This is a genomic window from Flavobacterium glaciei, assembly GCF_003350545.1.
GTDB classification, from domain to species: domain Bacteria; phylum Bacteroidota; class Bacteroidia; order Flavobacteriales; family Flavobacteriaceae; genus Flavobacterium; species Flavobacterium glaciei.
The window spans coordinates 57672-173014 of record NZ_QQBA01000006.1 but is presented as its reverse complement, the minus strand read 5'-3'; the positions used below and the strand labels follow the sequence as shown (position 1 = coordinate 173014).

At 32.0% G+C, this 115343-nt stretch carries 102 protein-coding genes, 1 tRNA gene and 2 pseudogenes (2 of these 105 cut by a window edge); 75 read left to right on the top strand and 30 right to left on the bottom strand.

Translation table 11 applies throughout. The features are described from left to right. Positions 1-262 carry the 3' portion of a DUF1801 domain-containing protein gene (locus DFR66_RS07520; protein WP_114754222.1) on the top strand. The gene continues 194 nt to the left of window position 1, outside the view, so the window shows 262 of its 456 coding nt (coding positions 195-456); the start codon falls outside the window, past its left edge; the stop codon is at positions 260-262. Positions 263-319: 57 nt separating this feature from the next. Here the strand turns inward: DFR66_RS07520 and DFR66_RS07515 are convergent, their stop codons facing one another. From DFR66_RS07515 to DFR66_RS07495, 5 genes are all read right to left on the bottom strand, one after another. Next, entirely contained in the window at positions 320-1273 is a 954-nt protein-coding gene (locus DFR66_RS07515) for a phosphoribosylaminoimidazolesuccinocarboxamide synthase (protein ID WP_114754221.1), read from the bottom strand. A 116-nt stretch (positions 1274-1389) separates the two neighbouring features. Continuing rightward, positions 1390-3738 carry a S9 family peptidase gene (locus tag DFR66_RS07510; RefSeq protein WP_114754220.1) on the bottom strand — a complete coding sequence of 783 codons (2349 nt, stop codon included), beginning with the start codon at positions 3736-3738 and terminating at the stop codon, positions 1390-1392. A 49-nt stretch (positions 3739-3787) separates the two neighbouring features. After that, on the bottom strand, positions 3788-4603 hold the full coding sequence (locus DFR66_RS07505) for a Cof-type HAD-IIB family hydrolase (RefSeq protein WP_114754219.1): 816 nt from the start codon (positions 4601-4603) through the stop codon (positions 3788-3790). Between the two features lie 410 nt (positions 4604-5013). Continuing rightward, positions 5014-5964 (bottom strand): PhoH family protein, encoded by a 951-nt coding sequence (locus tag DFR66_RS07500; protein WP_114754218.1) that lies wholly within the window; start codon positions 5962-5964, stop codon positions 5014-5016. 20 nt (positions 5965-5984) lie between these two features. Further along, a complete protein-coding gene (locus DFR66_RS07495; RefSeq protein ID WP_114754217.1) occupies positions 5985-6512 on the bottom strand; it encodes a hypothetical protein in 528 nt (175 codons plus the stop codon). A gap of 123 nt (positions 6513-6635) precedes the next feature. Between DFR66_RS07495 and DFR66_RS07490 the strand changes: the two genes are divergently transcribed. From DFR66_RS07490 to dnaN, 5 genes are all read left to right on the top strand, one after another. Next, positions 6636-7463 (top strand): SAM hydrolase/SAM-dependent halogenase family protein, encoded by an 828-nt coding sequence (locus tag DFR66_RS07490; RefSeq protein ID WP_114754216.1) that lies wholly within the window; start codon positions 6636-6638, stop codon positions 7461-7463. Positions 7464-7527: 64 nt separating this feature from the next. Beyond that, the gene (locus tag DFR66_RS07485; RefSeq protein ID WP_114754215.1) at positions 7528-7824 is read left to right on the top strand and encodes a putative quinol monooxygenase; all 297 of its coding nucleotides are present in this window, start codon (positions 7528-7530) and stop codon (positions 7822-7824) included. Between the two features lie 31 nt (positions 7825-7855). Further along, positions 7856-8581, top strand: a complete 726-nt coding sequence (gene gldF, locus DFR66_RS07480) for a gliding motility-associated ABC transporter permease subunit GldF (RefSeq protein WP_114754214.1) — start codon at positions 7856-7858, stop codon at positions 8579-8581. Then, positions 8581-10266, top strand: coding sequence for a gliding motility-associated ABC transporter substrate-binding protein GldG (gldG, locus tag DFR66_RS07475; RefSeq protein ID WP_114754213.1), 1686 nt, complete (start codon positions 8581-8583; stop codon positions 10264-10266). The genes gldF and gldG overlap by 1 nt, the downstream gene beginning before the upstream one ends. 290 nt (positions 10267-10556) lie before the next feature. Further along, a complete protein-coding gene (gene dnaN, locus DFR66_RS07470) occupies positions 10557-11675 on the top strand; it encodes a DNA polymerase III subunit beta (protein ID WP_114754212.1) in 1119 nt (372 codons plus the stop codon). Positions 11676-11912: 237 nt separating this feature from the next. On the opposite strand, the gene DFR66_RS07465 is transcribed toward dnaN, so the two are convergent. The 3 genes from DFR66_RS07465 to DFR66_RS07455 all read right to left on the bottom strand — a co-directional run bounded on the left by DFR66_RS07465 (position 11913) and on the right by DFR66_RS07455 (position 15543). Next, positions 11913-13685, bottom strand: coding sequence for a MutS-related protein (locus DFR66_RS07465; RefSeq protein WP_114754211.1), 1773 nt, complete (start codon positions 13683-13685; stop codon positions 11913-11915). 115 nt (positions 13686-13800) lie between these two features. Further along, positions 13801-14634 (bottom strand): universal stress protein, encoded by an 834-nt coding sequence (locus tag DFR66_RS07460; protein ID WP_114754210.1) that lies wholly within the window; start codon positions 14632-14634, stop codon positions 13801-13803. A 78-nt stretch (positions 14635-14712) separates the two neighbouring features. Then, a complete protein-coding gene (locus DFR66_RS07455) occupies positions 14713-15543 on the bottom strand; it encodes a universal stress protein (RefSeq protein WP_114754209.1) in 831 nt (276 codons plus the stop codon). A 174-nt stretch (positions 15544-15717) separates the two neighbouring features. Between DFR66_RS07455 and mnmE the strand changes: the two genes are divergently transcribed. The 3 genes and pseudogenes from mnmE (at position 15718) to DFR66_RS07435 (ending at position 18575) form a co-directional block, all read left to right on the top strand. Continuing rightward, positions 15718-17106, top strand: coding sequence for a tRNA uridine-5-carboxymethylaminomethyl(34) synthesis GTPase MnmE (gene mnmE, locus DFR66_RS07450; protein ID WP_114754208.1), 1389 nt, complete (start codon positions 15718-15720; stop codon positions 17104-17106). 427 nt (positions 17107-17533) lie between these two features. Further along, positions 17534-17748 (top strand): annotated as a pseudogene (gene nadA, locus DFR66_RS14175) (quinolinate synthase NadA); the annotation flags it as partial. A gap of 344 nt (positions 17749-18092) precedes the next feature. Further along, positions 18093-18575: a hypothetical protein gene (locus DFR66_RS07435; protein ID WP_114754206.1), complete on the top strand. Its 483-nt coding sequence runs from the start codon at positions 18093-18095 to the stop codon at positions 18573-18575. 345 nt (positions 18576-18920) lie between these two features. Here DFR66_RS07435 and DFR66_RS07430 read toward each other — a convergent pair whose 3' ends face one another. The 6 genes from DFR66_RS07430 to DFR66_RS13885 form a co-directional block, all read right to left on the bottom strand. Next, positions 18921-19514 carry a 2OG-Fe(II) oxygenase gene (locus DFR66_RS07430; protein WP_114754205.1) on the bottom strand — a complete coding sequence of 198 codons (594 nt, stop codon included), beginning with the start codon at positions 19512-19514 and terminating at the stop codon, positions 18921-18923. A 219-nt stretch (positions 19515-19733) separates the two neighbouring features. Then, the gene (locus DFR66_RS07425; RefSeq protein WP_114754204.1) at positions 19734-21191 is read right to left on the bottom strand and encodes an AAA family ATPase; all 1458 of its coding nucleotides are present in this window, start codon (positions 21189-21191) and stop codon (positions 19734-19736) included. Positions 21192-21434: 243 nt separating this feature from the next. Continuing rightward, positions 21435-22553: a vWA domain-containing protein gene (locus DFR66_RS07420; RefSeq protein WP_114754203.1), complete on the bottom strand. Its 1119-nt coding sequence runs from the start codon at positions 22551-22553 to the stop codon at positions 21435-21437. A gap of 107 nt (positions 22554-22660) precedes the next feature. After that, a complete protein-coding gene (locus DFR66_RS07415) occupies positions 22661-23044 on the bottom strand; it encodes a YchJ family protein (RefSeq protein ID WP_114754202.1) in 384 nt (127 codons plus the stop codon). Between the two features lie 18 nt (positions 23045-23062). Then, complete coding sequence (locus DFR66_RS07410; protein ID WP_114754201.1) at positions 23063-23305, bottom strand: hypothetical protein; 243 nt, start codon at positions 23303-23305, stop codon at positions 23063-23065. A gap of 15 nt (positions 23306-23320) precedes the next feature. Then, complete coding sequence (locus DFR66_RS13885) at positions 23321-23470, bottom strand: hypothetical protein (protein WP_167400496.1); 150 nt, start codon at positions 23468-23470, stop codon at positions 23321-23323. 419 nt (positions 23471-23889) lie between these two features. Here DFR66_RS13885 and DFR66_RS07405 point away from each other — a divergent pair, with 419 nt between their 5' ends. Together DFR66_RS07405 and DFR66_RS07400 are read left to right on the top strand one after the other, a co-directional pair. Beyond that, the gene (locus DFR66_RS07405; RefSeq protein ID WP_158634641.1) at positions 23890-26664 is read left to right on the top strand and encodes a PAS domain S-box protein; all 2775 of its coding nucleotides are present in this window, start codon (positions 23890-23892) and stop codon (positions 26662-26664) included. Then, on the top strand, positions 26661-27068 hold the full coding sequence (locus tag DFR66_RS07400; protein WP_114754199.1) for a response regulator: 408 nt from the start codon (positions 26661-26663) through the stop codon (positions 27066-27068). The genes DFR66_RS07405 and DFR66_RS07400 overlap by 4 nt, the downstream gene beginning before the upstream one ends. A 39-nt stretch (positions 27069-27107) precedes the next feature. On the opposite strand, the gene DFR66_RS07395 is transcribed toward DFR66_RS07400, so the two are convergent. Continuing rightward, positions 27108-27662 carry a hypothetical protein gene (locus tag DFR66_RS07395; protein WP_114754198.1) on the bottom strand — a complete coding sequence of 185 codons (555 nt, stop codon included), beginning with the start codon at positions 27660-27662 and terminating at the stop codon, positions 27108-27110. A gap of 93 nt (positions 27663-27755) precedes the next feature. Here DFR66_RS07395 and DFR66_RS07390 point away from each other — a divergent pair, with 93 nt between their 5' ends. From DFR66_RS07390 to DFR66_RS07370, 5 genes and pseudogenes are all read left to right on the top strand, one after another. Further along, positions 27756-28001, top strand: a complete 246-nt coding sequence (locus tag DFR66_RS07390; protein ID WP_035672083.1) for a hypothetical protein — start codon at positions 27756-27758, stop codon at positions 27999-28001. A gap of 167 nt (positions 28002-28168) precedes the next feature. Beyond that, positions 28169-28609 (top strand): KTSC domain-containing protein, encoded by a 441-nt coding sequence (locus tag DFR66_RS07385; protein ID WP_114754197.1) that lies wholly within the window; start codon positions 28169-28171, stop codon positions 28607-28609. Between the two features lie 301 nt (positions 28610-28910). Continuing rightward, a complete protein-coding gene (locus DFR66_RS07380) occupies positions 28911-29672 on the top strand; it encodes a DUF4369 domain-containing protein (RefSeq protein ID WP_114754196.1) in 762 nt (253 codons plus the stop codon). Between the two features lie 18 nt (positions 29673-29690). Then, positions 29691-30077: pseudogene (locus DFR66_RS14170) on the top strand (TlpA family protein disulfide reductase); the annotation flags it as partial. Positions 30078-30251: 174 nt separating this feature from the next. Next, a tRNA-Tyr gene (locus tag DFR66_RS07370) sits at positions 30252-30332 on the top strand. Positions 30333-30571: 239 nt separating this feature from the next. Here DFR66_RS07370 and DFR66_RS07365 read toward each other — a convergent pair. Beyond that, complete coding sequence (locus DFR66_RS07365) at positions 30572-31261, bottom strand: SIMPL domain-containing protein (RefSeq protein WP_114754195.1); 690 nt, start codon at positions 31259-31261, stop codon at positions 30572-30574. A gap of 50 nt (positions 31262-31311) precedes the next feature. Beyond that, positions 31312-31959, bottom strand: coding sequence for a rhomboid family intramembrane serine protease (locus DFR66_RS07360; RefSeq protein WP_114754194.1), 648 nt, complete (start codon positions 31957-31959; stop codon positions 31312-31314). A 115-nt stretch (positions 31960-32074) separates the two neighbouring features. Between DFR66_RS07360 and DFR66_RS07355 the strand changes: the two genes are divergently transcribed. Continuing rightward, a complete protein-coding gene (locus tag DFR66_RS07355) occupies positions 32075-32944 on the top strand; it encodes a lysophospholipid acyltransferase family protein (protein ID WP_114754193.1) in 870 nt (289 codons plus the stop codon). Between the two features lie 94 nt (positions 32945-33038). On the opposite strand, the gene DFR66_RS07350 is transcribed toward DFR66_RS07355, so the two are convergent. Further along, positions 33039-34526 carry an aminotransferase class V-fold PLP-dependent enzyme gene (locus tag DFR66_RS07350; RefSeq protein WP_114754192.1) on the bottom strand — a complete coding sequence of 496 codons (1488 nt, stop codon included), beginning with the start codon at positions 34524-34526 and terminating at the stop codon, positions 33039-33041. 172 nt (positions 34527-34698) lie between these two features. Here DFR66_RS07350 and DFR66_RS07345 point away from each other — a divergent pair, with 172 nt between their 5' ends. Both DFR66_RS07345 and DFR66_RS07340 read left to right on the top strand, forming a co-directional pair. Then, positions 34699-35118 carry a DM13 domain-containing protein gene (locus tag DFR66_RS07345; RefSeq protein WP_114754191.1) on the top strand — a complete coding sequence of 140 codons (420 nt, stop codon included), beginning with the start codon at positions 34699-34701 and terminating at the stop codon, positions 35116-35118. 10 nt (positions 35119-35128) lie between these two features. Further along, a complete protein-coding gene (locus tag DFR66_RS07340) occupies positions 35129-36025 on the top strand; it encodes a hypothetical protein (protein WP_167400495.1) in 897 nt (298 codons plus the stop codon). A 90-nt stretch (positions 36026-36115) separates the two neighbouring features. On the opposite strand, the gene DFR66_RS07335 is transcribed toward DFR66_RS07340, so the two are convergent. The 3 genes from DFR66_RS07335 to DFR66_RS07325 form a co-directional block, all read right to left on the bottom strand. Next, entirely contained in the window at positions 36116-36697 is a 582-nt protein-coding gene (locus tag DFR66_RS07335; RefSeq protein ID WP_114754190.1) for a porin family protein, read from the bottom strand. Between the two features lie 35 nt (positions 36698-36732). Beyond that, positions 36733-37509: a zinc metalloprotease gene (locus DFR66_RS07330; protein WP_114754189.1), complete on the bottom strand. Its 777-nt coding sequence runs from the start codon at positions 37507-37509 to the stop codon at positions 36733-36735. A gap of 88 nt (positions 37510-37597) precedes the next feature. Then, positions 37598-38641 carry a hypothetical protein gene (locus DFR66_RS07325; protein ID WP_114754188.1) on the bottom strand — a complete coding sequence of 348 codons (1044 nt, stop codon included), beginning with the start codon at positions 38639-38641 and terminating at the stop codon, positions 37598-37600. A 262-nt stretch (positions 38642-38903) separates the two neighbouring features. On the opposite strand from DFR66_RS07325, the gene DFR66_RS07320 reads away from it, so the two are divergent. The 4 genes from DFR66_RS07320 to DFR66_RS07305 all read left to right on the top strand — a co-directional run bounded on the left by DFR66_RS07320 (position 38904) and on the right by DFR66_RS07305 (position 43713). After that, positions 38904-39419 (top strand): RNA polymerase sigma factor, encoded by a 516-nt coding sequence (locus DFR66_RS07320; protein WP_114754187.1) that lies wholly within the window; start codon positions 38904-38906, stop codon positions 39417-39419. Positions 39420-39479: 60 nt separating this feature from the next. Next, complete coding sequence (locus tag DFR66_RS07315) at positions 39480-40394, top strand: FecR family protein (RefSeq protein WP_114754186.1); 915 nt, start codon at positions 39480-39482, stop codon at positions 40392-40394. Continuing rightward, positions 40381-42915, top strand: a complete 2535-nt coding sequence (locus DFR66_RS07310) for a TonB-dependent receptor (protein WP_114754185.1) — start codon at positions 40381-40383, stop codon at positions 42913-42915. Before DFR66_RS07315 ends, DFR66_RS07310 begins: the two co-directional genes overlap by 14 nt. A 231-nt stretch (positions 42916-43146) precedes the next feature. Continuing rightward, a complete protein-coding gene (locus tag DFR66_RS07305; protein WP_114754184.1) occupies positions 43147-43713 on the top strand; it encodes a PepSY domain-containing protein in 567 nt (188 codons plus the stop codon). A 98-nt stretch (positions 43714-43811) separates the two neighbouring features. Here DFR66_RS07305 and glmM read toward each other — a convergent pair whose 3' ends face one another. Continuing rightward, the gene (gene glmM, locus DFR66_RS07300; protein WP_114754183.1) at positions 43812-45200 is read right to left on the bottom strand and encodes a phosphoglucosamine mutase; all 1389 of its coding nucleotides are present in this window, start codon (positions 45198-45200) and stop codon (positions 43812-43814) included. A gap of 119 nt (positions 45201-45319) precedes the next feature. On the opposite strand from glmM, the gene DFR66_RS07295 reads away from it, so the two are divergent. From DFR66_RS07295 to DFR66_RS07045, 51 genes are all read left to right on the top strand, one after another. Beyond that, the gene (locus tag DFR66_RS07295) at positions 45320-45901 is read left to right on the top strand and encodes an acyl carrier protein phosphodiesterase (RefSeq protein ID WP_114754182.1); all 582 of its coding nucleotides are present in this window, start codon (positions 45320-45322) and stop codon (positions 45899-45901) included. Between the two features lie 145 nt (positions 45902-46046). Then, positions 46047-46460 carry a GxxExxY protein gene (locus DFR66_RS07290; protein WP_114754181.1) on the top strand — a complete coding sequence of 138 codons (414 nt, stop codon included), beginning with the start codon at positions 46047-46049 and terminating at the stop codon, positions 46458-46460. A 140-nt stretch (positions 46461-46600) separates the two neighbouring features. Continuing rightward, positions 46601-48286 (top strand): gamma-glutamyltransferase, encoded by a 1686-nt coding sequence (gene ggt, locus DFR66_RS07285; protein WP_114754180.1) that lies wholly within the window; start codon positions 46601-46603, stop codon positions 48284-48286. Between the two features lie 17 nt (positions 48287-48303). Continuing rightward, a complete protein-coding gene (gene ggt, locus DFR66_RS07280; RefSeq protein ID WP_114754179.1) occupies positions 48304-49989 on the top strand; it encodes a gamma-glutamyltransferase in 1686 nt (561 codons plus the stop codon). 41 nt (positions 49990-50030) lie between these two features. After that, positions 50031-50699: a DNA alkylation repair protein gene (locus DFR66_RS07275; protein WP_114754178.1), complete on the top strand. Its 669-nt coding sequence runs from the start codon at positions 50031-50033 to the stop codon at positions 50697-50699. 42 nt (positions 50700-50741) lie between these two features. Then, positions 50742-52526 (top strand): chloride channel protein, encoded by a 1785-nt coding sequence (locus DFR66_RS07270; RefSeq protein ID WP_114754177.1) that lies wholly within the window; start codon positions 50742-50744, stop codon positions 52524-52526. An 87-nt stretch (positions 52527-52613) separates the two neighbouring features. Further along, positions 52614-55445 carry an excinuclease ABC subunit UvrA gene (gene uvrA, locus DFR66_RS07265; RefSeq protein WP_114754176.1) on the top strand — a complete coding sequence of 944 codons (2832 nt, stop codon included), beginning with the start codon at positions 52614-52616 and terminating at the stop codon, positions 55443-55445. Between the two features lie 160 nt (positions 55446-55605). After that, positions 55606-56031, top strand: coding sequence for an endonuclease domain-containing protein (locus tag DFR66_RS07260; protein WP_114754175.1), 426 nt, complete (start codon positions 55606-55608; stop codon positions 56029-56031). Between the two features lie 251 nt (positions 56032-56282). After that, positions 56283-57011, top strand: coding sequence for an LOG family protein (locus tag DFR66_RS07255; protein ID WP_114754174.1), 729 nt, complete (start codon positions 56283-56285; stop codon positions 57009-57011). Positions 57012-57202: 191 nt separating this feature from the next. After that, positions 57203-59950, top strand: a complete 2748-nt coding sequence (locus DFR66_RS07250) for a gluzincin family metallopeptidase (protein WP_114754231.1) — start codon at positions 57203-57205, stop codon at positions 59948-59950. A 186-nt stretch (positions 59951-60136) separates the two neighbouring features. Beyond that, positions 60137-62545, top strand: coding sequence for an alpha-ketoacid dehydrogenase subunit alpha/beta (locus tag DFR66_RS07245; RefSeq protein WP_114754173.1), 2409 nt, complete (start codon positions 60137-60139; stop codon positions 62543-62545). Positions 62546-62668: 123 nt separating this feature from the next. Beyond that, a complete protein-coding gene (locus tag DFR66_RS07240; protein ID WP_114754172.1) occupies positions 62669-62926 on the top strand; it encodes a hypothetical protein in 258 nt (85 codons plus the stop codon). Between the two features lie 175 nt (positions 62927-63101). Beyond that, positions 63102-63779 (top strand): peptidoglycan DD-metalloendopeptidase family protein, encoded by a 678-nt coding sequence (locus DFR66_RS07235; protein ID WP_114754171.1) that lies wholly within the window; start codon positions 63102-63104, stop codon positions 63777-63779. Positions 63780-63781: 2 nt separating this feature from the next. After that, on the top strand, positions 63782-64258 hold the full coding sequence (locus DFR66_RS07230; protein WP_114754170.1) for a hypothetical protein: 477 nt from the start codon (positions 63782-63784) through the stop codon (positions 64256-64258). A 260-nt stretch (positions 64259-64518) separates the two neighbouring features. Beyond that, positions 64519-64893: a cupin domain-containing protein gene (locus DFR66_RS07225; protein WP_114754169.1), complete on the top strand. Its 375-nt coding sequence runs from the start codon at positions 64519-64521 to the stop codon at positions 64891-64893. A 196-nt stretch (positions 64894-65089) separates the two neighbouring features. Further along, on the top strand, positions 65090-65641 hold the full coding sequence (locus DFR66_RS07220; RefSeq protein WP_114754168.1) for a helix-turn-helix domain-containing protein: 552 nt from the start codon (positions 65090-65092) through the stop codon (positions 65639-65641). A 24-nt stretch (positions 65642-65665) separates the two neighbouring features. Continuing rightward, a complete protein-coding gene (locus tag DFR66_RS07215) occupies positions 65666-68515 on the top strand; it encodes a PAS domain S-box protein (protein WP_114754167.1) in 2850 nt (949 codons plus the stop codon). Continuing rightward, on the top strand, positions 68515-68949 hold the full coding sequence (locus DFR66_RS07210) for a response regulator (protein ID WP_114754166.1): 435 nt from the start codon (positions 68515-68517) through the stop codon (positions 68947-68949). Before DFR66_RS07215 ends, DFR66_RS07210 begins: the two co-directional genes overlap by 1 nt. 99 nt (positions 68950-69048) lie before the next feature. Next, complete coding sequence (locus DFR66_RS07205) at positions 69049-69873, top strand: CheR family methyltransferase (protein ID WP_114754165.1); 825 nt, start codon at positions 69049-69051, stop codon at positions 69871-69873. 2 nt (positions 69874-69875) lie between these two features. After that, on the top strand, positions 69876-70448 hold the full coding sequence (locus DFR66_RS07200) for a chemotaxis protein CheB (RefSeq protein WP_114754164.1): 573 nt from the start codon (positions 69876-69878) through the stop codon (positions 70446-70448). Positions 70449-70480: 32 nt separating this feature from the next. After that, on the top strand, positions 70481-73993 hold the full coding sequence (locus DFR66_RS07195; protein ID WP_199755496.1) for a response regulator: 3513 nt from the start codon (positions 70481-70483) through the stop codon (positions 73991-73993). A gap of 110 nt (positions 73994-74103) precedes the next feature. Further along, on the top strand, positions 74104-76500 hold the full coding sequence (locus DFR66_RS07190) for a response regulator (protein ID WP_242008645.1): 2397 nt from the start codon (positions 74104-74106) through the stop codon (positions 76498-76500). Between the two features lie 242 nt (positions 76501-76742). Next, positions 76743-80930: a chemotaxis protein CheB gene (locus tag DFR66_RS07185; protein ID WP_114754163.1), complete on the top strand. Its 4188-nt coding sequence runs from the start codon at positions 76743-76745 to the stop codon at positions 80928-80930. Between the two features lie 283 nt (positions 80931-81213). After that, the gene (locus DFR66_RS07180) at positions 81214-81408 is read left to right on the top strand and encodes a hypothetical protein (protein ID WP_114754162.1); all 195 of its coding nucleotides are present in this window, start codon (positions 81214-81216) and stop codon (positions 81406-81408) included. A gap of 339 nt (positions 81409-81747) precedes the next feature. Beyond that, positions 81748-82089: a DUF892 family protein gene (locus DFR66_RS07175; protein ID WP_114754161.1), complete on the top strand. Its 342-nt coding sequence runs from the start codon at positions 81748-81750 to the stop codon at positions 82087-82089. A gap of 534 nt (positions 82090-82623) precedes the next feature. Next, on the top strand, positions 82624-83097 hold the full coding sequence (locus DFR66_RS07170) for a Dps family protein (RefSeq protein ID WP_114754160.1): 474 nt from the start codon (positions 82624-82626) through the stop codon (positions 83095-83097). A gap of 401 nt (positions 83098-83498) precedes the next feature. Further along, complete coding sequence (locus DFR66_RS07165; protein WP_114754159.1) at positions 83499-84542, top strand: glycoside hydrolase family 130 protein; 1044 nt, start codon at positions 83499-83501, stop codon at positions 84540-84542. After that, complete coding sequence (locus tag DFR66_RS07160) at positions 84535-86937, top strand: glycosyltransferase (RefSeq protein ID WP_114754158.1); 2403 nt, start codon at positions 84535-84537, stop codon at positions 86935-86937. Before DFR66_RS07165 ends, DFR66_RS07160 begins: the two co-directional genes overlap by 8 nt. A gap of 262 nt (positions 86938-87199) precedes the next feature. Beyond that, positions 87200-87421 (top strand): hypothetical protein, encoded by a 222-nt coding sequence (locus DFR66_RS07155; protein WP_114754157.1) that lies wholly within the window; start codon positions 87200-87202, stop codon positions 87419-87421. A gap of 164 nt (positions 87422-87585) precedes the next feature. Further along, positions 87586-87831, top strand: coding sequence for a hypothetical protein (locus DFR66_RS07150; protein WP_114754156.1), 246 nt, complete (start codon positions 87586-87588; stop codon positions 87829-87831). A gap of 34 nt (positions 87832-87865) precedes the next feature. Beyond that, positions 87866-88039, top strand: a complete 174-nt coding sequence (locus DFR66_RS13880) for a hypothetical protein (protein WP_158634640.1) — start codon at positions 87866-87868, stop codon at positions 88037-88039. Positions 88040-88142: 103 nt separating this feature from the next. Further along, complete coding sequence (locus DFR66_RS07140) at positions 88143-88901, top strand: MlaE family ABC transporter permease (protein ID WP_114754228.1); 759 nt, start codon at positions 88143-88145, stop codon at positions 88899-88901. A 1-nt stretch (position 88902) separates the two neighbouring features. Beyond that, positions 88903-89679: an ABC transporter ATP-binding protein gene (locus DFR66_RS07135; RefSeq protein WP_114754154.1), complete on the top strand. Its 777-nt coding sequence runs from the start codon at positions 88903-88905 to the stop codon at positions 89677-89679. A gap of 18 nt (positions 89680-89697) precedes the next feature. Beyond that, entirely contained in the window at positions 89698-90582 is an 885-nt protein-coding gene (locus DFR66_RS07130; protein ID WP_114754153.1) for an MlaD family protein, read from the top strand. Positions 90583-90766: 184 nt separating this feature from the next. After that, a complete protein-coding gene (locus DFR66_RS07125; RefSeq protein ID WP_114754152.1) occupies positions 90767-91531 on the top strand; it encodes a DUF4382 domain-containing protein in 765 nt (254 codons plus the stop codon). 144 nt (positions 91532-91675) lie between these two features. Beyond that, positions 91676-91897, top strand: coding sequence for a hypothetical protein (locus DFR66_RS07120; RefSeq protein ID WP_114754151.1), 222 nt, complete (start codon positions 91676-91678; stop codon positions 91895-91897). A gap of 191 nt (positions 91898-92088) precedes the next feature. Next, a complete protein-coding gene (locus DFR66_RS07115) occupies positions 92089-92274 on the top strand; it encodes a CsbD family protein (protein WP_114754150.1) in 186 nt (61 codons plus the stop codon). 169 nt (positions 92275-92443) lie between these two features. Then, positions 92444-92905, top strand: a complete 462-nt coding sequence (locus DFR66_RS07110) for a sll1863 family stress response protein (protein ID WP_146841131.1) — start codon at positions 92444-92446, stop codon at positions 92903-92905. Between the two features lie 180 nt (positions 92906-93085). Next, the gene (locus tag DFR66_RS07105) at positions 93086-93709 is read left to right on the top strand and encodes a porin family protein (protein WP_114754148.1); all 624 of its coding nucleotides are present in this window, start codon (positions 93086-93088) and stop codon (positions 93707-93709) included. Between the two features lie 38 nt (positions 93710-93747). Then, entirely contained in the window at positions 93748-93900 is a 153-nt protein-coding gene (locus DFR66_RS07100) for a lmo0937 family membrane protein (protein WP_113633710.1), read from the top strand. A 50-nt stretch (positions 93901-93950) separates the two neighbouring features. Beyond that, entirely contained in the window at positions 93951-94103 is a 153-nt protein-coding gene (locus DFR66_RS07095; protein ID WP_113633709.1) for a lmo0937 family membrane protein, read from the top strand. Positions 94104-94139: 36 nt separating this feature from the next. Next, on the top strand, positions 94140-94472 hold the full coding sequence (locus tag DFR66_RS07090) for a YtxH domain-containing protein (RefSeq protein WP_114754147.1): 333 nt from the start codon (positions 94140-94142) through the stop codon (positions 94470-94472). 53 nt (positions 94473-94525) lie between these two features. Next, positions 94526-94873, top strand: a complete 348-nt coding sequence (locus DFR66_RS07085; RefSeq protein ID WP_114754146.1) for a hypothetical protein — start codon at positions 94526-94528, stop codon at positions 94871-94873. Position 94874: 1 nt separating this feature from the next. Beyond that, a complete protein-coding gene (locus tag DFR66_RS07080; RefSeq protein WP_114754145.1) occupies positions 94875-95213 on the top strand; it encodes a hypothetical protein in 339 nt (112 codons plus the stop codon). Positions 95214-95384: 171 nt separating this feature from the next. Beyond that, complete coding sequence (locus tag DFR66_RS07075) at positions 95385-96170, top strand: histidine kinase (RefSeq protein ID WP_114754144.1); 786 nt, start codon at positions 95385-95387, stop codon at positions 96168-96170. 370 nt (positions 96171-96540) lie between these two features. Beyond that, a complete protein-coding gene (locus tag DFR66_RS07070; RefSeq protein ID WP_114754143.1) occupies positions 96541-98625 on the top strand; it encodes an Ig-like domain-containing protein in 2085 nt (694 codons plus the stop codon). Positions 98626-98713: 88 nt separating this feature from the next. Beyond that, a complete protein-coding gene (locus DFR66_RS07065; RefSeq protein WP_114754142.1) occupies positions 98714-100744 on the top strand; it encodes an OmpA family protein in 2031 nt (676 codons plus the stop codon). A 243-nt stretch (positions 100745-100987) separates the two neighbouring features. Further along, entirely contained in the window at positions 100988-101467 is a 480-nt protein-coding gene (locus DFR66_RS07060) for a nuclear transport factor 2 family protein (protein WP_114754141.1), read from the top strand. Next, positions 101457-101903 carry a DUF1572 family protein gene (locus DFR66_RS07055; protein WP_114754140.1) on the top strand — a complete coding sequence of 149 codons (447 nt, stop codon included), beginning with the start codon at positions 101457-101459 and terminating at the stop codon, positions 101901-101903. The genes DFR66_RS07060 and DFR66_RS07055 overlap by 11 nt, the downstream gene beginning before the upstream one ends. A gap of 147 nt (positions 101904-102050) precedes the next feature. Then, the gene (locus DFR66_RS07050; RefSeq protein WP_114754139.1) at positions 102051-103793 is read left to right on the top strand and encodes an APC family permease; all 1743 of its coding nucleotides are present in this window, start codon (positions 102051-102053) and stop codon (positions 103791-103793) included. A 189-nt stretch (positions 103794-103982) separates the two neighbouring features. Continuing rightward, positions 103983-105050 carry an AI-2E family transporter gene (locus DFR66_RS07045; protein WP_242008644.1) on the top strand — a complete coding sequence of 356 codons (1068 nt, stop codon included), beginning with the start codon at positions 103983-103985 and terminating at the stop codon, positions 105048-105050. Positions 105051-105073: 23 nt separating this feature from the next. Here DFR66_RS07045 and DFR66_RS07040 read toward each other — a convergent pair whose 3' ends face one another. The 8 genes from DFR66_RS07040 to DFR66_RS07005 all read right to left on the bottom strand — a co-directional run bounded on the left by DFR66_RS07040 (position 105074) and on the right by DFR66_RS07005 (position 114119). Then, positions 105074-106120, bottom strand: a complete 1047-nt coding sequence (locus tag DFR66_RS07040) for an o-succinylbenzoate synthase (RefSeq protein ID WP_114754138.1) — start codon at positions 106118-106120, stop codon at positions 105074-105076. Positions 106121-106270: 150 nt separating this feature from the next. After that, positions 106271-107479, bottom strand: coding sequence for a tetratricopeptide repeat protein (locus DFR66_RS07035; RefSeq protein WP_114754137.1), 1209 nt, complete (start codon positions 107477-107479; stop codon positions 106271-106273). A gap of 183 nt (positions 107480-107662) precedes the next feature. Further along, positions 107663-108340: a metal-dependent hydrolase gene (locus DFR66_RS07030; RefSeq protein ID WP_114754136.1), complete on the bottom strand. Its 678-nt coding sequence runs from the start codon at positions 108338-108340 to the stop codon at positions 107663-107665. Positions 108341-108402: 62 nt separating this feature from the next. Then, positions 108403-109353 carry a 1,4-dihydroxy-2-naphthoate octaprenyltransferase gene (gene menA / locus DFR66_RS07025; protein ID WP_114754135.1) on the bottom strand — a complete coding sequence of 317 codons (951 nt, stop codon included), beginning with the start codon at positions 109351-109353 and terminating at the stop codon, positions 108403-108405. A gap of 81 nt (positions 109354-109434) precedes the next feature. Further along, positions 109435-110949, bottom strand: coding sequence for a PH domain-containing protein (locus DFR66_RS07020; RefSeq protein WP_114754134.1), 1515 nt, complete (start codon positions 110947-110949; stop codon positions 109435-109437). Continuing rightward, positions 110949-111470, bottom strand: coding sequence for a PH domain-containing protein (locus DFR66_RS07015; protein ID WP_114754133.1), 522 nt, complete (start codon positions 111468-111470; stop codon positions 110949-110951). The genes DFR66_RS07020 and DFR66_RS07015 overlap by 1 nt, the downstream gene beginning before the upstream one ends. A 92-nt stretch (positions 111471-111562) precedes the next feature. Further along, positions 111563-112393 carry a 1,4-dihydroxy-2-naphthoyl-CoA synthase gene (locus DFR66_RS07010; protein WP_091170323.1) on the bottom strand — a complete coding sequence of 277 codons (831 nt, stop codon included), beginning with the start codon at positions 112391-112393 and terminating at the stop codon, positions 111563-111565. Positions 112394-113264: 871 nt separating this feature from the next. Then, positions 113265-114119 carry a CvfB family protein gene (locus DFR66_RS07005; RefSeq protein WP_114754132.1) on the bottom strand — a complete coding sequence of 285 codons (855 nt, stop codon included), beginning with the start codon at positions 114117-114119 and terminating at the stop codon, positions 113265-113267. 324 nt (positions 114120-114443) lie between these two features. Here DFR66_RS07005 and DFR66_RS06995 point away from each other — a divergent pair, with 324 nt between their 5' ends. Continuing rightward, positions 114444-115343 carry the 5' portion of a M28 family metallopeptidase gene (locus DFR66_RS06995; RefSeq protein ID WP_114754130.1) on the top strand. It continues 453 nt past the right edge of the window, so 900 of the gene's 1353 nt are visible here — the first part of the coding sequence; it begins with the start codon at positions 114444-114446; the stop codon falls past the right edge of the window.

Below are 115343 nucleotides of genomic sequence, written 5' to 3'. Positions count from 1 at the left end.
ACTTCCGTTGCCTTTTATAGCTATTTCTTCGCAAAAAAATTTCATTGCACTATACCATATGGGAATTTATGCCAAACCTGAATTACTGAATTGGCTTAACTCCGAATACCCAAAGCACAGTAAACAAAAATTAGACATGGGAAAAAGTTGCATCCGATTTAAGAAGATAGACCAAATTCCGTTTGACTTAATTGCTGAGCTCGTACAAAAAATATCCGTTAAAGAATGGATTAGTAGTTATGAATCATCATTAAATAAATAAAAAACCGCAATTCAAAATTATGAATTGCGGTTTATATTTTGGTTTATGGAAATGGTTCTATCTGTTCGCTAGATATTCCAAAACATTTTTCTCTATTCTTTCATCTATATTACTGATGTCTGCTTTTATAAATTTCTCTCCTAAGATATTTTCGTATAATTCAATATATCTTTCAGAAACTGTGTCAATATATTCGTCAGTCATATTGGGAATTTGTTGTCCTTCCAAACCTTGAAAACCATTTTCGATTAACCAACGACGAACAAACTCTTTCGATAATTGTTTTTGTTCTTCTCCACTGTTTTGTCTTTCTTGGTAACCTTCCGCGTAAAAATAACGAGAGGAATCCGGAGTGTGAATTTCGTCAATTAAGACAATTACACCTTCTTTTGTTTTACCAAATTCATATTTGGTGTCCACCAAAATCAAACCACGACTGGCAGCGATTTCAGTTCCTCTTTGATATAAATCTCTTGTAAATTTTTCTAAAACAATATAATCTTCTTCAGAAACAATTCCTTTCGATAAAATATCCTCACGAGAAATATCAGCATCGTGTTCTCCATTATCCGCTTTGGTTGTCGGAGTAATAATAGGTTCAGGGAATTTATCATTTTCTTTCAAGTAATCAGGCATTGTCACACCGCAAATTTCTCTTTTGCCAAGAGCGTATTCACGAGCAGCATGTCCTGAAAGATAGCCACGAATCACCATTTCTACTTTAAAAGGATCGCATAAATGACCAACTGCAACATTAGGATCAGGAGTTGCAATTAACCAGTTTGGAACAATATCCTCAGTCAATTCCATGAATTTAGTCGCAATCTGGTTTAAAATTTGACCTTTATATGGAATTCCTTTTGGCAAAACTACATCAAAAGCCGAAAGCCTGTCTGTAGCTACCATAACCAAAAGTTCATCATTGATATTATACACTTCTCTTACTTTACCGCGGTAAACAGATTTCTGGCTTGGAAAATTAAAATCAGTAGTTGTGATGGTGTTGCTCATTATTCTAGTTGTGTGTGTGTGTGTGTGTGTGTTTATTTTTGTTCCTGCAAATTTAAAACTATTTCATAGAGTTTCGCAAAGAACAGAACTCTTAAATTTCATTTTTATATTTAAAGTTATTTATTAAGCAACGTTTCATTGAATAAATTTAAGATTCGGCTGTATTCGTCTACCCAAGAGTACGTTTCTTTAAAACCATGAGCTTCCACGGGAAAACTTGCTAAACTCCATTTTTTCTTCCCTAATTCTATGAAACGCTGAGACAAACGAACAATATCTTTGTATTCTACATTGTCATCTACCATTCCATGAAGCATCAATAAATCGCCTTGCAAATTATCCGCAAAATAGATTGGAGAACTTTTTTTGTATGCATCCGGATCTGTTTCTGGGAAATTAAGAATGTTTCCGGTGTAGCCATGATTGTAATGTGCCCAATCCGTAACAGAACGTAAAGCAGCTCCAGAAGCAAACTCTTTTGGAGTTGTTAACATTCCCATCAACGTGATGAAACCTCCGTAAGAACCACCATAAATCCCAACTTTTGAAGCATCAATTCCGTAATTTTCGACAAGATAATTCTTGCCATCAATTTGATCTGTTAAATCTTTCCCACCCATAAAACGGTAAATTCCTGTTCTAAAATCTCGTCCATATCCATCGCTTCCTCTATAATCAATATCCAAAACGGTATAGCCTAAATCGACCAATAAATTATGAAACATGTACTCTCTGTGGTATGTACTCCAGTAGTTGTGTGCGTTTTGCAAATAACCGGCACCATGAACAAACAAAATTGCTGCTTTATTTGCATTTGCAGTTTGTGGCTTGTATAATCTAGCATTTACTGGAGTTCCATCCTGCGCTTTGAAAGTAATTACTTCCGGCTCACGCCAAGAATACCCATTGAAACTTTCAGATGTTGAAGAGGTTATCTGATTTAAGTTGGTATTCTGTTTATTAGGCGCTACATACAATTCCCACGGTTTATTTTTAAACGAATAACGAACCAATAAGGTGCTTTCGTCTGGAGACAAACTCACTTCATGCGCACCATCTTTAGTTAAAATTGGTTGCAAAACAGGATTTGAAACTTCCAATTTATAAAAGTTTCTGTTTCCTGGATGTGTTGTTGTTGTAGTCAAATAAAAAGCTTTTTTATCTTTTGTCAAAGTCACATTGCGAACTTCCCAATTCCCTTTAGTCAACTGGATTTTCTTTTTTGACTTTAAATTATAGGTATACAAATGAGAATAACCCGTTTCTTCGGACTGAAAATAAACAGTTTCATTGTCACCTAAAAACCCAAGTGTTCCTCTTCCATAAGAATTAGAAGGAATTCCAGGTCCGCCAATCCAAGCTTCATCATGTTGATGGTCTAATTCCTGAAAAGTTCCTTTCTCTAAATTTAAACTGACAATCCATCGGTCTTTATTGTCTTGGCTTCTAATTTCAGCAACTGCTAAAGAGCCGTTTTCATTGTAAACTGGTTCTTGAACCACAATTAATTTATTCTTTTTTTCTGCATTTTTTGACTTTTCGTATAATTCAAAATATTTAGGAACATCTTGAATGTGACTTAACGATGAGAAATTCATGAAATAAACAGAATCTTTAGCGATGTTATAAATCCCGAATTTGGTTGCCAATAAATTATCTACTGAAACTTTTTCCTTAGTATCTTCAATTTGGTTGTAACCATCGGCTGTAATGAAAAGCTCCATTTTTTCACTCTTGCGTTCTGAATCTTCTATTAATCTAAAGGTTGCAAAATTTCCTTTTGGATCCACTTTCAAGCTTCCAAAAGTGTTTTTTCCATAATAATAAGGCTTTGGAAAATCAGATTTTGTAGTTTTTGATTTTTCCAGATTCCATTTTTTTAGTGCTTCCTGATCTCTCACGAATTGAAATAATTCTTCCTGTTGGTTTTTCAAAAATGATTCTTTATCAGTGGCTTTCTCATCCAATTTCCCTTTACGAAAGTTCGTGATTTGAATAATAGAACCTTCATTAGTGTTAAACTGAAAAAGATTTTCATTTTGTCTGAAATAAAGTATTCCTGGAACAGCTCCTATTTGTAAATTAGCAATAGGACTGCTTTGTTGGAAAAGTTTCTTTGATGTTTTACTTTTCAAAGAATACGAAAATAGTCTTCCTTTATCAATGTAAAAATACAAATCAGGATTAGTTGTTTTTTTGAAATCAAATTTTGAAAAAGCGGCTTCATTTGGTGCTGCCAATTCCGGTTTTGATAATCCATTTTTCCAAAAATAAGTACTTGCCCCTAATTCATTATTTGGATTCCAATCAAAATAAACTTTCTGTCCATCTAAAGACCATCTTTCATTTTCTGGTTGAGCGCCAATGAAAGCGTTACCTTTCATGATTTCTTCCAGTTTTAGCGTTTGACTTTGCATTGTTGTGAAAAACAAAACAGAGATGACAAGGATTATTTTTTTGTTCATTTGGTTTTAATTTTATGTGTAAATTGGTAAGTGAGGTTTGTTAAAAAAATTAATTATTCAGTAATTCCTGTGCGATATATTTAGCAACTCCTTCATTATCATTAGTCATAATCACTTCTAAATGGGAAAGTTTATTTTTCAAACTTTCAGGTGCATTTCCCATTACTAAAGCTTTACCAGAGGACTTAAGCATATTTTCATCATTATATCCATCGCCAAAAGAAATAGTTTGTTCGAAAACAAAATTCTCTTTTTCCAGAATTTTGGCAATCGCAACACTTTTATCTACAGACTTGTCCATAAATTCTAAACAAAAAGGTAAACTAAACGCATGGCTAAAAATTCCAGTATGATTTTCTAAAATCTTATCGCGTAATTCAATTAATTTTGAATGCTTAGGATGAGTAAAAAATACTTTTATAGCACTCAAATCCTCCAAACTAGAAAAATCCACTAATTCTGGATGATAATTTACTTCGGGTTGAAATTCGTTTAGTTTTTCATTGTGCTTGTTGGTTAGCCAAACATTTTCTCTGAACAAAACAGTTGTTATTTCAGGATCAATATCTAAAGATAAAACGGATTTTATGGCGTTGCTTTCCATATCAAAGGAAAACAGAAGCTCTTTTTCTGGAGAATGTATGCGCGCTCCATTTGAAGTAACTAAATACAAAGGAATATCCAATCCTGCTACAATTGGCATGGCATCCAAGTGATGACGACCAGTTGCTACAATAATTAAATAATTTTGATTGTGAAGTTCTTGAAAAACAGTTTTGGTGTAATGGGAAATTTTGTGATCTGAATTGAGTAACGTTCCGTCTAGATCACTGATAACTACTTTAATTTTTTCTTTTAAAATCATTTCTTTTAACTGAAATTTATTGATTTCAAATTTATTGCATTTTTGAGAGAAACGAAAGGAATAATATGGATTTTATTGGCCACAGTTATAGTCAAGATTATGCACTTTAATGCATTCACCTATCAAGTTGTAAAAAATTTTGCCACAAATTTCACAAATTTTCACAAATTAATTCGTGATAATTTGTAAAATTTGTGGCAAAAAAAAAAGTGACACAACCGCGCAGACTTTAACTCTGCCAACTAAAATGAACTTTCAGTTTAAAATGATTATTTTAAACCTTTAGGGATAAACTATTAGTTTTTTAGAGTAACGAAATACAAATCAAGTTTATTTTCTTTCAAAAATAAACTCGATTTTCAATTCAACAAACTTACTTTCTTGTAATTTTTATAGTTTTTTTTCCTACTTTAATCATTATTCTCAATCATTTTATAAGCATCAATTACTTTTTTGACTAATCTGTGACGTACAATATCTTTGTCATCCAAATAAATAATTCCAATTCCATCAATATCTTTCAAAACCAACAAGGCTTCTTTTAGTCCTGAAATGGTTCTTCTTGGTAAATCGACTTGCCCTGGATCTCCAGTAATCATAAATTTAGCGCTTTTTCCCATACGGGTTAAGAACATTTTCATTTGGGAATGTGTAGTATTTTGGGCTTCATCTAATATTACAAAAGCATTATCTAGTGTTCTTCCGCGCATAAATGCCAAAGGAGCAATTTGGATAATTCCCTTTAAAATGTAATCTTCGAGTTTTTCATTCGGTAGCATGTCGCGTAAAGCATCGTATAAAGGTTGCATATACGGATCCAGTTTTTCTTTCATATCACCAGGCAAAAAACCGAGATTCTCCCCTGCTTCTACTGCTGGACGTGTCAGTATAATACGTTTGACTTGTTTTTCTTTAAGCGCTTTAACTGCCATGGCAACACCTGTGTAGGTTTTTCCAGTACCAGCTGGTCCAACAGCAAAAACCATGTCATTTTTTTCCATGGTATCTACCAGCAATTGCTGATTAGGTGTCATGGCTTTTATGATTTTTCCACCTACTCCATGTACTAAAATTTTATCGTGATCGCCCATTCTCTCAACCTGTTTGCCATCACTTAAAATTACACGTTCTATAACATTATTGTCTATAGTGTTATAACGAGTAAAATGAAGCATTAATCGTTGAAAACGTTTTTCGAACTCGTCTAAAACTTCTTTTTCTCCAAAAGCTTTTAAAGTTGTTCCCCGAGCGACAATTTTTAATTTTGGATAATACTTTTTAATTGTTTCAAGATGAGTGTCTTGAGCGCCCCAAAAGTCTTTTGGAGCGATGTCTATGAGCTCGATTATTCTTTCGTTCAAATGAGGTTGTTTTTATGTTATTAATTTAAGGTCATACGAAGTCCAATTCCATTTGAATTGGTAATTAAATCCAGACTTGGTTCATTAAATTGTGTGTATGCTGAAGCTTTTTGATTGTTGTAGTCAGTAACTACATTTTTAATTTTTTTTGAAAAACCAATCTTTACAGGAATGGCTATTATGATTGCTGCAATACCAATGTAAGTCATTAATGATGGATAATTGTTTTTTTCGTCTTGAAGTGCATACTGCCCACCTCCAATTGGTGTTGCTGATATTCCAGATGCAGTTACTCCCTGAACTAAATCAGCAGTCAAAAATCCAATACCGCTGTAAAGCAAAATATTTCCAAGTGTTTTTTTTGATCTACCATCATTGTATTCCGTAATTAATTGTTCATTATCTTTTAACAATTCCCTTACTTGATTGGGTGCAATTTTATTGTTTTCAATATCAGTAATAGTACCATTTGACTTGTAAACTAGTTTTTGAGAATAAGATTGAAAACTGTTAAAAAAAAGAAAAAGAAAAAAAAGGGGTTTAATCATAAGTTTTGTTTTAATTCAAATTGAAAATTCTATTTAAAATAAAGCTTAAAATACTTTAGCTTTGCGTTTCTCAAATTTAATGAAAATTAGGTTTACAAAACACCAATAGTTATAAACAAATTTATGTCAATAATTACCCTTACTTCCGATTATGGCTTGAAAGACCACTTTGTAGGTGCGCTGAAAGGGAAGATTTTATCTGAGTATTCCGAAGCTAAAATAATTGACATTTCACATGAAATTGACCCATTCAACACGGTAGAAGCAAGTTACATTATTAGCGCTTCTTATGCGAGCTTCCCAAAAGGTACGGTTCACCTGATTGGAGTAGATATGGAGCACAATAAAGAAAACCAACATATTGTGATGCAGTGGAACGATCATTACTTTATTGCTTCTGATAATGGTATTTTAAGCATGCTTTCGCAAAAAATTGTGCCACAAAAAATCGTGGCAATAAATATTCACGATCGTTTACCTAGTGACGCAGCAGATATGGATGTGTTTGTAACTGTGGCCTGTCATTTAGCCAAAGGTGGTTTAATGAACGTTATTGGGAAAGAAATTAACACTATTAAACAAGTAACCGACTTAAAAGCTGTTCTTTCCGCTGATGGAAATTCTATAAACGGACATGTAATCTATATTGACCATTTTGGGAATGTAGTAACCAATATTTCAAAAAAATATTTCATCGAAGTTGCTAAAGGAAGACCGTATGAAATTGTTATGAAAACCAAAAATATTAAAACCATTTTGCCCAATTATTCTGCAATTGCAAGTTCCGATAAATACCCTATAAAATCGTATGAAGGTGAAAAATTAGCTATTTTCAACGAAGCTGGATTTCTTGAAATTGCTATTTTCAGAAGCAATCCTTCTAAAGTGGGTTCTGCGAATAGCTTATTGGGATTGAATTATAGAGATGTAATAAATATAGTATTCAGTTAACAGTGTTCAGCAATCAGTTAATAATCTGAAATCATAAATCGTTAATCAATAATCATAAATCTAAATGTTTGTACGCATAGTAAAATTGAGTTTTCACGAGGAACATATTCCTGCATTTTTAGAAAACTTTGAGTTAATGAAAGAGAAGATACGAAATGCGCCCGGAAATCGTTTCTTAGAATTGTATCAGGATAAAAACAACAAAAGCATTTTCTTCACGTACAGCTATTGGGAAACTGAAGCTGATTTAGAAAATTATAGAAATTCCGAACTTTTTTATGATGTCTGGACATTCACCAAGAAATTATTCAACGATAAACCAGAAGCATGGAGCGTGGATAAATTAGTTACTTTAGAATAAAAAATAGTTTAAAGTTTAAACAAAAAAATAAATGAAATCAATAGTATTACGAGAAATAAAATCCTTTTTCGGTTCGCCCATAGGTTACTTAGTAATTGCCATTTTTCTAATTATCAACGGATTGTTTCTTTGGGTTTTCGAAGGAGATTATAACATACTGAATACTGGTTTTGCTGATTTGACTCCATTTTTCACCTTAGCACCTTGGATTTTGATATTCTTAATTCCTGCGGTAACAATGCGCAGTTTTTCGGATGAAAAAAAACAAGGAACATTAGAATTATTACTGACAAAACCATTGAGTATTTGGCAAATTGTAAACGGGAAATTTCTTGGTGCTTTGCTTTTGATTGTGATGGCAATTATCCCAACATTTATTTATGTAGCCGTAATTTCTAGTTTAGGAATGCCGGAAGGCAATCTCGATATGGGAAGCACGATTGGTTCTTATTTTGGATTATTATTCCTGATTGCAGCGTATTCAGCCATTGGAGTATTTACTTCAACTTTATCTGATAACCAAATTGTGGCTTTTATTGTTGCCGTATTTTTATGTTTTTTCTTCTATTTTGGTTTTGAAGGTTTAGCTTCTGTAATTCCAAATATATCTTCTGTAATCGCATCATTAGGAATGCAAGATCATTTCAAAAGCATGAGCCGTGGTGTATTAGACACAAGAGATATCCTTTATTTTACAAGCATTACCGTGGTCTTTCTATCCTTTACTGTTTATAATTTAAAATCTTTCAAATCGTAATGACTACTTCTAAGAAAAATAACCTAAAATCAGTATTGATTATCCTTGCTATTGTATTGGTTGCGAATATTGCAGGAAGTTCGTTTTTTCATCGTTTTGATTTAACAAAAGATAAAAGATACACGCTCTCCCCTACTTCTTTAAATATCATTAAGCAAGTTCAAAATCCGTTGTCTATAAAGGTATATATGCAAGGTGATTTACCTGCCGAATTCAAACGTTTACAACAAGAAACGAAACAATTACTGGAAGAATTTCAGGCGTATAACAAAAATATCGTTTTTGAATTCGTAGATCCTTTGGAAAATGAAGACGCAAGTATGGACAATATTAAAGACTTGTATCGAAAAGGACTTACACCAATAAATATAACCGTTGATGACAAAGGAAAGCAATCCCAAGCAATGGTTTTTCCATGGGCAATTGCCGTTTATGACAATAAGGAAGTAAATATTCCATTGTTGAAAAACATTATGGGTGCGTCAACTACCCAAAAAGTAATAGGATCTGTGCAGCATTTGGAATATTCTATTGCTGAAGCGTTAAACAAAATTACCAAAGACAAACAAAAGAAAATCGCTGTTATTAAAGGAAACGGTGAATTGCAAGATATTCTGATGGCCAAATTTCTTTTGCAAGTGCGCGAAAGTTATCATATAGGTCCTTTTACTTTAGATTCGGTTGCCAAAAATCCTATTGGAAGTATAGAAGCTTTACAAAAATATGACTTAGCTGTTATCGCTAAACCTACCGAAACGTTTACTGATGCTGAGAAACAAGTTTTGGATCAATTTATCATTAATGGTGGAAAAACATTGTGGCTAATTGACCAAGTGACGGCAGAAATGGATAGTTTATACGATTCATCTGGAGCTACTCTAGCCTATCCAAAAGATTTGAATTTGAATGATATGTTCTTTAAATACGGCATCCGAATTAATCCTGATTTGGTAAAAGATGAACAAGGAAGTCCCATAAAACTGGCCACAGGAGAACAAGGAAGTGCGACTCAATTTCAGGAATTCAACTGGAAGTTTGCTCCACAAGTGTATCCAAACAGTATGCATCCAATTGTAAAAAATTTAGGTGGAATCAAATTTGATTTTGCAAATCCTATTGATACTTTGAAAAACGGAATTAAGAAAACCATTCTTTTGGAATCGTCACAATATTCGAAAAAACTGGGAACACCAACAGAAATAAATCTTAACATCGTTGCCGAAGAAACTTCCCCAAATGATTACTTGAACAAAGGGAAAATTCCACTTTCGGTTTTACTGGAAGGCAAGTTTCAATCTATGTTTGAAAATAGAGTGTTACCATTTGAACAAAAAACATTTCAAGCGGCAGGAAAAGAAAATAAAATGATTGTAATTTCTGATGGGGATTTGATCAAAAACCAATTGGATAAAAACTTTCAACCAGTAGAATTAGGCTATGACCAAAGATCTGGAAATTTGTATGACAATAAAGATTTCCTGATAAATTGTGTCAATTATCTATTAGATGACACGGGACTTATTAACATTCGAAGCAAAGATCTTGATTTACCTTTATTGGATAAAGAAAAAGTTTATGAAAACTATACCCGAACACAAATCCTGACTATCGGACTTCCAATTCTTATTTTAATACTTTTTGGAGTCGTATTTACTTTCCTACGTAAAAGAAAATATAGTAAATAAGTAATAAAGCCTCAAGTCTTAAAGTCTAAAAACGAAACACATAGTGAGTAATGGAAACATTTTTTTATCAATATTAAGAGTGTAAAACTCTAACTTTCGAAACAGAATAAAGCAACCATTTTTTATAAAATAATAAATAGAATTTGCATTCAGACTTTCGACTTTTGACTTTCAGACTAAAGTAAAGATGTTAATAAAAAAGTTTCCAAACTAGAATAGTTTACGATATATTTGTAAAATGTATCGTATTTCTGATTTAAAGAAATACCTTAAAAAATAAAACAAAACAGATGAAATTTATAGTATCGAGTTCGTACTTATTGAAACAATTACAAGTTTTAGGTAACGTTATCAATAGCAGTAATACCTTGCCTATTTTAGATAACTTTTTATTTGATTTAGACCATAATGTACTTACGGTTTCCGCTTCAGATTTAGAGACTACTATGTCCGCTACATTAGGAATTGATTCAGAAAGTAAAGGAAGCGTTGCTGTCCCTGCAAAATTGCTTTTGGAAATCCTTAAAACATTCCCGGAACAACCCTTAACTTTTACCGTTGAAGAAAACAGTACGATAGAAATCAGTTCTAATTCTGGAAAATATGCTTTAGCTTATGCTCCTGGAGACGAATTCCCAAAATCGGTTAACTTAGACGATCCATCTGTAACTCTTGTTCCTGCTGATGTTTTAGCAACTGCTATAAGTAAAACAATATTTGCTGCTGGAAATGATGATTTGCGTCCTGTAATGTCAGGTGTATTTTTTCAGTTTTCACCACAAGGGCTTACGTTTGTAGCTACTGATGCGCATAAATTAGTAAAATATGCACGTACAGATGTGACGGCTTCTCAAGTAGCTGATTTTATTATGCCAAAGAAACCTTTGAACATCTTAAAAAATATTCTTGGTAGTTCAGATGCAGAAGTTAAAATTGAATACAACGATTCGAATGCTACTTTTTCTTTTGACAATTATGTTTTAATGTGTCGTTTGATTGATGGAAAATATCCAAATTATGAAGCGGTAATTCCTAAAGAAAATCCAAATAAATTAATGATTGACCGTTCTCAATTTTTGAGTTCTGTACGTCGTGTAGCCATCTTTTCGAACAAAACAACACACCAAATTCGTTTGAAAATCGCTGGTGCTGAATTGAATGTCTCAGCTGAAGACATTGACTACTCAAACAAAGCCGAAGAAAGATTGACCTGTGATTATCAAGGTGATGATATGCAAATAGGGTATAATTCTCGTTTCTTGACTGAAATGTTGACAAACCTACAATCCGATATGATTATGCTTGAAATGTCATTACCAAACAGAGCCGGAATCCTTACTCCTGTTGATGGATTAGAAGAAGGTGAAACTGTAACGATGCTTGTAATGCCTGTAATGCTGAACAGCTAGTTCGGTTTAAAATACGCTATTAACCAAACCAATTTATATATTTAAGAAACCATCTCGTTTAATTACTTGATGGTTTTTTTGCTTTTATGTGTTTCACTTTATGTTATTCTAAACAAGGCTAAATTTCATTGTGTTTTCCTTTTCGATGATTCATTTCGGCTGCTTGCTTTAGTGGGTTTGCTTCGTTCCTCACAGAGACAAACTGAACGCAAAATTTAAGAAGTCATAAAGACCTCACTAAATCACTCCCATTTTTTTCATCAAGAAAGTAGCGCTTCTATTTTTACAAATTCCGTCACGCAATTTGTAATCAAAATGAAGTTCATTATTTATAATTTCAACCTCAAAACATTTATTGGTTAATGTATTTGGATATTCATTGGTGGTCAAGCAAACTTCAATATCATGCGTAGCTATGGCTCCAATGGCTTTTTTGCCAATCACTTTTTTCACCACTTCAATTGTTCCATTGCGTTTATCATCTGAATTGGTTCCACGTAATATTTCGTCTAATAAAACAAATGCGGGTCTGTGTTCCAATTCGTCCATAATTTGCTTTAAGCGTTTGATTTCGGCAAAGAAATACGATTCACTATCGGACAACGAATCAGATAATCGCATGGAAACTAAAACTGGCAACGGATGCACATTAGCCTGACTGGCACAAACTGGCGAACCCATTCCTGATAAAACCATGTTAATTCCTAAACTTCTTAAAAAAGTACTTTTACCGGACATATTTGAACCCGTTAAAATCATAAAAGATTCAGGATGAAAACTTACATCATTTCCTATTCTGGTTTTTTCATTTAGTAAAGGATGACTTAAATCCGTAAAATCAATTTCAAAATTGGTGTTTAAAGTTGGATACACAAACTCTGGATTGTTATAAGCAAAATTAGCTAAACTATTTAGCATTTCGAATTCACCTATAACTTCTAACCAATTTTCTAAAGCTTCCGCATGGTCTTTTTTCCATTGAATTAATGATTTTAAAACGTGTAAATTAAACAGAAACGTGCCATTAAAAACTATAGCTGTTACAAAATTACTGATGCTGTCCATATTAGAAAACAAACCTGCTAATTGTTTCAAATGAACGCTGGCATTTTCTTTTTTGAACATTAGTTTTTGCTGCAAATCGATTAACTTTTGTGATTGAAAAGATTCGTTTTCAATTTTTTGCAACAGCAAACTATATTGATGAATAGTTTTATCAATGTTTGTAGAATTAGCTACTTCAGCTTGGATTCGCTTTATAAAACGTCCTAAAATCATTAGATTAATAACAAACAAATACGACAAAACTGAGGCAAAAAAGGTGTTAGAAGTCACTACATAAGCAATCAGAAATCCCAAAAAGAGAACTGGTGAAAAATAAGATATAAAAATACTAGTTTTAGATAATGGTGTACTATTGAATGTTCTCCACTTGAGTAGCGTTTCATAATTCGATTGATTGTCATTGCTTACTTTGGCGAAAGCCAAAAATTCATGTCGCCAATCTAACTTTTCAGATAATTCTTTGATTGCTTGGTGATTTCTGGTTATCTCATGATTAGGCAATATTGACAACAATTGGTTTGCAAATGTTTTTTTACCAATAAAAGTAGCGGTTCTATTCAAGTTTTGAAACAAAGAATGTTCACCAAAAATATCTAAATCATACGAAGACGGATGGTGAAAATCATTGAATTCCTGTCCGTTTTCGAAAGGAATTTTGCTTCTTTCTAAATAGGATATTTCGTTTTCATTTATATCAAATAAGGCTTGATTAACTTGTTTTTCAAAAACTAATTTGGAATGAATTCGCATCAATATTACAAATAATCCAAATAGAAAAACGGCAGCAATTATGAAAATAATTTCACTTTTTTTGATATAATAATAAATAGAAACAAAAAAAAGTACAATAGTTATAAGTCTTAAAATACTTATGCTATTGTACTTTTTATTAATTGCAGTCAATGCCGTTGAAAAGTGTATCTTTTTTGCTTTGTATATTTCCATAATTCAATTGATGAATTGCAAATATAACGAAATAGATTACGATGAAGTCTAAATTAAAAGGCAATGGCGATGCCGAACTACATAGAATTCAAGATTTCAATTTATTAGAACTGAATCAATCAATATGAATCGCTAAAATTGGAACTTCAATATTAGTGACAACTTTTTTAGTCAAACTAGGATTAAAAATACCTTCAAAAAAACCTCTTTTATAAGTTAGCATTGTCAAGACATCTACTTCCTTGTACATGATGAAATCCAAAATTGTTTCTTTTACGGCGTCGCTATTAATGACATAGAAATCTATGGGTTCATTGATAAATTCAGCTTCCCAATTAGCAACAGTATCTTTTGAAACATCAGAATCACTGGTTTTTACATACAAACATTTTACTTTGGCTTTAGTTTTTTTGGCAATATTCAAAACCATTTTCAATGCATTTTTGTCTTTATTTCTAAAACGAGTTGTAAATCCTATAATTTCAATTTTTTTAAATTTTGCTTCTGCAGGTACACACAACATTGGAACTTCTATTCCAGAAATTACTGATTCAGTATTGGTACCCACAAAAAAAGCTTCCCAACCTGTGGCGCCGGAAGTTCCCATGATTACAAAATCAATATTATCCTCTTTGATTGATTTTTTGATATTATGTAACAAATCGCCATCCATTAAACGGTGAGACATCTTAATTTTATCCAAATGTCGCTCTTCAGCTATGGCTCGTAATTTTGGGAGTTCCTCTTTAAACATATCAAATTGAGCTAACTCCAACGAATCATAAATAACAGCATAATTTTCTGGAAAAAACTGATTGTCATATATTGGCAATTGAAATGTATGCAACAAAACGAGTTCGCCTTGAACTATTTTGGCAAATTCTAAAGCATGAACAAAGGCATTTGTAGACACTTCAGAAAAATCGGTTGGAAATAAAATTTTTTTCATTTTACAAGTATTAAAATAGTTCGTGTACCAGATTTAATTATTAATCTTCATTTTGAGCATCATCTAATTAGACTATTTTTATTCATGAATTGCCAAAATCGGTATATTAATATGAAATGCCAATTTTTTTGAAAGACTGATTTCGAATAGTTTTTCATAGAAATTTTTGTGATGTACATGCATTGCAATCATATTGATTTTATGTGAATCGATAAAATTTAATATAATTCCTTCAACGTCATTCCCTGTTACAGAATGCATTTTAATACTACTATCATCCATTAATTCCTCTCTGTGATGCATATTTTTATCATTATCTTCATGATCTTGAGGAACTACTTGAAGGCAATCAATATGCGCCTGAAATATCTTGGCAAAAGCCTTAACTTTCATGAAAGATTGTACATCATCTGATTGATATTCAGTAATAAAAAGTAATTTTTTAAACGGTTCATATTTGCATCGTTCTGGAATAACTAAAACTACAGCTTTGACATCATTCATCACTTTTATAGCCATTGTACCAAAAATTGTTTCTTTTAGACCAGTGGCACCTTTAGTCCCCATTACTATAAAATCAATGTTCTCGTGCTTAGTGATTTTTTGAATTTCTTCAATTAAATTCCCTAAAATCAATGCATGACTAATTTTTATGTGATTCAAATTATTTTCTTCAGCAATACGTCTCAGAACGGGAATCTCGTCTTTATAATTTTCAAAATTACTCAACTCCGTAACATCATAAATTTCATGCAAATACTCTGCTACATTTATATAATTAGCCTGTGGCAATTGATACACATGCATTGTGATGATTTCTGCGTTGATAGAATCAGCTAATTTTAACGCATAAATAAATGCATTAATTGAAACATTTGAAAAATCGGTTGGAAATAATATTTTTTTCATAAAGACATAATTGACTTAAAATCAATGTTTTATAAATTTACAAAACATTCACGTGAAGAAATATGATAATTATCACTTTGGCAAATTTTTAACAAAAAATAAGACTAGCGGATTCTCCTTAGCTAATTGGTGCGTCCTTAATTTTCCTTACTTTTGCATAAAATTGTACATATTATGATACCTCAAGATTGCATAGTGGCATTGGCTACTCCTTCGGGAGCGGGAGCTATAGCCGTAATTCGGATTTCCGGCCACGAAGCCATTACTATTGGTAATACTGTTTTTAAATCTATAAAGAATAAAGAATTAACGACACAAAAAACGCACACATTGCATTTAGGACATATTATGGATGATTCCAAAACTTTAGATGAAGTTTTGGTGTCCATTTTCAAAGGGCCAAATTCTTATACCGGCGAAAATACGATTGAAATTTCCTGCCATGGTTCCACTTATATTCAACAGCAAATCATTCAGTTATTACTTCGAAAAGGTTGTCGAATGGCTGATCCTGGTGAATTTACATTAAGAGCTTTCTTAAATGGAAAAATAGATTTATCACAGGCCGAAGCAGTAGCCGATTTGATTTCGTCAGATAACGAAGCGTCACATCAAATTGCGATGCAGCAAATGCGCGGAGGTTTCTCTAATGAAATTGCCAAATTGAGAGAAGAATTATTAAACTTTGCCTCACTTATCGAACTCGAATTAGACTTTGCCGAAGAAGATGTTGAATTTGCCGATAGAACACAATTTCATGATTTATTGAACCGAATTGAGTTTGTACTGAAACGATTGATTGATTCTTTTGCAGTAGGAAATGTGATTAAAAATGGAATTCCTGTAGCTATCGTGGGTGAACCCAATGTGGGAAAATCGACACTTTTGAATGCTTTACTAAATGAAGAACGTGCCATTGTTTCAGAAATTGCGGGAACAACACGAGACACAATCGAAGATGAATTAGTTATTGGCGGTATCGGATTTAGATTTATAGACACTGCGGGAATTCGACAAACAGAAGATTTAGTAGAAAGCATTGGAATTCGTAAAACGTTTGAAAAAATTGAACAAGCACAGGTTGTTGTCTTTCTATTTGACAGTTCCGAGTTTAAAGTTTCTGGTTTAAAGTTAAAAGTAGAACTGGAAAAAATTAAAAATCAGTTTCCGTTGAAACCGTTAGTAATCATTGGTAACAAAGCGGACAAATTAGAAGATAGTGAAATCGAAAATTTGAAATCTGAAATTCCAGAAATCTTACTAATTTCTGCAAAAGAAAAATTAGGCGTTGAGGATTTAAAAAATCAATTGCTTTCTTTTGTAAATACTGGTGCTTTACGAAATAATGAAACAATCGTCACAAATACAAGACATTACGATTCGCTACTAAAAGCTTTAGATGAAATCCAAAAAGTCAAATTTGGTCTTGAAACGAACTTGTCCTCAGATTTAATGGCATTAGATATTAAGGAAGCTTTGTACCAGTTTGGAATGATTACCGGACAGGTAACTAATGATGAATTACTGGGAAATATATTTGCTAATTTCTGCATCGGGAAGTAAGAGTGCTTTCTTCTGTTAATCAACTACTAAACTTCTTCTCTTAATTGTTGCTTAAAAGCTTATGCTTCTTGTACTTATTCAGAGTTAGGAGAATTTAGGCCAATAAAGCCCAAATTTGATGTGTATTTAGATTATTAAAACATCCCTAACCTATTTTCCAACATCTTCAAATACTTCTCATTCATTTCATTATTAAGAAAAGAAATTTCAAGCAATTCCATCCATTTTGGAGTTGCTTTTTTCATTTGCAGTAAAATAGTTGTTATTGTTTTTTCATTAAGAAGCAGTCTTTCCTGACCGCAGTAATCTATAAAATCCGTTTCTCGAATTTGAAATGGGAAAGCATAACAAATGAAGTTAAAAATAACAACCAATAAAAAATCATAAAGAGTGCATATTGGAATTATAGAAAGAGAAAAATGCGGTTATTTTGCCCCATTATTATCAAGAACCAGATATTCAGAATAATGCGGATTATGTTGGCAAAAGTTTAGATTTTTTTTTCTATAAGCCGTGAAAGTGAATACTTATATCATTCTTTATGCTAACGTGCATTTTATGGCCGAAACGGCTAAAATATTGAACCCGACAAAGAAAGTAAATCTACCCAATTTGAAAACTGGTTGCTCACTAGCAGAATCGAGCACGCTTATCAGCATTGACTTTTGTAATAAAAATTGCAGTACGAATTACTAAACATGATTACAATTGGAATTTAATTGTGTAACAATCCATTGATAGGAATGATAACCATGGTGGTTTTATGAAAGTCAAATAATAAATCTAAAACAAAAATTTTCCTAAGTCTCCAAATATTAAAACTCATTCGAAAGAAAATTTAATACCTGATTTTAAGATCAATAATTATAAAAGTATCTATTTCAAGTAAATCACAAACCACTAACAATCACTATTTGATATTATTTTGAATATAAAAGCATTATTTTGACTAAATTAGCAATAACTAACAATTAAAATATAGTGCCATGAAAACTCCTCTTCTATTTTGTATACTGTTTGCTTCTTTAGGATTTCAAAGTTGTAAAAAAAATGAAAACGACAATGACAATAAGGCTAAAGAAATTCCTGTTGAAAAACCGATAAGTGTTCAATGCTACAAAGCTTTATACGAAAATGACACTATAGATTTAAAACTGAACACTTTAAAAAATGGTAAAATTAACGGCGATATGGTAATGAAATTTTTCAATTCAGAAGAAAAAGTTGGAAATATCGCTGGAGAATTCAGTGGAGATACATTATTTGCCAGCTACACTTTTATTCAGGGGAACAATAAAAAAGTAACGTTTAAAAACCCAATGGCATTTCTAAAACGAGGTGACCAACTCATTTTAGGCAATGGTCAAATGCAAACTACCATGGGAGCTACTTATTTTGTCAAAGGTACACCTATAGATTTTGAAAGAGTAAAGTTTAAATTTACTGCTGTTGAATGTGCTACAGAATAATTTTAATTTAAAATCTTATATTACTTTTTTTGATTTTAATTAAACAAGTACTAACATCTTATTTTAAAAATTAATACTTATATTTTATTTTTTATAATTGATTATCAAGCAATTAAGTATTTTAATCTAAACACTTAATTTAAACTTTATATTTACTGTCCGGGCATGCTATTCACTACAAGTCCGCAGGAATCAGTTCATAAAACAAGCCCTAAAACGAGCTTCCTGTGGTCGCTGTTTTAGGGCTTGTTTTATATAATAACTTCTTCCTTTGCGTGCTTTCCGTTGCTATCATTGACAGAGAATATTTCCTTGAATTTTCATAATTTAAAAAGAAATTAAAAATTAATCACTCTTTAGCCATCCTGTAATACTCATTCTGGTATTTTGGGTAACTAAAACTTCATGAACTAACTCATCACTCTTGAAGAAAACAGTTTTGCCTTGAGTAGGCGAAATTTTTTGATTGTTATCCAATTGATGAATAAGCAATTCGCCACCATCACTTTCTATCCAATTACTATTTAAGTAACTAATCATCGAATATTTTCGGCTGGGATTATTTTTGAATTGATCCAAATGCTTTAAATAAAAATCACCTGATTCATACAAAGAATAATGAAATTCATAACCTGTAATTCCCGTATAGCAACTTTGATTTAGATAAAGAATAAAAGCTTCTATTTGTGCAAAGAATTCATTTTCAAATGCATTGTTGTGCTTTTTATCCAACCAATAAATGGAATCGCTTCGTATTGCGCCATCATAAGAAACCTTCTCAGAGTTGCCAATTCCAGCTTCCATAAGAAGGCTTTTCTGGTTTAAAACAATTAGATTTTGTTTGAGATTATTGGCCAAATCAGTACTTAAAAAATGGTCACATATCCCCACTTTATTTTCAATATATGAGGCAATCAAATCCTCAAAGCTATTTTCCATGACTTTTGAATTGACTGAAAATACCGCCAACGGTACAAGGTAGACTAATAAAATTCGTTAGAGACTGATTCTGAAATAAATAAAAAATTAAATGATAAACTAACACCTTTAGCGTGGAAATTAAAAATTTACCGTTTCAATTACATACAAAAAAGTCATTTAAGAAACTACAAAGTGTTGATTTCTTAAATGACTTATGTGATAAAAATAGTAGGTTCTTTATAGTTTACTGATAAAACTACCGTAAATATCCTTAAACTGATATCCTTCGGAGAAGCGATCTTTACTCAGTTTCTTGTATTCAACTAATCCCCAAAGAATAAATTCCTTCATAAAAAATTTATCTTCTTGTTCCAGTTGAGGTTGGTACTTTTTGATTAAAATTTCAAGTGGTACAATACTAACCAAGATTCTTTCGTATTCTTCATCCGAACAATCATCTAATAATTCGAAACCACTTTCAGCAAAAAACCATTCAATGATATCCGTATAGGCATTTTTGACACCTTCTTTTTCTAATTTTTCAATCTTTGGAAAATAAGCTGGGAAAAAAGTATGAATTGCATCGCCTAATAAATGTTGCGCTACAGCGGCAGCTCCCTCCTGCTCTCCTTCATAAACCAACTCCACTTTTCCAGTTATCGCAGGAATGATTCCCATAAAATCAGACAAACGCAAAGTTGTTTTATCAGCACCGGATTTCAGTGCTCTTCTTTCTGCGGTGCTTAATAAGTTTTCGAAAGCGGTAATGCTTAATCGAGCACTCACTCCGCTTTTGTTGTCAATATATTCGCTTTCTCTAGCTTCAAAACTAATTTGTTCTAATAAATCCCTTGCCAATGAAGGAACGTAAACCATATCATTTTGAGTCACATCCAGTTTTGCTTCCTGTTCAGTAATGGTTCTGGCGATTTTAATGGTTTCTGGGTAGTGCGTCAGGATTTGAGAACCAATTCTGTCTTTAAGTGGCGTTACAATACTACCACGATTCGTGTAATCCTCTGGATTTGCCGTGAAAACAAATTGCATATCAAGCGGCATTCTTAATTTAAATCCACGAATTTGAATATCGCCTTCTTGCAAAATATTAAACAAGGCTACTTGGATTCGAGCTTGTAAATCAGGTAATTCATTGATAACAAATATACATCGATTTGCTCTTGGAATCATCCCAAAATGAATCACTCTATCATCTGCGTATGATAATTTTAAATTGGCAGCTTTTATCGGATCCACGTCACCTATTAAATCCGCAACGGTTACATCAGGTGTAGCTAATTTTTCGAAGAAACGATCGCTTCTGTGCAACCAAGAAATTGGAGTAGCATCGCCATGCGTTTCAATAATATCTTTAGCAAAACGAGAAATCGGTTGTAACGGATCGTCATTTATTTCGGAACCCGTCACAAATGGAATGTATTCGTCTAACAATTCAATCATTTTACGTGCCAATCTGGTTTTGGCCTGACCACGAAGCCCCAACAAATTAATGTTGTGACGAGATAAAATAGCTCGTTCTAATTCTGGAATCACGGTGTTTTCAAAACCGTGAACACCATCAAATGTCGGTTTTCCCGATTTGATTTTTTCTCTAAGATTAGAACGCAATTCATCTTTAATGCTTTTGCTTACGTAACCTGATTTTTTTAATTCTCCGAGTGTTTTTATAGTATTCATTTGTTATTTTTTATTGATGTTGATATTGCAGTTAACCTTTGTTGCCATTGTAATTGCTTTTGTTATTGCTTTTGTTATTGCTTTTACCATTGCTATTGATATTGCTATTGCTATTACCATTGCTTTTGCTTTTACATTGCTATTGTCATTGCCATTGCTATTCTATTGCCACTGCTATTGACATTGACATTGACATTGTTCTCGAATGCGCTCGAACTGACAACTGTGACTGTAAACTGAGTTCTATTTTATTTTCTTTTTTCGATTGGTTTCATAATCCTCAAAAATCATTTCGCCCAATCCTTTTAATCCGGTGTAAAATGCTTTTCCTTGATTTGATTCAGTAAACTTATTCACAAATTTTTGCAAATACGGATCATTGGCAATCATAAAAGTGGTGATGGGAATGTGCAATTTTCGGGCTTGTTGTGCCTGATTGTAACATTTATCTACAATATATTCATCAAGACCATTGCTATTCATATAATACGAACCGTCTTTTTCGCGAACACAACTTGGTTTTCCATCCGTAATCATGAAAATTTGCTTATTCGTATTTCGCTTTCGGCGCAAAATATCCATGGCTAATTGTAAACCAGCAACCGTATTCGTGTGATATGGACCCACTTTTAGATACGGTAAATCTCGAATTGCAATCGTCCAGGCATCATTCCCAAAAACCAGAATATCTAAAGTATCTTTTGGATAACGGGTCGTAATCAATTCAGCAAGAGCCATTGCCACTTTCTTGGCGGGTGTAATTCTATCTTCTCCATACAAAATCATACTATGACTGATGTCAATCATTAAGACCGTACTCATTTGGGATTTGAATTGGGTTTCTTCAACAACCAAATCATTTTCGGTTAGCATAAAATCTGCAACTCCATTATTGATTTGTGCATTGCGTAAACTTTCGGTCAATGAAATACGTTCGAGTCCATCACCAAAATGAAATTCCCGAAATTCTCCGGTATGTTCATCCCCGTTTCCAGAATGTTTCGTTTTGTGATTCCCGCTACCAGACCGTTTTAAATTTCCAAAAATGTTATCTAAAGCTTGTTGTCTAATCGCACGTTCCGTCTTTGCAGTAATTCCAATTCCTGAAGTTCCATCTTCTTTGAGTTCGTCACGGATGTATCCTTTTTTCTTTAAACCTTCAATAAAATCATCGATTGTATACTGTTCATCGGTAAGTTTATATTCTTTGTCTAATTCCCGCAACCAGTCAATCGCTTCATCAAAATCCCCTGAGGTATGTGTGATTAATTCTTTGAAAATACCAAAGAGTTTATCAAACGGAGACTGAAAAGGCGCTTCGTATTGCTTGAAATAAAATCCTTTTTTATTATCATTTTTCATAGACAATAAAATTACATCAATAAAAATGTACTCGATACAAACGTTTATTAATTTTTAGTTAAAAACATTGACAAACGATGTAATTGGATTTTATAATAAAAAAGAAATTAATTAAAAAATTGTCCATCTACATAAAACCAAGTTCCATTTTCAAATTTGAAAGTGGATAGTTCGTGATGAATCTGTTTTTGAAGTTTGTTATCTAAAAAATGAGCTTTGAATTCCACGGTATTTTCAGTGGAATTTAAAATCTGCAATTGAAGCCACTGGTTATTAGTTGCCCAAAGAAGTATTTCGGATTTCGAATAGTATTTTCTTTCTAAAACATAGGTGGATTCCAGTAAATAATCAACTTGAAGTGTAGCATAAGCAGAATATCTGGAACGCATCAGGGATTCAGCAGTAGGCGCTTTTCGAATCCCTTTTATAATTGGTTCGCAACAATTCTGGAAATTTATATCGGAACCACAATAACATTTATTTTCAATCATTTTATTTATAAAAAAAAATTAAATGGGATTATTTGCTTGTCCATTAAGCCCAATTATTTTTTGATGCAATTGATTAAGCAATACTTGATAGCGGCTAATTTCCATTAAATCTTCATCTTCTTCAGCAAAATCAAGTAGCTCATCTAATTCGTCACTGATTTCTACTAATTTATTGTTGGCTTCTTTGGCGTTTTTTTCTGCAATAAAATCAATTATTTGCTGCACTCCATTTTTCACATCGTTAAATTTATTCTTTTCCATGACACGGGTTTTATATTATTCTTCTGAAGCCTTATCTTCATTAAACTTTTTAGTTATTTGTTTAAGTTTTTCTTTTCGCAATAGTACAGCTTGTTTAGCTTTGTCTTGCGCTTTGTGCAACTTATCGTTATGCTTTTTTATATTTCTTTCGTTATTTCTGCCCATGACTTTACATTTAGATAATCGAATCTATTAATTGACTCAAAACCACTGCAAAGTTCGGTTTTATTATTGAAATTAAAATTATTTTAGTTTGGTAGTTTATTTTTGTTTGAAAATTATAATAACAATTAGGAAGTTACATGTACAAAATACAGCAAAATTATTTATGGCAAAATTAATAAAACAAAGAATTTTTATGTTAATGACCATAATACATATCCTTGAAGTTAAATAAACATTTTTGAAACAAATTAATAATATAACGTTAATAAATAAATTAGTTTGCTCCAACAATTTTTTCATATCTTTATTTGATGAACAAAATTGTCTTCTAATACTTTCCATCACTATTCATGAAGTCTGAAAATAAATATCCTAAATTCATCAGATGGTTCCTGAAAAGGCCTAAAATCACTGGCTTCATGACCTTTTTATTCTTGAGTTATGTTGTAACATTTATAGTTGCACAGCAATACAAAATAATAAAAGAAAATGAACAAAGAGAAATGGTTAACATACTAAATGTTGTTCATCAAAATATAGAACAAGCCCTCAAAAACTGCTACACCACTACTTTATCTCTGGCACTAACTATCAATGATAAAGGCATTCCTAAAAATTATGAATTTGTAAGTGAAAAATTAATAGAATCAAATCCTAACATAAGTGCTGTTCAACTTGTACCAAATGGAATTATAAAATATGTATATCCTTACAAAGGAAATGAAGCAGCAATAAACTTAAACATTTTAACCACGCCCCATCTTAAAAGAGAAGCATTAAAATCTATCGCAAAGAAAAAGATGTATTTTGCCGGTCCTTTTGAATTAAAACAAGGCGGTATGGAAATAGTTGGAAGGTTTCCTGTTTTCCAAAACAATAAATTTTGGGGTTTTTCTGCTGTTATTATAAAGTTAGAAACTTTTTTAAAAGCATCGGGAATTAAAAATATTGATGATTCAAAATATTACTTCCAATTTTCAAAATACGATATTGAAAAAAAACAAGAAGTATTTTACTTGCCTAATAAAATCGATTTTTCAAAAAATTATAGTATCAACAGATTAATCCCTGATGGTGACTGGAAATTATATTTGATAAAAAAAAATAAGAATTATTTATGTTTACAAATATTATTTCCTGGACTTTTAGGAATCACTCTTGCGGGACTTTTTGGATTTTTAATCTTTACACTTCTAAAAATACCAGAGGAATTACAAACTTTAGTAACTACTCAAACATCTAAATTATTAAATTCTGAAATAAAATTTAAAGCTATTTTTGATCAGGCAGCTGTAGGAATCGCCAATGTGGATATTACAACAGGTAATTTTTTAGAAATTAATAATAAATTTTGTGAACTTCTGGGTTATACTCAGGATGAAATGAAAAATAAAAACTTTCAATCGATAACTCATCCTGATGACCTTAAAAATGACCTAATAAATGTAAATAAACTTGAAAATAGAATAATTAATGAATATTCTATGGAGAAAAGATACTTTACAAAGTCAGGTAAAACTATTTGGGTAAATTTGAATGTTACGCCAATCGTAGATAAAAGTAAAAACCAAATAAGCGCTATTTCTATAGTTGAAGATATTACTTTAAAAAAAGAAGCAGAGGAATTAATCATTAAGAGTCAAATTCGATTCAAAAGTTTATTTGAGGACTCTCCTATTCCATTATGGGAAGAGGATTTTTCTGGAGTAAAAAAATATCTTCAAGAATTGGAACTTATCAATCAAAGTCCTGAGACAGTAGCTCTATATTTAAAAATGCACCCAGATGTTGTTCAAAAATGTATTTCTTTGGTGAAAATTATCGATGTGAATACAATTTGCCTGCGCCTTCATAAAGTTAAAAATAAAGAAGAATTAATATCTGATCTTTCACAAATTATCGATACTGATTCTATTCGCGATTTTACAAAACAGCTCATTGCCATAACACAAGGTGACAAACAATTAATTGTTGATACCAAAATAAAAAATAAAAATGGTGAATATCGCAACGTAAATTTAAGATGGAATGTAATCCATGGGTATGAAAAATCATTGGAAAGAATCATCGTTTCTACTGAAGATATTACAGAACGAAAAATATCCGAAAATATAATTCTTCAATCGCAACAAAGAATCGAATCCCTAATTAACACTATAGACGGAATCGTTTGGGAGTGTGACGCTAAATCTTTTAATTTTAGTTTTATAAGTCAAAAAGTAGAAAATATATTGGGTTATACCGCAGAGGAATGGTTGTCGAGCAAAACTTTTTGGATAGATCACATTCATCCAGAAGATAAACAATGGACAATCGATTATTGTACTTTGAAAACAAATAAAATTTTAAATCATGATTTTGAGTATCGGATGATTGCTAAAAATGGAGCTGTCGTTTGGTTAAAAGATATTGTTAATGTGATTTCTGAAAATGACCAACCTTTAAATTTACGTGGTATAATGATAGATATTACGACAATGAAAGAAGCTGAGAAAGATTTGAATGAAGCTTTTAATTTAGTGACAGAACAAAATAAAAGATTACTAAATTTTTCATATATAGTTTCACACAATTTAAGGTCACATACTAGCAACATAGCATCGATTATGTCTTTAATCGAATCTTCAGAAACAGAAGAAGAGAAAGATGAAATGATCCAATTATTAAAATCAGTTTCGAATTCCTTAAACGAAACGATGATTCACTTAAATGAAGTTATCAATATAAGGACTAATATTGGTTTAGTTTCTGAATCATTAAATCTTAAACAATACATAGAGAATGTATTAAATGTACTTTCTGAACAAATAAACTCAAAAGATGTTTCAATTTCTATTAACATGCCTAATAATGTAATGGTAAACTATAATCCGGCTTATCTTGAGAGTATCTTGTACAACATTATTTCAAATTGTATCAGATACAGCCATCCGGATCGAAAACCCATCATCACTATTAAATGGATCACTAATTATGATGACAAAATTCTACAAATTACAGACAATGGTATTGGAATTGACCTAGTTAAGAACGCTGACAAAATTTTTGGAATGTACAAGACATTCACTAATAATGCAGATTCCAGAGGAATTGGATTATTCATTACAAAAAATCAAATTGATGCTATGGGTGGAGATATCACTGTTGAAAGTGAACTCAATATAGGAACAACATTTAAAATCTATATTAAATGACAAAAAAAACAATCTGGGTAATTGATGATGATTTAATTTATCAAATTATTGTAAATAAGATCCTAAAAAGATGTGATATGTTTTCAGCGATCGCTACATTTAAAAACGGTAGAGAAGCAATAGATGCGCTTCAAGATATAGTAAATAATACCTTGAAAAACAGCACTATACTTCCAGATATAATCCTGTTAGATATAAATATGCCTATTATGGATGGTTGGGAGTTTATGGAAAAAATGGGGGGTATAAAATCTAAATTCAGCAAACAAATATCTGTTTATATCGTAAGTTCCTCTATTGCTGTAGAGGATAAAAATAAATCAAAAACGTATTCAGATATTTTAGGTTATTTATCTAAACCTATTAGCATAAATGATATAGAATTGATTGCTTCAAATGATTAAAATATATGATTAAAATAAATGATTTTGCCTAATTCATTGTTATGAGATATCATTCAATTCTCTTTTTATATCTTCTAATGGTTTATTGGTGAAAATTAATTCATCTATAATTTTTTTTCTTAAAAAATCTAAATCATCATAAACCATATACTTAGCCCAGGAAGTCAGATTAAATAAATTTCGAACTTGTTTAATTCTTTTTGTGGTTTCTGTACTGGTTCTTAGGATAGCTTTATTATCATAATTTGGGTTCATTTTATGTTGATAATTGACCGTTTTATTTTGGTAATTCGCCTCTAAATAATATAGTTCCTCTATGGCATTGTCTGTATAAAAGTTGACCCAAGGTGCAAAGCCTAATTTTGTTTTAGATTCAGTTTCTGGATCCAATGGTTCTAAGCGCCATTTACTATTAGCCAGTCGTCCCCAATGATTAGACAAACGAAACATTCCCTCTTTAGTATAAAAATATTTACTTCCAGATTTACTATCGTATTGCAATTCTAATCCTTCTGTACTATCCAAAGAAACCTCCTGGAAAACACAAAAAGTATTTTTGAAAGAATTAGGATTGGGGCGAAAATTTTTTTCCATTAAACAAAGGTAATCAGAAAGTCTAAATTATGATAAGACAAGTAATATTTTGATTAACTTTGCCAATTAGAATTAACAAAAATACAAGGGATTATGACCAAAGCTTCAGAAGAAAGAATGTTACAAAAAGGTGTTTACACCGGAATTATGGAAAAAGATGAAAACAACAACTTTTTTTGTGGTGAGTATCTTTTAGACTACAAAATGGCACAAAAGCACACTGTTGGCGATTGGATTACAATAAAATCAATTATTGAGAATCCTAGTGATATCAGTTATAATAAATATCCAAAAAAATCAAAAAACTTCGATAAAGCCAATAATAAACCTCAGCAATAATTTTTTTATTAGTTCTGGGCAAAAAAATAAATTCAAATTCTTTTTTTTGAATATTTTTTTATCACAAACTATAAATTTAAAAAAAAGTGTACCTTTGCAAAAAATTTGTCGATTTTGAAATCAAATTAGATTGATTTAATAGTAAAAGACAAGTAGTTACCATATTTATGAAAAAAATAGTTGAATACCGCAAATTGCTTAATGTAGATAAAACTGCTGAGCTAAAAGATTTGAAAACAATTTATCGTAATGCCATGAAAGAAGCGCATCCTGATAAATTTCAGGGCGATGAAGCCGGATTAAAAGCTGCTGAAGAAAATAGTAAAAAAATCATTGAAGCATATCATTTCTTAGTAAGTATTAATCCTGAAACGATTAAACAAAATTTACCAGAATATACTGAGACAATCTCAACTTCTACAATTACAGATTATAAATTTGTTGAAGGAAGATTGATAATCAACTTTTCAAATGGAAGTGTTTATGAATACATTAGTGTTCCTAAAGCAACTTATGTAAAAATGGTTAATGCTGACTCTCCTACAAGGTTTGCAAAAAGACATATCCTAAATTCTTATACTTGGAGAAAAACAATCAACCAAGACTAGATTTTACAAAATCACAAAAAACGACTAAGCATCCTTAACCAGGATGCTTTTTTTATCTCTAAATTTTACATCGTTTTTTTTTTACTCAACATAACAAGTAATTAAATAGCACAATGTGAATTTTAAATCAATATTTAGTTTTAAGAAAAGAATGATTTTATTACAAAATATTCTTAAATAAAACACGTAATACACTCTAATTAAGAATTAAAAATTATAACAAAAATTTAGGTTCCAAAATAATATGTATTTTATATTTTTTAAATACTTTTGCAACCTTAACTCAATTAACTAATTAATAATGAAAAAAATAATTGTATTACTTTCGGCAGCTGTAGTTTTAATTTCTTGTAGCAAAGTTGGCAAAGACGAATATCTAATTACTGGAACTGCAGAAGGAATTGAAAATGGTAAAACTATTATCTTAGAAACACAAGATGCAACCGGAATGATGTTACCAAAAGACACTGTAAAAGTTGAAAACGGTAAATTCGAAATGAAAGGAACTATAACTGAACCTGCTTTCTACACTATTCAATTAGAAGGAGCTCAAGCTAAAATACCTTTTATATTAGAAAATGCAGAAGTTACTATTGCAATTAACAAAGATAGTATTCAAAAATCTAAAGTTTCAGGAACTTATAATAATGATGAATACGTAGCATTTAATGAAGAAATTACTAAAGTTCAAAAGAAACTTATGGATTTCCAAAATAAAAATATGAAAGCTATGGAAACTGCTCAACAAACTAAAGATACTGTTGTAATCAACAAGTTGATGCAAGAATTTTCTATTATTCAAGAAGAAGTTGGTGTAGCGTCTAAAGCTAAATATGTAACTTATGCTGAAACACACCCTAAAGCATTCATTTCTGCTTTGATTATTCAAGGTATGTTAAATGACCCAACCGCAGATGTAGCTAAATCTGAAAAATTGTACAACAGTTTAGAAGAGTCATTGAAAAAAACTAAACCGGGTATTGCTATCAAAGCAAAACTGGCTGAACTAAAAATGCCTGCCGTAGGTGCTGCTCCAGTAGCTCCAGCTGCCGAGGCTAAATGAAGATCAGATTTTTCAGGTCCTAATCCACAGGGGAAAGTAATATCTCTAAAAGAAAATTTAGGAAAAGTTACAATTGTTGACTTTTGGGCTTCATGGTGTGGACCATGTAGACAAGAAAATCCAAATGTTGTTGCAATTTACAAAGAGTTACACAGCAAAGGTCTTAACATAATTGGAGTATCTTTAGATAAAGATGCTAAAGCTTGGAAAGATGCTATTGCAAAAGATAAGCTAACTTGGAATCATGTTTCAAATTTAAAATTTTGGGACGAACCAATAGCTGCTCAATATAAAGTACAATCAATACCGGCTACTTTTATTCTGGATGCGTCTGGAAATATAGTTGCAAAAGATTTAAGAGGTGATGCACTAAGAGCAAAAGTTATAGAACTTCTAGCGAAATAATAGTATTTACACCTATAAAATAAAAAATCTCCCTAGTGGAGATTTTTTATTTTATTCAATACCAATACATTAAAAATAATAGTGAAATTAAGTGTCAAATTAGTTTGTAGAAACCAAAACTGTTTCTATATTTGCAACCGCTTACAACAAATAAGTGTTGTACTCAAAGGCTTTGGGGAGATACTCAAGCGGCCAACGAGGGCAGACTGTAAATCTGCTGTGCAAACTTCGCAGGTTCGAATCCTGCTCTCCCCACTAAAACGTTTCAAGTAATTGAGACGTTTTTTTTTGCAAAAAATTTAGCAGGTTCTCCCGCCCCAAAGTGTCGGGATTCGGGACTGCTCTCCCCACTAAAACGTTTCAAGCAATTGAGACGTTTTTATTATTTTCAATAATCGATACTTTCCTCTTATTTTAGAAATAGTTGATTCAAAAAAAAATCCCATCTCCTTTTAATTTGAGATGGGATTTCCTAAACTATTATTTTAACTTCTTTATTCTAAAATAAAACTTACAGTAACATTAGCTGTAATATTGATTTCTCCAACCGCAAGCGTTTCTCTAGGAGCACTAGAATCAGCGCTTTCCATAGTTTTCATAGCGGCATACATTGGTTGTGGATAATACGTTTGTGAATTGTCAGATATAGTCATGGCACGCCCTACTTTTTGTCCTAAAACAGAAACATAATCCTCTGCTTTCAATTTTGCCTCTTTCATCGCTAATTTTCTAGCCTCCGATTGATATTGTGCTAATTTTGAAGATTGAAAAGTAACATTATCAATTCTATTAATTCCTTCATTTACCAAACCCTCCATCAATTCATCATATTTTGATAAATCTCTTAATAAAATTTCAATTGTCTGAGTGGCATTATAACTGTGTTTCTTTTTTTCATAATCGTATTGTGGATTCAGTGAAACACGTTGCGTTTTATAATCTGCCGGCGCTAAATTCATTTTTTTTATAAATTTTATAACCGCCTCTATCTTTTCGTCGTTTTGTTTTTTTACATCTTTAGCATTATTCCCTTTTGTTTCAACAGTTACTGCTAAAGTAGCTTGATCTGGTGTAACCTTTACTTTTCCTTCTCCGCTTACATTTATTTGAGCAACTTGTTTCACTTCTTGTCCGTAAGACATAGAAATAAATAAAACTGATAAAATCAATAGTGCTTTTTTCATTTTAATATATTTTAATTGTTTGTACTAATTCCTTTTCAAAAGTTGTGCCATTATAATTTCCCCAATTTTTCCATTACAAAAAGAATAACTATTGGAATTGCTAATAATATCACCATTAAAGTATGATCTACTAATAATGTAGGTTCTTTTAATAAAGTAATCAAATAACCTCCTACAGCGCCCCCAAAATGCGCAGTATGGCCTATGTTATCATTCTTAGCTTTCATGCCGTAAATAGAATACAACAAATAAAGGATACCAAAAATATAAGCAGGCATAGGTATAACAAAAAAGATTCCCAGCATCATATCTGGTTGTAATAATATGGCCGAGTATAAAACTCCAGTTACAGCACCGGAAGCTCCAACAGCCCTATATCCATAATCGTTTTTATGAAAAACCATCGTTAGCAAACTTCCAAAAATCAAACTTCCAAAATAGACTAGCAAAAACGAAAAATCACCTAAATCACCTAAATAACTTATGACAACCGGAGCAAAAAACCAAAGTGTCAACATATTAAAAATCAAATGCGTCATATCAGCATGCAAAAAACCAGAAGATAACATCCTGATTTGTTCTCCGGAACGAATACTTCCAACATGAAACTCATATTTTCTAAAAAAAGAAAGGTCATTAAAACCTTTGTAACTAATCAAAACATTTACTACAATTATTGCTATTAAAACAGTATTCATAAAATATATTTATTGTGAATTGTAAAGATAGTCATTCTCAAATACAGATACAGTAAGCAGTCAAATTTTATATCAGTCAACATTTTTGGTATATATTTGCAAGAAAAATAACGGCATGCAATTTCTTGTTTTTATCATAACCTTCCCTTTTTTATGGATTATTTCTATACTTCCATTTAGGATTTTCTACTGGTTTTCTGATTTCATCTATTTAGTTGTTTATTATATTGTAGGCTATCGCAAAAAAACCGTAAAGGAAAATTTAGCTCTGGCATTACCTCATCTTAGCGAGAAGGAACGTCTTATAATCGAAAAAAAATCGTACCAGCACTTGTGTGATATGTTTTTAGAAATGATTAAAACCATGACAATTTCTGCGGATGAAATGAACCGAAGGTTTGTAATTACCAATATTGAATTGGTAAAGGAATATGAAAAAAAAGGGAAAAGTGCTGTTTTATTAGCATCTCATTATGCGAGTTGGGAGTGGTTATTGACTACTAACGAGAAAACTATCTTTAAAGGAATAGGTGTATATAAAAAAATTGCTAATAAATACTTTGATAAACTTGTAAGAGACATCCGTTCAAAATACAATGCTGAATTAGTTGAAACTAATAAGGCTATTCCGTTGATGGCAGAAAACCAAAAAAACGGGATTCTAAGTATGTACGGACTTGCCAGTGATCAATCTCCAAAATTAAATAGAGCTTTTCATTGGGATAAATTCATGGGTGTTGAAGTACCCGTTCACACTGGTGCCGAAATGCTTGCCAAAAAATACGACTTGAACGTTCTTTTTGTAAAAGTAAAAAAAGTAAAAAGAGGTTTTTATGAAGCTACTTTTGTTCCCATTACAGATAATCCAACTTCAATTCCTGATTTTGAAATCACCGATACTTTTTTAAGAGAAGTCGAAAAACAAATTCTAGAAGCTCCTGAATATTATTTCTGGACGCATAAAAGATGGAAACACAAGCGATAGTGATCAGTGTTTAGTAGCAGTTAAAAAAAATCACTAATTCAAAAACAATCGTTTTCGAATTAGTGATTTTTTTAATTCTTTAAAAACTAAACTTTTATAAAGAAAACCAGTTTTTAACCAATTCATCCTCTAAAGGTTGGGCATTCTTGTTTATGAATTCATTAGTAGCTGAATTATAAGCATAATCCAAAGCCCAAGTTTTATGATTTTCAGCCAATGATTTTATTCCGTTACATACAAATTCGATTTCAGCATTTGTAGTAGTAGGATGAATCGACATTCTAATCCAGCCCGGTTTTCTGATTAAATCCCCAAGTGTAATTTCATCAATTAATTTATGCGAAGTTTCCTGGTCTACATGCAATAAAAAGTGTCCGTAGGTTCCCGCACAACTACATCCGCCACGAGTTTGAATTCCGAATTTATCATTCAGCAATTTTACACCCAAGTTAAAATGCAAGTCTTCAACAAAGAAAGAAATTACCCCTAACCTATCATGATGCTGTCCTGCTAAAATTTTAATATTGGATACAGTACCTAACTCTGAGAAAATATAATCTACAATTTCGTGCTCTCTATTTAAGATATTTTCAATACCCATTTGCTCTTTCAACTGGATAGCCAATGCTGTTTTTATAACCTGTAGAAAACCTGGCGTACCGCCATCTTCCCTATCTTCTATATTATCGATGTACTTGTGTTCGCCCCATGGATTTGTCCAACTTACTGTTCCACCACCAGGATTATCAGGTACTAAATTTTGATATAATTTTTTATTAAAGACTAAAACTCCGCAAGTTCCTGGTCCACCAAGGAATTTATGTGGTGAAAAGAAAATGGCATCTAGATAACTTTCAGCATCTTCAGGATGCATATCGATTTTTACATAAGGACCTGAACAAGCAAAATCTACGAAACAAAGTCCGTTATGATGATGCATTATTTTTGCCACTTCATGATATGGCGTTTTAATTCCTGTAACATTCGAACATGAGGTAATAGAAGCTATTTTAAATGGTCTTTCTTTGTATTTTTCCAGTAATAATTCCAAATTTTCAATACAGAATAATCCATCTTCAGTTGAAGGAATAACTTCAACATCAGCTATAGTTTCTAACCAAGAAGTTTGATTGGAATGGTGTTCCATGTGCGAAATAAAAACAATTGGTTTCTTTTCAGCTGGAATGGTGATGAAATTTTTTAAATTTTCGGGTACTTTTAAACCAAGAATTCTCTGAAATTTATTGACAACGCCAGTCATTCCTGTTCCGTCTGTAATCAAAACATCATCAACACTCGCATTCACATGATGTTTAATAATATGACGCGCCTGATGATACGCTTTAGTCATTGCAGTTCCCGAAACTGTGGTTTCAGTATGAGTATTGGCCACAAATGGACCAAATTGATTCATTAATTTTTCTTCAATAGGACGATACAAACGACCACTGGCAGTCCAATCCGTATAAATAATTTGTTTGTGTCCGTAAGGAGATTCAAATTCTTGATTTATTCCGATTATGTTATCGCGATACTGTTTAAAATATTGCTCTAATGATGTTGAAACTTCTTTGGTAATCATCGCTGTCTAATTTGATTTCAAAGATATTGATTTTTACTAAATAGTCATTTTCAATTTTTGTTAATACTGATATCAAATAAATCAATAAACATGACCCAAATGTAAAGTAGCTGACAAACTATAATTTTCATTCGTTTTATATTTGATTAACGAATTAAAAAACATTTTAGCTATGAAAAAAATTGTTTTTCTACTACCTCTTTCATTGCTTCTACTTTCTTGCGAAGTTGAAGGCGATTTGACCCGTGATGCTGAGTTAAGCACTCCAATTCCTGAAAATACACCTCCAATTGCTACGGGTAATTTCATGCCAACATCAGGAATTAAAGTTACCGGTTCGGCTAAAATTTATTTGAATGGAAATCAGAATGAAGTTCGATTAGAAGATTTCAGTGTTTCCAGTGGTCCTGATTTGAAAGTATACCTATCTAAAAACATCACCCCTACAGATTTTGTAAACCTAGGCAATTTAACATCTTCCACGGTATATGCAATTCCAACGCAGATTAATGTTTCTGCCTATAAATATGTACTAATTCACTGCCAACAATACAGTCATCTTTTTGCAGTAGCACAATTATCTCAAAATTAAAACATGATTTATGAAAAAACTAATGCTAATCATCGCCATTGGGATATTCTCTAACTCCTTTGCGCAAGGATGCAGCGATGCCGGAATTTGTTCTATTGGAAACGGTTTTCAAACTTCAGATAAAGAATTAAAAAACGGGATTGAAATAGGAAGTATTTTTGGTGCTGGCGAAGCTGATGTCACTTACATTTCACCTTACATCACCTATACCAGAACTATAAACGAACGATTGTCGCTAAGTTCTAAAATTACGTATTCTGTTGCAAGTGGCAGTTTTGGTGAACGAGGCGCTTTTGGTGATGCCTATTTGATAGGAAATTACAATTGGAAACCAAAAATGAATATGCAATGGAGTTCACTTGTGGGTTTTAAAATACCTTTTACGAGTTCAAATCTTAAAATAAATGAGTTTTCACTTCCTTTAGACTATCAATCTAGTTTGGGAACTTTTGATTTCATTGCAGGCCTTAATCTTAATTATAAACAATGGGATTTTAATACGGTCATTCAAATTCCTGTTTTCAATAATAATAAAAATTCGTATTTCAAGGAATTCTCTAATACAGATGATTTTCCTTCCACTAATTTATTCAAAAGAAAATCTGATGCTTTATTTCGAACAACATATACGTTTCAAACTTCTAATAAAAAGTTTACTTTTAAACCCAATGTATTATTGATTTACCATTTAGGAGAAGATAGTTTTGAGAATGCTTTTGGAAATAGAGAAACCATAAAAAACTCTGATGGATTGACCATTAACGGAAATATAATTGGTTCGTATGCCATTAATACTAAAAACAGCATCGAATTATCTTTAGCCACACCATTTGTAGTTCGAGAAGTTCGCCCTGACGGATTAACTCGGGAATTCACCGCAGGAATAATTTATAAAGTGTCTTTTTAAAAGATAAATCAGAAATTTCACTTTCGGAAACATATAAAAAAATGCCCAAGAAAATTTCTTGGGCATTCTGTTTTTGACACCTATTTACGATTATAAATCAAACCCTAATGAGAACTGCAATACTCTGTTTTGAGCTTTGCCATCATCATATAAATCGCCTAAACCTAAATGATAACGTACTCCCAGACTGACACCGGAATCCGTTTTAAATCCTCCTCCAAAATTCATACCCCAATCAAAATTATTAGGATCATACTCTTGTGACCCACTAAAAAGACCATCATATTCTTCTTTATGCGAAATTGCTAATCCAATTTGTGGACCCGCCTCAAAAAAGAAATTTTTAGAAGGATAAGCTTTAAGCATTAATGGTAAATTAATGTAATCTAACTTTTGCGTAAAAGTTCCACTACTATTTGTAATCTCGTATCCTTGTTGAGAATACATTAATTCAGGTTGAATAGAAAAACTTTCACTAATAAATGACTCACCATAAACTCCTATATGAAAACCATGTCGCTGCTCTGTTTCTCCATCTCCGTCAAAACTTACTGCGGCTAAATTATAACCTCCTTTAATTCCTCCATTCGATTTAGGAATTGTACTGTCTTGCGCATTAATTGTTCCTATAACACCCAAGAATAAAGCAATTGTAATCTGTTTTAATTTCATGTTTTTCTGTTTTTATGATTATTCAAATTATACTTTTATTTTCCTCCATTGGCACGTAAATCTGCAATACATTGAGCATCTAATTGTGGAGCTGTACCACCTGAAACCATACTGGAAATACCACCTCCAGTTTCTGAAGACCAATACATCAAACACTTTTTTTCAATACAATGTTTTGGATGTTCGGCATCTTCGTGATTGCTTTGTAAGGCTGTACCAAGATTTGTCAATCCTAATATATGTCCAAATTCATGTGTGATGACCGTTGTTTCTAATAAACTTCTACTCGGTTTAAAAGGACTGTCACTTAAACCATGAATAGTTTGTTCAAATATAACAAAAGAAGTATTTCTGTACGCCGTCCCAAGAATTACCGAAGTATCTGTGTCTTTAGAAGATTTTCCATCTGTAAAAAATGCCCAAACAGCTATTTCATCAGCATTGTTAAATTTTGTTCTATTCGCATCTTCTATATTTACAATCTCCTCATTAGTGTATGGCGAAATTCCTGGAGAAGGAATGGAACGTTTTATAACACTTATACCGTTTGGTTTGTTTGTTCTAGCTTTAAGAAAATTTACAAAATTATTGATAGTAGTACTGCTTGGTTCAAAACCAGCTACAAATACCACTTCAACAACCATGCTTTTGAACTTTTTATCAGATAACAAATCGTTTGAAGAACTTCCCGTTGGCTGTTTATTCGTTAATGGATTTATTGCTACTGGATTATCTATTGTATCATCTTCTTTTGAACATGATACTACAGAGAGCAATAAACCAATCGTTAGTAAATAAATTACTTTTTTCATTATTACTTTTATTATTAAGTTTATATAAATAAGAACAGCTGCACTATTTTAAGTAGCTGTTCTTATTAAACTACTAACTTAAATCTAGCTATATTTGTTTCAAAACTAATTTTACTGCTGCATTAGTAGAGCTTTGCAATGTTATTGTAGAAGCAGTAAAACTTGTTACTTTCCATCTATTATTTAATAATGTAAACGAAGCATCACCAGAAAAATTTAGTTTTAGAAAAACATCTAATTCCGAGCTTACAGCATAAGTCCCATTTACAGTAGTATTTACCAAATTTACAGCTTTTACAGATAAATTATTTGCGAAATCAATCGTGAAATCTTTATAATTATTTGCTGAATTTACTCCTGAACTAATAAATGAATCTACCTTGAACTTTCCATTAACTAAAATTGTTTCTAACTTTTTTCCATTTTGAACTGCTGCTGCCATCGCTGCTTCTGTTTTTAATGATGCATTTATAGCGGCTTGCAATTCAGCATCACTGGAAATAGTCATTTTTGTTCCGTCCGCAATTGTCAGTGAAATTGGGTAGTTTACCGAAAATAATTCCGTGCTACTTACTTTAGACATATACGCATATAATTGTTGTTTGGATGTTATTACAATACTTCCTGTTTGTTGCAAACTTAAATTGTAGGTTAAAATTGTAATTGGAAAACTGATATTGACTGATGAAATAGCATCTTGACTTGAAGCTTCTGCTGATTTACATGCATTAAGAATTGCATTATACTCCGTTTGATTAGCTACTGCTACATCTGTATAATTATTTAATCTTACTTTTAAAGGAAATTGTAAAACAACAGTATCTTGATCATCGTTAAACTTTCCTAAAATAGAAATAACCTGTTGGTAATCTAATTGACTTAAAATAGAAACTTGAACCCCGTTAACTTTAGCCGTAGCCGGTAATACAATAGAGGAACATGATGCTCCATCCAAGAAATCATCAAACGAACCATCGTACATAGCAGTACGTTTAAGGTTAGTAGTTGTAGTTGAATTAGCTGAATTCGTATTTGGATTTTCTCCTTGTACTTCATCAATTTCACTTTGGCATGATGTAAAACCTAAGATTGTCATCAATGCAATTCCTGTAACAATTTTTAATTTTTTCATAATTTTCAAATTTAATGTATTTTTTATATTTACAAGCGATGTTTTTTAACGCCTTTCTATTAGTAAGACAACTATACTTATTTTTACCCTATAGAAATTTTTAAAAAAAATATAAACCATTACAAATAAATTCATAAATATCAATAAATCAAATACTTAAGATTATAAATATTTTACACAAAAAAAGCAATTAACGTTATAACAATTGCTTTTTAAAAAAATATTTTACATTTACACCCTACAAAAAATGAATTTATACTCCATGAGCTACGAAAAAAGTACCCTTTGCGAAGAAAATCACTTTAGAGACTTTTACTTAAAGCACTTACAATCAGCAAATAATTTTGCATACTACAAATGTGGTGATGAAGAAGCTGCTTTAGATTTAGTGCAAGATGCGTTTACCAAAATTTGGGAGAATTGTTCTAAAATTGACTTTAGCAAGGTCAAGACCTATTTGTTTACCTGTATTAATAATTTATTCCTAAATAACATAAAGCATCAAAAAGTAGTATTGAGGTATGTAAAAGATGCCTCAAACTTAGACACTAATAATCAAAGTCCCGAATATTTATTTGAAGAAGAAGAATTTAAACAAAAACTCACCAAAGCGATTGCATCATTAAGCGAAGTACAACGGGAAGTTTTTTTATTAAATCGAATAGAGGGAAAAAAGTATCGGGAAATAGCTGAATTACTCGATATTTCTCAAAAAACAGTTGAAAAAAGAATGTCTGGGGCACTCCAAATTTTAAAAGCCCAAATAGAAAATATATAATAAATCATTAATCTGTAGGGTAATTTAAAAGTTAGTTGTCTTATACATATAGATATAGAAATGAAAAACGAAAAAGATATATTAAAATGGTTCAATAATCAGCTTTCAAGCCAAGAAATTGAAGATTTAAAACAATCCGAAGATTTGCAAATACTTGAAAAGATTAATTATTATGCAACACAATTGGATACTCCAAAAGTAGATGCATACGCTGCCTTGGAAGCTTTCAATGCACGAAACCATTCTAAAAAGAAAACAAAAGTAAGAACTTTAAACTTCAAAACATTTTATAGAGTAGCTGCGGTTCTTGCCATTATGTTAACCTCTGCCTATTTCTTGTTTTTTAATAACATTACTTCATTTGAAACACAATTAGCACAAACAAAATCACTTACTCTTCCAGATAGCTCTACAGTAATATTAAATTCTGCTTCAAAATTAAGTTTTAACGAGAAAAAATGGGCCGATAGCAGAACGTTAATTCTAGAAGGAGAAGCTTTTTTTAAAGTGCAGAAAGGGCAAACTTTTAGTGTAAATACAACCGCAGGAGTTGTAACCGTTTTAGGAACGCAATTTAACGTAAAAGAACGCAAAAACTATTTTGAAGTAAATTGCTACGAAGGTTTGGTAAGTGTAACTTATAATAATAAAACTATTAATTTACCTCCAGGAAAAACCTTCCGAGTTATAAATGGCACCATTGAAAACGTTGAAGATTTTAATGGCCAAAACCCTTCGTGGATTCAACAAGAATCGAGCTTTACTAAGATTCCATTAGATCAAGTTATTGCAGAGTTGGAACGTCAATACGATATAAAAATTAAAGTAGAAAGTGTCGATACTTCAAAACTTTTTACGGGAAGTTTTACCCACACTAATAAAGAAATAGCCCTTCAAGCGATTACAATTCCGCTAAAATTAAGTTACAAGATTCAAGGCAAAACTGTTTTATTTTACAACTATGGTGCTAAATAAATGGTTGATTTTTGCGTTACTTTTTAGTGGCAGTATTTGTCTTGGACAAAATTCAACAAAAAAAATACCTTTAAGTGAGGTAATTATTACTCTCGAAAAACAATTTAACATCAAGTTTTCGTATGCTGTTGAAGATGTAGCAAATATTTCAATTGAAAAACCAAAAGTTACCTTTACATTAAAGGAAACTATTGATTTTCTAAACTCGAAAACACTACTGAATTTTAAAGCTTTAGACGACCGATATGTTACCGTTTCTGTTTTAAACAAAGCAATATCGGTTTGTGGTATAGTTTTTTCTGATGATATGAAATCTCTTTTAGTTGGCGCATCCATTTTTGTAAACAATATCGGAAGAAGCACATTAACAGATAGAAATGGTACATTCAAATTGCAGAATATTCCAATAAATGCAACGCTGACCATTTCGTATATGGGTTTTGAATCCAAACTAATTTCGGCTTACGAATTATTTTCTGCACAAAACAATTGCAAGGAAATTGTTCTACCTACAAAAAATGAAGAGCTAAATCAGGTTTTGATAAATGTGTATTTAACGCCAGGATTACAAAAATACCTAGATGGAAGTACCGTTTTAAATACTAAAAAATTCGGAATTCTTCCAGGATTAATAGAACCTGATATTTTGCAATCCGTTCAAGTACTTCCTGGGGTAGAAAGCACTAATGAAAGCATCGCAAACATAAATGTGCGAGGCGGAACAAACGATCAGAATTTAGTACTTTGGGATAATATCAAAATGTACCATTCTGGACATTTTTTCGGATTAATATCTCCCTACAATCCTAATCTTACGAACAAAGTTATCGTTAGTAAAAACGGAACAAGTGCTGAATATAGTGATGGCGTATCCAGCACAATCAATATGCATACGAAAGATGTAGTCACCAATACCTTTTCTGGAGGAGCAGGAATTAACTCTATTAGCGCTGAAACCTATTTAGAAATTCCTATAACTAAAAAATTAGAACTACATATTTCAGGACGTCGTTCGATTACTGATTTGCTTAAATCACCTACATACACTAAATACTTTGAACGTAGTTTTCAGGATACTGAAATCAATGCAGATAGTGACCAGCATGATACATCATCTGATTTTTATTTTTATGATTATACGGCTAAGCTACTTTTTGATTTAAACGAAAAACATCAATTCAGAGCAAATATCATTGGTATCAATAACGCTTTAGATTATTCGGAACGTCGCATCAATACAACCCAAACCCAATCTAAAACCAGTAATTTATCCCAGAAAAATATTGGTTACGGCGGGAATTGGAAAGCACAATGGAATTCAAAACTAAGTTCAAACTTTATCACTTACTTCTCCAGATACAATATTGATGCTACTGATTACAGAGTAGAAACGGATCAGCGCTTGACAGAAGCCAATGAAGTGCTAGAAACTGGCGCTAAAATCAATACCAATTACAAAAAAAATGACCACTTAAATTTGTTGTTTGGGTATCAATTTAATGAAACAGGAATGTTGAATCAAACCACTGTTAGTGCTCCATTTTTCTCGAGTACCAAAAAAGATGTTTTGTTGAACCATGCCTTGTTTTCTGAAGTAGAATTTAATAACGATAAAACTTACCTAAGAGTTGGAATGCGTTTGAATTATTTTCAAAAATTCGAAAAACTTTTGGTCGAGCCAAGAATAAACATTCGACAAAAATTATCAAATCTATTCGCTATAAAATTAGAAGGGGAATTTAAAAATCAATCCACTACTCAAATCGTGGATTTTGAAGATGATTTTTTAGGTGTTGAAAAAAGACGTTGGGTTTTAGTAAATGATAAAGACATTCCAATTGCCACAAGCAAACAAGGTTCTTTTGGTATGGAATTCAATAAAAACAAACTAAATATCGAGGCCACAGCTTTTTATAAAATTGTTGATGGCATTACCGCTTCTAATCAGGGTTTCTATAACCGTTTTCAGTATGAGACCGCAAATGGAAGTTACACAGCTAAGGGTTTAGAATTTTTGGCCAATAAAACTGCGCGTCAATATAGCGTTTGGGTGAGTTACACGTTTAGTACAAATAATTATGAATTTGATACTTTTACCCCTTCAACATTTCCTAATAATGTTGATATAAGACATTCAGTATCGCTTGGTTTTAATTATGATATTACTAAAAATCTAAAAGTAGCAGTTGGTGGTGTATTGAGAAATGGTCAGCCTTTTACAAAACCAATTGATAATAATGAAACCGTTATAAACGGAAATAATACTCTGGTAAACTATGATTCTCCAAACAGTGAAAATCTTGATAATTTCATACGATTAGATGCTTCTTTGAATTATCATTTCAATCTATCGGAATCTATTAAGGCTTCGTTTACTGCAGGTGTAATTAATATTACTAATCAAGATAATATTATCAATAGGTATTATAAAGTCAATCCAAATGACTCGAAAGATGCCATTCAGGTAGATAACAAATCATTGGGCTTAACACCTAATATAAGTTTTAGAGTAAATTTTTAGTATTTGCTTTAACTTTAAAGCTTATTTATAATTTTATCCTTTGTCAAACTCAAAACAGGCAAGACTGGTTTTAGATTTATTCCAATAAATTTTTTGATAATTTTAGAGATTGCTTTGTATATTCGTACATTGTTACTTTTTACATATGTTATTGCCTTCGATTTAAACCAGTAACTACACTATTATAAAAGAGACTTTAGACCATCTTTAAATCAAAACACAAAAATTAAAATGACCGAAAATAATCAAAGGAAACAACAAGCAAAATTGCTCAGGATATTCAGAAAAATTCACCGAACAACTGGAGCTTTTTTGTTTATTTTTTTCTTTTTTGTTTCCGTCACAGGAATATTATTAGGTTGGAAAAAAAATAGTGGCGGGTTGCTGCAATCAAAATCATTTCAGGGAACCTCAGTACATTTAAAAGATTGGCTTCCTATAGATAGTTTACACAAAAATGCCTGCAAAATTTTATTAGACTCTATTTCAAAAGACGCTACGCTGGAACTGGAACGAATTGAGATTAAAAAAGATAAAGGAATGGTAAAATTTATCTTTGCCGAGAACTTTTGGGGAATTCAACTTGACGGAGCTACTGGGCAATTATTACATATTGAAAGAAGACGGTCTGACTTTATTGAAAAAGTACATGATGGATCAATTCTTGATGATTATTTCAAGACTGGCAACGGAATTATAAAACTGGTTTACACTACCGTCATGGGACTGGCACTTTTGATATTTACCATCACAGGATTCTGGCTCTGGTATGGACCAAAGAGGATGAAACGGAAATAACGAATATGAAATAATTTAAATTCAAATCCATTTCAAGATAAAAAAAGCCTGTTCAATTAATCGAACAGGCTTACTATATTTAATCTTTTTGACCACTTTTATAACCCAGCTACAGCTTTTATTTCATCAATGATTCGAAGTGCTAAAGTATCTGCTTTTTCTTGTGAAGAAGCTTCGGTATAAATACGAATAATTGGTTCCGTATTTGATTTTCTAAGATGTACCCAATTTTCAGCAAAATCAATTTTGACTCCATCAATAGTAGTAATATCTTCATTTTTATATTTCTCGGTCATAGCAATTAGAATCGCATCGACATCAATTTGTGGTGTCAATTCAATTTTGTTTTTGCTCATATAATACTCCGGATACGAAGCACGCAAGGCCGAAACTGTCATTTTTTTGTTGGCTAAATGTGTTAAAAACAAAGCAACTCCTACCAAACTATCACGACCGTAATGCAACTCAGGATATATAATCCCTCCGTTTCCTTCACCACCAATAACTGCATTGTTCTTCTTCATCAATTCCACTACGTTCACCTCACCTACTGCACTAGCTTCATAGCTTCCGTTGTGCAAGTTGGTTACATCACGCAAGGCGCGGGAAGATGACATATTCGATACCGTATTTCCAGGAGTTTTACTCAAAACATAATCAGCGCAAGCTACCAAAGTGTATTCTTCGCCAAACATTTCTCCGTCTTCACAAATGAAAGCCAAACGATCAACATCTGGATCAACAACGATTCCTAAATCGGCTTTTTCTTTAACAACTAATTCTGAAATATCAGTCAAATGCTCTTTCAACGGTTCTGGATTATGAGGGAAATGTCCGTTAGGTTCGCAATATAATTCGACCACTTCAACGCCCATTAATTCCAATAATCTTGGTATAATTATTCCCCCCGAAGAATTTACGCCATCCACAACGACTTTAAATTTAGCTGCTTTTACGGCATCAACATCTACCAAAGGTAAATTTAGTACCTCGTCAATATGAATATCCATGTAAGCATCGTTAATCATAATTTCGCCTAAATCATCCACATCCGAGAAATCGAAAGCTTCCGCTTCAGCAATTTCAAGAATTTTAAGTCCTTCTTCTCCGTTTAAGAATTCTCCTTTTTCATTCAATAATTTCAAGGCATTCCATTGTTTTGGGTTGTGAGAAGCCGTAAGGATTATTCCACCTTCAGCTTTTTCAAGAGGAACAGCAACCTCCACAGTTGGCGTCGTCGAAAGACCTAAATCAATCACGTCAATTCCTAAACCAATTAAAGTGTTTACCACTAAATTATGAATCATTGGTCCCGAAATACGGGCATCACGACCTACAACAACAGTGATTTTTTCTTTACCAATATATTTTTTCAACCAAGTTCCATACGCCGAAGCAAATTTAACTGCATCAACAGGAGTCAGATTATCACCAACTTTACCTCCGATAGTTCCACGTATTCCTGATATTGATTTTATTAAAGTCATTGATTATTATTTTAATTTTTGAATTATAAATTTTAAATAGCTCACAAATATAATAATTGACGGTTTATAAAAGTCATTTAGATTTCAAAATTCCTCATTTAAATTCCTAAATTAGGCGAATGAATTTTCTAGCACACATCTATCTTTCTGGTGAAAATGATTCAATCAAAATTGGCAATTTTATGGCTGATGGAATTCGGGGGAAGCATTTTGAATGTTATCCATTAGAAATTCAAAAAGGAATCATTCTGCATCGTGCCATTGACACTTTTACCGATGCACATCCCATTTTTAGGCAAAGCACTAAAAAACTGCATGAAAAATACCATCATTATGCAGGTGTAATAGTGGATGTATTTTACGATCATTTTTTAGCTAAAAATTGGAATAGGTATTCCGATGAAAAACTAGAAGAATTTGTCAATCGATTTTATCAATCCTTACACGATAACCATAGTATTCTTTCAGAAAGAACCAAGCAAATAATGCCTTATATGATCGAACAAAACTGGTTGGTGAGTTATCAAACAATCGAAGGAATCCATCGTATTTTGACTCAAATGGATCAACGAACTAAAAATGAATCTAAAATGCGGTTTGCTACTAATGAACTTTCTGAATTTTACTCAGAATTTGAAGAGGAATTCACGAGTTTCTTTCAAGAATTGAACGTTTTTGCAACACAAAAAAGAATTGGTTAATTTATTTACCACATAGAAACATAGGTTTGTTTTTAATTACAATAAAAGATTAGAAAATAATTTTTAAACATAGTAATATTTCAAAGACAATATTTTAATTAAAACAATAAAGTTTAAAGTACATTAAAATTCGAAATGGCTAAATATGACTACACAAAAATATCTAAATGAATTAAGCTTTCAAATTATTGGAGCAGCGATAGAAGTTCATAAAATCATGGGTAGGGGTTTATTAGAAAGTGTCTATCACCAATGCATGAAAGAGGAATTACGGGTGCGGAATATTAATTTTATATCAGAGCTTAAAATACCCGTCATTTACAAAGGTAAAATCATGGAATCTGATTTTAGATGTGATTTGTTAGTTGAAAACTTAATTGTTATTGAGTTCAAAGCAGTAACAGAAATGCATCCTGCTTTTGAAGCAAAACTTTTGAATCATATGAAATTATTAAAATCTCCTAAAGGTATATTGATAAATTTTAATTGTTATAATATTTTCAAAGAAGGACAAAAGACCTTTGTTAATGAATTTTATAAAACTTTACCAAAAGAATAATTAAATTCGTCTATGAAATCTATTACTATGCGAAGCTTCTTTAATAAGCAAACTAAAATTCTATGTCTCTATGTGGTTAAACCATTTGTAGCATTACTGATTAAAAACAACCAAAACAATACAACTAAATATATTGTACAATGAAAAAAATAATTTTCCTACTTGCCTTGGCCGTTTTAGGTTGTAAATCGAATGAAAAAACGGTAGAACCAACCGGATTAGTAACATCAAAAGCTATGGTAGTTTCTGCTCGTGAAGAAGCTTCACAGATTGGAGTGGAAATCATGAAAAAAGGTGGAAATGCTTTTGACGCGATGGTTGCCACAGAACTGGCATTAGCGGTTTCTCATCCACAAGCAGGAAATATTGGTGGTGGAGGTTTCATGGTTTTCAGAAAAGCCAATGGAGAAACTGGAGCTATAGATTATAGAGAAAAAGCACCTTTAGCAGCCACAAAAGATATGTTTCTGGACAAAAAAAAAAATGTAATTGAAGGGAAAAGTACTGCAACGGCTTTAGCATCGGGAATTCCGGGTACGATTGCAGGAATATTTGAAGTGCATAAAAAATATGGTTCTTTACCTATAAGTGAAATTCTAAAACCAGTAATTGCCTTGGCAGAAAGAGGCGTTGTTGTAACTAAATTTCAAGCCGAAAGCTTGGCTTATTACAGAGCTTCCTTTATAAAAAGCAATGGTAAGAATAGTTTGTTTTCTAAAGCATATAAAGAAAATGATACGATAAAATATACCGCATTAGCAGCAACATTAAAACGAATTGCTAAAAACGGTCGGGATGAATTTTACAAAGGAGAAACTGCTCAAAAGTTAGTTGCTTTTCTGGCTAAAAAAGGCGGAAATGCTACAATTGAAGATTTAAAAAGTTATGATGCCATGTGGCGAACTCCAATTACTTTTCAATATAAAAATTTAAAAATCACTTCGATGTCTCCTCCAAGTAGCGGTGGAATTTGTCTCAATCAAATCATGAAAATGATTGAGCCCTACAACCTTTCGCAAATGGGTCACAACAGCGTAAAAACGATTCAAGTAATTACAGAAGCAGAACGAAGAGCGTATGCTGACAGGAATTATTTCTTGGGTGATCCAGATTTTGTAAAACTTCCAATTAAAGAATTACTAAGTCCATCTTATTTAGAAAAAAGAATGCGTGATTTTTCATTCGATCAAGCTTCTAAGTCTTCGGATATTGCTCACGGAGAAATTAAAGGATATGAAAGCAATCAAACCACTCATTATTCTATTGTAGATGCTGAAGGTAATGCAGTTTCAGCAACAACTACTTTGAATGATAATTATGGTTCTAAGATATATTGCGATGAATTGGGTTTCTTTTTGAATAATCAGATGGATGATTTCAGTGCTAAACCAGGAGTTCCTAACTTATATGGACTGACTGGAAGTGAAGCTAACAGCATTGCTCCCGGAAAAAGAATGTTGAGTTCCATGACGCCAACGATTGTCGAAAAAGACAATAAATTATTTATGGTTGTAGGAACGCCGGGAGGTTCCACCATTATCACATCGGTGTTGCAAACGATTTTGAATGTGTATGAATTTGATATGAGTATGCAAGAAGCAGTAAATGCACCCCGTTTTCATCATCAATGGATGCCGGACGAAATTACTTTTGAACCTAATTCTTTCGATAAAGAACTATTAAATAATTTGAAGAAAAAAGGATATCTAATCAATGAAAAAAACAAAGAAATTATTGGTGAAGTTGATGCTGTTTTAGTTCTACCAAATGGAAAATTAGAAGGTGGTGCAGATAAGAGAGGTGATAATAAAGCCGTTGGTTTTTAAAATTTATTTAATTTAGGATGAAAAAAATTATTATTCTATTGAGTGTTTTGTCTATTGGTTGTAAAACCCAAAAAAATATGGTTCAGCCCACAGGATTAGTTGCAAATGAAACAATGGTAGTTTCGGCACGTGAAGAAGCTTCAAAAATTGGAGTTGAAATCATGAAAAAAGGAGGTAATGCTTTTGATGCTATGGTTGCTACTGAATTGGCTTTGGCCGTAGCTTATCCGTTTGCGGGAAATCTTGGAGGTGGCGGTTTTATGGTCTATCGAAAAGCAAACGGCGAAATTGGTTCTTTGGATTACCGAGAAAAAGCACCATTGGCGGCAACTAAAGATATGTTTCTGGACGAAAAAGGAAATGTTATTAAAGGAAAAAGTACAGAATCTCCACTTGCTATTGGAATTCCTGGAACAATTGCTGGCGTTTTTGCAGTTCATGAAAAATTGGGTTCATTACCTATTGAGGAAATACTAAAACCGGTAATTGCATTAGCCGAAAGAGGAGTTATTGTTACCAAAAAACAAGAAGATAGATTAGCTGCTTATCGTGACAAAATCATAAAAGTAAATGGTGATAAAACACTATTTGCTACTGCTTTTAAAGAAAATGATATCATCAAATATCCTGCCCTCGCGACCACATTGAAAAGAATTTCAAAGAATGGTAGAGATGAATTTTACAAAGGTGAAACTGCTAAAACATTAGTCAAATACCTTGAGCAAAAAGGAGCTATAATCACCTTAGAAGATTTGGCAAAATACGAAGCCAAATGGCGAACGCCACTTACTTTTGACTACAAAGATTTAAAGGTTATTTCTATGCCTCCTCCCAGCAGCGGCGGAATATGTCTAGCTGAAATATTCAAAATGATAGCGCCTTTTGATCTGGCTAAAATGGGCCATAATTCAACGGAAGCCATTCAAGTTATTGTAGAAGCTGAAAGAAGAGCGTATGCCGACAGAAGTTATTATCTGGGTGACCCTGATTTTGTAAAAATTCCTTTAAAAGCTTTAATGGCAGATGATTATTTGAAACAAAGAATGTCGAATTTCAGTTTTCAAAAAGCCACTTTATCATCAGATATAAAAGAAGGAAAAGTAACGTATAATGAAAGTACGGAGACAACCCATTATTCGATTGTGGATCAGTTTGGCAATGCAGTTTCGTCTACTACTACATTAAATGACGGTTATGGTTCTAAATATTATTGTGATGAACTAGGTTTTTTCCTCAACAACGAAATGGATGATTTCAGTGCCAAACCAGGTGAACCCAATATGTTTGGGTTAGTAGGAAATGAAGCCAACAGTATTGCGCCACAAAAAAGAATGCTGAGTTCGATGACACCAACAATTGTTGAGAAAAACGGGAAATTATTCATGGTTGTGGGTTCTCCGGGTGGTTCTACGATAATTACTTCGGTATTGCAAACGATATTAAATGTTTATGAGTATGATTTGAGTATGCAGGAAGCTGTTAATGCGCCACGATTTCACCATCAATGGCTGCCAGATTTAATCACTTTTGAACCGAATACTTTCGACACTAAAACCTTCGAAACCTTGAAATCAAAAGGATATTTAATCAACGAAAAGACGACACCTGTTATAGGAAAAGTAGATGCCATTTTAGTTTTACCAAATAAAAAACTCGAAGGTGGCGCTGATTTTAGAGGAGACGATAAAGCCGTTGGATTTTAGCCCTTCGACTGCGCTCAGGATGATTAAAAATTTAAATCTTTATGAACTTTATACTTGCCTTAGAAAACGCTTTTACAGCAAATAAAAATCCTGAAAATACTTTTGCCATGGCAAAATACATGAAGAATAATTTTCCGTTTTTTGGAATAAAAACCGAAGAACGAAGACGTATTTTCAAGGAAATTTGGAAAGAAAACAAAGAAGAGGTCTCAGCAAACGCAAGAGCAATAGCATTAGATTTATATTCGAAAAATGAAAGGGAATTTCATTATTGTGCGATTGAGATTTTAATAAAAGAACTTAAAGGGAATTATAAAAAAGAAGATATTCAGCTGATTGAAAAATTGATAACTACTAATTCTTGGTGGGATAGTGTCGACACCATAGCGAAGTATATCTTGGGTGAATATCTTTTAGAATTCCCTTTAGAAACAAAAAAAACTATAGAACGATTTTCAAAGTCAGATAATATGTGGTTGCACCGAAGCGCCATTTTATTTCAATTGGGTTACAAACAAAAAACAAATGTTGATTTTTTATTTTCCGAATGTTTAAATCATGCACATTCTAAAGCGTTTTTTATTCAAAAAGCAATTGGCTGGGCATTACGTGAGTACGCAAAATCGAATCCTGAGGCGGTCAAAGAATTTGTAAAAACAAATACTTTAAAACCATTAAGCACAAAAGAAGCGTTAAAAAATATGTGTTAGGATAAAATATATAGTAGTTTTGTAGCCCTTTTAAAAAGTATCATGTTCAAAAAATATATTTCAAAATTAGAAACGATAATTGCCCTTGCGCAATCCTTATTGACTCCTAAACAGTTTATATTTTTATCTGCCGTTTTAGTTGGAATTTCGGCGGCATTTGCTGTAATCGTACTAAAAACTTTTGCGCACTGGGTATTTTCTTTTGCTACGTACGTCAGCGGGATTTTGAAACTTGGATTTCTTAATAGTATTTTGCCCATAATTGGTATTTTATTGACCGTTTTAGTAGTCAAAAAAGTATTAGGTGGATCCATCCAAAAAGGAACTTCACAAATTTTATATGCTGTTGCCAAGAAAGCGAGTATTATTCCAAAAAAACAAATGTACGCCCAAATTGTAACGAGCTCATTAACTGTTGGTTTGGGTGGTTCTGCAGGTTTAGAAAGTCCGATTGTAATTACAGGAGCCGCTTTTGGTTCTAACTATGCACAAAAATATAAATTAAGCTATAAAGACCGTACTTTACTTATTGGTTGCGGAGTTGCAGCCGGAATCGCCGCAGCTTTTAATGCTCCAATTGCAGGAGTATTATTTGCTATCGAAGTATTATTGGTAGATGTGAGTATAGCAGCCTTTACTCCTATCATGATAGCCGCAGCCACAGGCGCTTTAGTATCCGTAATTGCATTAAACGAAGAAATTTTATTATCCTTCAAACAACAGGAGAGTTTTGATTATCATAATATTGCATTTTATATTCTTTTAGGTTTATTTACAGGGTTCATTTCCGTTTATTACTCCCGAAATTTCCAGAAAGTAGAACATTTTTTTGCACGTCTTAAACTATCACCTTACAAAAAAGCATTGTTTGGTTCTTCCATTTTAGCGATACTTATTTTTATTTTTCCAACACTTTTTGGAGAAGGATATGAAAGCATCAAAACATTATCTGACAATGATCCGGGAAAATTATTGGAAAACACATTGTTTAGTGGTTTTCGAGACAATAGTTGGGCTTTATTAGTATTTGTAGGATTGACCATGATGCTCAAAGTTTTTGCAACTGGAATTACTTTAGGCAGTGGTGGAAACGGAGGTAACTTTGCTCCTTCCTTATTCCTGGGATCTTATGTTGGTTTCTTTTTCTCTAAATTTATAAATCTGACTGGACTTACTAAATTACCTGTTAGTAATTTTACTTTGGTAGGAATGGCAGGAATTTTAAGTGGATTGTTTCACGCTCCTTTGACTGCGATATTCTTAATAGCTGAAATTACAGGAGGATACAACTTGATGATTCCTTTGATGATTGTGGCTTCTATTAGTTTTGCCATCTCAAAACGATTTGAAAAACATTCGATGGATGTAAAGAATTTAGCCAAAAAAGGGCATGCTTTTACCAGTAATAAAGACACCAATATCCTTTCGACTTTAGAGACCACCTCCATAATTCAAACTGACTATTTGACGGTTTCCCCTAATGAAAATTTAGAAAGACTGGTAGATTTAATATCACATTCCAATCAGGTGATTTTTGCTGTCGTAGATACTGAAAAAAACTTATTGGGTATTGTTCATTTTAATGATATTAGAGAAATAATATTCAATACCTACCGAGTAAAATACACTTTGGTTAGAGAGATAATGATCGAAGCAGTTGAAATCATTTCACCGGAAGACAGCATGGAAATAGTCATGAACAAGTTTGAAAAATCAAAAAAAGCCTTCTTACCCGTTCTCAAAGATGGAAAATACTATGGTTTTATTTCCAAGTCTGTTGCGCTTGAAGCCTATAGAACAAAACTAAAATCAATGACTATTGAATAATTTTTGATTTTCTTTTAACACAATCTCCTAAACTGTTGCATCAAAAGAATAAATCAAAATGGTAACTTTGCTTTTTGCAAAAAAATTATGCTAGACAAAGACAATACCATTGAAGTTCAAGGCGCTCGCGTGCACAACTTAAAAAATATAGATGTTTCCATTCCAAGAGAAAAACTGGTTGTAATTACCGGTCTTTCAGGTTCTGGAAAATCCTCCTTAGCTTTTGATACCATTTATGCCGAAGGGCAACGCCGTTATGTAGAAACTTTTTCTGCTTATGCACGTCAGTTTTTAGGTGGATTAGAACGTCCTGATGTTGATAAAATCGACGGGCTTTCGCCTGTGATTGCTATTGAACAAAAAACGACTAGTAAAAGTCCACGTTCTACGGTAGGAACAATTACTGAAATTTACGATTTCTTGCGTTTGCTTTATGCTCGTGGTGCCGATGCCTATAGTTACAACAGTGGCGAGAAAATGGTTTCTTACTCTGACGAACAAATTAAGGATTTGATCATTCAGGATTTTGCAGGAAAAAGAATCAATATTTTGGCACCTGTAATTCGAGCTCGAAAAGGACATTACGCAGAGCTTTTTCAACAAATTGCCAAGCAAGGTTTCTTGAAAGTACGTGTAAATGGCGACGTGCTTGATATTACTTTAGGGATGAAACTCGACCGTTACAAAACACACGATATCGAAATTGTTGTGGACCGAATGGTAATTGAAGATACGCCAGATAACGCCAAACGTTTGATGGAAAGTATCAATACCGCCATGAATCAAGGGGAAAATGTATTGATGGTATTAGACCAAGATTCGAATGAGGTGCGTTATTTTAGTCGGAACTTGATGTGTCCTAGTACTGGAATTTCCTATCAAAATCCAGAGCCTAATTTATTTTCTTTCAATTCTCCAAAAGGAGCTTGCGATCATTGCAACGGACTTGGAACTGTGAATGAAGTCAACAGTAAAAAAATTGTTCCAAACCCGAAATTATCTATCAAAGCGGGCGGTTTTGCTCCCTTGGGCGAATACAAAAGCTCTTGGATTTTTAAGCAATTAGAAACCATTGGCGAAAAATTCGGTTTTAAATTGACTGATCCTATTGAAACCATTCCTGCTGAGGCGATGGAAATGATTTTGAATGGTGGCAAAGAAAAATTTAGTATCGAATCGAAAACAGCTGGAGTTACTAAAGAATATAAAATTGATTTTGAAGGAATTTCGCATTTCATAAAAAATCAACATGATGAAAGTGGTTCAACAAGCATAAAACGTTGGGCAAAGGAATTCATGGATGAAATAAAATGTCCTGTTTGTGAAGGTTCCCGATTAAAAAAAGAAGCACAATTCTTTAAAATCAACACAAAAAACATCACCGAATTGTGCGACATGGACATTTCGGATTTGACAGTTTGGTTTAATGATTTAGACAACCATCTATCTGATAAACAAAAGCGTATTGCGACTGAAGTAATCAAAGAGATTAAGGACCGATTGAACTTTTTGATGAATGTGGGTTTAAATTATTTGGCTTTAAGCCGAAGCTCAAAATCACTTTCTGGTGGTGAAGCACAACGTATTCGTTTGGCCACACAAATTGGTTCGCAATTGGTTGGAGTTTTGTATATACTAGACGAACCCAGTATTGGTTTACACCAAAGAGATAATGAAAAATTAATTCATTCTCTCGAACAATTACGCGATATTGGAAATTCGGTAATTGTTGTGGAACATGACAAGGATATGATAGAACGCGCCGATTATGTGATTGATATTGGACCAAAAGCTGGGAAATACGGTGGTGAAATTATCAGCAAAGGAACACCTGCCGAAATCTTGAAACACCAAACTATTACTGCGATGTACATGAATGGCGAAATGAAAATTGAGGTTCCTAAAAAACGAAGAGAAGGCAATGGAAAATTTCTAAAACTAACGGAAGCAACCGGAAATAACTTGAAAAATGTTTCGATAGAATTGCCTTTGGGTAAAATGATTTGCGTGACTGGAGTTTCGGGAAGTGGAAAATCGACTTTAATCAACGAGACGCTCTACCCTATTTTGAATGCGTATTATTTTAATGGTGTCAAAAAACCGCAACCGTACAAAAAAATTGAAGGTTTAGAGCATATCGATAAAGTGATTGATATTGACCAAAGTCCTATTGGTAGAACGCCACGCTCGAATCCAGCAACTTACACCGAAGTTTTTACCGAAATCAGAAACCTGTTTACGATGACTTCTGAGAGTATGATTCGTGGATACAAAGCGGGACGTTTTAGTTTTAATGTAAAAGGCGGACGATGTGAAACCTGCGAAGGATCAGGTGTTCGAACAATAGAAATGAACTTTTTGCCAGACGTTTACGTAGAATGTGAGACCTGTCAAGGAAAGCGTTTTAATAGAGAAACATTGGAAATTAGATATAAAGGAAAATCTATTTCGGATGTATTGAATATGACAGTTGATGAAGCCGTTCCGTTTTTTGAAATGATTCCGAAAATTTATAGAAAAGTAAAAACCATTCAGGATGTTGGTTTAGGTTATATCACTTTAGGCCAACAAAGCACAACGCTTTCTGGTGGCGAAGCACAACGCATCAAGTTAGCAGGAGAATTATCTAAAAAAGACACTGGAAATACGTTTTATATTCTTGACGAACCTACAACAGGACTCCATTTTGAGGATATTAGAGTTTTGATGGAAGTTATTAACAAACTGGTTGATAAAGGAAATACGATTTTGATTATCGAGCATAATATGGACGTAATTAAACTAGCCGATTACATCATAGATATTGGTCCTGAAGGCGGAAAAGGTGGCGGTCAGCTGATTGCCAAAGGCACGCCCGAAGAAGTTGCAAAAAGTAAAAAAAGCTATACCGCTCAGTTTTTAAAGAAAGAGTTGGTTTAATTCCCCTCCTTTGGAGGGGTGCCCGCCGCGGCGGGCGGGGTGGTTTTTAGATTTTGTATTTTTTGCAAAAATTGGCTTTTTTATGTAAATTGAACTCTAGTAACGGCAACAACTTAATTGTAACCCTTACTATCAAAGGAATGTAAAAAAAGCAAATCGTATGGAAAGTAATCGAGAAATAACCGCTTATGTAAACGGAAAGCCAATTTATAGAAAATTGATCGAAAACTTACCCTACAACATAAACTTAAAATCTAGGGCTAGAGCATTGCGCAAAGCAGGTGTGCTTTCAGAAGTGATCTTTTGGTTGCAAGTTCATAAAGGAATATTTTGGAAAATAGATTTTGACAGACAAAGAATAATAGGTAACTATATCGTAGATTTTTACGTCAAAACGTTGGGATTGATAATCGAAATTGACGGTTCAAGTCATGACAACAAGGAAGAATACGATAAAAAAAGAGAAGAGTATCTTATATCTTTAGGATTAAAGTTATATCGGATTTCTGATTTAAGGATAAAACACGATTTGAATAATGTGATGAAGGAGCTGGAGGAATATATTGTTTTGGAGTTTGGTAGTTAAGTAAATAAGATTTGAAATTGTACCAATAAAAAGCCACCCCGCCCTGCGGGCACCCCTCCAAAGGAGGGGAATAAAAAAGTGGTAAATCAATAAGCTTCAGTTTTAAAAAAAGAATTACTTTAGCAGGCTCGATTTTTAGCCCTGATGGAAGTGGCATCCTTTTTATTTTTTTCTTTAAAAAATAAAAAGATAAAACGGACAGCAGGATTAAGCTCCTGAAAAAAATAGAAAAGACAACTAAAATATAGAATATGAGATTAGAAGATTTTGACAATGATGAAGATAAAGTTATCCAAGACCGACTAAAAAGAAAGACTTGGAATGAGATTAGAACCAATGATAGTTGGGCTATTTTTAAAATTATGGCCGAATTTGTAAACGGTTATGAAAGCATGGGACGCATAGGTCCTTGCGTTTCTATTTTTGGTTCCGCAAGAACAAAACCTGAGGATTCTAATTATTTACTGGCAGAAAAAATTGCATATAAAATCAGTAAAGCCGGTTATGGCGTAATTACAGGCGGTGGTCCCGGAATTATGGAAGCCGGAAATAAAGGTGCTCATCTTGGCGGTGGAACATCTGTGGGATTGAATATTGAATTGCCTTTTGAACAGCATTTTAACCCCTATATTGACAGTGATAAGAATCTGAATTTTGATTACTTCTTTGTTCGAAAAGTGATGTTTGTCAAGTATTCACAAGGTTTTGTAGTGATGCCAGGAGGTTTTGGAACTATGGATGAATTGTTTGAAGCGATAACTTTGATTCAGACAAAAAAAATTGCTAAGTTTCCTATTATTCTAGTGGGTACCAGTTTTTGGTCTGGATTAATAGATTGGATAAAAACTGTTTTAGTCGAAAAAGAAAGCACAGTAAGTCCTCAAGATTTGAATTTATTTAAAATTGTAGATACTGAGGATGAAGTGGTTGATGTACTAAATGCCTTTTATAAAAAATACGATTTATCACCAAATTTTTAATGAAAAAGCTGTCTAACCGACAGCTTTTTTTATGTTAATTTGGTTGAGTTGATAGTGTTTTATTCTAAAAAAAAAGTATATTTATTTTTTATTAAAATTAACATCGGAATTTGAAATCATTCTTTAAAATCACGTTTTATACCCTTGTTTTATTACTTTCAATAAAACAATATGGCCAACATCATTCTGAGATAAAGGCTGACTTAAACATAGAGAATAAAGTGTTGACAATTCAACAACAAATTACTTTTTTTAATCAGTCAAATGACACTTTAAAATCGATTGTATTAAATGATTGGAATAATGCTTTTTCTGCTAAAAACACGCCATTAGCCAAACGATTTTCTGATGAATTTTATAGAGGATTTCATTTAGCAAAAGAAGAAGAGCGCGGAGGAACTAATAACCTGATCATTTCAGATTCGAATAAAATGGTTTTGTCATGGGAAAGACCCGAAAAAAATCCTGATTTAATTGAAATTAAATTAGGTCGTATTCTTCTTCCGAATCAGAAAATTGTTTTAAACTTAAATTATATTACTAAAATCCCAAGCGATAAATTTACAAAATATGGGTACAATAATAGCGGAACTATACACCTTAAAAACTGGTTTCTTACTCCTGCCCGATTTGAAAACCATGATTTTATACGATATAGTAATACGAATTTAGATGATATCGCAAATGCTTACTCAAGTTTTGAAATTAATTTAAAAACACCCAATAATTTCGAAGTAACTTCCGATTTAAAAAGTAGTTTATCAACTATTTCAGACTCTTTTGCCAATTATAATTTATCTGGGAATAGCAGGGCTGATTTCAATCTTATCATAGAGCCTAAAAACCATTTTGAAAGCTATAAGAATAACGCTGTTGAAGTACTTACAGATTTACGAAATAACAAAATAGAACCAATACAAAAGTCAATTGTAATAGATAGAATTGTAAACTTTGCAAACGAATTAATTGGAAAATATCCCCATGAAAAGATTGTTGTATCTCAAACAGATTACGATAGAAATCCATTTTATGGTTTAAATCAACTTCCTTCGTTTATAAGCCCGTTTACGGATGAATTTCTTTTTGAAATTAAATTTCTTAAAACTTATTTGAATGAATATTTAAAAAAAAGTTTACAATTAGATCCCCGAAAAGACAACTGGATATACGATGGTTTGCAAGTTTATGCCATGATGAAATATATGGATGAAAATCACCCAAATACTAAAATGATGGGGACTATATCAAATATCAGGCTCTTAAATAGTTATAACATCGCTAACATTGGTTTTAATGATCAGTACAGCTATTTATATATGCTGATGGCTCGGAAAAATCTGGATCAAGCACTTGGGGATTCAAAAAACACATTGATAAAATTTAATGAACAAATAGCCAGTAAATATCGTTCTGGATTGAGTATTCGATTTTTAGATGATTATTTACAAAATGAAACTGTGCCTGCTAGTATCAAACAATTTTACAGTCTTAATTTGACGCAACAAGTTTCCAGAACTAATTTTGAAACCATACTAAAATCAAATACAGACAAAAATATCAATTGGTTTTTTAATACTATTATTAACTCTAGAGCTATCATAGATTACAAATTTTCAAGCGTTAAGAAAACGCAAGACAGCATCACTTTTTCAGTAATTAACAAAACAGAAACTCCTATTCCAATCCCTGTTTATGGTACAAAAAAGGGCGCCGTTGTCTTTAAACAATGGTTGGATATTGAAGAATGCGACAGCACTTTTACATTTCCAAGAAATGGTGCTGATAAAATTGTTTTAAATTTAAAAAATGAAGTTCCAGAATTTAATTTACGAAATAACTGGAAAAAATTAGACGGTTTTTTTCCGAATAATCGCCCGGTTAAATTTGTGTTTTTAAAAGATTTAGAGGATCCATATTACAATCAGGTCTTATATGTTCCTTCCATTTATTATAATTTGTATGATGGTATAACTCCAGGATTACGATTGCATAATAAGACCATTTTAGATAAGCCTTTTACATTTGATATCAATCCATCCTACTCTACGAGGTCAAATAATTTATCCGGTTCTGCTTCGTTTGCAGTTAATCAAAATTATAGAAACAGTACACTTTTCAATGTAAGATACTCCATTAGCGGCTCATACTTTCACTACGCACAGGACGCTTCCTACTTGAGATTAAATCCTATGGTGCAATTGCGAATTCGAGAGCCTAATTTTAGAGATAATAGAAAACAACTCATTCTATTGCGTCAAGTAATTGTAAACAGGGAAAAAAGCGCTTTTGCAATGGACAATGCTCCATCAAGTTATTCTATCTTTAATGCACGTTATGTAAATACAAAAACTGAGGTAACGAATCATTTCAATTTTAGTTCAGATATTCAAATCTCAGGGAAATTTGGAAAAATAAACGGCGAAATTGAATACAGAAAACTTTTTGAAAACAACCGCCAAATTAATTTGCGATTCTATGCAGGAAGCTTTTTATATAACAAAACGGAATCTGATTTTTTTAGTTTCGCCACAGACAGACCTACTGATTATTTGTTTGATTACAATTATTTTGGGCGTTCAGAAAGCACCGGTTTTTATAGCCAACAATTCATAATGGCTGAAGGTGGCTTTAAATCAAAAATGGAAACACCATTTGCCAATAGATGGATTACCAGCTTAAATGCTAGTGTTAGTATATGGAACTGGATAGAAATATATGGAGATGTAGGTTTCATTAAAAATAAAAACCAAAACAAAGATTTTATATTTGACAGTGGAATACGTCTTAATCTAGTTACAGATTACTTCGAGTTATATTTTCCGGTCTATTCTAATAGAGGATGGGAAATAACACAAAATAATTACAATGAGAAAGTACGATTTATAATAACTTTTTCACCTAAAACATTAATCAATCTTTTTAATCGAAAATGGTTTTAATCCAATATATTTTTCATTATTTATTAAATTATTCTCACTAAATCGAATATAAAATTACACATATAAAAAAAATAAAGTTCTTTTTATTAGAATAAATTGCAATAATTAAATTATATTTTTTTTAATGAATTATGAAAATAGCTAGTTTTTAAGTAAATTTGCCTCATAAAGTTATACTTTTCAATTATGATAAAAGAAAAAACCAATACTACATTGACATTTGAAGATTTCAAAATCGAAGTACTGAATGACTATAAATTAGCTATAGTAAGCAGAGAATGCAGTCTTTTAGGTCGTAAAGAAGTATTGACTGGAAAAGCTAAATTTGGCATTTTTGGTGATGGAAAAGAGGTTCCCCAGTTAGCTATGGCTAAAGCCTTCAAAAATGGAGACTTCCGCTCTGGGTATTATCGCGATCAAACTTTTATGATGGCAATAGGAGAATTAACCGTGCAACAATTTTTTGCCGGTTTATATGGTCATACTGATATTGAACTAGAACCTATGTCAGCAGGAAGACAAATGGGCGGTCACTTTGCCACTCATAGTTTAAATGAAGATGGAAGTTGGAAAAACTTAACAGAACAAAAAAATTCAAGTGCTGATATTTCTCCTACAGCTGGGCAAATGCCGCGTTTACTAGGACTTGCTCAAGCTTCTAAAATATACAGACAAGTTACTGGAATACCTAATGCAGCTAATTTTTCAAATGAAGGAAATGAAATTGCTTGGGGAACAATAGGAAATGCAAGTACCTCTGAAGGGCTGTTTTTCGAAACTATAAATGCTGCAGGAGTATTACAAGTACCTATGGTTATGAGTGTTTGGGATGATGAGTATGGTATTTCAGTTCATGCTAAACACCAAACAACCAAAGAAAATATTTCGGAAATTCTAAAAGGGTATCAGAGAGAAAAAGGTACCAATGGGTATGAAATACTAAGAGTTAAAGGTTGGGATTATGCCGACTTAGTTGCTACGTATGAGAAATCTGCTGATATTGCCCGAGAAAACCATATTCCTGTTTTGATTCACGTAAATGAATTGACACAACCGCAAGGACATTCTAGCTCTGGTTCTCATGAAAGATACAAAAACGCAGACCGTTTAGCATGGGAAAGAGATTTTGATTGTATCCGCCAAATGAAATTATGGATGATTGCAATCAACATTGCTTCACCTGAAGAAATTGAAGCTATTGATGCTCAAGCAAAAAAAGATGTATTAGAAGGTAAAAAAGCCGCTTGGAATGCATTTATTGAACCTATTTTAGAAGAACAAAAACAACTAATTGCATTATTAGAAAAAATAGCGGAGACCAGTAAAAATAAAGATAGAATTTTACAATTCATCTCTGATTTAACTAGTATTAAATCTCCTTTAAAGAAAGAAATTCTAGTTACGGCTCGCAAAGTTTTACGATTAATCCTAAACGAAAACGGTAAAGAAGAATTATCACAATGGATTAGTTCTTACATCAAAAAAACACAAGGGAAATTTAGCAGTAACTTATTTTCAGAAACGGATTTAAATGTTTTTTCTGTAGAAAAAGTGTTACCAGTATACCCTGAAAATGCAAAAGAAGACACAGATGGTCGCATGATTTTACGTGATAACTTTGATGCTATATTTACAAAATACCCTGAAACATTGATTTTTGGTGAAGATGCAGGAGCAATAGGTGATGTAAATCAAGGTTTAGAAGGAATGCAAGAAAAATATGGAGAATTACGTGTTGCCGATGTGGGCATTCGTGAAGCTACTATTTTAGGTCAAGGGATAGGAATGGCTTTACGAGGCCTACGCCCTATTGCTGAAATTCAATATTTAGATTATTTGCTGTATGCTATTCAAATCATGAGTGATGATTTAGCTACATTAAGGTACCGTACTGTTGGAAAACAAAAAGCACCTCTTATTATACGAACACGTGGACATCGATTAGAAGGAATCTGGCATTCCGGTTCTCCTATGGGAATGATTATCAATGCTATCCGTGGAATTCATGTATTGGTACCTAGAAACATGACACAAGCAGCCGGTTTTTATAACAGTTTGTTAGAATGTGACGAGCCAGCTTTAGTAATCGAATGCTTGAATGGTTACCGATTGAAAGAAAAAATGCCTTTGAATTATGGCGAATTCAAAACTCCTATTGGGGTTGTAGAAACGTTGAAAGAAGGAACTGATATTACTCTTGTTTCTTACGGTTCCACTTTGCGATTAGTTCAACAAGCCGCAAATGAGCTTCTTGAAGTAGGTATTGATTGTGAGATTATCGATTTACAATCTTTACTTCCATTTGATATAAATCAAGATGTAGTAAAAAGTATTGCAAAAACAAATCGTCTATTAGTGATTGACGAAGATGTTCCTGGTGGAGCTTCGGCTTATATTTTACAACAAATAATTGAAGTGCAAGAAGCCTACAATTATTTAGACAGTAAACCTCAAACCTTAACTGCAAAAGCACACAGACCAGCTTATGGAACAGACGGAGACTACTTCTCTAAACCTTCTGCAGAAGATATTTTTGAAAAAGTCTATGCAATGATGAATGAAGTAAATCCTTCTAAATATCCAAATTTATACTAAGAATCAATCTATAAATCAAAATCCTAATCTTACCATTAGGATTTTTTAATACTAGCCAATTTTTGTTTTACAGATTTAAAAACGTAAATTGTTCATCTATTAATTAGTTAAAAAAAATAAATTATGAAAAAAGCAACATTGTTTTTAGGAGTACTTACAGTACTTTCAATTATTTCCTGCAAGGAAAAAGAAGAAACTACCGTTCCTGCAACACAAACTGAAACTGCTAGCGAGACAACGACAAACGTAACCACAGTAGCAAAAGACAGTACATCTATAAAAGTAGCTACCGATGGTGTTAGTATTTCAACAAAGGATGGAAAAACTAATACCAGTGTAGAAATTTCTGGTGGTGAAGCAAAAGTTGAGATCAAAAAATAATAAACGAATATTATCTTAACTAAAACTTAGAATGCCAATATGAAATTTCATATTGGCATTTTTTATTTTGATTTTTGTAAAATATTATTCCCAATTAAAAGTTATAAAACTACCCAAATTATAATGTTGCCCGTTTTTATTTTAAATTTAAAAATTATATAAATTAATATCAATTATGACCCTGCTTAAAACTATTTTAAAAGAGATACAAGATGTAAAAGTAATAGACAAATCGATAGATTACAACCAATACATCCCATTGGATTTATCGATTAAAAATGAAGACTTTACAAAACATTCTATTGATAATTCAACTGATTTTGAAAATTACATCGAAAATTATTTAGAAAAAAATAATGCAAAAGTAGCTTTTGGTGGCTATAATGAAATCAGAAATCTGTACAAACGAAGTGATATTTTTAACGATTCTAAAACTGAGGAAAGAAATATCCATATTGGTTTAGATTTGTGGATTAAAGCCGGAACTAAAGTTCTTGCGGCACTTGATGGATTTGTACATAGTTTTAATTACAATACCGGTTTAGGAGATTATGGACCAACTATTATTTTAGAACATAAAATAGAAGATCAGCAATTTTATACTTTATATGGACATCTGTCGTTAGAAAGTATCAATGATATTGAAATTGGTGATTTTTTTGAAAAAGGACAACAAATAGCAACTTTAGGAGATGCATCTGTAAATGGAGATTATGCACCTCATTTGCATTTTCAAATCATAAAAGAAATTACTCAAAAATTTGGCGATTACCCTGGAGTATGTAGTAAAAATGATTTGGAATACTATTTAGAAAACTGTCCTGATCCAAATATTTTATTAAAAATTATATAAATATGAAAAAAATAATTATTGCCTTTAGCATATTGTTACTTATTGGATGTAAATCCAAAAAAGTTATTGTTACAGAACCCGAACCAGAAAAGGCTAAAATTGAAAAAATTAATTTATCCGCAGTTAGCGAAAATCAAAAGAATAAAGCTTACGAATTAGGTAAGAGAGTTCTAATGACTTGTAATACCTCTAGATTCAAACCTTTTAACCAGAGTGAAGCAACAGAATCTGTTATTAAGAATACTACCGAAGATAGGTTGACTAAAACCTGCACACGATTCCGTCAGTATTACGGGACTTTTATTGATCTTCAATTAGTTGAAGTTTATAAAAATAATTTTGATAAAACTACCATTTTTCGCTACAAAGCCCTCTATTCTAAGAAAGTAGCTAATAAGGAACTTCGCGTTTCGATGAATCAAGAAAATAAAGTTTCTTCGATTAAATCATTAGATTGGATTACTCCTTTCTCCATGTAATATTCTCAAATTACAATTCTATCTTTTAGACTTTTAGATAATAAACATACTTTTAATAAGACCTGCTTTAAATCCTCAAAAAAGATTAAAAGCGGGTAATATTATATGATTACTATTTTAATTAAGGTAAATTTTTGATTAAAAAATCGATTTTTATCTAAAATTCTTATCATAATTAAACAAACTTTTTAAATAATTATATAACAAAAATTCGGCTTTGAGATAGTATCTTTATAATCTATAAATACTAAAAAGTGAATATGCCCTTTAAAATCAATGCAATAGATACTAATGAGCTAACAAAATCGCAATTACAAGTCATTGTTGAAATCTCACCATACATTCTAAATACTGTTTTTAGTAGAACTATTATAAAAAAAACTACCAGTAACATATCTAGATTATCATTTGATGCTGGTCAAGTATTAGAAGAATTAACATCTCCTATTGCTAATTGCATACAAACAATTGACGTTACATTCGAAATTTTATTCGACAACATAAAACAATTGCTTACATTAGGAGACGGGATAGTAATTCCGGCATATTCTCCAACTTATTTTAATTCAAATTTGCAATACAGAATGATGACAAAAATAATTAGAAGCGGATGCAAAATTAATTATGCTTTATAAAAGTATACCTAATTCAAACAATACAACAATAACACATTGCATTTCAATGATTTAACTGTTTTAAACTGAAATTTCAAGTATAACAGATGAGATTTCTTTTGATAAATTAATCATTAAAATATATAGCGTAACTTTGACAAAAAAATAATTTCTCTAAACCGTAAACAAAATATCTTTGAAACTATACATTAAATACATGGTAAGTAATCGCTGTAAAATGGCGGTAAAAGAGGAACTAAAAAAACTTGGACTCCACTTCATGGTTGTTGATTTAGGTGAAGTTGAAATCATGGAAAATATTTCTATGGAACAGAGACAACTATTAAAAAAAGCACTTTTAGATTCTGGTCTTGAATTGATGGATGATAAAAAATCTATGTTAATAGAAAAAATAAAAAATGTAATTATTCAGATGGTCCACCATTCAACTGAAAATATAAAAATTAATTTTTCTGATTATCTGAGTCAACAATTAAATCACGATTATACGTATTTGTCTAACTTGTTTTCAGAAGTACAAGGAACTACAATTGAACAGTTTATCATATCCCATAAAACAGAACGCATAAAGGAGTTAATCATTTATGGTGAATTAAACATTACTGAAATTGCTTGGAAAATGAATTACAGCAGTGTTGCACATCTATCAAGTCAATTTAAAAAAGTTACTGGACTTTCTCCATCACATTTTAAACAATTGAAAGACAAGAGGCGTAATCCAATTGAAGAAATTGGTAATTCAAAATAAAAAAAAGTAATATCAATTTTGTAAATACACCTAGAAAGCATTAAAACTAAAGAATCACAATACGCCAGAAGTCTGATTGAAGCTAGTTTAGACCCTTTGATTACAATAAATCCTGAAGGGAAAATTACGGATGTAAATGAAGCTACAGTCAATATTACTGGGATGAAAAGAGATGGATTAATAAATTCGGATTTTTTTAATTATTTCACTGAAAAACAAAAAGCACGTGAAGTGTATCAGGAAATATTTGAAAAAGGCTCTGTTTCAGATTCTCCGCTTACACTTAAGCATAAAGATGGCAAATTGACTGATGTATTATTTAACGGTTCTGTATATAAAAATGATTTAGGGTGTGTTTTAGGAGTTGTAATTGTTGCCAGAGATATTGCTGAGCAAAAATGGGCACTTAATTTAGGTTTTGCCAATAAAGAATTAGCACATCAAAATGATGAAAAGGAAAAACGCGCAGCGGAATTAGTAATTGCTAATAAAGAACTTGCTTTTCAAAATGATGAAAAAGAAAAAAGAGCAGATGAATTAATCATTGCCAATAAAGAGCTTTTATTTCAAAATAATGAAAAAGAAAAACGCGCAGCGGAACTAGTTGTCGCTAATAAAGAACTGGCATTTCAAAATGATGAAAAAGAAAAACGAGCAGCTGAACTAGTTTTAGCTAATGAAGAACTTGCTTTTCAAAATAAAGTAAAAGAAAAACGTGCTGCTGAATTAGTCATCGCTAACGAAGAATTAGCGTTTCAAAATGATGAAAAAGAAAAACGAGCAGATGAATTAATCATAGCTAATAAGGAACTTCAATTTCAAAATAAAGAAAAGGCAAAACAGAAAATTGCTACTAAAGAACTGGAAGAACTCAGTTATGCAGCTAAACTAGCTTCACAATATTCTCTTAGTCTTATAGAAGCAAGCAGGGATCCATTGGTCACAATAAATACCAACGGTAAGATTACGGATATGAATGAGGCGTTAGTAAACATTACGGGAATGACGCGTAACGAACTTACAGATTCTGATTTTTTTGATTATTTTACTGAGCAACAAAAAGCGCGTGAAGTATACCAAGAAGTATTTGAAAAAGGTTCTGTTGCTGATTCTCCCCTTACACTTCGCCATAAAGATGGCAAGTTAACGGATGTACTGTTTAACGGTTCCGTTTATAAGGATGATAAAGGAAACGTACTAGGAGTAGTAATTGTTGCTAGAGATGTAACTGAACAAAAGAGAATTGCTTCAGAGTTGATTGAAGCACATATTTTTGCTGAATTAGCAACAGAAATTGCCGAAAAAGCTAAAATAAATGCCGAAAGTGCTACCATTTTAGCGGAAAATGCTGTAAAAGCAAAACAACAATTTTTGTCTAATATGAGCCACGAAATTCGTACTCCGATGAATGCTATAATCGGATTTACAAAAGTGATTTTAAAAACAGAATTGACATCCAAACAACAAGAATATCTAAACGCAATAAAAATGAGTGGCGATGCATTAATCGTACTTATAAATGACATATTAGATTTAGCAAAAGTTGATGCCGGAAAAATGACATTTGAGAAAACACCTTTCAAAATGAAATCTTCCATTGCTGCTATGCTTCACTTATTTGAAACAAAGATTCAAGAGAAAAATTTAAAATTAATTAGGGAGTATGACAATAAAATTCCTGATGTACTGGTAGGCGATCCAGTTCGATTAAACCAAATTATTTTAAACCTTGTGAGTAATGCTGTAAAATTTACCTCAAAAGGAAAAATTACAGTAAGTGTTCATTTATTACATGAAAATGACGACAAAGTGATTATCGAATTTGCTGTTACTGATACCGGAATTGGTATACCAAAAGAAAAAACAGGACAAATATTTGAAAATTTTCAACAGGCATCCAGTGGTACTTCAAGATTATATGGAGGAACTGGATTAGGTCTTGCCATAGTAAAACAATTAGTGGAACCTCAAGGAGGGAGCATCCGTGTCAGAAGTACTGTTAATGAAGGATCTACATTTAGTTTTACATTAAGTTTTCAAAAAACAAGCGCTGAAGCTGAATTAGAAAATGAAATCATGGAATTAGATATTGAAATAAAAAACATTAAAGTCTTGGTTGTCGAGGATATTCCTCTTAATCAATTGCTAATGAGAACATTATTAGATGATTTTGGATTCTCCAGAGATATCGCCGAAAATGGTAAAATAGCAATCGAAAAACTCAAAGAAAAAGATTATGATATTATTTTGATGGACTTACAAATGCCAGAAATGAATGGATTTGAAGCAACAGAATACATACGTAATAAAATGAAATCAAAAATTCCTATTATTGCTTTAACAGCTGATGTTACCACTGTGGATTTAGCTAAATGCAAAGCGGTAGGAATGAATGATTATATAGCGAAACCAATAGACGAAAGACTCTTATACAGTAAAATTTTAGGTATTTTAAAGAAACCTAAACTCGCAAAACTTACTGAAAAGTTGACTAAAAATATAGAGGATAAAAAAATAAAGTGTATCGATTTAGTTTATTTAAATCAGAGAACAAAATCAAATCCAAAATTAATGATGGAGATGATATCACTTTATTTAGCACAAACTCCTCCTTTAATCACTACAATAAAACAAAGTTTAGAGGATAAAAACTGGGACTTACTAGGAGCTGCTGCACATAAAATGATTCCATCGTTTTCAATAATGGGTATCAGTACTAATTTTGAAAATATTGCAAAAAAAATTCAAGTATTTGCAACTGCACAAGAAAAATTAGAAGAAATAGAGGACTTAGTTATTCAACTAGAAGAAATTTGTTTACAAGCATGCCAAGAATTACAAGAAGAATTTAAAATAATTAAAAATACCATATAATGAAAAATGAAACTAAAATAAAAATTTTCCTAGTAGATGATGACGCCCTATTTTTAAAATCTTTAGAAATTGAATTTTTAGAAAATGCAGATTTTATAGTAGAGACTTACTCCACGGGGGAACTTTGCATCGCAAATATTGAGAATAATCCAGATGTAGTAATATTAGATTATCAACTTGATGGTATTGTTGCAAATGCTATGAATGGAATTGAAACATTAGACAAAATAAAAGCCTACAATCCAGATATTCCAGTTATTATGCTTTCTTCCCAAGACAAAATTGAAGTTGCCATAAACTGTATGCACCACAAAGCTGTAGATTATGTTGTGAAAAGCGAAACAGCTTTTGTTCGCCTTCAAAAAATAATTACTGCTGTTTTTAAATATCAAAAAATGGAAAAAGAACTAAATTGGTATATGGACAGGATGTAATGCTTTTGCAGTATAATTTTGTCTAGAATTAATTATTTAATACATTTAAATTTATAATTCCTGATTTGGTCAATAATTGAAACCAAAATTGTAAATAAAATGCGGTATAAAGACATATCAGATATAGAAATTTCATCATTATTGGAAGCTATTTATGATACATACGGGTATGATTTCAGAGAGTATTCACAAGCACATATCAGACGCAGAATAACGAACAGATTGTCCGTTTCTGGATTTGAAAATGTTGCTCAGATGCAATCTCACGTTTTAAATGATGAAACATTCGCTTCTGAACTCTTACAAGATTTATCAATTACAGTAACAGAAATGTTTCGTGACCCTACTTTTTATAGGTCATTACGAGATAATGTTATGCCTGTTTTAAAGACATATCCTTTCATAAAAATATGGCATGCAGGCTGTGCTTCAGGAGAAGAAGCCTATTCTATGGCAATTCTTTTGCAAGAGGAAGGATTGTATGACAGAACAACCATTTACGCTACAGATTTTAATCAATTGGCTTTGAATCGTGCAAAAGATGGAATTTTTTCGAATAAAATGATTAAAGAATACACTTCTAATTATCAATTGGCTGGAGGAAAAGAATCATTTTCAAGATACTATACTTCTAATTATGATAATGTCATCATGAATCAATCCTTAAAAAAAAATATTGTTTGGGCAAATCATAATTTAGTTACTGATAGTGTATTTGCTGAGGTAAATTTGATTTTATGTCGAAACGTATTGATTTATTTTGAAAAAAATTTACAAAATAAAGTTCAGACTCTTTTTTATAATAGTCTTATTAATGGTGGTGTTTTATGTTTAGGTTCTAAGGAAAGTTTACGCTTTTCAGATTTATATGATCAATATTCTGAGATAGACACAAAACAACGAATCTATAAAAAGAAATATTAAAAATGCAATATAAAGCAATTGTTGTAGGGGTTTCTTCTGGAGGTATGAATGCATTGAAAATTATATGTTCAGCCTTACCAGTAGACTTCAATATACCAATCATTATAGTACAGCATTTAAGTGCTCATTCTGATAGCTTTTGGATAAAGCTTTTAAATGAAAAAAGCCATCTGTTTGTAAAAGAGGCAGATGAAAAAGAAAAAATTAAAAAAGGTACTATTTATATTGCTCCGCCAAATTATCATTTGCTGATAGAAAAGGACAAAACCTTTTCTCTGACTATAGACGAACGTGTAAATTTTGCAAGGCCATCAATCGATGTGTTATTTGAATCAGCAGCTGAGGCTTATAGAAATAAATTAATTGGAATCGTGCTCACAGGGTCTAATAGTGATGGAACTAAAGGAATAAAACGAATAAAAGATTGTGGAGGTTTAGCTATCATACAAGACCCAACAACAGCAGACTCTGAATACATGCCAAAGTCAGCAATTGCTGCTATTGTGCCTGATTATATTATATCATTAGAAGAAATAGTGGAATTATTGATAAAAATAGATCAAGAAAAAAGATAATTTGCATGACCAGTCCAAACAATAAAATAAAAATGACACTAGGAAGAAAAATAGTAATAGGATTTATTACATGTGCCTTTGTACTTATAGGAGTTGCCATTTTCTCATTTAAAAACAGTGAAAAATTTGTTGCTTCAAATACTCTTGTAAATGTTTCCAATCAAGTATTATATGAATTCGAACAAATACTTCTGTTTTCAGTTGATGCAGAAGCTGGCGTACGTGGTTATGTAATTACGGGCGATGATAATTTTTTGAAACATTTTGTATCAGCAAATAAAAAAACAATTGAGAAACTTGAAAAAGTAAAAGAATTAACAAAAGACAATCCTAGTCAACAAAAAAATATTGAGGAACTTACAAAAGAACTTCGTCTGCGTTTTGATAATTTAAATAAATGCATAGCACTTCGCAAAAATAATTTTGAAGAAGTCCGAATATTTATTGCTTCTGGAGAAGGGAAAGAAATACAAGATGCTATTAGAAAAATAATTGATAAATCTCAGGAATTAGAGAACACATTACTTACTAAAAGGATACAAGATAGTGCTGACGATGCTGTAAAATTTAATGTTGTTTTTGCTATTTTGCTACTAGTCATTATTTTAATTCTTATCGTTTTATATAATATTGTTGCTACAAATTTAAAAGCTCTTAAAATTTCTGAATTGGAAACTGCCAATAAAAACTGGCTACTTACCGGCAACTCAGAACTTAATAAAAAATTAATAGGAGTTCAAAGTATTGAGCAGCTAACAAACAGCACCATCAGTTTTTTATGCACTTACTTGAAAGCTAATATTGGTGCAGTTTATTTATTTAATGAAAACGAAAATGCGTTACTGCTGAGTGGCAAATTTGCTTTTTCATCTGCTAATGACACCAATTTTAAATTAAATGAAGGATTAATAGGTCAGGCAGCTTGGGAACAAAAACAAATTTCATTAGCTGATATCTCTGATAATCAAATTAGGATCACTTCGTCAGTATTAAATGCTAAACCAAAACATTTATTAATTACCCCATTTTTGCTTGACGGAAAAACTATAGGCGTAATTGAAATAGGTAAGCTTACGGAATTTAGCGAAACCGAAAAAGAATTTGTAAATGTTGCAATGAGCAGTATTGCTATTAGTGTCTATAAAGTCCAACAAAATGAAGAAAAAGAATTAAGAACTGCAGAATTAGCTGTTGCCAATAAAGAACTCGCCTACCAAAACGAAGAAAAAGAAAAAAGAGCTGCAGAATTAGTAATTGCAAATGAAGAACTTGCCTTTCAAAACGATGAAAAAGAAAAAAGAGCCGTCGAGTTAAGTTATGCAAACAAAGAACTTTCGAACCTAGCAGAAGAACTGCAAATACAACAGGAAGAACTGCGACAACTGAATGAGGAATTAGAACAACAAGCGCAAAATCTTAAACAACAGCAAGAGGAATTGCAGATGACCAATGAAGAATTGGAAGAGCAAACACAATCATTAGTTGAGAAAAATAAAGAAGTTGAAGCTTCTAAAAATGATATTGAGCAAAAAACTAAACAACTGGAAATAAGTAGTAAGTACAAATCTGAATTTCTTGCAAACATGTCACATGAGTTAAGAACACCACTTAACAGTTTACTTATACTGTCCAAAGATTTATCTGAAAACAGAAAGAAAAATTTAGACGAAATTCAGGTTGAAAGTGCAGAAATTATATACAAAAGTGGACATGATCTTTTGGTTTTAATTAATGAAGTGTTAGATCTCTCCAAGATTGAAGCCGGAAAAATGGAAATCAATATTGAAAAAGTATTTTTGAAAAATTTTACTGATAATCTTCTTCGTAATTTTAAACATCAGGCAGAGCACAAAGGATTGGAAATAATTTGCAAGTTGGCAACAGGCTTACCGGAATTTATTCGAACTGATTCACAACGTTTGAACCAAATACTGAAAAATCTTTTATCTAATGCTATAAAATTTACCGAGAAAGGAAGTGTAACAATTAGCATTGATCAAAATACAGACACTACTTTGAACATTTCAGTTACTGATACCGGAATTGGAATATCCAAAGATAAACAAACAGCTATATTTGAGGCTTTTCAGCAAGCCGAGGGTGGTACTTCCAGAAAATATGGAGGTACAGGATTAGGACTTTCTATTTCGCGAGAACTAGCTAAATTACTAGAAGGGGAAATAAAAGTAAAAAGTAATTTAGACAGAGGAGCAACATTTTCATTGATTATTCCATTTGAAATAAACCCAGCACAAGAATTTGACACTGTGGATTCAGGGAAACATATTTCGTATACACAACGACCTGAAAATGAAATCAACTATCTCAATTATCCAACAATAGCAGACGATAGAGAAACAATAAAAGCAGACGATAAAATAGTGCTCATCATTGAAGATGATCGCAATTTTGCAGCAATACTTTTAAATCAAGCGAATAAAAAAGGATTCAAATGCTTGTCAGCTTCTTCGGGTGAAGATGGTTTATTGCTTGCTGAAAAGTACAAACCTCAAGCAATAATTCTCGATATGGGATTACCAGGAATCAGCGGGAAACAAGTATTGCATGAACTAAAATCAAACCCATCCGTAAGACATATACCGGTACATATAATATCTGCAAATGACCGTTCTCTGGAACCAATCAGAGAAGGTGCAGTAGAATATTTAAAAAAACCAATATCTAAAGAAGGCCTGGAAGAAGCATTTATCAGGATTGAAAATTTTGTGAATAGAAAAATAAAAAACCTGTTAATTATTGAAGATAGCGAAAATTCCAGAAAAGCAATGAAGGTGCTTATTGGCAATGATGCTGTAAAATGTTACGAAGCAGGAACAGGAAAAGAAGCTTTAGAATTGTTTGAACACAATCACATTGATTGTATCATTCTAGACCTTGGATTACCTGATATGACTGGGTTTGAACTTATTCATAAACTGGGAGATGTAAAAACTCACAACTTACCTCCTATTATCGTATACACCGGAAAAGAACTTACTAAGGAGGAAAATAACTTACTGCACAAATATGCTGAAAGCATTATTATAAAAGGGATAAAATCCGAAGAACGCTTGCTGGATGAAACGGCTCTTTTCCTTCACAGAACGATACATAATTTGCCAAAGTCACAACAAATGATGCCTACTAATTTGCATGACAAAGAAGCTATATTTCATTCTAAAAAAATATTATTAGTTGATGATGATATGCGAAATGTATTTGCGTTATCTAAAATATTGCATGATCGTGGAATGGAAGTCATAAAATCAGAAGACGGTAAAAATGCATTAGATAAGCTGGTTGTTCATACTAACATTGACCTGGTATTGATGGATATTATGATGCCCGAGATGGACGGTTACGAAGCAATGAAACAAATTCGTTCCCAGATAAAATATAGAAACTTACCTATTATTGCTCTTACAGCAAAAGCAATGAAAGACGATAAACAAAAATGTATCGATGCAGGTGCAAACGATTATATCACTAAGCCTATTGATGTAGAACGTTTGTTGTCATTGATGCGCGTATGGTTAAGTAAATAATAACATCACAAAGACGGTAAATCACCAATGTCATCTATGTTACATTTTTTTGTTGTTTCTAATTATTCGTTAATAATACGCAACATTCAAACTTTTATTTTACAATTAAAATGATAATAAATAGCCCAGTTAAAATTTTATTAGTCGATGATTTACCTGAGAATTTGTTTGCTTTAGAAGTAATCCTTTCTGATCAAAATTATACATGTGTAAAAGCGAACTCTGGTAATGAGGCCTTAAAAATTCTGTTGCACCAACAAGATTTTGCCATCGTATTAATCGATGTACAAATGCCTATGATGGATGGTTTTGAAACCGTAGAATTAATTCGCCAAATAGATAATTTAAAACATGTTCCGATTATTTTTTTAACGGCGAGCATGGATAATTCTCAACAAATTTTCAAAGGATATCAGGCAGGTGCTGTTGATTATATGATTAAACCACTTTCGCCTGAAATACTAAAAGCTAAAGTGGCTGTTTTTGTTGATTTACATACTAAAAATCAGGAATTATTAGTTCAGGCAGAACTACTAAAAAAACTTAATACCGATCTTACTGCTCAAAAATTGCGTTCTGAATATTCGCTAAGTCTTATAGAAGCTAGTTATGACCCTTTATTTGCAATTAGTACATCAGGGAAAATAACTGATATGAATAATGCAACAGTAAAAGCAACCGGAGTAGTACGTCAAAAATTAATTGGAACCGGTTTTTTTGATTATTTCACTGAACCGAAAATGGCTCATGATGTATTTCAAAAAGTATTTAAAGATGGTTTTATTGCTGATTCTCCACTAATCCTTCGTCACGTAAACGGCAATTTGATCCACGTATTATTTAATGGTTCCGTATACAAAGATGATAAAGGAAATATACTGGGAGCTGCAATTGTAGCTAGAGATGTGACCAATCAAAAAAGAATTGAAACAGAATTGATTGAAGCAAAAATATTTGCAGAAAACTCCACTTTAATAGCTGAAAATGCAGTAAAAGCAAAACAGCAATTCTTGGCTAATATGAGCCATGAAATCCGTACACCAATGAATGCAATTATTGGATTTACAAAAGTGATTCTTAGAACAAATTTGACGGACAAACAAAATGAATATTTAAACGCAATAAAAATAAGTGGTGATACACTAATAGTACTTATCAACGACATCCTCGATTTAGCTAAAGTAGATGCTGGCAAAATGACGTTTGAAAAAACGCCTTTTAAAATGAAATCTTCCATTGCTGCAATGCTTCATTTATTTGAAACCAAAATTCAGGAAAAAAACTTAAAATTGATTAAGGAATACGATACTAATATCCCCGATGTTTTGATGGGAGATCCTATTCGTTTGCATCAAATCATTTTAAATTTAGTTAGTAATGCCGTTAAATTTACTACTAAAGGAAAAATTACCGTTAGCGTTGATTTAATAAACGAAGATAATGAAAAAGTAATCCTCAAATTTTCTGTAACCGACACAGGAATTGGCATCTCCGAGGAAAAAATAGGGACTATATTTGAAAATTTTCAACAGGCAACAAGCGAAACTTCCAGATTGTATGGAGGAACTGGACTGGGTCTTGCAATTGTAAAACAATTATTAGAACCACAAAATGGAACGATCCGTGTAGAAAGCACTATTCATAAAGGCTCTACATTTAGTTTTACATTGCCTTTTCAAAAAACAAATTCAAATGTTGAAATAGAAAATGAATCAGCAGAAATAAATTCAGAAATGAAAAATATTAGAGTATTAGTGGTAGAAGACATTGCTCTCAATCAATTGCTAATGAAAACACTTTTAGATGATTTTGGATTTGAACTTGATATTGCAGAAAATGGTAAAATAGCGATTGAAAAACTCCAAGAAAATGAATTTGATATCATATTGATGGACTTGCAAATGCCAGAAATGAATGGATTTGAAGCTACAAAATACATTAGAAATACAATGCAATCAACAATCCCAATTATTGCATTAACTGCTGATGTTACAACCGTGGACGTATATAAATGTAAAGCCGTGGGAATGAATGATTACATTGCTAAACCAGTGGATGAAACAGTGTTGTATAATAAAATTTTAGGAACATTAAAAAAATCTAAACAAGATAAAAAAGAAGAAATTAGTGCTACACAAATTAAAAAAATAAAATACACTAATCTAGAATATTTACATCGAAGGACTAAATCTAATCCAAAATTAATGATGGAAATGATCTCACTATATTTAGCACAAACTCCTCCATTAATAACTACAATGAAACAAAGTTTAGCCGAACAAAATTGGCAATTGTTAGGCGCCGCCGTACACAAAATGGTACCTTCATTTTCAATAATGGGAATAGGGTCAAATTTTGAAAATATGGCAAAAAAAATTCAAGAATTAGCAACTGCACAAGAACAATTAGAAGGAATACACGATTTAGTATTACAACTCGAAGAAGTTTGTCTGCTAACTTGTATCGAATTACAGGAAGAACTTAATAATATAAAAGAAAACAACTAACCACTAGCAATATTACTTTGAGTTTTAATATTTAAATAAACATTTTTATTTAAAATGAAATCAAATAGATAAAGTATATCTTTACATTAGAGAGTGAAAAACAAAATGTATTAAAAAACAATTGTTAATTGTTTGGTATATTTTTTTTAGAGCTATATAATATCAATTAGGTTAAAGAAATAATTTTAATAAAATTTTACAGTTTGAAAACCAAACTGAAAATTTAAAATACAGACCTAAAAATGAAATTAGTCCAAAAGCCCACTCCTAAAAAATTGGCAACTGAAAAAGAAATCGAAAAAAAATCTTTTACTGTTGTAGCAATAGGCGCCTCAGCTGGAGGTTTAGAAGCTTTTAGCCTATTACTAAAGAAATTACCTCCCAATACTGGCATGGCTTATATTTATGTACAACACCTTAGCCCTGACCATAAAAGTTTACTAACCGCAATACTTTCTAAGATAACTACTATGAAAGTTCAGGAAATAGACAACATGGAGAAGATGGAACCCAATAATGTTTACGTGATTCCGCCTAATAAAGTAATTGAGGTTGTTAATGGCCACATTAGACTGCATCCCCGCATCAAAGAAAATATTCCTAATCTAACAATTGATGTTCTTTTTTCATCGTTAGCTGAAACGCACAAAGAAAATGTTATTGGTGTAGTACTTTCCGGTTATGCCAGTGATGGTATGATAGGGCTAAAAGCCATCAAGGATGCTGGTGGAATAACTTTTGCACAAGATGATACAGCGCAAGCGAGTAGTATGCCTAATTCAGCTATCACTTTAGGTGTGGTAGACTATATTTTGCCACCTGAAAAAATTGCTATTGAGTTAATAAAAATCAGCAAAAAGGGAATTCCTGCCATTTCTGGAAAAGAAAAAAACAAACAAAAAGAAAATACTAAAGAAATAACGATCGAAAACAATAATTTCGATTTAAATACCATTTTTGAACTATTACTTAAAGAAACCGGAGTAGATTTTAGTCACTATAAAATGCCCACCATAAAGAGACGAATAAATCATAAAATGCAACAATATGGAATAAAAACGATTCCAGAATATGTAAAGCTTTTACTCACTACAAATAACGAAATTGAAATTCTTTACACGGACTTATTAATAAATGTGACCAGTTTTTTTAGAGAAAATGAAACCTTTAATTTTTTAAAAACAAATCTTTTTCCAAAGTTATTAAGTGGTAAATCCTCAGAAGAAACACTGAGAATATGGGTTCCGGCTTGTTCCACAGGGCAAGAAGCTTATTCTATTGCAATGATTATTGCTGAACTACAAGAACATAAAGCAAATAAGATTCCGGTACAAATTTTTGCTACTGATTTAAGCGAAGAAGCAATCAAAGTTGCTCGCATTGGAGAATATTCACAAAGTGATATCGATGTAATTCCTAAAAAGTATATATCTCGTTTTTTTACTAAAGAGGGAGATAATTATCGTATTGTAAAAGAACTTCGTGAAATGTGCATATTCGCACCTCATAATATTTTACGTGACCCACCTTTTTCTCGTATGGATTTTGTGAGTTGTTGTAATCTTTTGATTTATTTTGATTCAGCTGCACAGAAAAAAGTCTTTGCATCCCTTCATTTTGCATTGAATGATGGAGGTTTTTTAATGTTAGGCAAAGCCGAAAGCACAGGAGCTTCCTCACCACTATTTACATTAATAAATAATAAATTTAAGATCTATTCCCGAAAAAATAATTTGGGAGTTAGAAAGATGCTTGAATTAACACCACGTTTTACGCGTACTAACATGTCCAGTAAAAAACCAAATATTTCCTCAAAAAATATAAGTGTAAATCAAGAAAGTATCGAAAACGCTATTGATTCAACACTTCTAGCCAATTATATGCCTGCATGTGCAGTTGTTAATAAGGACATGGAAATCATTCAGTTTAGAGGTTCCGTTTCCTCCTATCTTGAACATTCTTCTGGAAAAGCGAGTCTTAATATTTTGAAAATGGCCCGACCAGAATTTGCTTTTGAACTTCGCAATGCTATAAATAAAGCATTAGAAACAAAACAAACTGTTTATAAATCCGGTATTGAAATAAAAATTGACTCCATTTTACGAATGATGTCATTTGAAGTTTGCCCGCTTATTATTGAATGGGACGAACCATTATTGCTTATTGTGTTTAAACCTCAGGAACTTGTAGAAAATTTTATTGACAACAATTTAGACAGGAACAGTAATACCACACTCAAAGATTTAAAAATAAAAAAACTGACGGAGGAACTCAATAGTGCACGCACAGAAATGATTGCTATTGTTGAAACTCAAGAAACTATTTATGAGGAGTTACAAGCAGCAAATGAAGAAATAGTTTCCTCAAATGAAGAATTTCAGACTTTGAATGAAGAGCTTGAAACCTCAAAAGAAGAAATTGAAGCCACTAATGAAGAACTTATTTCTACCAATTTAGAATTACAAATGCGTCATGATTTACTAATAGAATCCCATGAATATTCAGAAGCTATTATTGCCACCATTCATGAACCCATGCTTATTCTTAATAAAAATTTCCATGTAATTTCAGCTAATAAATCTTTTTATAAAAAATTTATGGTGGATAAGGAGGAAACTGAAGGGAAACTATTATTTGATTTAGGCAACAAACAATGGGATATTACACAACTTCGTGAAGTTCTAAATAAAATTTTTGAAAAAAACAGTAGTTTCGAAAATTTTGAAGTTACTCACTCTTTCTGTGGAATTGGAGAACGAATAATGTTGCTTAATGCTCATTTAATTATTCAAAAGAAAAATAGTGAACCATTGATTCTTCTTGCCATTGAAGATATTACAGACCGATCTCGATATTATCTAAAAGAAAAATATTCACTCAGCTTAATTGAAGCAAGCCTGGATCCCTTGACCACTATAAATAATGAAGGTAAAATTACAGATATGAATCGGGCAACTGTAAACATAACTGGTTTATCCCGTGAAAAACTAAAAGGATCAGATTTTTTCGGGTATTTTACGGAACCTGCAAAAGCTCGAGCTATTTATAAAGAAGTATTTGCAAGAGGTTATATTACCAATTCTCCTCTTAAACTTCGTCACAAAAGTGGAAAACTAACTGATGTTTTACTAAACGGATCCGTTTACAAAGATGACAAAGGAGATGTAATAGGTGTCGTTATTGTTGCCAGAGATGTAACTGATCAAAAAAGAATTGAATCAGAACTGATAGAATCTAAAGTTTTTGCAGAATTAGCCACTTTAGTAGCTGAAGACGAAAAAACAAAAGCTGAGCAAGCCACACTAGTTGCAGAGAATGCTATGAAAGCAAAACAACAATTCTTGTCTAATATGAGTCATGAAATTAGGACGCCTATGAATGCAATTATTGGATTTACAAGAGTAATATTAAAAACAGAGTTGTCTGATAAACAAAAAGAATATTTAAATGCAATAAAAATAAGTGGTGATACTCTAATTGCACTAATTAATGACATTCTTGATTTAGCAAAAGTAGACGCGGGTAAAATGATTTTTGAAAAGAAACCATTTAAAATGGCTGTTTCATTATCATCAATGCTTCAATTATTTGAGACAAAGATTCAGGAAAAAAATTTAAAACTAATCACTAATTATGACCCTAAAATACCTGAAGTTCTTTTAGGAGACTCTATTAGATTACACCAAATCATATTAAATCTGGTTAGTAATGCCGTAAAATTTACGTCTAAAGGCAAAATAACAGTAAGCGCTACTATATTGTTTGAGGAAGAAGAAAAAGTAATTATTGAATTTGAAGTTACTGATAGTGGAATTGGTATTCCCGAAGATCATATTGATGTAATATTTGAAAACTTTCAACAAGCAACAAATGGAACTTCTCATCAATATGGCGGAACTGGTTTAGGATTAGCAATTGTAAAGCAATTAGTGATATCCCAGGGCGGAAGTATTCGTGTCAAAAGTAAAATCGATGTAGGCTCAACATTTAGTTTTACATTACCTTTTGAAAAAACACAAAATTTTTCGGATTTAGAAACTGATTTAATAGGCACTTATACTCCTTTAAAAAATATCAAAGTATTAATTGTTGAAGATATCACTCTCAACCAATTATTGATGAAAACAATTTTAGAAGATTTCGGTTTTGAACGAGATGTTGCTGAAAATGGAAAAATTGCCATCGAAAAACTACAGAATGATTCATACGATATTATTTTAATGGATCTACAAATGCCAGTCATGAATGGATTTGAAGCCACTGAATATATTAGAAAAACTATGAAATCAAAAATCCCGATAATTGCTCTTACTGCTGATGTAACTACAGTAGATTTAGGCAAATGTAAAGCCGTTGGAATAGATGATTATATCGCCAAACCTATTGATGAAAAATTACTATTTGCAAAAATATTTGAGCTCACAAAGTAAAACCCACTGAACTAAAATTTAAAAAATCAATTGGTAGTCTTCAAGAATATTTATAAAACTTAAAACCTAACATTTTAGATTCATTTTTTTTTGTGTGAATGATATAACTTTTATTGACAATTATGTAACACTTTTAGTGTCTAACCAAAATACATTTGCTTTGTAATTAATTCGAGTACGAATGTTTGAAAAAATGAAATTCAAATCATTTCTCTTTTAACCAAGTAGGCATCAAATGTTAGCATGAAAATAATTACAAAATCAATCTTTAAAAAATAAAATTATGAATCTTAAAAGAATCTTTGGAGCATTACTTACAGCATTAGGAATAGGTGGTCTTATTTATACCGCAGTTATATTTGCAAGTACTTCAGGTGGAACAACAGATGTTAAATCATTAATCATTTACGGCATACTAGGTATTATTTTCTTCGTATCAGGAATTAGCTTGGTTCGTACTACAAAAGACGAATCATAATCTATTGCTCTGTTATTGATGTTTAAACCCCTCCTACTTGGGAAACGTTAGAATTATATATAGCTTTAATTTTTTCCTTTTAGTTTATAAAAAATTTCCAAAAACGAATTTACACTTATATCGTTTAAATTTTAAATACTAATTACTTCTCTTTTCTTTTTTAAATTAGTTAAGAGAAGTTTTTTATACGTTACAAATACCACATTTTCTAAATTAAACCTTCCCTTTTTCTAATAATGTATATGTGAATGTTACAATTCATTCTATAAATTATATAATTGATTTAATATTAAAACACAGAACTTTACTAAATAAGTTTAATCTATTAAATAGAACCAGATGAAAAGTACAGCTACCAAATCTATCAAAAAAGGAAAGTTGCAAGAAGGTAAAGGAAATTCAGAAGATTTTATACCTGAAAACAACGGAGATTCACGCAATATTTTTGTAGAGGAATTAAAAGAAATTTACTTTAGTGAAAAAGCACTTATGTTGTCTATTCCTATAATGATAAAAAATGCGACTACTGATGAATTAGTAGCTGCACTCAAAGTTCATTTGCAATTTACAATGGAACATATAAAACGTTTAGAAGATTTTTTTTGTTCAATTGGAGAAACCAATGTCATGTTAAAATATGATGCAATGTACGGGACAATTACGACGAAGGATATAAATTAATAGAATATCAATCCGATAAAAAAATAATGTCATTTTGTTAGATAGTCTGTTTTCTGATTTGCCAGGTTGGCGAAACAGCATCAAGAACATAGGGGTTTTCCAACCTTCCGCCTATGACCAACGAAGTGGTACACGAGCTTGATACCTGTTAATCAGAATATTAAAAAAGATATAAATCTAACTTGATTTTTAAGAGTAATTTTATTTATTCAACCTACCGAATAGATAGAATTACTTTTATGCATATAATAATTTCATTTTCAAACACGGGTACATTACTCATTCACTCGCAGACTCATAAATAGATTCAAATTTTATTACATAACAAAAAAACTGATTCTGTAGCTTTTAAAGTACCATAAAGTGTGAATCATGCAACATTTTTCAACAATTTTATAATACTTATAGAATGGAATAAAATGACCTTTGTAATATTAAAATACTTTAGTAATTGTAGCACAGAGATAAATTAATTTCAAAAAAAGTGTACAGAGCCTAAATAAAATTGCATCTATTTAATAAATTATAGAAAATATGAAACTACAAATTGGAATTACGCAGGAACATTTAAAAAATAGCATTTCAATTCTATCGTCAATTTTAGCAAATGAAATGACTCTTTATGTGAAATTACGAAAATTTCACTGGAATGTTTCTGGAGAAAGCTTTATGGAATTTCATAAATTATTTGAAGGTCAATACATACAATTAGAAGCCTCAATAGATGAAATTGCTGAACGTATCAGCAAATTAGGAGGAAAAACTATTGGAACAATGAAAGAGTTTTCAGATTTAACTATAATTAAAGAATCACCAAATCATTATCCATCTCAAAAAGATATGGTTAAAGAATTATTAGTAGATCATGAAACAGTTATTGTTCATCTTCGAAAAGATATTGACACAAGTACTGATGAAAACAAAGATGCTGGAACAGCAGATTTTCTCACAAGTTTGATGGTAGCACACGAAACAATGGCTTGGACTCTAAGAAGATATTTAGAATAATAAAAGAGATACTAATTATGGAAAATTCAGAAAAAGAAGTTTATTCGGCTTCTAATAGTTATTGAAGAGTTGGTAAAATAACTCCAAAAAAAATTGAAGATGATAAATCTACAACAACAGTAGATTCATAAATACAGTAAAGTAAGGTTGGTTTTTTGGGTTTGGTTAAGGGCTATTGTTTTTACAATAGCCCTTTTTGGTTTCCATAATTAACATGTTGGTTTTTTATAAAAAAACGGTTTTAGTATTTAAAAGCGTGAATACTATAACTTATTCTAAATTTTATATAACACATTTAAGGCATAAGAAATAGACCTTTATATTCTAATACTGACTATGTATTTCCAAAAAAAATAATTTCACTTAAGAATTATTAAATATTCTTTTTCAAAACAATTACCATGATAGCAGTCAAAAAAGAAGGCATTATAATTCAAAAAACGGTACTCGATTTTGAAAATGAAGGTGTACTAAATCCTGCATCAATAAAAGAAGGAAATAATGTCTACCTCTTTTACAGAGCAGTAAGCAAAGGGAACTTTTCAAGTATTGGTTATTGCAAATTAGACGGACCGCTTACTGTTGAAAGCCGAAGTGATTCCCCTATTCTTATCCCAGAATTTGATTATGAATCACATGGCATTGAAGATCCACGCATAGTAAAAATCGCTGATTTATATTATCTAACTTATACTGCCTATGACGGTATAAATGCTTTAGGTGCTCTAGCAGTGTCTAAAGATTTAATAAATTGGGAAAAACAAGGCATAATCGTAGCTCAAATAACCTATCATGATTTTGTTAAACTCACTAAATCTAATAAACCAAAAAGTGAAAAATATTATCGTTACAACAGGCAGAAAGGTGTCAGAAAAAAAGACGGTGGAAAAGTACTACTTTGGGATAAAAATGTAATTTTCTTTCCAAGAAGAATTAATGGTATGCTTTGTTTTCTGCATCGCATAAAGCCAGATATCCAAATCGTTGTCTCAATAAATGAAATAGCCGAACTTACGCCTGAATTTTGGGAAAATTATTTTATTGGTTTTCAAGATTCGATTGTTTTATCACCACAATACAACCATGAATCAAGTTACATTGGAGGTGGCTGCCCACCTATTGAAACAGAATTTGGTTGGTTACTAATCTATCATGGTGTAGAAGATACCATTAAGGGTTTTGTATATTCAGCATGCGCATCATTACTAGACTTACACGACCCTCAAAAAGAAATTGCACGATTACCTTATCCTTTATTTAAACCTGAACTAAGTTGGGAATTAAAAGGAGAAGTTAATAATGTATGTTTCCCATCCGGTACTGCCCTATTTGACGATACGCTCTATATTTATTATGGAGCCGCAGATAAACGTATTGGCTGTGCCTCCCTAAATCTATCAGAATTACTAAAAGAATTAATGCTAAACACCATAAATCATGATTAATAAAATCATTCTTAAACGCCAAAACATTCCCGCTATACCTATTGCAAAGAAAGCCTTTGGGAATAAGCCTAATAATTCTCTTCTTACTAATACAAAAAAGGAGTTACCTGAAATATTATTTATTACAACATACCCGCCAAGAGAATGTGGTATTGCAACGTATTCACAAGATTTGATTGAAGCGCTTAATAATAAATTCCAGGAATCATTTAAAATAAAAATTTGCCCTTTAGAATCAAATAATGAGCAACATACCTATTCTGATGCTATCAAGTATATTCTAAATACAGATTATCCTAATGCCTTTATCAATTTAGCAGATCAAATTAATAGTAATACCAATATAAAAATGGTATTGATTCAGCATGAATTTGGATTGTTCAAAAATAATGAGTCCGATTTAAGGGAGTTTATACAAACACTTCAAAAACCTACTATCATTGTTTTTCATACTGTATTACCCAGACCTAATACCTCATTAAAAGCAAATATTGAAAGTTTAGCAAGTGAAGTACACTCTATAATTGTAATGACAAATTCTGCTGCTTTATTATTAATTAGCGATTACGGTATTGCAAAAGATAAAATTACAATCATTCAGCATGGAACTCATTTAGTTCCTCATTCTGATAAAGAAGAGCTAAAAATAAAATACCATTTAGAAGGAAAAAAAATACTTTCAACATTTGGATTATTAAGCTCTGGAAAAAGTATTGAAACTACTTTAGAAGCATTGCCTAAAATAGTAAAAAAGAATAAAGATGTGCTCTTTCTTATTATAGGAAAAACCCATCCTTCAGTAGTAAAAGAAGAAGGCGAAAGATACCGAATGATGCTTCAAGCTAAGATTGAAGATTTACAACTACAGAATCATGTGCAATTTATAAATCGTTTTTTGCCATTGCCTGATCTTTTAGAATATTTACAACTTACTGATATTTATTTATTTACTTCTAAAGATCCAAATCAAGCTGTAAGTGGAACTTTTTCCTATGCCATAAGTTGTGGATGCCCAATTATTTCAACTCCAATTCCCCACGCGTGTGAAGTATTGAAGAATGATGTGGGTATCATTATAGATTTTGACAATCCAAAACAATTAGCGGAGAAAGCAAATATGCTATTGCTTGATGAACCGTTAAGAATAAACATGGGGTTAAATGGGGTTCATAGAATCGCTCCTACTTCATGGGAAAATGCAGCTATTGCTCACGCAATTTTATTTAAAAAAATAAAACCTAAAGACTTCATCTTAAACTACAAACTTCCAAAGGTAAATCTTAATCACATAAAAAAATTAACAACATCCTTTGGAATGATTCAATTTTCTAAGATTAATCAACCGGATATTGATTCGGGATATACTTTAGATGATAATGCGAGAGCTTTGGTGGCTCTTTGTCAGCACTATGAATTAACTAAGGATTCTAATGATTTGAAATACATTCAGATCTATTTTGATTTTATAAAATATTGTTTGCAAAACGATTTGTATTTTCTGAATTACATCAATGAAGAATATAATTTCACAAAACAAAACTACAAAACAAACCTTGAAGATTCGAATGGAAGAGCTATTTGGGCTTTGGGTTATCTAAATTCAATCAGCAACATTCTTCACGAAGAGTTAGCTAAAGATGCTGCTCTTACCATGGAAAGTGCACTCGTAAATGTTTTTGAAATTCACTCCACGCGAGCAATGGCTTTCATAATCAAAGGAGTGTATTACTATAATACAAAAAACGCGTCAGAAAAAAACATTTCTATAATTAAGAAATTAGCTAACAGACTAGTACAAATGTACAAACACGAAGCTGATAAGGAATGGAATTGGTTTGAAAGTTATCTTACTTATGGTAACAGTATTTTACCAGAAGCAATGCTTTGTGCTTGGTTAGCAACAGATGAATTAATTTATAAAGAAATTGCAAAATCATCTTTTGACTTCCTACTTTCTAAAATTTTTATTGCAAATAGGATTCAGGTGATTTCGAATAAAGGATGGCTTAATAAAAAAAATCAGTTAGAGCCAAATCCTTTAGGAGGCGAACAACCTATTGATGTGGCTTATACAATTCTGGCTTTAGAAAAATTTGCAATTGTTTTTAAGAATGAGGAATACTTGGAAAAAATGGAAACTGCATTCAAATGGTTTTTAGGAAACAATCATTTGCAACAGATTATTTACAATCCTTGTACCGGAGGATGCTACGACGGATTAGAAGACAATTATATAAATCTAAATCAAGGTGCAGAATCAACAGTAAGTTATTTGATGGCTAGATTAACAATAGAAAAAACATTCAAAAAAGCAGAAAAAACTATTCCTATCCCCATTGGAAATACTATTAAGTTGGGGAAATCTTCACTACTAAAAAGCAATCTTACTCATTAATTCAATTTGCAATCGTATAAATTTTATTTAGAGTACTGTTTTTTAATATGTCAAACAATTAAAAATCATAATGGAATAACTCAATTTGGTTCTAAGATTTCAAAAATTAAACCCTTTGACCTTTGAATAATTACATCTGTTTTTTTTTTAATTAAAATCAAGAGTAATGATTCTGATAAAAATAGAAGTATATCCAAAACTTGATTAGAGAAAAATTAATTTTCAAAAGCTTACATCAATAAATTATAAATCAACTTTACAAATGAAAACAAAAACCATAGGAATCATCATGATTATTCTGGGAATAATTATGCTGTTGTACACCAGTTTTAATTATGTCACAACCGAAAAAGTGGTCGACATAGGCCCTATTCAAATCAACAAAGAAGTAAATCATCCCTTAAGTTGGTCCCCAATTATTGGAATTATACTTGCTGTAGGCGGTGTCGTTTTAATCGTGACCAATAATAAAAAAGTAAATTAAATCCTATAGCAATTTTTCTGATTTATTGAATGTGTGAATAATGAAACATTATATAATAGTTATATAACACATTTAGCAGCTAATATAAAGAATTTTGTAAGGAGATTATCTCAATCAAAGTCCTGTAAAATAGGAATTGATTTAGTTTTCCTAAAGCAAATAGAATGAATAGAGACAAATCAATTGTAGAATTAAATAATCGTATTGATATCAATAGTGATAGAGTTCAGATTATTGAAACTGCAATAATCTTTGCCTCAGAAAGTGATATTAAAGATTTGTTTTACAAGTTCCAGGAAACTAGCAAAATTTATAAATCAGAACTGGCTAAAGAAGTTCAAAAAATGAGCGGAATTGCTATCGTAATAAACAATAATAGCTTTTTTTGTGAGACTTTGGTTAAATCTTAAAGCAAGTTTCATTAATTCTCACCAAAAATATTTTTTGAATACCATAGCATACAAAGAATTTGAAGCTACAAAAAGCTATCTAGAAACAGTGAATGATCATTTTAGAAATCTTAACACTGCGCTTATAATGTTAGTTAAAACACAGCAAAATCTTTTAACTGTGTTTCATTATAAAGCAAAACAGTTAGGTGGTTTAATGTTGAATTAAAGCAAATATTTTTTTTATTATTTATTTAAAATCAACACTTAATTAGCATCCAAAAAAAATACAAAGACAAATGAATAGTATAGTAGCCGCCAAAAAAGAAAGTATAATTACCTATTTGAAAGAAACTTTTAATGATGTAGGCAAAATTACATTATTTACAATGCGTTTTTTTAAAGAAGTGGTAAAGCCTCCTTATGAAATCAAAGAATTCATAAAACAATGTTACGTTATTGGGTATAAATCTTTGCCATTAGTAACCATCACAGGATTTATAATGGGATTAGTGCTTACGCTACAATCAAGACCTACACTAGCTAAGTTTGGTGCAGAATCCTGGTTGCCTAGTATGGTTGCACTTTCATTAATACGGGAAATTGCACCTGTAATTACTGCATTAATTTGTGCTGGTAAAGTTTCATCCGGTATAGGTGCAGAATTAGGGTCTATGAAAGTAACAGAACAAATAGATGCCATGGAAGTTTCTGCAATAAACCCGTATAAATATTTAGTTGTTACAAGGATTTTAGCCACAACATTGATGATTCCTCTTTTAGTATTTTATGCAGATGGTATTGGGATTATAGGAGGATATGTAGGTATAAATATTCACAGTGACGTTAATATGTATCGTTACCTCTCGCAAGTTTTAGAATCCATAACATTTTTAGATATTTTTCCAGCGACTATGAAAACTTTTTTCTTTGGTTTCTTTATTGGAATGATTGGCTGTTACAAAGGATTTAATGCTGCAAATGGAACTGAAAGCGTTGGAAAAGCCGCTAACTCTGCTGTAGTTACTGCTTCATTAACAATATTTATTATTGATATGCTTGCAGTACAAATAACTGATTTATTTTTCTAAAATGACACAAGAAATAACAACAACAGCTCCTACTCCAGTTTCTAAAACTAATGATCCCATAATAGAAATAAAAAAACTTTATAAATCCTTCGGGAGCAATGAGGTATTAAAAGGAGTTACTTTCTCTGTAAATAAAGGAGAAAATTTAGTGGTATTGGGAAAATCAGGTTCAGGTAAATCAATTACTATAAAATGTATAGTCGGTTTAATAATTGCTGACGAAGGAGAAATAAATGTATTTGGCACTGATATCACAAAAATTGATACAAATGAGCTCAATGAAATAAGAGTCCGCATAGGTTTTCTTTTTCAAAATGCAGCGCTGTATGATTCCATGAGTGTACGAGAAAATCTAGGATTTACATTGAAGCGACACGCCAAAGATTTATCTGCAGAAGAATTAGAAAATCAAATAAAAGACGTTTTAGAAAGTGTAGGATTGAGCGAGGCAATTGATCAAATGCCTTCGGAATTATCGGGAGGAATGCGAAAAAGAATTGGTCTAGCCAGAACTCTTATTCTGAAACCTGAAATAATATTATATGATGAACCTACCACTGGATTAGACACAATAACATCCCGAGAAATCAGCGAATTGTTATTAGAAATTCAAAAAAAACACAAAACATCGTCGATTATAATCACTCATGATATGGCCTGTGCAAAACACACTGCTGATCGACTTGTGATTCTAAAAGATGGTATAATACATGCCGAAGGAACTTACGAAGAATTAGAAAAAAGCGAGGACGAATGGGTTCGATCTTTTTTCCTTTAACCAATAAAAAAACATAAAATGAATAAAGAATCTGGATACCAATGGAAATTAGGAATGTTTGTAATTATAGGATTGGTACTTTTTGTCTCAACAATTTATTTTGTTGGAAAACAGAAGAATTTATTTGGTTCTACATTTGAATTAAATTCAAAATTTAACTCTGTAAATGGACTCGAAGTAGGGAATAATGTTCGTTTTTCAGGAATAAATATAGGTACTGTCGAAGAAATCGAATTTCTTACGGACACTTCTGTAGTGATTAAATTAGTCATAAAAGAAGAAGTTCGTAAATACATCAAAAAAGATGCAATTGCGAGTATTAGTTCTGATGGTTTAATGGGCGATAAAGTCCTAGTAATTTCATCCGGAAAAAACTCTAAAGTAATTGTAGAAAACAATGATGTCATTGCTTCAAAGCAAGCGATAGAAATGGAAGATTTAATGGTTAGCGTTAAAAAAAGTGTCGATAATGCAGGTGTAATTACAGCACAGTTAGCCCAATTTAGTTATAGCATGAATAATGGAAATGGTGCTTTGTCCAGATTGGTTTCTGATGAAGAATTTGGAAACAGCATAAAAACTATGGTTACTAATCTTGAAAATAGTTCAACTGAATTCAAAAAATTTACGGTAAACATGAATAACGGAAAAGGAGCTTTGTCTAAACTGGTAAGCGATGAAAGAATGGGCAAAGTTATTGATTCCTCTTTAACGAATGTTAAAACTGCGACTAAGGGATTGAATGAAGTTATTGAAGCTGCAAAACATAATTTCTTACTAAGAGGCTATTTCAATAAAAAGAAAAAAGCAGAAGATAAAAAACTGGATGAATTAGAAGATCAAGAAGAAATAGAAATGAAAAAGGAATTAAATATGGGTGCAACATCTGATACCATTAAATAGGTTTAAAATAGGTATTGTACATATTTTTTTTTGTAAAGCATATTAAATTAAGAAATAACTTATCGTTTAAACCTTGAAAGTGAGAATTCTACAACTTAATAGTGAAGTTGTATAACATATAACAATAAGACGCAGAGTATCTTTACTAAACAATAAATAATTTGAACCCCTAAATTAAAATGAAATGAAAAAAATGAAATTTGCTCTATCTTTCATCATGCTTGGATTATTAATCTATTCCTGTAACAATGATGATACAAATGCCAGTTATCCTTATGCCGTGAGACTGACTGACGCTCCAGGTCCTTATGACGAAGTAAATGTAGACATACAAGGTGTTGAAGTTATAGGAAATAACGGAAAAACTGTAGCTTTAAATGTAGAAAAAGGTGTTTATAATTTGCTAGAATTTTCTAATGGTGTCGATACAATAATTGCTACTGACTCACTTGAAATTTCATCTGTGAAACAAATAAGGCTTATTTTAGGTACTAATAATACAGTAGTTCTTGATGGTATCAGTTATCCTTTGAGCACTCCGAGTGCGCAACAAAGCGGATTAAAACTTCAAGTTAACCAAACGCTTCAAGAAGGGATTTTGTATACTGTCCTTTTAGATTTTGATGCCAATAAATCAGTTGTAAAACTTGGTAATGGTGGATATCAATTGAAACCGGTTATTAGAACAATAGAAAAAGCAATTAGCGGCTCTATAAAAGGTAAAATTACTCCAATAGGAACAATGGCAGTAGTTGAAGCAACTTCATCAACCGGTGTAAGTTATACAAGTAATGTAAATGAAAATGGTGATTTCTTAGTGATGGGACTTCTACCTGGAATATACACAATTACTATTACTCCTGCTTTACCGTTATTGCCTGTAATAAAAACTGATTTGGTAGTTACAGCTGGTCTTACAACTAACATAGGATCTTTTATTATATTATAAAATAGCCGAGTAAAATGCCATTTACTCACCACTCAATTTCTCAAAAATCATTAAAAACATCATACTATAAAATGATGTTTTTAATGATTTTTATTTTATGGTTTTTAATAAAAAGTACTTCTAAAAATAACTCAAAATATATTCATGATGAAAACAGAACAAGAACTTAACGACGCTATTCTTAAAATTACAATGAAAATACGGAATGACTATCCAGAATTATCTAAATATTTGAATGAGATGACCGTTACCATTCCTGATATTTCAAGCCCTGAAATAAATATTAGAATACTCACGGATTATTATGAGTCGTTAGAAAACATAATCAAAAAATACATCCCAAATCATAATGACGATTTAAAGTAAAAAATAGATGGTTGATTTAGATAAAAAAAGGTATTTAACTATTTAATGACGTATCACCTATTGTATATCTCATTAATTAACAAAATCAGTAAATAAAACAACTATTACAAAAAGTTTTATAACTGAATTCATTAGTAAAAGCGCCAAATTTGTGAAGTGAAAACTATTTCATGTACAATACACAAAAATAAATGAATTCATTAAAACTAACAGAAAATTGGGAAGAGCAAAAAGTAAAATTAATACAAAAAATTGCAGCTTTGACCGATAATGATTTGCTTTTTACAAAAAGTAAAAAAGAAGAAATACTTGAAAAAATCCAAATTAAATTAGGAAAAACTAAAGAAGAGATTCTTAAAATTATAAAGTCCATCTAATAATTTTATTTCAAAATAAACCTTGTTTGCCCCTATTATTTCAATACTTACCATTAATACCGTTGTGTAATTCAAACTAGTAATAGTACAAACTTCTAGTTTGAATTATAAAATGGTTAAACCAAAGTTTTTTAACCACATCAAAAAATATAACATTAAATCAAACAAAATGAAAAAAACACTTTATACCCTAGCACTAACAACCTTAATGGTTGGAACCGTTTTAACAAGTTGTCAAAACACTACAAAAAAAGAAGAGGCGGCTCAAGATAATGTTGAAGAAGCAAGAGATAATCTTAATGATGCAAAAGAAGAATTATCAGACGCACGTAAATTAGCAACGGAAGAAGAATGGAATTCATTCAAAGCAAGCACTAATGCAACAATCGCTGAAAATGAAATGAAAATTAAAGAGATGAAAGTCCGTATGAAAAAAACTGGGACTTCAATTAATGAAAACTATGCTCAAAGAATTGACATTTTAGAACAAAAAAACAATGATATTAAAGCCAAAATTGAAAGGTATAAAAATGATACCAGTAGTGATTGGGAATCTTTTAAAAAGGAGTATAATAGAGATGTAGATGAACTTGGTGAGGCCTTTAGAAACTTCACAGTAGACAACAAATAATACAATATAAAGACGAGTTTTTCAACTCGTCTTTTTTTTTGGGGGAATTTTTTAATTTAAAAAATATCTGATAATAAATCATTTAAAGTGTGAATAATATAAACTAAACAAAAAGTATTGTAACAATGTTAGCCAGTAAGATGCTGATATTTGTAGTATAATAATTAAAAAAAAAATAAAATGAAAAATTCAAAAAAACTGATTTTTGCTTCATTAGTATTAAGCTTTATGACTTACACAAGTGCTCAAGCACAAGAAAAAGCTGCTTCATTTGGTTTCAAGGGTGGACTAAATTTCTCTAACCTATATACTGATAGTGTTGATGATAATAATGTGCTTACAGGTTTTAATGCAGGATTGTACGCTAAATTTCCAATCGCAAATGGTATCGCTATTCAACCTGAGATTAGTTACACTACAAAAGGAGCTGAATTAGTTTATAATAATGCTTTTGTGCAAGGTGTGTCTAAGTTTAACATTAACTATATTGAAGTTCCTGTATTAGTAGTAATGAACGTTACAGAAAATTTTAACATTCACGTTGGTCCATACGCTGCCTTTATGGTTAGTGGAAGAACATCAAACGATTCTAATTTTGGATCTTCTCAAAGCGAATTAGACACAGACGATTTCAACAAACTTGACGCAGGAATTTCTGGTGGAGTAGGAATCGATTTAGATGTAGTAAACTTTGGTGTTCGTTACAACTATGGTTTAACTAAAATCGGAAAAGACAACAGCTTTATTTCTTCAGACGCAAAAAACAGTGTTATGAATGTTTATGTAGGATTAAGACTAAACTAATAAATGCTAAATAAACTAATCATTTAAAACTAAAAATCATGAGCAACCTTCTTTACACCATCGCAGTAATCTTAGTTATCTTCTGGGCAATTGGTTTCTTTGCATACAGTGCAGGATCAATTATTCACATTCTTCTAGTTATTGCTGTTATAGCAATCTTATTTAGACTTATATCAGGCAGAAGAATCTAATTTGATCCTTGATAAAAAACACACAATATAAATCTTTAAAAAAATAAAAAATGGGCAATTTACTTTACACAATCGCAGTCATTTTAGTCATTTTTTGGGCTATCGGATTCTTTGCATTCAGTTTAGGATCAATTATACATGTACTTCTTGTTATTGCAGTTATTGCAATACTATTCAGACTAATACAAGGAAGAGGCATATAAATCAAACACTAATAAATACAATTAAAATATATAATTATGAAAGCAGATAAAATAATATTAGGAGTTTTAGGTGGAGTAGCTGTAGGAGCATTATTAGGAGTATTGTTTGCACCTGAAAAAGGAGACAAAACAAGAAAAAAAATAATGGACAGAAGCAACGATTATGCTGATGAATTAAAAGATAAATTAGATACTTTATTGGGAACAATAAACAAAAAGTATGAAAAAATTTGGAGTGAAGGAGAAAATCTAATCGCTCAAGGAAAATCAAAATTTGATGATGCAAAACATGAAGGTGAAACTTTACTTTCTGAAGGAAAATCAAAATTTTACGATGCAAAAAACGAAGTTAAAAATTCAAGTATCTAATACGATATTGAGCTATTAAAATTTCAGAACAAAGTACGTTTACAAATTATATCATGGAAAACAACGCAACAACAATAGAAATGCTTTTTGATAGAGCAGAGAATTACACTAGAACAACTGTAGAATTGGCGAAGTTAAATGCAGTAGATAAAACTGCAGATGTCATGTCGTCTTTACTTTCTCGATTAACAGTTTCTGTTGTTTTTGCAATGTTTGCTTTTTTAGTAAATATTGGTCTTTCCTTGTGGATTGGGGACTTAGTAGGAAAAGTCTATAATGGTTTTTTTATCGTGTCGAGTTTTTATTTACTAATTGCAATTATTCTTTATGTATTTAAGGATAAATGGATTAAAATGCCAATCAGCAATTTTATCATCATAAAAATGCTAAAAAAAAATTAGAATGAAAAATATAAACCAAACTGAAATTCTTAAGGAGACTATTATATTAATGAAAATGAAACAAGCTGAGGAATTTGTACAGCTCAAAGATCAGTATCATTACACCATAGAAAGTTTAAAACCCTTAAATCTTATAAAAAAAGCTTTTGGCCTTATGGCAACTTCTCCAGAAATTAAGGGAAATATACTAAGTAATATTATTGGAATTTCAACAGGATATATAACTAAAAAAGTTTTACTTGGATCAACTCATAATCCTATCAAAAGAATATTAGGTACCCTACTGCAATTTGTAATAACTAATGTAGCTACTAAATATTCCGATCCCTCAAAATCATAACTATACAGCAGTTTTGATTATTTTTTATTCGAATACAATCATTATCCCAAATTAAATAAATCAGTAAGAAACTATTTATTTGTTCTTTTTTAAATAAGCTCAAAACAAAAGTTCTCAACTGAATATTTAATTATTTAGCTGATATCTTTTGACTATTAATTAGAACTGAGCATGGAAAAAAAATTCAAAAAAGAAGCGTTAATAGTAGTAAATAGACAACTTGCTTTTCAAGACTTTGAAAAGGAAAAACGAGCTACTGCACTATTTATGGCCAATAAAGAACTTGCTTTTCAAAACTTAGAAAAAGAAAAAAGAGCCGCTGAATTAATTATTGCCAATAAAGAACTTGTTTTCCAAAATCTAGAAAAAGAAAAACGTGCCGCTGAATTAATTATTGCCAATAAAGAACTTGTTTTTCAAAATCTAGAAAAAGAAAAACGTGCTGCGGAATTAATTATTGCCAATAAAGAACTTGTTTTTCAAAACTTAGAAAAAGAAAAACGTGCTGCGGAATTAATTATTGCCAATAAAGAACTTGCCTTTCAAAATCAAGAAAAAGAAATACGTGCTGCGGAATTAATTATTGCTAATAAAGAACTTGCCTTTCAAAACCAAGAAAAAGAAAAGCGAGCTGCAGAATTAATAAAAGCTATTTCTGAACTAAGTATTGCCGAAGAATATCAAAAACAATACATTGATGGACTTAAAAAAATCATGTTCATTACCTCACACAGAGTCAGACAGCCTGTCACAAACATATTAGGTATATCTTTTCAACTGGATGAATACTCAAATTCTCCAGAGGAGGTCAAAGAATGCTTAGAGTTTATTAAACAATCTGCCTTGAAACTTGATACTTTTACTAAAGAACTCACCTATTTTATCTTCAATTTAAAACAAAAAGAAAATAAGTTAAATGTTGATGGATTCAGTAAATATTATTCAAAACTGACCTAATTTAACTGTTAGTTCAACTACCTGCCTAAGATTTCAATTCTAAATATCAATTATTTTACGCTGTTATTTAATGCGTTAGAATACTTCTTTTCGTATCCATTATTTTAAAAAATTAAGTTTTAAAATAATGAACTCACCCCCTATTTTTTTTTCTACTGTTAAAAATATTCTGTCATTCACAAAATTAAATGAAATAACAAAAATATTATCCGTTTTTAAGACTAAAGTACTGATTACAAATAATTTAAAATGTTTTTTAACAAATAAACAAGTGAATCTTACAACTTAATTAAATAATTGTATAATCCATTTCGTCGATAAAAGTGTGAATTTTGACGATGAAATTATTAATCCCCTTAAATTATAAAAAATGAATACTAAAAAACTACTACTAACCTTTGCAATACTAATTATTGCATTATTCGCAGGTTGCGCAGAAGACGATTTTATCGAGACTGAAGGCATTTGTCCAGAGGTTATTTCAACAATCCCATTAAATGGAGCGTTAAATGTTCCCTTAAGACAAGTTATTTCTGCAACATTTAATGAAGAAATGAACCCAACGACAATCAATGGTGCTAATTTCATTGTTACCGAAGCTAACGGAGCTGCTATTTCAGGTACAGTTACATATAGCGGAACAACAGCTTCATTTACTCCTGCAAGTTTGTTGAAGCCTAACACTACTTTCATTGGAAGAATCAAAACTGGTGTTAAAGATCGAATGGGTAATGCGCTTCAAACAGATTATGTTTGGACATTTAGTACAGGAATGTTAATTGTACCAACTGTAATTTCTACAGACCCTGCAAGAGATGCTACAAATGTTGCTTTGAATAAAACAATTACAGCGACTTTCAGTATGCCAATGGATCCTTTGACTATAAATAATTTTACTTTTTATGTAAATCAAGGAACTAACTCAGTTGCTGGAACAGTTTCTTATACTGGTTTAGTAGCTACTTTTATACCTACTGCACCATTAGCTGCTAATGCGGTTTATACTGTTACTATTACTAATAGTGCTAAAAATTTAGAAGAAACACCATTAGCTGCTAATTACACATGGAATTTCACTACAGAAGCACCTCCAAGAGTGATTGCTAATGACCCTACAAATGGTGAAACTGGAGTAAGTTTAAACAAAACGGTAACTGCAACTTTCAGCGTACCAATGGATCCTTCAACTTTAAACAGCACAACATTTATAGTAAAACACGGAACTTTTACAGTACCTGGTGTAATTACTTATGCTGGTTCTACGGTATCATTTAAAGCTACTAATGGTTACGTTGCAAATAATGATTACACAGTTACTGTTACTACGGGCGCAAAAAGTGTGTCAGGAATACCGTTAGCGAGTGATTACGTTTGGAGATTTACAACGGCTACTGCACCTACAGTAACTGCAACTGACCCTACAAATAATGAAACCGGAGTAGTTTTAAACAAAACAGTTACTGCTACTTTTAGTACAGTAATGGATGCTACAACTATCAATGCAACTACGTTTACTTTAAGACAAGGTACAACTGCTATTGCTGGTGTCGTTTCTTATAGTGGTACTACAGCTTCATTTAATCCAGTTAATTCATTAGTAGCTGGACTAACATATACAGCTACTATTACTACAGGAGCTAAAAATGTAGCAGGAGCTTCATTAGCAAATAACTATGTTTGGACATTCAGCACAGTAAATCCAGCAGTTGTTTCTCCACCTCCAGCAGCCGCTAGCGGTTTATTCTTCGGAGTATTTGGAGGAAATGCAGGAATTACAAATCAAGGTTTGAATACTGTGATTAATGGAAATATTGGAACAACCGCAGCTGCTACTTTAGTAACAGGTTTTCATGACGGAACAACTGGTGATGTATACACAGAAACACCTCTTAATAAAGGACTTGTTACTGGTAGAATTCATACTGCGCCCCCAGCTCCAGGTTCAGCTAATTCTGCAGCTATTGCAACTCAAGGATTAGTTGATGCAAATGCAGCTTATATCAGTATTTCTCCTGCTCAAAAACCAGGTGGAATGGATCCAGGTGCAGGTGAATTAGGAAATCTAGTTTTAGCTCCAGGAATTTATAAATCAGCTGGTGCAACTTTTAAAATATCTAATGGAGATTTAACTTTAGATGCTAAGGGTGATCCTAACGCAGTTTGGATTTTTCAAACAGCAGCCGGTCTAACAGTAGGTATTGCTGGTCCAAATGGTGCTAAAAGTGTTAAACTAGTTAACGGAGCTCAAGCTAAAAACGTTTATTGGTACGTAGGTACTGCAGCTGTTATTAACGGAGCTGGTGGTGGTGTAATGACAGGAACTATTATTGCTTCTGCTGGCGTTACATTCTCAACTGCTGGAAATGCTGTGCAAACAGTTTTAAATGGTAGAGCAATATCTTTAGTTGCCTCAGTTACTATGGTAAATACAACAATCAATGTACCTGCTAACTAATCATTAGTCCGATAGGTATAATAAACAAAAAGTTTTATCCCGTCGAAAGGCGGGATATATTTAAAACGAATCAAACAACATAAATAAAATGAACAATATAACTAATTTTAAAAAGGGATTACGCCAAGCATGGTCCCCAAATAACTTACCAATCAAAAGCCTTTTAGTAGTCTCATTGACATGGTTAAGTGTTCAATCACCTATTCAAGCACAAGAAGCAGCAGTAAAATATGCAAAACCTTCTTGGTACTTTGGAGTTGCTGGTGGTGCAAATTTTAATTTTTACGAGGGATCAACTAATCAGTTGAATGCTGATTTTACTCCTCCGGCTACTTTTCATGAAGGAAATGGTGTTGGGCTTTTTATTGCACCGCTTTTAGAATATCGCCCTGCTACTTCAAGATGGGGAGTTATGTTACAAGCCGGGTTTGATAGCCGTAAAGGTACTTTTGACCAAGTGCTTACTGCATGTGACTGTCCAGCTGATTTAAAAACTGATCTTAGTTACATTACTGTAGAACCAAGCTTACGTTTTGCTCCATTTAAATCAAGTTTCTATCTTTACGGAGGTCCTAGATTGGCTTTCAATTTAGATAAATCATTTACTTATCAATTAGGTATCAATCCAGCTTTCCCTAATCAAGCTCCTTCACCTGCAGTTACTGGTGAATTTAGCGAGATTGAGAAAACTATTTTGTCCATGCAAATTGGAGCAGGATTTGATATTCCTCTTTCTTCTGATAGCAACAAAACACAATTTGTATTGTCTCCTTTTGTTTCTTTCCAACCTTATTTTGGTCAAAATCCACGTGCAACAGAAACTTGGAATATAACTACCATTAGAGCTGGTGTTGCGCTTAAATTTGGTCAAGGACAAAATATCCAACAGGCAACTGATATGGTCAAAGACCGTGAAGTTGATTTTAGTGTAAATTCTCCTAACAATGTTCAAGGTGAAAAAAGAATGACTGAAGTTTTCCCTCTTAGAAACTATGTTTTCTTTAATGAAGGATCAACTGAGATTCCAAATCGTTATGTTTTATTAACGAAAAATCAAGTAAAAGACTTTAAAGAAGATCAATTAGAAACATTTGCTCCAAAAAATTTATCAGATCGTTCTAAACGTCAAATGACAGTTTATTATAATGTCTTGAATATCCTTGGAGATCGTATGCAAAAAAATCCTTCTGCAACAATTACTTTGGTGGGTTCATCAAATAATGACAATACAGATGGTCTTGCAATGGCTGAATCTGTTAAAACATATTTAGTAAATGTATTTGCAATAAATCCAACTAGAATTACAACTAAAGGTCAAGGTAAACCAAATATCCCATCAGAACAACCAGGTGGAACATTAGAATTAGTTTTACTTCGTGAAGGAGATCGTAGAGTTTCTATCGAAAGTAATTCACCAGATTTGTTGATGGAATTTCAAAGTGGTCCTGATGCACCATTGAAACCTGTTCAAATTACAGCTTCTCAAGTTGCACCTTTAGATAGCTATGTAACTTTTAATAACAAAGGAGCTGGTGAAGCATTATCATCTTGGTCATTACAAATAACTGACGAAAATGGAAAAATGCAATCTTTTGGACCTTACACTCAAGACGAAGTTAGCATTCCTGGAGAAACAATTTTAGGTAGTCGTCCACATGGAGATTACAAAGTAAAAATGATTGGTCAGTCTAAAAGTGGTAAAGTTATAGAAAAGGAAACACCGGTTCACGTAACGCTATGGACACCTGCTACAATGGAAGAAGGGATGAGATATAGTATTATCTACGAATTCAATACTTCTAAAGCGATTTCTATGTATGAAAAATATCTTACAGAGGTAGTTACGCCTAAAATTCCTGTTGGAGCAACCGTAAATATTAAAGGTCATACGGATATTATTGGTGAAGAAGCTTACAACCAAGACTTATCATCGGCTCGTGCAAATGATGTGAAAAATATTATTCAGAGCAGTTTAGCTAAAGCGGGTAGAAATGATGTGAAATTTAATGTATCCGGATACGGTGAAAATGAAAATAATTCTCCGTTTGATAACAAAACTCCCGAAGAACGTTTTTACAATCGTACTGTAATAATTGATATTATTCCTGCCGTTAAATAAGTCGGAACAAAATCGAAATATTTAATAAATTATGTAAAGAGGATAGAAACTTAAAAGTCTATCCTCTTTTTTTATCTAAAAATTCAAAATCATTTCTTTTATAAGCTACTGAATAATCAATTATTAATTATTTCTAATGTTTCTAAATCAGAGTAAAATGATGACAAATCATTCTAAATTCCTTTTTTAAAACCTAAATTTTAACATAAAAATTATTATTTTTACTACTCACTCCGTGTAGCTATGACTCCAAACGAAAAAACCCTTGTTAAGTTTTATACCGCTTTAGCAAATGCCGATGCTTCCACAATATGTGAATGCTACCATCCAGATATTGAGTTTCGTGATCCTGCTTTTGGTTTATTAAAAGAAAAGGATGTTTGCCAAATGTGGAAAATGCTTATTGAAAAAAGCGAAGGGAATTTGAAAATAGAGTTTTCAGATGTAAAAGCTGATGAGTACATTGGTTCAGCAAAATGGATTGCTACCTATAATTTTAGCAAAACTAATAGAAAAGTAGTTAATGTAATTCGAGGACAGTTTCAGTTTAAAGATGGATTAATAAAAAAACACACTGATGATTTCGATATCTGGAAATGGTCCAAACAAGCTTTTGGAATTACAGGACATTTATTAGGTTGGACTCGTTTTTTTCAACAAAAAATACAACATCAAGCGCTACTGTCCTTAAAGAAATATAAAGAAACTAAAAATGCTAATTGATAGTTTAAAGACTCTATTCAACCGTGATTTACATAAGCTAAAAACCGAAATTGAATCCTACCAAAACGAAAGTAATATTTGGAAAACCCCAGAAGGAATAACTAATTCAGCAGGAAATCTTTGTTTGCATCTAATAGGAAATAGTAATACATACATAGGAGCCGAATTTGGAAAAACTGGATATGTTAGAAATCGAGCACTCGAATTTTCGCTGAAAAATATTCCAAGAACAGATTTAGTATCAAAAATTGAAGAAACCATTTTTATAGTTAATACTGCACTTGATAACATATCGGAAAAAGACTTAAAAATGGAATTTCCAATTTTAGTTTTCGAAAAAAAAACTTCTACTGAATTTATGCTAATTCATTTAACTACACATCTCGCTTACCATTTGGGACAAATCAATTACCACAGACGATTAATAGATAATTAAAGCTAGTTTACAGAATACCCTAAATAATTAAAATGTAATTTGCATTAAAATTAATGTATCATCCTAATCATTAATTTTTTAGATGACAGATTCTCTATTAACAATAATAAAATCGCTAGCTAACAAATAAGTTAAGCAAAATCTATAATGAAAACAATAATTCATAAAAAACTAAACGAATTACAAGCAACTGCAATTTGTGGAAATGATATTAGTTCATCGTGTCTTTACGTATCGGCGCTCACCATTATGTACGCAGGTCAGTATGCATGGATTTCGTTACTTTTTGTAGCGGTAGTTCTTTTTTTATTCAGAAAAATATATGGCGAAGTTGTTGGTGCTATTCCACTAAACGGTGGTGCTTACAATGTACTATTGAATACTTCGTCTAAGAGGATGGCATCGCTTTCAGCAACATTAACAGTTTTATCGTATATGGCTACAGCTGTTATCTCAGCTTCTGAAGGCATGCATTACCTGCATGGAATAGTACCCGGTATTGACATCACAATAACAACAGTAATTGTATTAGTTGCTTTTACAGGTTTGGCCATTTTAGGAATTGGAGAGTCCGCCTTTGTTGCCGTTTTTATATTCATCATTCACTTAGCTACACTCAGCTTATTAGTATTCGCTTCCGTATGGTTTCTTTTCAATCATGGTTTGCAAACTTTTCATATCAATTGGAACCTACCAGTTACCTCAGGCGGAATTATTAGGGCACTTTTCTTAGGTTTTTCAGCTGCAATGTTAGGGATTTCGGGTTTTGAAAGTTCTGCTAATTTTGTAGAGGAACAAGAACATGGCGTGTTCCCAAAAACATTACGAAATATGTGGGCCATCGTGAGTTTCTTTAATCCTTTACTGGCTTTATTATTAATATGCATAATTCCACTGGCAGAAGTTGGAGAACACAAAGAGTCTCTACTTGCGTTTTTAGGGCAAACTACTGGCGGATCTTGGCTTGCTTACCTTATTTCTATCGATGCTGTTTTGGTGTTGTGTGGAGCAGTATTAACATCATTTGTTGGGGTTTCAGGTTTACTAAATCGAATGACTTTAGACAGAATACTACCTAATTATTTTTTGAAACAAAATAAGAGAGGTTCAAATTATAGAATTATTATTAGTTTTCTAATATTATGTATTTCTATATTATTTGTTACTGGCGGAAATATTGTAGCACTTGCTGGTGTATATACGTTCTCATTTCTAGCAGTAATGGGATTGTTTGGTATTGGAAATTTATTATTGAAATTTAAACGAAAAAAACTACCTAGACCAGAGAGAGCGACAGGGATATCTGTAGTTGTAGCCGTATCATTTATAGTCGCAGCTTTTGTAGGTAATATTCAGCTAAATGTGGATTCTTTTTACACTTTTATGAAATACCTGATTGTTTCATTGGTCTTTATTGGCATCATGTTAAACAGGTCATTTCTGATACAGTTATCAATTGATGCTTTGGAATATTTTTACAAACCTTTGAGACGATTTGTTATATTCAGTAATCGTTATTTAATAAAAATGAATAAAAAAATCCATTCTCAGGAATTTGTTTTTTTTACAAAAGGAGATGATGTAGCAATTTTAAATAAAGTAATGCAATATGTAGAAAATAATGAAACTACTAAAAAATTAAAAATTGTCAATGTAAAAAGAGAAGGCGAAAATAATGATTCACTTATAATTGACCTTAAAGTTCTTGACCGAGCTTATCCTGAAATTGATATCGAGTTCATTGAATTAGAAGGTACTTTTGGTCCAGAAATCATTGACGAACTATCAAAAAAATGGAATATTCCTAAAAACTTTATGTTTATTGGTTCACCAGGTAATCGCTTCTCATACAGAGTTTCTGAATTAGGTGGGGTTAGATTAATTATGTAATTAATAAATCGCTGGGTAAAAAAAAGAATTGCCTTCTTAATTTAAACAACTTGAATTCAAACAAATAGATATGTTAATTTTTATCCACTATATTTGTTATACCTAAAAATAACATTTTATTTGAATGCAATACTAATCTATAAGTCTAAAAAAAAGAATTTTGAAATAACGGTTTTAATATAAATTTGTATGTTACAATCTTCTGAATCACCCGTTCCATTTCAATCCAAAAAGAGATTTTCTACTCTAGAGATACTCCAGTTTATAGTCTTGACTTCATTAATTCTGTACTTTGGCAAAACGCTATTTATTCCGTTAAGTTTTTCGTTACTCATTAGTTTTATTCTGTATCCAATTTGTAAATGGATGGAAACAAGGGGGATAAATAAAGGAATTTCAATTGTTATTTGTATTTTAGGGATAACCCTTTTGGTGGGAGCGATAATCTACCTATTATTCGTTCAATTTATTGACTTTCTTGAGGAATGGCAGTCTTTGAGGACCAAACTAACCGAAACGATAAATCAATTGAGTATTTTTATTTTGGAACGATTTGATATTAGTTTGGAAAAACAAACAGATTTTATCAATAATACACTCAACAACTCCGGTTCTCAAGCTTTTTCGATAGTTCGAAATACTGCATACTCATTATCTGAATCGTTATTTTTTCTAATCATGATTCCAGTTTTTTCAGCATTAATACTTTACCATCGAAACTTGCTATCAAATGCTTTATATGAACTTTTCTCGCCAGAGCGAAAAAATACCATTCACGAAATCCTTATTGAAACGATTCACGTATATTACAATTTTATCAAAGGAATGCTAATAGTTTACTTAATAGTCGGATTATTAAACAGCATTGGACTTTGGATAATTGGGGTGCCAAATCCATTTTTATTTGGTTTTATAGCATCAATCCTCACTTTCATTCCTTACGTAGGCATTATGATTTCGTCGCTCTTGCCCATAGCCGTGTCGTGGATAACATATAATTCTATTTGGTATCCGTTAGCTGTAATTGCAGTTTTTTCTATTGTACAAGTTCTAGAAGCCTATATTATTTTTCCTTTTGCAGTAGGAAGCCGTTTAAAAATAAATACACTGGTAATTATAATAGTCATAATCTTGGGAGGGATTATTTGGGGCGCTGCAGGAATGATTCTTTTTATTCCGTTCATCAGTTATCATCAAATTGATTGCAGACCGCTCACCAAGCTTAAAGACGTTATCCGTTTTATTAGGAGACGGTGAGCAAAAGAAAATTAAGCAATAATCTATTGTAAAAGATCGAAATCAAATTTCCAATTCAATTCTTTTTTATACCATAATTGTCCTTGTGAAACCTCCAGCGGACAATCAAAATTATTGGTATAAAGCGCTCCGGTCCCTAATCCTTGAGGCATTAAATTATGCTGTAAAAAGGTCCATTGCGCGATGGCATTGAGTCCAATATTACTCTCTAAGGCCGAGGTAATCCACCACCCTATTTTATGTTTTTCAGCCAATGAAATCCACTCCTGTGTGCCTCGAAAACCACCTACAAAACTCGGCTTCAAAATGATGTATTGTGGCTTGATTTTCTCTAACAGTTGTTCTTTTTCTGGCAAAGTAAACACACCTATTAGCTCTTCATCTAAAGCAATAGGAAAAGGAGTGATTTTACACAGTTCTGCCATCCTGTCAGTATTGTTTTTTTGTATCGGTTGCTCAATACTATGCAATTTAAATTCAGACAATTGCGTTAATTTATTTAAAGCTAAAATTGAATCAAAAGCGCCGTTAGCATCCACCCGAATTTCGATTTGTTCTGGAGTGAAATGTTGCCTTATAAATCGCAATAATTGCAGTTCCTTATCGAAATCTATAGCGCCTATTTTAAGTTTTATACAAGTAAAGCCGTCAGCTAATTTTTCTTCTATTTGTTGCTTCATAAACGCTTCCTCACCCATCCAAACTAAACCGTTTATCAAGATGGATTTTACACCATTTGTAAAGTCAGAAGGAAAGAGTAAAAAAGGAGTTTCACTCACTAAAGATTGGAATGCCATTTCAACCCCAAATTGTATCGAAGGAAACTCCAATAAAGCCTCCCAAAGTAGATCTTTTCCCAAGTGAATATTAGCACAAGTCCATTGTAATTTTTCTTCATAATCCGGTCGATCATCAATACTCAATCCGCGAAGGATTCCGCACTCTCCTATTCCTTTTTTACCGTCCTGTTCCAAGACAATAAACCAAGTTTCTTTTTCAGTCATAACGCCACGGGAAGTTCCTGATGGTCGTTTGAAATCTAAAATGTATTTGTGGTAGGTTGCTTTCAAAAAAATTATTAATTATGAGTTATAAATTATGAGTTAAATATTCGCATGAAAAAATAAGCAATACTTAATCTTGTCAAGTCGAGCGCAGTCGAGACCTAATTGATGAGTCTAGACTGCGCTCGACTTGATAAATCCTTAAAGAGAATAATTTTACTTTTCAATCAATTTCAAAACTCTTTCAAAATCATTGGAAACTATCCCTGCTTTTTTGAAAGCTATAAAATCTTGTTTTATTTTTTGAGTCCAACTCAAGCTATCCGTTACATTTTGAGATTGATATTCTTTGTAAATGGCTTTTGCTGAGGCATAATTATCATTTAACAAATAGGCATGTGCCAAATTCATTTGAATCAATAACTCCGTATTATCAAGCTTCTCGCCTTCTTTTAGGAATTTAATCGCTTTCCCGTACTGCTTTGTCAGAAGATAATTATTACCTATTGCATTGTAATCCAACGCAGTTGCTTTTCCGTCATTGATTATTGTAGTCAGTTTCATGATGGCTTCGCCTTGCTTTCCTTGTTTTGCTAATGCAGCGGCTTGCTTACGCAAATCTTCATACACGCTTTTAGAAAGACTGCTTTCGCCAAAACAACTGTTGCCAAAATCTTTAAACGCTTTAGAACGCTCTACAGCCAATAATTTTTGGAATTCCTTAAACGTATACTTGGATTGGATTTTATCGAGAATACAAACACAAAAATCATCTGAATTGGTCATTTTTTGAGCCAAATTAGAGGTTTTACATTGGTCAATGATTGCTTTTCTGTTTTCAAGCGTCCAACCGCGACTGAGTTTATTATCGACCCAAGGAACGACTTCCAGAATAATTTTTTGGTTCATAATCCAGTTTTTACTTTCGAAACCAAACCATAAATTCCCAGAACCTGATTGCATACAAGCTGATTTCTCCGTTGAAAGTCGTTTAGCATCCTTGCTGACTGGTGTGTCTTGCACCAAACAAGCTTCATCTGTTTTTCCGTTTTCTTTGTATTTAGCAGCTAATTCAGCGCTAGAGAAAACAGCATATTTACATTTATCATCTCCTGAAATTTTAGACAAAATAAAAACTGCTCCTGCTGAACCTTGACTAATTCCCGTTGGGTCCGGAATAGCTTTTAAAACCGAAACTAAACTGCCTGCCATTTGCTGATTTTTATCCAAAAGTGTTATTCTGCAAACGACTTCGGTGGTACCTTCAGGAAAATCTTGGGTTTTTATGATGATTCTGTCTCTGGCAGAAACTGTTATTTCTTCGGTTGTGGCGCGGGTTTTATCCCAATAGCCGTCTTTTTGAGAGAAAACAGTATTTATTGAAATAAGAAATAGTACCAGAAAAGTGAAATATTTATTTTGCATGATTGATATAAAATTTAAACACTAAGCTCACAACGTTTTTCGCAAAGGTCACTAAGCAATTTAGCACTATCAAGCCCTAGCCCAGATAGCAGTGAAAATCCTTTTATCACCCAGTCAGGTTTTCGAAACCTGAATGGGTGATAAAAGATTGCAACGAATAGCTGGAATAGCTCCAAATAAAAATTACAATTCGATGGAACTTCCTATTTCCAGTAACATCAAATCTTTTCCTTTGTTAAAGAATTTACGAATAGATTCCTCATGGTCAATTTCGATATACCCAAAAGTATCGTAATGGTAGCCAAGTATTTTATCGCAATCCAAGAAATCAGAAGCAATAATGGCATCTTCGACATCCATGGTGAAATTATCGCCTATCGGCAAAATTGCTAAATCAAGTTTAGTACGCATAGGAATGAATTTCATATCCATTGTCAGCGCCGTATCACCAGCTATGTATACGTTTTTATGTTCTCCCTCGATGACAAAACCGCCCGGATTTCCTCCGTAACTGCCGTCAGGAAAAGAACTAGAGTGAATCGCGTTTACATATTTCAGTTTCCCAAAATCAAAATTCCAGCTTCCACCGTGATTCATGGGATGTGATTGAAAGCCTTTGGCACCATAATATCCCGCAATTTCAGCATTTGAAACAATTACCGCATTCGTTCTTTTAGCGATTGCTTCAACATCTAAAATATGGTCTCCGTGTGCATGAGTAAGTAAAATATAATCCGCTTTTAAAGTGTCAATGTCAATGTGCGCTGCATTTGGATTTGCAGAAATATAAGGATCTACAATGATGTGTTTGCCACCAACTTCAATTCCTAATGACGCGTGACCGTAAAATGTTATTTTCATTTTTTTTATAATTTAAAGTTTGGAATTATTTTTTAAAATTATAATTGCCCTCAAAATTCATATTAATAATTATTCACTATCAAATCCGAAAAGAAAAAAATCATACACAACGCCAACAACACCGAAAGCGCAAAAGTACTTAGCGCCAGTTTTTTTAATTCGGGATCTAATTCTCTAGGGTTATGATTTTTATAGACTACAACTAAATGATTAGTTAAAGGAATGTACGCTAATAAAAACAAGTATTGATCAAAATGAAAATCGTCAATAATTGCAAAAATCAACACCAAAACCATCGCTGTAACTATTAAAATGTAATGGTATATTTTGGCTTTGGCTCCACCAATTTTAACTACAATCGTGTTTTTATTCGATTTCCTATCGGTTGTTTCGTCTCGCATATTATTCAAATTTAAAACCCCAACACTCAATAATCCTATTGCAATAGCAGGTAAAAACAACTCTAAATCCAATTGTTTCGAGTATAAAAAATTAACTCCCAAAGTGCTTACCAATCCGAAAAATACAAATACAAATACATCACCAAAACCACGGTAACCGTAAGCGGTATTTCCAACCGTATATCGAATAGCAGATACAATTGCTAAAATTCCCAACACCAAGTAAAATAAGGAAAACCATAGATTTGTATCTCTAAACGCATAATAAATCAACAGCATCGCTGAAAGTAACGTCAAAACTGATGTTATTATAATGGCACGCTTCATGGCTTGTGGAGTAATCACGCCACTTTGTATCGCGCGTTTTGGCCCTACTCGATCTTCATTGTCAGTGCCTTTTACACCATCACCATAATCATTTGCGAAATTGGAGAGTATTTGCAATCCTAACGTTGTTAAAATTGCAAAACCAAACAATCGCCAGTTAAAGACTTCTGTTGGCGTTAATATACTATCTGTTGGGTGTGCCAAAGCATACATACTACCCACTATAATTCCAGAAACCGATAAGGGTAAGGTTCGTAATCGTGCGGCTTCAATCCAATGTTTCATATTTTTTATTTAAAATTTGCGGCTTAAAACTTAAGATTTGTTGAGCAAACAACTTTAATCTTTACACTTTAAACCATTTTGTTACATCCAATTACTATCGGAAGTTTCTATTTCGTACAACCAAAGGTTGATTTTTTGTTTTATAACTGAATAATCCCCCAATTGAAAAGCGATATTTCCTCCTGCGGTATGCAATATTATGGAACCAATATTCAACTTTTTATGCCAAAAAAGCTGCGAAGTCGTAATCGCTTGTATTTTATTGGGCTCAATAATATCATTACTGATGTCCCAAGCACCACTTTGCTTTATTATAAAATTTTCGTGAATGAATAATCGGCTATTCTTAAATCTAAAATACTGGATTAATCCAATAACTACCACATACGCCGGCACCAAATAAATATATTCAAAAATCAAAGGTTCAAGCCAATACCCAACCGCTATAAATCCAAACAAAGGTAATCCTATTGAAAGAAAAACAGAAAAAATAAGTTTACGAAAATTAGGTTGCAGCATCAATCCTTTTTCTGGGATTTTATGAAACAATAATTTCAAAATCGAATCCCTCTCAGTCGCACTGCATCCCGGGATTTCTATTATTGATTTCTGTTCTTCTTTTTCTCCGCTAGTAGCTTGTCTAATTTTTAGTTCTAAAATTCCCATTTTCCTCTGGAAATAATTTCTTGTAACGGTCGTTATTTGAACTTTTTCAGGCTTGATAATCGTACTTTTTGTATTTAACAATCCAAAAGACAATAACAGAGAGCCTTTTTGTCGCGTTATTTTGTAATCATAGTATTTGAAAATAATTCGTACAACATTAACAACTAAAACCACTCCAAATAAGAACAAAATCGATATTAAAATAGTCTGAAAAACAAAATTTTTATCAATGTAAGAACCTACTTTGTCCTTGTAGACATTGCTTTCGTCTCCAAAATTTTGTAAATTCTCAAATATTGTACTAAAGAAAATCAGCAGTAATGCAATACTTTTTCCATAATTAGAAGTAATCCCAACTTTAAGCAAACTCAAAACACTGATTTTTATAAAAGGATGAGCAACTTCAAATAGTTTTTGCTCAGTTTCCTCCAAAGTAGTTTCTGAAGTTCCAACAACACGCTGTAATTCTTCATTTTCCAACAAACGGGATTTTAATTCCAAAGCCAACTCATGCGAAATCGCTTTGATAGCGCCTTCTTTTTTATTGCTTCCGGCCGTGTCTACGTCTAATTCATAAACGCCAATTAACTTTTGGATAAAAGACTGATTGATATTTACCTGTTGGATTTTACGCAGTTGAATCGCGGTTTTGGTTTTATTAAAAACGCCATCGGTAATAATAAATTCTTCGTTTTCCGAATCTAAAAAGAAAGTGAAATTCAGGTATTTCAAATACGAAACCACTCCAATACTCACGAAAACGGTAAGCATTCCAAGGAAAAAATACAATTTATTAACCTCGTCAAACTTAAAAATCCAAATCACAATCATAGGCCACAACGCTCTAGCGTATTGCTGAAGCGTGTAAAAAAACATCACTAAAATCCCTATTGAAGATTGCCTCTGTGGCTGACTAAAATCGGCTCTCATTACAATTGCTTTTGTATTTTCCTCATTAACAATTGTTTGATTTTTTCAGCTTGTTCTTTGTCAATCCCAGGAATTTCAATATCACTGGAGCTTCCGCCAGCTGTGAAAATTTCAATTTTAGCCAAACTAAAATAACGCGAAATAAATCCTTCATGCAAAGCCACATGCTGCACTCTGTTATAAGGTATTACAATCGTATTTGTTGCAATTATTCCATATCTAAAAAGTACATCATGTTCCCGGAAAGCAAAGCCCTTTTTCTTGAATCCAATAATAGAAAATGCTACCAACAAAACTGAGAATATAGGAATCACGGCACCTATGATTAACCAAACTCTTCCTGAAAGCAGTTCTGGTTTAAACATGGAAACCAATATTGGAACAAGAATAAGTATGCCGATAAATAACGCCAAATTAATCAATACCACCCAAATATATTTAGGATGCAAATTCGTAAAAGTGACTTCCTCAAATATTGGAAGTTGGCGCGTATTAATCGTTTCGTTTGTGAAATTCTCCATTTTTTATTTTGTTTCAGGTTTAAAGTTAAAAGTTTCAAGTTCTAAACTTGAAACTTTTTAACTTTTTGTGTAACTGAACACTGATTACTAAATTACGGCAACCATTTTTTCTCAAAATTCGGTTTTCTTTTTTCCAGAAATGCGTTTCTTCCTTCTTTAGCTTCTTCGGTCATATACGCAAGTCTTGTAGCTTCACCAGCAAAAACCTGTTGTCCCACCATTCCATCATCAGTAAGATTCATCGCAAATTTTAGCATTTTAATCGCCATTGGAGATTTTTGCAAAATTTCCTGAGCCCATTCGTATGCTGTATCTTCTAATTCAGCATGCGGAATCACTGCATTCACCATTCCCATATCCATTGCATCCTGAGCCGAATAATTGCGCCCTAAGAAGAAAATCTCGCGTGCTTTTTTCTGTCCCACCATTTTAGCTAAATATGCTGAACCGTATCCACCGTCAAAACTCGTTACATCGGCATCCGTTTGTTTGAAAATAGCGTGTTCTTTACTCGCCAAAGTCAAATCGCACACCACATGCAAACTGTGTCCTCCACCTACAGCCCATCCTGGAACTACAGCGATAACTACTTTTGGCATAAATCGGATTAAACGTTGTACTTCTAAAATATTCAAACGATGCTGTCCATCATCACCTACATAACCTTGATGCCCGCGTGCGTTTTGATCGCCGCCACTACAAAAAGAATACACGCCATCTTTAGACGATGGTCCTTCGGCAGACAATAAAACTACTCCAATTGAAGTATCTTCCTGCGCATCGTAAAAGGCATTATACAATTCAGCAGTTGTTTTAGGACGGAACGCATTGCGCACATCCGGTCTGTTGAACGCAATTCTGGCAACGCCATTGCATTTCTTATAAGTGATATCTTCGTATTCTTTAGCAGTGATCCAATCCATTACAATTGATTTAAATTATTTGATTGTAAAAATAAATCATTTTTTACATTTTATCTATTCTATTTGCATAAGCTTATGGTAATCCTTCTCTGATGAAAGACTTACAAACGTTAAAAAATAATAAAAAATCAGCATTTTCACGTCCAGTAATTCTTTTTTTTTTACTTTTAAGTAAAGATAATCAGAAGAATACAAATTCTTTATCTTGATTAATTATTGATTCTTCACTGATTTATTAACCTAAAAAAAGAATGTATTGATTACAATTAAAAATGTTGTCGCTCCTTTTTGTATGGTAATAATTTATAAAAACATATTTAAAACCCTGTCAAAAGAGCTAAAATTACAACCATTTGCCTTAGCAGTAAAAAATAAAAAGTAACACCTACGGTTGCATAAAGATTTATTTTCTTGTCCTTGCATAAGTGAGACATTAATAAACAATTGTTTAGAAAATCATCTTAATTAATAAAGAAAACCAATGGCTTTATTGTGAAATTATTTCTTAACTCGTTAGCAAGTGATTGTACATTTAAAGACAAAATACCCCTTTAAAGTACTTACGCTTAAGTTAATATTTTTAAAATAGTATAGATAATACTATTGTTTTTAAAAGCGGAAAAACTACTTTGAACTTCAATTTTATTTTTTTGTTGTCAGAATTTAAAATTCTAAAACAGCATTAAAAAGAGAAAGACTAACCATTACGATTAGTCTTTCTTTTTTTTTTAAAATAAATAAAGATTGTTCAACTATATTTTTTTCTAAACCATTTAGAAATTAAGGTACATTAAGAATCTCTTCTTAACTAAATTTACTTAATATCTTAATGGTTCCAAACGAATAAACATAAAAATAGTGTTAGTATTTTTTACTCCTTAACCAAGTAAATTCCGTCTTCCTTGATTTCGATTAATTTCTCTCGGTATAAAGCGCCAATCGCTTTCTTGAAGGTCTTTTTACTCATTTTCAAAACCGTTTTAATATCTTCTGGATGTGAATTATCAGTCAAACGCAAAAAACCTCTGCTCGCTCTCAACTCATCCAGAATTTTCTCTGCATTTGGTTCGATACTTTGATATCCTTGAACTTGCAGTGCCACATCAATCTTATTATCCGGACGAATCGTCTTGATATACCCTCGCATGCGGTCTCCCGTACGAATCGCATCATCATACACTTCATCTTTGTACAACAAACCTTTGTACTTTTCGTTGATGATAACATTAATTCCTAATTCAGTGATATGAGAAACAATTAAATCTACTTCTTCCCCTTTTTCAACCGTTAGGTGATCATTTTTTAAAAACTGATTCAATTTACTGGAAGCAACTAAACGATTGGTTTTCTCGTCCATATAAAGGTAAACCAAGTAGCGTTTCCCTTTTTCCATCGGACGAGCCTGCTCTTTAAACGGAACCAAAATATCTTTTTCCATTCCCCAATCCATAAAAGCACCAATTTGATTGGTATAATTCACACGCAAAAGTGCAAATTCATTCAATAATATATACGGCTCTAATGTCGTGGCAACAGGTCTTTCTTCGTGGTCTAGATACACAAAAACAATCAACTCCTCACCTATTTCAAATTCGTTGGGAACGTATTTGTTAGGCAACAGAATGTCATGAATTCCTTCAGGATCTTCTTCTGGATTTCCCAGAAACAAACCCACTTTAGTATCACGTAATATGGTAAGCGTATTGTATTTTCCTATTTCAATCATTTTCTTTCAATTTCTAAAGCGCAAAGGTACGAAGTTTGAAAATAGTAAATTAAGAAACCGTCCACAAAAAAATAAAGCCAGAATCCGATGGCTATTTTCTTTTTTAGGAGCAGAACTTTCCGCTTTTTTCATCACGAGTTGTCCCGCTGTCCGCAGTATCCACGCCCAAAAGCGTGGGATACTTGCTTCAATCGGGGCTAGATTAGAACGTTTTGTTTTTCAAAATTTCGAATAGTATAAGAGTAAACAAATCTTAAAACTCAATTTCACTTATACTTTGTTTTTCTTTTTTACTAACTTTGAGAAAACTAAAAAAACCTATTAATGAAACCAACCTCTATTCTCTGTTTGTTCCTACTACTATTTATTTCGCATACCAATTACGCACAAACTACAGTCGATGACCCCGAAATAAAAAAAATGGTAGCCGAAGTAAAATCGGAAAACATGGAAGCTACAGTTCGTAAACTCGTATCTTTTGGAACCCGACATACATTAAGTGATACCAAAAGTAACACCCGCGGTATTGGCGCAGCGCAAAGATGGGTAAAATCAGAATTTGATAAATATGCTTTGGCATCAAATGGAAGACTGACTTCTGTTATTGATTTTTTCACCATCAAAGCTGATGGAAGACGTATTGCCACTGACAGCCAACTAGGAAATGTGATGGCAACCTTAAAAGGTACTGATCCTACAGATGATCGTGTATTAATTATAAGCGGCCATTTAGATTCTCGTGCTTCTGATGTAATGGATGCTACATCAGATGCGCCTGGTGCTAATGATGATGCTTCCGGAGTTGCTGCCATGATGGAACTTGCTAGAATTATGAGCCAAAGAGAATTTCCTTTTACCTTAATTTTTGTCGCTGTTGTTGGTGAAGAGCAAGGATTGTACGGAGCCAAACATTTAGCGGATGTTGCTAGAGATGGAAAATGGAATGTAATTGCGATGATTAATAATGACATGATTGGAAATAGTTTATCGAGCGGTACTTTATTGCGCGATAATACCAGAGTTCGTGTTTTCAGTGAAACAATTCCATTTTTAGAGACTGAAGCCGAATCAAAAATGCGTAAATCGACCAATCGTGATAATGACAGTCCATCGAGACAATTAGCCAGATATATCAAAACGGTTACCAATCAATATGTTGAGCAACTGGATATTAATTTAGTGTATCGCAACGACCGTTTCTTGCGTGGTGGTGATCATACTCCT

Coding starts and splice junctions, on each gene's coding strand:
- DFR66_RS07515 (WP_114754221.1), bottom strand. CDS start 1,273: ATGAGCAACACCATCACAACTACTGATTTTAATTTTCCAAGCCAGAAA.
- DFR66_RS07510 (WP_114754220.1), bottom strand. CDS start 3,738: ATGAACAAAAAAATAATCCTTGTCATCTCTGTTTTGTTTTTCACAACA.
- DFR66_RS07505 (WP_114754219.1), bottom strand. CDS start 4,603: ATGATTTTAAAAGAAAAAATTAAAGTAGTTATCAGTGATCTAGACGGA.
- DFR66_RS07495 (WP_114754217.1), bottom strand. CDS start 6,512: ATGATTAAACCCCTTTTTTTTCTTTTTCTTTTTTTTAACAGTTTTCAA.
- DFR66_RS07490 (WP_114754216.1), top strand. CDS start 6,636: ATGTCAATAATTACCCTTACTTCCGATTATGGCTTGAAAGACCACTTT.
- DFR66_RS07485 (WP_114754215.1), top strand. CDS start 7,528: ATGTTTGTACGCATAGTAAAATTGAGTTTTCACGAGGAACATATTCCT.
- gldF (WP_114754214.1), top strand. CDS start 7,856: ATGAAATCAATAGTATTACGAGAAATAAAATCCTTTTTCGGTTCGCCC.
- gldG (WP_114754213.1), top strand. CDS start 8,581: ATGACTACTTCTAAGAAAAATAACCTAAAATCAGTATTGATTATCCTT.
- dnaN (WP_114754212.1), top strand. CDS start 10,557: ATGAAATTTATAGTATCGAGTTCGTACTTATTGAAACAATTACAAGTT.
- DFR66_RS07465 (WP_114754211.1), bottom strand. CDS start 13,685: ATGGAAATATACAAAGCAAAAAAGATACACTTTTCAACGGCATTGACT.
- DFR66_RS07460 (WP_114754210.1), bottom strand. CDS start 14,634: ATGAAAAAAATTTTATTTCCAACCGATTTTTCTGAAGTGTCTACAAAT.
- DFR66_RS07455 (WP_114754209.1), bottom strand. CDS start 15,543: ATGAAAAAAATATTATTTCCAACCGATTTTTCAAATGTTTCAATTAAT.
- mnmE (WP_114754208.1), top strand. CDS start 15,718: ATGATACCTCAAGATTGCATAGTGGCATTGGCTACTCCTTCGGGAGCG.
- DFR66_RS07435 (WP_114754206.1), top strand. CDS start 18,093: ATGAAAACTCCTCTTCTATTTTGTATACTGTTTGCTTCTTTAGGATTT.
- DFR66_RS07430 (WP_114754205.1), bottom strand. CDS start 19,514: ATGGAAAATAGCTTTGAGGATTTGATTGCCTCATATATTGAAAATAAA.
- DFR66_RS07425 (WP_114754204.1), bottom strand. CDS start 21,191: ATGAATACTATAAAAACACTCGGAGAATTAAAAAAATCAGGTTACGTA.
- DFR66_RS07420 (WP_114754203.1), bottom strand. CDS start 22,553: ATGAAAAATGATAATAAAAAAGGATTTTATTTCAAGCAATACGAAGCG.
- DFR66_RS07415 (WP_114754202.1), bottom strand. CDS start 23,044: ATGATTGAAAATAAATGTTATTGTGGTTCCGATATAAATTTCCAGAAT.
- DFR66_RS07410 (WP_114754201.1), bottom strand. CDS start 23,305: ATGGAAAAGAATAAATTTAACGATGTGAAAAATGGAGTGCAGCAAATA.
- DFR66_RS13885 (WP_167400496.1), bottom strand. CDS start 23,470: ATGGGCAGAAATAACGAAAGAAATATAAAAAAGCATAACGATAAGTTG.
- DFR66_RS07405 (WP_158634641.1), top strand. CDS start 23,890: ATGACCTTTTTATTCTTGAGTTATGTTGTAACATTTATAGTTGCACAG.
- DFR66_RS07400 (WP_114754199.1), top strand. CDS start 26,661: ATGACAAAAAAAACAATCTGGGTAATTGATGATGATTTAATTTATCAA.
- DFR66_RS07395 (WP_114754198.1), bottom strand. CDS start 27,662: ATGGAAAAAAATTTTCGCCCCAATCCTAATTCTTTCAAAAATACTTTT.
- DFR66_RS07390 (WP_035672083.1), top strand. CDS start 27,756: ATGACCAAAGCTTCAGAAGAAAGAATGTTACAAAAAGGTGTTTACACC.
- DFR66_RS07385 (WP_114754197.1), top strand. CDS start 28,169: ATGAAAAAAATAGTTGAATACCGCAAATTGCTTAATGTAGATAAAACT.
- DFR66_RS07380 (WP_114754196.1), top strand. CDS start 28,911: ATGAAAAAAATAATTGTATTACTTTCGGCAGCTGTAGTTTTAATTTCT.
- DFR66_RS07365 (WP_114754195.1), bottom strand. CDS start 31,261: ATGAAAAAAGCACTATTGATTTTATCAGTTTTATTTATTTCTATGTCT.
- DFR66_RS07360 (WP_114754194.1), bottom strand. CDS start 31,959: ATGAATACTGTTTTAATAGCAATAATTGTAGTAAATGTTTTGATTAGT.
- DFR66_RS07355 (WP_114754193.1), top strand. CDS start 32,075: ATGCAATTTCTTGTTTTTATCATAACCTTCCCTTTTTTATGGATTATT.
- DFR66_RS07350 (WP_114754192.1), bottom strand. CDS start 34,526: ATGATTACCAAAGAAGTTTCAACATCATTAGAGCAATATTTTAAACAG.
- DFR66_RS07345 (WP_114754191.1), top strand. CDS start 34,699: ATGAAAAAAATTGTTTTTCTACTACCTCTTTCATTGCTTCTACTTTCT.
- DFR66_RS07340 (WP_167400495.1), top strand. CDS start 35,129: ATGAAAAAACTAATGCTAATCATCGCCATTGGGATATTCTCTAACTCC.
- DFR66_RS07335 (WP_114754190.1), bottom strand. CDS start 36,697: ATGAAATTAAAACAGATTACAATTGCTTTATTCTTGGGTGTTATAGGA.
- DFR66_RS07330 (WP_114754189.1), bottom strand. CDS start 37,509: ATGAAAAAAGTAATTTATTTACTAACGATTGGTTTATTGCTCTCTGTA.
- DFR66_RS07325 (WP_114754188.1), bottom strand. CDS start 38,641: ATGAAAAAATTAAAAATTGTTACAGGAATTGCATTGATGACAATCTTA.
- DFR66_RS07320 (WP_114754187.1), top strand. CDS start 38,904: ATGAGCTACGAAAAAAGTACCCTTTGCGAAGAAAATCACTTTAGAGAC.
- DFR66_RS07315 (WP_114754186.1), top strand. CDS start 39,480: ATGAAAAACGAAAAAGATATATTAAAATGGTTCAATAATCAGCTTTCA.
- DFR66_RS07310 (WP_114754185.1), top strand. CDS start 40,381: ATGGTGCTAAATAAATGGTTGATTTTTGCGTTACTTTTTAGTGGCAGT.
- DFR66_RS07305 (WP_114754184.1), top strand. CDS start 43,147: ATGACCGAAAATAATCAAAGGAAACAACAAGCAAAATTGCTCAGGATA.
- glmM (WP_114754183.1), bottom strand. CDS start 45,200: ATGACTTTAATAAAATCAATATCAGGAATACGTGGAACTATCGGAGGT.
- DFR66_RS07295 (WP_114754182.1), top strand. CDS start 45,320: ATGAATTTTCTAGCACACATCTATCTTTCTGGTGAAAATGATTCAATC.
- DFR66_RS07290 (WP_114754181.1), top strand. CDS start 46,047: ATGACTACACAAAAATATCTAAATGAATTAAGCTTTCAAATTATTGGA.
- ggt (WP_114754180.1), top strand. CDS start 46,601: ATGAAAAAAATAATTTTCCTACTTGCCTTGGCCGTTTTAGGTTGTAAA.
- ggt (WP_114754179.1), top strand. CDS start 48,304: ATGAAAAAAATTATTATTCTATTGAGTGTTTTGTCTATTGGTTGTAAA.
- DFR66_RS07275 (WP_114754178.1), top strand. CDS start 50,031: ATGAACTTTATACTTGCCTTAGAAAACGCTTTTACAGCAAATAAAAAT.
- DFR66_RS07270 (WP_114754177.1), top strand. CDS start 50,742: ATGTTCAAAAAATATATTTCAAAATTAGAAACGATAATTGCCCTTGCG.
- uvrA (WP_114754176.1), top strand. CDS start 52,614: ATGCTAGACAAAGACAATACCATTGAAGTTCAAGGCGCTCGCGTGCAC.
- DFR66_RS07260 (WP_114754175.1), top strand. CDS start 55,606: ATGGAAAGTAATCGAGAAATAACCGCTTATGTAAACGGAAAGCCAATT.
- DFR66_RS07255 (WP_114754174.1), top strand. CDS start 56,283: ATGAGATTAGAAGATTTTGACAATGATGAAGATAAAGTTATCCAAGAC.
- DFR66_RS07245 (WP_114754173.1), top strand. CDS start 60,137: ATGATAAAAGAAAAAACCAATACTACATTGACATTTGAAGATTTCAAA.
- DFR66_RS07240 (WP_114754172.1), top strand. CDS start 62,669: ATGAAAAAAGCAACATTGTTTTTAGGAGTACTTACAGTACTTTCAATT.
- DFR66_RS07235 (WP_114754171.1), top strand. CDS start 63,102: ATGACCCTGCTTAAAACTATTTTAAAAGAGATACAAGATGTAAAAGTA.
- DFR66_RS07230 (WP_114754170.1), top strand. CDS start 63,782: ATGAAAAAAATAATTATTGCCTTTAGCATATTGTTACTTATTGGATGT.
- DFR66_RS07225 (WP_114754169.1), top strand. CDS start 64,519: ATGCCCTTTAAAATCAATGCAATAGATACTAATGAGCTAACAAAATCG.
- DFR66_RS07220 (WP_114754168.1), top strand. CDS start 65,090: ATGGTAAGTAATCGCTGTAAAATGGCGGTAAAAGAGGAACTAAAAAAA.
- DFR66_RS07210 (WP_114754166.1), top strand. CDS start 68,515: ATGAAAAATGAAACTAAAATAAAAATTTTCCTAGTAGATGATGACGCC.
- DFR66_RS07205 (WP_114754165.1), top strand. CDS start 69,049: ATGCGGTATAAAGACATATCAGATATAGAAATTTCATCATTATTGGAA.
- DFR66_RS07200 (WP_114754164.1), top strand. CDS start 69,876: ATGCAATATAAAGCAATTGTTGTAGGGGTTTCTTCTGGAGGTATGAAT.
- DFR66_RS07195 (WP_199755496.1), top strand. CDS start 70,481: ATGACACTAGGAAGAAAAATAGTAATAGGATTTATTACATGTGCCTTT.
- DFR66_RS07190 (WP_242008645.1), top strand. CDS start 74,104: ATGATAATAAATAGCCCAGTTAAAATTTTATTAGTCGATGATTTACCT.
- DFR66_RS07185 (WP_114754163.1), top strand. CDS start 76,743: ATGAAATTAGTCCAAAAGCCCACTCCTAAAAAATTGGCAACTGAAAAA.
- DFR66_RS07180 (WP_114754162.1), top strand. CDS start 81,214: ATGAATCTTAAAAGAATCTTTGGAGCATTACTTACAGCATTAGGAATA.
- DFR66_RS07175 (WP_114754161.1), top strand. CDS start 81,748: ATGAAAAGTACAGCTACCAAATCTATCAAAAAAGGAAAGTTGCAAGAA.
- DFR66_RS07170 (WP_114754160.1), top strand. CDS start 82,624: ATGAAACTACAAATTGGAATTACGCAGGAACATTTAAAAAATAGCATT.
- DFR66_RS07165 (WP_114754159.1), top strand. CDS start 83,499: ATGATAGCAGTCAAAAAAGAAGGCATTATAATTCAAAAAACGGTACTC.
- DFR66_RS07160 (WP_114754158.1), top strand. CDS start 84,535: ATGATTAATAAAATCATTCTTAAACGCCAAAACATTCCCGCTATACCT.
- DFR66_RS07155 (WP_114754157.1), top strand. CDS start 87,200: ATGAAAACAAAAACCATAGGAATCATCATGATTATTCTGGGAATAATT.
- DFR66_RS07150 (WP_114754156.1), top strand. CDS start 87,586: ATGAATAGAGACAAATCAATTGTAGAATTAAATAATCGTATTGATATC.
- DFR66_RS07135 (WP_114754154.1), top strand. CDS start 88,903: ATGACACAAGAAATAACAACAACAGCTCCTACTCCAGTTTCTAAAACT.
- DFR66_RS07130 (WP_114754153.1), top strand. CDS start 89,698: ATGAATAAAGAATCTGGATACCAATGGAAATTAGGAATGTTTGTAATT.
- DFR66_RS07125 (WP_114754152.1), top strand. CDS start 90,767: ATGAAAAAAATGAAATTTGCTCTATCTTTCATCATGCTTGGATTATTA.
- DFR66_RS07120 (WP_114754151.1), top strand. CDS start 91,676: ATGATGAAAACAGAACAAGAACTTAACGACGCTATTCTTAAAATTACA.
- DFR66_RS07115 (WP_114754150.1), top strand. CDS start 92,089: ATGAATTCATTAAAACTAACAGAAAATTGGGAAGAGCAAAAAGTAAAA.
- DFR66_RS07110 (WP_146841131.1), top strand. CDS start 92,444: ATGAAAAAAACACTTTATACCCTAGCACTAACAACCTTAATGGTTGGA.
- DFR66_RS07105 (WP_114754148.1), top strand. CDS start 93,086: ATGAAAAATTCAAAAAAACTGATTTTTGCTTCATTAGTATTAAGCTTT.
- DFR66_RS07100 (WP_113633710.1), top strand. CDS start 93,748: ATGAGCAACCTTCTTTACACCATCGCAGTAATCTTAGTTATCTTCTGG.
- DFR66_RS07095 (WP_113633709.1), top strand. CDS start 93,951: ATGGGCAATTTACTTTACACAATCGCAGTCATTTTAGTCATTTTTTGG.
- DFR66_RS07090 (WP_114754147.1), top strand. CDS start 94,140: ATGAAAGCAGATAAAATAATATTAGGAGTTTTAGGTGGAGTAGCTGTA.
- DFR66_RS07085 (WP_114754146.1), top strand. CDS start 94,526: ATGGAAAACAACGCAACAACAATAGAAATGCTTTTTGATAGAGCAGAG.
- DFR66_RS07080 (WP_114754145.1), top strand. CDS start 94,875: ATGAAAAATATAAACCAAACTGAAATTCTTAAGGAGACTATTATATTA.
- DFR66_RS07075 (WP_114754144.1), top strand. CDS start 95,385: ATGGAAAAAAAATTCAAAAAAGAAGCGTTAATAGTAGTAAATAGACAA.
- DFR66_RS07070 (WP_114754143.1), top strand. CDS start 96,541: ATGAATACTAAAAAACTACTACTAACCTTTGCAATACTAATTATTGCA.
- DFR66_RS07065 (WP_114754142.1), top strand. CDS start 98,714: ATGAACAATATAACTAATTTTAAAAAGGGATTACGCCAAGCATGGTCC.
- DFR66_RS07060 (WP_114754141.1), top strand. CDS start 100,988: ATGACTCCAAACGAAAAAACCCTTGTTAAGTTTTATACCGCTTTAGCA.
- DFR66_RS07055 (WP_114754140.1), top strand. CDS start 101,457: ATGCTAATTGATAGTTTAAAGACTCTATTCAACCGTGATTTACATAAG.
- DFR66_RS07050 (WP_114754139.1), top strand. CDS start 102,051: ATGAAAACAATAATTCATAAAAAACTAAACGAATTACAAGCAACTGCA.
- DFR66_RS07045 (WP_242008644.1), top strand. CDS start 103,983: ATGTTACAATCTTCTGAATCACCCGTTCCATTTCAATCCAAAAAGAGA.
- DFR66_RS07035 (WP_114754137.1), bottom strand. CDS start 107,479: ATGCAAAATAAATATTTCACTTTTCTGGTACTATTTCTTATTTCAATA.
- DFR66_RS07030 (WP_114754136.1), bottom strand. CDS start 108,340: ATGAAAATAACATTTTACGGTCACGCGTCATTAGGAATTGAAGTTGGT.
- menA (WP_114754135.1), bottom strand. CDS start 109,353: ATGAAACATTGGATTGAAGCCGCACGATTACGAACCTTACCCTTATCG.
- DFR66_RS07020 (WP_114754134.1), bottom strand. CDS start 110,949: ATGAGAGCCGATTTTAGTCAGCCACAGAGGCAATCTTCAATAGGGATT.
- DFR66_RS07015 (WP_114754133.1), bottom strand. CDS start 111,470: ATGGAGAATTTCACAAACGAAACGATTAATACGCGCCAACTTCCAATA.
- DFR66_RS07010 (WP_091170323.1), bottom strand. CDS start 112,393: ATGGATTGGATCACTGCTAAAGAATACGAAGATATCACTTATAAGAAA.
- DFR66_RS07005 (WP_114754132.1), bottom strand. CDS start 114,119: ATGATTGAAATAGGAAAATACAATACGCTTACCATATTACGTGATACT.